112 protein-coding genes (1 of these 112 running past the window's edge) are annotated in these 113369 nt (G+C 66.3%); 50 read left to right on the forward strand and 62 right to left on the reverse strand.

The genetic code is table 11. From position 1 onward, the window contains the following. Positions 1-250 precede the first annotated feature (250 nt). The 6 genes from yidD to KIT53_RS05655 all read right to left on the reverse strand — a co-directional run bounded on the left by yidD (position 251) and on the right by KIT53_RS05655 (position 5243). Complete coding sequence (gene yidD / locus KIT53_RS05630; RefSeq protein ID WP_297748981.1) at positions 251-712, reverse strand: membrane protein insertion efficiency factor YidD; 462 nt, start codon at positions 710-712, stop codon at positions 251-253. Between the two features lie 153 nt (positions 713-865). Then, positions 866-1147: a hypothetical protein gene (locus KIT53_RS05635; protein ID WP_297748984.1), complete on the reverse strand. Its 282-nt coding sequence runs from the start codon at positions 1145-1147 to the stop codon at positions 866-868. A gap of 51 nt (positions 1148-1198) precedes the next feature. Further along, a complete protein-coding gene (locus tag KIT53_RS05640) occupies positions 1199-2332 on the reverse strand; it encodes a phage tail sheath subtilisin-like domain-containing protein (protein WP_297748987.1) in 1134 nt (377 codons plus the stop codon). A gap of 19 nt (positions 2333-2351) precedes the next feature. Further along, complete coding sequence (locus KIT53_RS05645) at positions 2352-2933, reverse strand: DUF4255 domain-containing protein (protein WP_297748989.1); 582 nt, start codon at positions 2931-2933, stop codon at positions 2352-2354. Between the two features lie 58 nt (positions 2934-2991). After that, positions 2992-4005, reverse strand: coding sequence for a tripartite tricarboxylate transporter substrate binding protein (locus KIT53_RS05650; protein ID WP_297748992.1), 1014 nt, complete (start codon positions 4003-4005; stop codon positions 2992-2994). Between the two features lie 29 nt (positions 4006-4034). Beyond that, positions 4035-5243, reverse strand: coding sequence for an FAD-dependent monooxygenase (locus tag KIT53_RS05655; protein ID WP_297748995.1), 1209 nt, complete (start codon positions 5241-5243; stop codon positions 4035-4037). 83 nt (positions 5244-5326) lie between these two features. On the opposite strand from KIT53_RS05655, the gene KIT53_RS05660 reads away from it, so the two are divergent. Next, positions 5327-6466: an MBL fold metallo-hydrolase gene (locus KIT53_RS05660; protein ID WP_297748998.1), complete on the forward strand. Its 1140-nt coding sequence runs from the start codon at positions 5327-5329 to the stop codon at positions 6464-6466. Positions 6467-6491: 25 nt separating this feature from the next. Here the strand turns inward: KIT53_RS05660 and KIT53_RS05665 are convergent, their stop codons facing one another. From KIT53_RS05665 to KIT53_RS05690, 6 genes are all read right to left on the reverse strand, one after another. Beyond that, on the reverse strand, positions 6492-7559 hold the full coding sequence (locus KIT53_RS05665) for a VWA domain-containing protein (RefSeq protein WP_297749624.1): 1068 nt from the start codon (positions 7557-7559) through the stop codon (positions 6492-6494). 7 nt (positions 7560-7566) lie between these two features. Beyond that, positions 7567-8553: a DUF58 domain-containing protein gene (locus tag KIT53_RS05670; protein ID WP_297749627.1), complete on the reverse strand. Its 987-nt coding sequence runs from the start codon at positions 8551-8553 to the stop codon at positions 7567-7569. Positions 8554-8724: 171 nt separating this feature from the next. Continuing rightward, entirely contained in the window at positions 8725-9726 is a 1002-nt protein-coding gene (locus KIT53_RS05675; RefSeq protein WP_297749001.1) for a MoxR family ATPase, read from the reverse strand. A 24-nt stretch (positions 9727-9750) separates the two neighbouring features. After that, complete coding sequence (locus KIT53_RS05680; RefSeq protein WP_297749004.1) at positions 9751-10683, reverse strand: trypsin-like peptidase domain-containing protein; 933 nt, start codon at positions 10681-10683, stop codon at positions 9751-9753. Between the two features lie 54 nt (positions 10684-10737). Beyond that, on the reverse strand, positions 10738-13635 hold the full coding sequence (locus KIT53_RS05685) for an aconitate hydratase (protein WP_297749006.1): 2898 nt from the start codon (positions 13633-13635) through the stop codon (positions 10738-10740). Positions 13636-13714: 79 nt separating this feature from the next. Beyond that, the gene (locus KIT53_RS05690; protein ID WP_297749009.1) at positions 13715-14128 is read right to left on the reverse strand and encodes a hypothetical protein; all 414 of its coding nucleotides are present in this window, start codon (positions 14126-14128) and stop codon (positions 13715-13717) included. Between the two features lie 130 nt (positions 14129-14258). On the opposite strand from KIT53_RS05690, the gene KIT53_RS05695 reads away from it, so the two are divergent. Beyond that, entirely contained in the window at positions 14259-15059 is an 801-nt protein-coding gene (locus KIT53_RS05695; protein ID WP_297749012.1) for a helix-turn-helix transcriptional regulator, read from the forward strand. Between the two features lie 17 nt (positions 15060-15076). Here KIT53_RS05695 and KIT53_RS05700 read toward each other — a convergent pair whose 3' ends face one another. Together KIT53_RS05700 and KIT53_RS05705 are read right to left on the reverse strand one after the other, a co-directional pair. Further along, on the reverse strand, positions 15077-16039 hold the full coding sequence (locus tag KIT53_RS05700) for an SMP-30/gluconolactonase/LRE family protein (RefSeq protein WP_297749015.1): 963 nt from the start codon (positions 16037-16039) through the stop codon (positions 15077-15079). After that, complete coding sequence (locus KIT53_RS05705) at positions 16036-17022, reverse strand: tripartite tricarboxylate transporter substrate binding protein (protein WP_297749018.1); 987 nt, start codon at positions 17020-17022, stop codon at positions 16036-16038. The genes KIT53_RS05700 and KIT53_RS05705 overlap by 4 nt, the downstream gene beginning before the upstream one ends. 211 nt (positions 17023-17233) lie before the next feature. On the opposite strand from KIT53_RS05705, the gene KIT53_RS05710 reads away from it, so the two are divergent. The 9 genes from KIT53_RS05710 (at position 17234) to KIT53_RS05750 (ending at position 25825) form a co-directional block, all read left to right on the forward strand. Then, positions 17234-18115: an AraC family transcriptional regulator gene (locus tag KIT53_RS05710; protein WP_297749021.1), complete on the forward strand. Its 882-nt coding sequence runs from the start codon at positions 17234-17236 to the stop codon at positions 18113-18115. A 112-nt stretch (positions 18116-18227) separates the two neighbouring features. Beyond that, positions 18228-19037: an aldolase/citrate lyase family protein gene (locus KIT53_RS05715; RefSeq protein WP_297749024.1), complete on the forward strand. Its 810-nt coding sequence runs from the start codon at positions 18228-18230 to the stop codon at positions 19035-19037. Positions 19038-19054: 17 nt separating this feature from the next. Next, positions 19055-20263 (forward strand): FAD-dependent oxidoreductase, encoded by a 1209-nt coding sequence (locus KIT53_RS05720; RefSeq protein ID WP_297749027.1) that lies wholly within the window; start codon positions 19055-19057, stop codon positions 20261-20263. Positions 20264-20310: 47 nt separating this feature from the next. Continuing rightward, on the forward strand, positions 20311-20511 hold the full coding sequence (locus tag KIT53_RS05725; RefSeq protein ID WP_297749030.1) for a ferredoxin: 201 nt from the start codon (positions 20311-20313) through the stop codon (positions 20509-20511). Then, entirely contained in the window at positions 20504-21709 is a 1206-nt protein-coding gene (locus KIT53_RS05730) for a cytochrome P450 (RefSeq protein ID WP_297749033.1), read from the forward strand. The genes KIT53_RS05725 and KIT53_RS05730 overlap by 8 nt, the downstream gene beginning before the upstream one ends. Before the next feature lie 40 nt (positions 21710-21749). Continuing rightward, positions 21750-22961, forward strand: coding sequence for an alpha-hydroxy acid oxidase (locus KIT53_RS05735; protein WP_297749036.1), 1212 nt, complete (start codon positions 21750-21752; stop codon positions 22959-22961). After that, a complete protein-coding gene (locus tag KIT53_RS05740) occupies positions 22958-23479 on the forward strand; it encodes a TRAP transporter small permease (protein WP_297749039.1) in 522 nt (173 codons plus the stop codon). The genes KIT53_RS05735 and KIT53_RS05740 overlap by 4 nt, the downstream gene beginning before the upstream one ends. Next, on the forward strand, positions 23476-24753 hold the full coding sequence (locus KIT53_RS05745; protein WP_297749042.1) for a TRAP transporter large permease subunit: 1278 nt from the start codon (positions 23476-23478) through the stop codon (positions 24751-24753). Before KIT53_RS05740 ends, KIT53_RS05745 begins: the two co-directional genes overlap by 4 nt. Positions 24754-24805: 52 nt before the next feature. After that, positions 24806-25825, forward strand: coding sequence for a DctP family TRAP transporter solute-binding subunit (locus KIT53_RS05750; protein ID WP_297749045.1), 1020 nt, complete (start codon positions 24806-24808; stop codon positions 25823-25825). Between the two features lie 13 nt (positions 25826-25838). Here KIT53_RS05750 and KIT53_RS05755 read toward each other — a convergent pair whose 3' ends face one another. The 10 genes from KIT53_RS05755 to KIT53_RS05800 form a co-directional block, all read right to left on the reverse strand. Further along, entirely contained in the window at positions 25839-27146 is a 1308-nt protein-coding gene (locus KIT53_RS05755) for a glycosyltransferase family 87 protein (RefSeq protein ID WP_297749047.1), read from the reverse strand. Continuing rightward, positions 27143-28210: a glycosyltransferase family 2 protein gene (locus KIT53_RS05760; protein ID WP_297749050.1), complete on the reverse strand. Its 1068-nt coding sequence runs from the start codon at positions 28208-28210 to the stop codon at positions 27143-27145. Before KIT53_RS05760 ends, KIT53_RS05755 begins: the two co-directional genes overlap by 4 nt. Next, positions 28207-28635, reverse strand: a complete 429-nt coding sequence (locus KIT53_RS05765; protein ID WP_297749053.1) for a GtrA family protein — start codon at positions 28633-28635, stop codon at positions 28207-28209. The genes KIT53_RS05760 and KIT53_RS05765 overlap by 4 nt, the downstream gene beginning before the upstream one ends. A 24-nt stretch (positions 28636-28659) precedes the next feature. Beyond that, a complete protein-coding gene (locus tag KIT53_RS05770) occupies positions 28660-29793 on the reverse strand; it encodes an acyltransferase (RefSeq protein WP_297749056.1) in 1134 nt (377 codons plus the stop codon). Between the two features lie 16 nt (positions 29794-29809). Continuing rightward, a complete protein-coding gene (locus tag KIT53_RS05775; protein ID WP_297749059.1) occupies positions 29810-31357 on the reverse strand; it encodes a hypothetical protein in 1548 nt (515 codons plus the stop codon). Between the two features lie 240 nt (positions 31358-31597). Continuing rightward, complete coding sequence (locus KIT53_RS05780) at positions 31598-32299, reverse strand: hypothetical protein (protein WP_297749062.1); 702 nt, start codon at positions 32297-32299, stop codon at positions 31598-31600. Positions 32300-32301: 2 nt separating this feature from the next. Further along, positions 32302-32700: a hypothetical protein gene (locus tag KIT53_RS05785; RefSeq protein ID WP_297749065.1), complete on the reverse strand. Its 399-nt coding sequence runs from the start codon at positions 32698-32700 to the stop codon at positions 32302-32304. Between the two features lie 76 nt (positions 32701-32776). Further along, positions 32777-35380 (reverse strand): bifunctional aconitate hydratase 2/2-methylisocitrate dehydratase, encoded by a 2604-nt coding sequence (acnB, locus tag KIT53_RS05790; RefSeq protein WP_297749070.1) that lies wholly within the window; start codon positions 35378-35380, stop codon positions 32777-32779. Between the two features lie 68 nt (positions 35381-35448). Next, a complete protein-coding gene (locus KIT53_RS05795; protein ID WP_366521898.1) occupies positions 35449-36447 on the reverse strand; it encodes an aldolase/citrate lyase family protein in 999 nt (332 codons plus the stop codon). Positions 36448-36465: 18 nt separating this feature from the next. Beyond that, positions 36466-37452, reverse strand: coding sequence for a malate dehydrogenase (locus KIT53_RS05800; protein ID WP_297749073.1), 987 nt, complete (start codon positions 37450-37452; stop codon positions 36466-36468). A 201-nt stretch (positions 37453-37653) separates the two neighbouring features. Between KIT53_RS05800 and KIT53_RS05805 the strand changes: the two genes are divergently transcribed. The 20 genes from KIT53_RS05805 to KIT53_RS05900 all read left to right on the forward strand — a co-directional run bounded on the left by KIT53_RS05805 (position 37654) and on the right by KIT53_RS05900 (position 57719). Next, complete coding sequence (locus KIT53_RS05805) at positions 37654-38457, forward strand: GntR family transcriptional regulator (RefSeq protein ID WP_297749076.1); 804 nt, start codon at positions 37654-37656, stop codon at positions 38455-38457. Positions 38458-38625: 168 nt separating this feature from the next. Further along, positions 38626-39057 (forward strand): succinate dehydrogenase, cytochrome b556 subunit, encoded by a 432-nt coding sequence (gene sdhC, locus KIT53_RS05810; protein ID WP_297749079.1) that lies wholly within the window; start codon positions 38626-38628, stop codon positions 39055-39057. 15 nt (positions 39058-39072) lie between these two features. Continuing rightward, on the forward strand, positions 39073-39438 hold the full coding sequence (gene sdhD, locus KIT53_RS05815) for a succinate dehydrogenase, hydrophobic membrane anchor protein (RefSeq protein WP_297749083.1): 366 nt from the start codon (positions 39073-39075) through the stop codon (positions 39436-39438). A 4-nt stretch (positions 39439-39442) separates the two neighbouring features. Beyond that, positions 39443-41242 carry a succinate dehydrogenase flavoprotein subunit gene (sdhA, locus tag KIT53_RS05820; RefSeq protein WP_297749086.1) on the forward strand — a complete coding sequence of 600 codons (1800 nt, stop codon included), beginning with the start codon at positions 39443-39445 and terminating at the stop codon, positions 41240-41242. 37 nt (positions 41243-41279) lie between these two features. After that, the gene (locus tag KIT53_RS05825) at positions 41280-41984 is read left to right on the forward strand and encodes a succinate dehydrogenase iron-sulfur subunit (RefSeq protein WP_297749091.1); all 705 of its coding nucleotides are present in this window, start codon (positions 41280-41282) and stop codon (positions 41982-41984) included. A gap of 25 nt (positions 41985-42009) precedes the next feature. After that, entirely contained in the window at positions 42010-42303 is a 294-nt protein-coding gene (locus KIT53_RS05830) for a succinate dehydrogenase assembly factor 2 (RefSeq protein ID WP_297749094.1), read from the forward strand. Positions 42304-42325: 22 nt separating this feature from the next. Further along, entirely contained in the window at positions 42326-43636 is a 1311-nt protein-coding gene (locus KIT53_RS05835; protein WP_297749097.1) for a citrate synthase, read from the forward strand. Between the two features lie 163 nt (positions 43637-43799). Further along, positions 43800-44729, forward strand: coding sequence for a LysR substrate-binding domain-containing protein (locus tag KIT53_RS05840; protein WP_297749100.1), 930 nt, complete (start codon positions 43800-43802; stop codon positions 44727-44729). A gap of 28 nt (positions 44730-44757) precedes the next feature. Beyond that, a complete protein-coding gene (gene leuC, locus KIT53_RS05845; protein WP_297749103.1) occupies positions 44758-46179 on the forward strand; it encodes a 3-isopropylmalate dehydratase large subunit in 1422 nt (473 codons plus the stop codon). 20 nt (positions 46180-46199) lie between these two features. After that, the gene (locus KIT53_RS05850) at positions 46200-46331 is read left to right on the forward strand and encodes an entericidin A/B family lipoprotein (RefSeq protein WP_297749106.1); all 132 of its coding nucleotides are present in this window, start codon (positions 46200-46202) and stop codon (positions 46329-46331) included. Then, a complete protein-coding gene (gene leuD, locus KIT53_RS05855; protein ID WP_297749109.1) occupies positions 46331-46975 on the forward strand; it encodes a 3-isopropylmalate dehydratase small subunit in 645 nt (214 codons plus the stop codon). The genes KIT53_RS05850 and leuD overlap by 1 nt, the downstream gene beginning before the upstream one ends. 34 nt (positions 46976-47009) lie before the next feature. Beyond that, positions 47010-48080 (forward strand): 3-isopropylmalate dehydrogenase, encoded by a 1071-nt coding sequence (gene leuB, locus KIT53_RS05860; RefSeq protein ID WP_297749112.1) that lies wholly within the window; start codon positions 47010-47012, stop codon positions 48078-48080. A 289-nt stretch (positions 48081-48369) separates the two neighbouring features. Next, complete coding sequence (gene asd / locus KIT53_RS05865) at positions 48370-49500, forward strand: aspartate-semialdehyde dehydrogenase (protein WP_297749116.1); 1131 nt, start codon at positions 48370-48372, stop codon at positions 49498-49500. Between the two features lie 245 nt (positions 49501-49745). Further along, on the forward strand, positions 49746-52478 hold the full coding sequence (locus KIT53_RS05870; RefSeq protein ID WP_297749119.1) for a FimV/HubP family polar landmark protein: 2733 nt from the start codon (positions 49746-49748) through the stop codon (positions 52476-52478). A gap of 8 nt (positions 52479-52486) precedes the next feature. Beyond that, positions 52487-53314: a tRNA pseudouridine(38-40) synthase TruA gene (gene truA / locus KIT53_RS05875; protein WP_297749123.1), complete on the forward strand. Its 828-nt coding sequence runs from the start codon at positions 52487-52489 to the stop codon at positions 53312-53314. Continuing rightward, complete coding sequence (locus KIT53_RS05880; RefSeq protein ID WP_297749126.1) at positions 53311-53997, forward strand: phosphoribosylanthranilate isomerase; 687 nt, start codon at positions 53311-53313, stop codon at positions 53995-53997. The genes truA and KIT53_RS05880 overlap by 4 nt, the downstream gene beginning before the upstream one ends. 54 nt (positions 53998-54051) lie before the next feature. Then, positions 54052-55320 (forward strand): tryptophan synthase subunit beta, encoded by a 1269-nt coding sequence (gene trpB, locus KIT53_RS05885; protein ID WP_297749128.1) that lies wholly within the window; start codon positions 54052-54054, stop codon positions 55318-55320. Beyond that, positions 55317-56126: a tryptophan synthase subunit alpha gene (gene trpA / locus KIT53_RS05890; RefSeq protein WP_297749131.1), complete on the forward strand. Its 810-nt coding sequence runs from the start codon at positions 55317-55319 to the stop codon at positions 56124-56126. The genes trpB and trpA overlap by 4 nt, the downstream gene beginning before the upstream one ends. Positions 56127-56166: 40 nt before the next feature. After that, a complete protein-coding gene (gene accD, locus KIT53_RS05895) occupies positions 56167-57045 on the forward strand; it encodes an acetyl-CoA carboxylase, carboxyltransferase subunit beta (RefSeq protein WP_297749134.1) in 879 nt (292 codons plus the stop codon). 11 nt (positions 57046-57056) lie between these two features. Beyond that, positions 57057-57719 (forward strand): LON peptidase substrate-binding domain-containing protein, encoded by a 663-nt coding sequence (locus KIT53_RS05900; RefSeq protein WP_297749137.1) that lies wholly within the window; start codon positions 57057-57059, stop codon positions 57717-57719. 3 nt (positions 57720-57722) lie between these two features. On the opposite strand, the gene nagZ is transcribed toward KIT53_RS05900, so the two are convergent. From nagZ to KIT53_RS06010, 22 genes are all read right to left on the reverse strand, one after another. Further along, positions 57723-58820 carry a beta-N-acetylhexosaminidase gene (nagZ, locus tag KIT53_RS05905; protein ID WP_297749140.1) on the reverse strand — a complete coding sequence of 366 codons (1098 nt, stop codon included), beginning with the start codon at positions 58818-58820 and terminating at the stop codon, positions 57723-57725. 3 nt (positions 58821-58823) lie between these two features. After that, positions 58824-59249: a holo-ACP synthase gene (acpS, locus tag KIT53_RS05910; protein WP_297749143.1), complete on the reverse strand. Its 426-nt coding sequence runs from the start codon at positions 59247-59249 to the stop codon at positions 58824-58826. Positions 59250-59261: 12 nt separating this feature from the next. Beyond that, on the reverse strand, positions 59262-60005 hold the full coding sequence (locus tag KIT53_RS05915) for a pyridoxine 5'-phosphate synthase (protein WP_297749145.1): 744 nt from the start codon (positions 60003-60005) through the stop codon (positions 59262-59264). Between the two features lie 26 nt (positions 60006-60031). Further along, entirely contained in the window at positions 60032-60838 is an 807-nt protein-coding gene (recO, locus tag KIT53_RS05920; RefSeq protein ID WP_297749149.1) for a DNA repair protein RecO, read from the reverse strand. Positions 60839-60888: 50 nt separating this feature from the next. Then, on the reverse strand, positions 60889-61902 hold the full coding sequence (gene era / locus KIT53_RS05925) for a GTPase Era (RefSeq protein ID WP_297749152.1): 1014 nt from the start codon (positions 61900-61902) through the stop codon (positions 60889-60891). 9 nt (positions 61903-61911) lie between these two features. Next, positions 61912-62628, reverse strand: a complete 717-nt coding sequence (rnc, locus tag KIT53_RS05930) for a ribonuclease III (protein ID WP_297749155.1) — start codon at positions 62626-62628, stop codon at positions 61912-61914. Positions 62629-62641: 13 nt separating this feature from the next. Continuing rightward, positions 62642-62989 carry a DUF4845 domain-containing protein gene (locus tag KIT53_RS05935; protein WP_297749157.1) on the reverse strand — a complete coding sequence of 116 codons (348 nt, stop codon included), beginning with the start codon at positions 62987-62989 and terminating at the stop codon, positions 62642-62644. Positions 62990-63016: 27 nt separating this feature from the next. Beyond that, a complete protein-coding gene (lepB, locus tag KIT53_RS05940) occupies positions 63017-63994 on the reverse strand; it encodes a signal peptidase I (RefSeq protein ID WP_297749160.1) in 978 nt (325 codons plus the stop codon). Beyond that, entirely contained in the window at positions 63994-65802 is a 1809-nt protein-coding gene (lepA, locus tag KIT53_RS05945; RefSeq protein WP_297749163.1) for a translation elongation factor 4, read from the reverse strand. Before lepA ends, lepB begins: the two co-directional genes overlap by 1 nt. A gap of 506 nt (positions 65803-66308) precedes the next feature. After that, complete coding sequence (locus KIT53_RS05950; protein WP_297749166.1) at positions 66309-67793, reverse strand: Do family serine endopeptidase; 1485 nt, start codon at positions 67791-67793, stop codon at positions 66309-66311. Between the two features lie 98 nt (positions 67794-67891). Further along, the gene (locus tag KIT53_RS05955; RefSeq protein WP_297749170.1) at positions 67892-68974 is read right to left on the reverse strand and encodes a MucB/RseB C-terminal domain-containing protein; all 1083 of its coding nucleotides are present in this window, start codon (positions 68972-68974) and stop codon (positions 67892-67894) included. 6 nt (positions 68975-68980) lie between these two features. Then, entirely contained in the window at positions 68981-69673 is a 693-nt protein-coding gene (locus tag KIT53_RS05960; RefSeq protein WP_297749173.1) for a sigma-E factor negative regulatory protein, read from the reverse strand. Between the two features lie 62 nt (positions 69674-69735). Then, positions 69736-70377, reverse strand: coding sequence for an RNA polymerase sigma factor RpoE (gene rpoE, locus KIT53_RS05965; protein ID WP_297749176.1), 642 nt, complete (start codon positions 70375-70377; stop codon positions 69736-69738). A gap of 25 nt (positions 70378-70402) precedes the next feature. Further along, positions 70403-70876: a hypothetical protein gene (locus KIT53_RS05970; protein WP_297749177.1), complete on the reverse strand. Its 474-nt coding sequence runs from the start codon at positions 70874-70876 to the stop codon at positions 70403-70405. A 15-nt stretch (positions 70877-70891) separates the two neighbouring features. Continuing rightward, entirely contained in the window at positions 70892-72136 is a 1245-nt protein-coding gene (gene fabF / locus KIT53_RS05975; RefSeq protein WP_297749181.1) for a beta-ketoacyl-ACP synthase II, read from the reverse strand. A 98-nt stretch (positions 72137-72234) separates the two neighbouring features. Beyond that, complete coding sequence (gene acpP / locus KIT53_RS05980) at positions 72235-72474, reverse strand: acyl carrier protein (RefSeq protein WP_297749184.1); 240 nt, start codon at positions 72472-72474, stop codon at positions 72235-72237. Between the two features lie 115 nt (positions 72475-72589). Beyond that, a complete protein-coding gene (fabG, locus tag KIT53_RS05985) occupies positions 72590-73351 on the reverse strand; it encodes a 3-oxoacyl-ACP reductase FabG (protein WP_297749186.1) in 762 nt (253 codons plus the stop codon). Between the two features lie 18 nt (positions 73352-73369). Then, positions 73370-74320 (reverse strand): ACP S-malonyltransferase, encoded by a 951-nt coding sequence (gene fabD / locus KIT53_RS05990; protein WP_297749189.1) that lies wholly within the window; start codon positions 74318-74320, stop codon positions 73370-73372. 59 nt (positions 74321-74379) lie between these two features. Beyond that, a complete protein-coding gene (locus tag KIT53_RS05995) occupies positions 74380-75357 on the reverse strand; it encodes a beta-ketoacyl-ACP synthase III (RefSeq protein ID WP_297749191.1) in 978 nt (325 codons plus the stop codon). Positions 75358-75376: 19 nt separating this feature from the next. Then, a complete protein-coding gene (gene plsX, locus KIT53_RS06000) occupies positions 75377-76438 on the reverse strand; it encodes a phosphate acyltransferase PlsX (protein WP_297749194.1) in 1062 nt (353 codons plus the stop codon). 117 nt (positions 76439-76555) lie between these two features. Next, positions 76556-76738, reverse strand: coding sequence for a 50S ribosomal protein L32 (gene rpmF / locus KIT53_RS06005; RefSeq protein WP_005794249.1), 183 nt, complete (start codon positions 76736-76738; stop codon positions 76556-76558). A gap of 167 nt (positions 76739-76905) precedes the next feature. Beyond that, positions 76906-77370, reverse strand: coding sequence for a DUF177 domain-containing protein (locus KIT53_RS06010; RefSeq protein ID WP_297749197.1), 465 nt, complete (start codon positions 77368-77370; stop codon positions 76906-76908). Positions 77371-77499: 129 nt separating this feature from the next. Here KIT53_RS06010 and KIT53_RS06015 point away from each other — a divergent pair, with 129 nt between their 5' ends. After that, positions 77500-78111 (forward strand): Maf family nucleotide pyrophosphatase, encoded by a 612-nt coding sequence (locus tag KIT53_RS06015; RefSeq protein WP_297749200.1) that lies wholly within the window; start codon positions 77500-77502, stop codon positions 78109-78111. Positions 78112-78170: 59 nt separating this feature from the next. Next, positions 78171-78908: an SAM-dependent methyltransferase gene (locus tag KIT53_RS06020; RefSeq protein WP_297749634.1), complete on the forward strand. Its 738-nt coding sequence runs from the start codon at positions 78171-78173 to the stop codon at positions 78906-78908. Between the two features lie 2 nt (positions 78909-78910). Here KIT53_RS06020 and galU read toward each other — a convergent pair whose 3' ends face one another. Beyond that, positions 78911-79798 (reverse strand): UTP--glucose-1-phosphate uridylyltransferase GalU, encoded by an 888-nt coding sequence (gene galU / locus KIT53_RS06025; RefSeq protein ID WP_297749203.1) that lies wholly within the window; start codon positions 79796-79798, stop codon positions 78911-78913. 166 nt (positions 79799-79964) lie between these two features. Here galU and KIT53_RS06030 point away from each other — a divergent pair, with 166 nt between their 5' ends. Continuing rightward, positions 79965-81410 carry a mannose-1-phosphate guanylyltransferase/mannose-6-phosphate isomerase gene (locus tag KIT53_RS06030; RefSeq protein ID WP_297749206.1) on the forward strand — a complete coding sequence of 482 codons (1446 nt, stop codon included), beginning with the start codon at positions 79965-79967 and terminating at the stop codon, positions 81408-81410. Then, entirely contained in the window at positions 81407-82441 is a 1035-nt protein-coding gene (gene galE / locus KIT53_RS06035) for a UDP-glucose 4-epimerase GalE (RefSeq protein ID WP_297749210.1), read from the forward strand. Before KIT53_RS06030 ends, galE begins: the two co-directional genes overlap by 4 nt. A 9-nt stretch (positions 82442-82450) precedes the next feature. Here galE and KIT53_RS06040 read toward each other — a convergent pair whose 3' ends face one another. The 7 genes from KIT53_RS06040 to KIT53_RS06070 form a co-directional block, all read right to left on the reverse strand. Then, positions 82451-83422, reverse strand: coding sequence for a S49 family peptidase (locus KIT53_RS06040; protein ID WP_297749213.1), 972 nt, complete (start codon positions 83420-83422; stop codon positions 82451-82453). A gap of 12 nt (positions 83423-83434) precedes the next feature. Then, positions 83435-83815, reverse strand: coding sequence for a Rieske 2Fe-2S domain-containing protein (locus tag KIT53_RS06045; RefSeq protein WP_297749216.1), 381 nt, complete (start codon positions 83813-83815; stop codon positions 83435-83437). Between the two features lie 15 nt (positions 83816-83830). Continuing rightward, positions 83831-84490, reverse strand: coding sequence for an HAD-IA family hydrolase (locus KIT53_RS06050; protein WP_297749219.1), 660 nt, complete (start codon positions 84488-84490; stop codon positions 83831-83833). A gap of 4 nt (positions 84491-84494) precedes the next feature. Beyond that, on the reverse strand, positions 84495-85346 hold the full coding sequence (fghA, locus tag KIT53_RS06055) for an S-formylglutathione hydrolase (protein WP_297749223.1): 852 nt from the start codon (positions 85344-85346) through the stop codon (positions 84495-84497). Then, positions 85343-86260: an alpha/beta hydrolase gene (locus tag KIT53_RS06060; RefSeq protein WP_297749227.1), complete on the reverse strand. Its 918-nt coding sequence runs from the start codon at positions 86258-86260 to the stop codon at positions 85343-85345. The genes fghA and KIT53_RS06060 overlap by 4 nt, the downstream gene beginning before the upstream one ends. A gap of 11 nt (positions 86261-86271) precedes the next feature. Further along, positions 86272-87378: an S-(hydroxymethyl)glutathione dehydrogenase/class III alcohol dehydrogenase gene (locus tag KIT53_RS06065; protein WP_297749231.1), complete on the reverse strand. Its 1107-nt coding sequence runs from the start codon at positions 87376-87378 to the stop codon at positions 86272-86274. Positions 87379-87478: 100 nt separating this feature from the next. Continuing rightward, positions 87479-87982 carry a MarR family winged helix-turn-helix transcriptional regulator gene (locus tag KIT53_RS06070; protein ID WP_297749234.1) on the reverse strand — a complete coding sequence of 168 codons (504 nt, stop codon included), beginning with the start codon at positions 87980-87982 and terminating at the stop codon, positions 87479-87481. A 76-nt stretch (positions 87983-88058) separates the two neighbouring features. Between KIT53_RS06070 and KIT53_RS06075 the strand changes: the two genes are divergently transcribed. After that, positions 88059-89708: an FAD-dependent oxidoreductase gene (locus tag KIT53_RS06075; protein ID WP_297749237.1), complete on the forward strand. Its 1650-nt coding sequence runs from the start codon at positions 88059-88061 to the stop codon at positions 89706-89708. On the opposite strand, the gene KIT53_RS06080 is transcribed toward KIT53_RS06075, so the two are convergent. Both KIT53_RS06080 and xdhC read right to left on the reverse strand, forming a co-directional pair. Further along, entirely contained in the window at positions 89701-90900 is a 1200-nt protein-coding gene (locus KIT53_RS06080; protein ID WP_297749240.1) for a urate hydroxylase PuuD, read from the reverse strand. The two genes, KIT53_RS06075 and KIT53_RS06080, sit on opposite strands and share 8 nt — an antisense overlap. A 140-nt stretch (positions 90901-91040) precedes the next feature. Continuing rightward, complete coding sequence (gene xdhC, locus KIT53_RS06085; RefSeq protein ID WP_297749243.1) at positions 91041-91883, reverse strand: xanthine dehydrogenase accessory protein XdhC; 843 nt, start codon at positions 91881-91883, stop codon at positions 91041-91043. 177 nt (positions 91884-92060) lie between these two features. Between xdhC and KIT53_RS06090 the strand changes: the two genes are divergently transcribed. Next, positions 92061-92624 carry a hypothetical protein gene (locus KIT53_RS06090; protein ID WP_297749246.1) on the forward strand — a complete coding sequence of 188 codons (564 nt, stop codon included), beginning with the start codon at positions 92061-92063 and terminating at the stop codon, positions 92622-92624. A 58-nt stretch (positions 92625-92682) separates the two neighbouring features. Here the strand turns inward: KIT53_RS06090 and uraH are convergent, their stop codons facing one another. Continuing rightward, positions 92683-93036 carry a hydroxyisourate hydrolase gene (gene uraH, locus KIT53_RS06095; protein WP_297749249.1) on the reverse strand — a complete coding sequence of 118 codons (354 nt, stop codon included), beginning with the start codon at positions 93034-93036 and terminating at the stop codon, positions 92683-92685. An 86-nt stretch (positions 93037-93122) separates the two neighbouring features. Between uraH and KIT53_RS06100 the strand changes: the two genes are divergently transcribed. The 10 genes from KIT53_RS06100 (at position 93123) to KIT53_RS06145 (ending at position 105382) form a co-directional block, all read left to right on the forward strand. Next, positions 93123-93788 (forward strand): GntR family transcriptional regulator, encoded by a 666-nt coding sequence (locus KIT53_RS06100; RefSeq protein ID WP_297749253.1) that lies wholly within the window; start codon positions 93123-93125, stop codon positions 93786-93788. Next, complete coding sequence (puuE, locus tag KIT53_RS06105; RefSeq protein WP_297749255.1) at positions 93785-94738, forward strand: allantoinase PuuE; 954 nt, start codon at positions 93785-93787, stop codon at positions 94736-94738. The genes KIT53_RS06100 and puuE overlap by 4 nt, the downstream gene beginning before the upstream one ends. A 10-nt stretch (positions 94739-94748) precedes the next feature. Continuing rightward, entirely contained in the window at positions 94749-96530 is a 1782-nt protein-coding gene (gene uraD, locus KIT53_RS06110; RefSeq protein WP_297749258.1) for a 2-oxo-4-hydroxy-4-carboxy-5-ureidoimidazoline decarboxylase, read from the forward strand. Between the two features lie 102 nt (positions 96531-96632). Continuing rightward, on the forward strand, positions 96633-97877 hold the full coding sequence (locus KIT53_RS06115) for an ArgE/DapE family deacylase (protein WP_297749261.1): 1245 nt from the start codon (positions 96633-96635) through the stop codon (positions 97875-97877). 92 nt (positions 97878-97969) lie between these two features. Beyond that, complete coding sequence (locus tag KIT53_RS06120; protein ID WP_297749264.1) at positions 97970-100264, forward strand: NADP-dependent malic enzyme; 2295 nt, start codon at positions 97970-97972, stop codon at positions 100262-100264. Between the two features lie 157 nt (positions 100265-100421). Beyond that, on the forward strand, positions 100422-101903 hold the full coding sequence (locus KIT53_RS06125) for a nucleobase:cation symporter-2 family protein (RefSeq protein ID WP_297749266.1): 1482 nt from the start codon (positions 100422-100424) through the stop codon (positions 101901-101903). Between the two features lie 290 nt (positions 101904-102193). Continuing rightward, positions 102194-103225, forward strand: coding sequence for an ABC transporter substrate-binding protein (locus KIT53_RS06130; RefSeq protein ID WP_297749268.1), 1032 nt, complete (start codon positions 102194-102196; stop codon positions 103223-103225). A gap of 81 nt (positions 103226-103306) precedes the next feature. Then, complete coding sequence (locus tag KIT53_RS06135) at positions 103307-104128, forward strand: ABC transporter ATP-binding protein (RefSeq protein WP_297749270.1); 822 nt, start codon at positions 103307-103309, stop codon at positions 104126-104128. Positions 104129-104141: 13 nt separating this feature from the next. After that, positions 104142-104909, forward strand: a complete 768-nt coding sequence (locus KIT53_RS06140; RefSeq protein WP_297749273.1) for an ABC transporter permease — start codon at positions 104142-104144, stop codon at positions 104907-104909. Beyond that, positions 104906-105382 (forward strand): nucleoside deaminase, encoded by a 477-nt coding sequence (locus KIT53_RS06145; RefSeq protein ID WP_297749276.1) that lies wholly within the window; start codon positions 104906-104908, stop codon positions 105380-105382. Before KIT53_RS06140 ends, KIT53_RS06145 begins: the two co-directional genes overlap by 4 nt. A 4-nt stretch (positions 105383-105386) precedes the next feature. Here the strand turns inward: KIT53_RS06145 and KIT53_RS06150 are convergent, their stop codons facing one another. Further along, a complete protein-coding gene (locus KIT53_RS06150; RefSeq protein ID WP_297749279.1) occupies positions 105387-106406 on the reverse strand; it encodes a Rieske 2Fe-2S domain-containing protein in 1020 nt (339 codons plus the stop codon). Positions 106407-106689: 283 nt separating this feature from the next. Here KIT53_RS06150 and KIT53_RS06155 point away from each other — a divergent pair, with 283 nt between their 5' ends. The 3 genes from KIT53_RS06155 to KIT53_RS06165 are packed head-to-tail and all read left to right on the forward strand — an operon-like array spanning position 106690 to position 109096. Further along, positions 106690-107721: an ABC transporter substrate-binding protein gene (locus KIT53_RS06155; RefSeq protein ID WP_297749282.1), complete on the forward strand. Its 1032-nt coding sequence runs from the start codon at positions 106690-106692 to the stop codon at positions 107719-107721. After that, the gene (locus tag KIT53_RS06160) at positions 107718-108242 is read left to right on the forward strand and encodes a nucleoside deaminase (protein WP_297749285.1); all 525 of its coding nucleotides are present in this window, start codon (positions 107718-107720) and stop codon (positions 108240-108242) included. Before KIT53_RS06155 ends, KIT53_RS06160 begins: the two co-directional genes overlap by 4 nt. A 17-nt stretch (positions 108243-108259) precedes the next feature. Next, a complete protein-coding gene (locus KIT53_RS06165) occupies positions 108260-109096 on the forward strand; it encodes an urease accessory protein UreD (protein WP_297749288.1) in 837 nt (278 codons plus the stop codon). Positions 109097-109126: 30 nt separating this feature from the next. Here KIT53_RS06165 and urtE read toward each other — a convergent pair whose 3' ends face one another. From urtE to urtB, 4 genes are all read right to left on the reverse strand, one after another. Continuing rightward, the gene (gene urtE, locus KIT53_RS06170) at positions 109127-109819 is read right to left on the reverse strand and encodes an urea ABC transporter ATP-binding subunit UrtE (RefSeq protein ID WP_297749637.1); all 693 of its coding nucleotides are present in this window, start codon (positions 109817-109819) and stop codon (positions 109127-109129) included. Positions 109820-110185: 366 nt separating this feature from the next. Continuing rightward, complete coding sequence (urtD, locus tag KIT53_RS06175; RefSeq protein WP_297749291.1) at positions 110186-111061, reverse strand: urea ABC transporter ATP-binding protein UrtD; 876 nt, start codon at positions 111059-111061, stop codon at positions 110186-110188. Then, positions 111058-112188: an urea ABC transporter permease subunit UrtC gene (gene urtC / locus KIT53_RS06180; RefSeq protein WP_297749294.1), complete on the reverse strand. Its 1131-nt coding sequence runs from the start codon at positions 112186-112188 to the stop codon at positions 111058-111060. Before urtC ends, urtD begins: the two co-directional genes overlap by 4 nt. Then, positions 112185-113369: the 3' portion of an urea ABC transporter permease subunit UrtB gene (urtB, locus tag KIT53_RS06185; protein ID WP_297749640.1), read on the reverse strand. Its footprint extends 363 nt past the window's final position; 1185 of the gene's 1548 nt are visible here — the last part of the coding sequence; its start codon lies off the right edge, out of view; it ends in the stop codon at positions 112185-112187. Before urtB ends, urtC begins: the two co-directional genes overlap by 4 nt.

A 113369-nucleotide genomic window follows, 5' to 3' on the forward strand; every position in this document is an offset into this window, starting at 1 on the left:
AACAGGTTGGCGTACCGAGATGTTCTGCAACAACGGCGAGACTTTCGTCTCCCCATCCGGGCCACCATAAGAGGAAGGCTCAGACGAAGAAGAAGAAGATGGCCGCATCGCTAAAGCGCTGCAGCCATCTCTTCAACACAGAACATCTTCAGGACGCCAATCCCGGTCGCACGGATGTGTACGACGGAAGGAGTATAGGCGTGGTTCAGCGGCGTCCATACGCCCCGCAGTGTTCGAGGCGGTGTGCGGTTCAGGCCGTACTGCGGTGGGGTGGAATGTGCACGCCGGCCTCGGTGTCCGCGCCGTGCGGAGGGTGTTTCTTGCGAGGCCACTCGCAAGAGCAGGCATCGCAGCCGTCAAGGACGTGGGGGCGGCAGTTGCCGTCGAACCCGTGGCAACTGTCGAGCCCAAGGGCTTGGCCGCACGCACCGTCGGTGGGGATGTCGCAGCAGTTCAGGTCGCAGTCGCCTCTTTGCGCCGCGGGTGGCCGCGGCACGCTGGGGCTGTAGCGGCGGTGCGCCACACCGCAAAGGACGAGGCGACGGCGCAGTATCCGCAGGCCTTTGAGCAGCCCGTGGCGCCGGATGCTGCGCCGGCCCAGTTCCGAGCAACTGGCGTGGCCCGTGTGCTGGCGGTAGGCGCAGCAGAAGCCTTTGTGGGGCGAGAGGTGGCGCTGGTAGAAGGCGATCAGGATCAGGGCCAGTTTCTTCATGGGCGATGTGGCACGGTCTGGGACTGGGCTCGGAAATGGCCGAGCATCGCAGTCCTCCCGCGCAGCCGCCTCAGGCTGGCATGAAAGATCGACAGGGTGGTTCGGAACGGCGGTTTTCTGGATCAGGCGCCGGCGAGGGAACCGCCTGGGTCTTCACTCGGCGTCCTGCCCTCTGGCCTCGAACTCGACGCCGCCGATGTACCGGAACATGAAGTTGTAGATGATGCAGCCGACGGAGACCATGAGGTAACAGACGACGAGGTAGAACAGCGGCATCAGCAGAAGCCCGAACGCGGGAAACTGCGGTCTCCCGGAGCCGCTCACCAACATGATGAGAAAGGCCGGGACGATGACGACCAGGGTGCCGAGGGCGGCGAGCACCGCGAAGACCTTGCCATTCTGGTGGGGAGACAGGCGGGCGATTTGTTGTTTCATGGCAGGGCGCCTCCTCGCGCCGCAGGGGGTTGGGGATTCATTCTCGCGGGTTCATGCGGTTGTCTGCACGACGCGGAAGATCACGAATTCGGCGGGCTTCAGAATCGCCACGCCGATCAGGCAGACCATGCGGCCGTTGTCGATGTCGTTCTGGGTCATGGTGCTGCGGTCGCACCGCACAAAAAAAGCCTGCGCCGGCTGGTCGCCCCGCAATGCGCCGTTGCGCCACGCGTCGTGGAGAAAGTCGCTGATGGCTTGCGTGGCACGGGCCCAGAGTGGCTCGCCGTTGGGTTCGAACGCGGCCCAGCGGGTGCCGCGTTCGATGGAGGCTTGCAGGTAGCTGGCGCAGCGCCGCGTGTTGACGTATGTCCACTCGGGGTCGCGTCCCAGGGTGCGTGCGCCCCAGACGCGCATGCCCCGGCCTTCGAGGAAGCGCAGGCAGTTGATGCCTTCGGGGTTGAGCACGCTCTGTTCCTGCTCGCGGATGTCGCGCTCGAAGCGCAGCGCGCTGCGCACCACTTCGTTGGCGGGCGCCTTGTGCACGCCGCGCTCCACGTCGGAGCGGGCGTAGATGCCGCAGACGAAGCCGGAGGGCGGCAATGTGCGCGTGGCGCTGCCCTGGCCCCCGGGGTCGGCGCTCACCACCCAGGGGTGGTACAGGGCCGCGAAGGGGGAGTCGAGCGCGCGCCGGTGTTCGCGCACCTCGTCCAGGGTGGCGGCCAGCGGGGCGTCGAGCACGGCGAAGCGCCAGAGGCCGGGGCGCGTGGCGTGGGCCATGAGGGCCCGGGCTACGGCGAGCGTGGTGTTGCCGGGCGCGGCCACGGTGGCGATGTCGGCCAGGGTCTCGGTGGCGGCCAGCGCTTCTTCGTAGCGTGCCGGGCTGTCGTCGCCGGTGGGTGTGCGGGCGATGTACAGGCGCTTGCCACCTTCGGTAAAGAAAACGCGCGCGGCGTGGGCGACGTGGTTGGTGGCGGGAGGCTGGCCGTTGCCGGGGTCGATGTCGCCGAGGCCACCGTAGTGGCGCTCGAAATGATGGAAGCTGGTGAGCAGCGGCGGGGTGTTGGTCTCCGGGCCCTGGAGCGTGGGGCCCACGAAGGCGGTGGTGGTGGTGCTCACGCCTTCGATGCGCTTGTGCCGCGGGCTCACCTCTTCCACGTAGGTACCGGGGGCGCGGTAGACGGGCATGTGGGCGGCTCCTGCGGGTTCAGCGCGGCCCCAACACCGGCACGACGACGGGCAGCGGCTCGGCCTGGGCATCGGCATGCAGGCGCACCGCGCGCGCGGTGTAGGCGGCAGAAAGGCGGTACGGCGCGCCCAGCGCGCGCCAGATGTGCAGCATGTCCTGCATGGGCAGCGTGTCGGGGGTGACCTGCACCACCTCGTCGGCGGCCCAGGCGGCTTCGGCGGTCAGGGTGGCCATGTCCAGGATGGGGTGCAGGTGCAACTGCCGCAGGGTCCAGGCCAGGGTCACCTGTTCGTCCTGCGCGCTGCGGCTGCAGGGAAACACGAGAAAGTGCAGGTTCAGCTGAAGCAGCGCACGCCGGGCGCCGCCTCCCGGCTCAAGCGTGGGAGGCAGGCGCATGGGGCCGCCTTCGACCGGGGAGGTGCGGTAGAGGTAGATGCCGATGCGGCTGGCGTCGTCCAGCGGGCCGGCAAGCTGGCTGGAGGACAGCACCTCGAAGCTGCAGGGCGGCATGGGCAGTTCGGCCACGCTGGCCGGGTAGCTGCCTTGGAGGTAGGCGGCAATGGACTGGCAGACGGAATGGATGGCGAATACGTTGGCCATGTTGCGGACTTCCTTTCCTTTTCCGGGTGGGAGGAGACTTTCCGCCTGCGCGGCCGCGTCAGCCCGGACGGATGTTGTTGCGCTGGATGACCTCGGTCATGGCGGCGGTGTCGCTCTTGATGCGGCGTGCCAGGCCTTCAGGGCCGGTGCCGGCCACCTGCCAGCCCTGGGCAAAGATTTTCTGGCGAATGTCTTCGCGGCGCACGATCTCGGTGAGCAGCGCGGCGAGCTTGTTGACGTGGGCCTTGGGCAGGCTGTTGGGCGCGGCGACGGCGTTCCAGATTTCGAGTTGGAAGTCGCGCACACCGGCTTCGGAGAGGCTGGGCACGTCGGGCACCAGGCTGCTGCGGCCCAGCGAGGTGACGCCGATGGCCTTGAGCTTGCCGCCGCGCACCTGGGCCATGGCCAGACCCGGGGGCAGCAGCGACATCTGGATCTGGCCACCGATGATGGCGGCGATCACCTGAGGGTTGCCTGGGTAGGGCACGTGCACCGGCGCGATGCCGGCGCGGCTCTTGAGCAGTTCCATACCGAGGTGGCCCACGGTGCCCACGCCGGGCGTGCCGTAGTTCCACTTGTCACCGGCGGCCTTGGCGGCGGCGATGTAGGCGGCGCCGCTCTCGGCCACGCTGGCGGGCACGCTGAGCACCAGCGGCGCCACGGCGATGAGCGAGACCGGGGTCAGGTCCTTCAACGGGTCATAAGGGGTGTCCGGGTTCAGGATCTTGGCGATGGTCATGTTGCCGTTGATCATGAGACCGATGGTGTGGTCGTCGTCGGCGCGCGCCACCTGTGCGGCGGCGATGTTGCCACCCGCGCCGGGGCGGTTCTCCACCACCACGGGCTGGCCCAGCGCCTGCGCCAGCGGCTCGGCCAGCAGGCGCGCGGTGAGGTCGGGCGAGGAACCACCGGGGAAGCCCACCACGATCTTCAGCGGCCGAGTGGGCCACGCGGCGGGTTTCTGCTGGGCTTGCGCGGTGGCACCCAGAGGCAGGACCGTGGCGGCGGTGAGCGCGGCGGCGCCGGCCAGGGCATGGCGACGGGTGATGGGGGTTCGGATGTGGTCGGTCATGGTGTTGTCGTCCTCTCGTGAAAAAATCATCATGCGGGCTCGGGCGGTCCGCCGTAGAGCCAGGGATTGTCCAGCAGGCGCTCGCGCAACAGGGTCATGGCGGTGTTGCGGCCCCAGCGCAGCGGGCCGCTGGCGTGAAAGATGGTGCCGTTGCGCTGCGAACGTGCCTGCACGCGCGCGTTGCGCTGCCAGCGGGTCTGCGCGTAGCGCGCCAGCAGGGCGGGCCAGTCCCGGCTGGCGTGCTCGTCGGTGCCTTGCAGCAGCCGGCCCAGGGTCCAGGCGTCCTCGATGGCCATGGCCGCGCCTTGGGCCAGGTAGGGGCGCATGGGGTGGGCGGCGTCGCCCAGCAGCGCCACGCGGCCGCGTGCGTGCTCGTGCGCGCCCTGCATGGGAACGCGGTCGTTGAGCGCCCAGAGCTTCCAGTCGGCCACGGCGTCCACCATGGTCAGCAGTTCGGTGCAGGCCGAAGACAGCACGCGCCGCAGGTCGCTGGCGTGGGCGTCGTGGGTCCAGGCCTGGGGGTCGTCGCCCGCTGGCAGGCTGCCCTGCACCACCGCCACCACGTTGAACCAGTCGCCCTGTTTCACCGGGTAGTGCACCACGTGCAAGCGCGGCGCGAGCCAGGCGGTGACGACGTTGGCGCGCAACGCGGGCGGCAGGTCGGCTGCGCGCACCATGCCCCGGTAGGCCAGGTGACCGGTGGCGCGCGTCGGCTGCTCGCCCAGCATCTGCGTGCGCACGCGGCTCCAGAGCCCGTCGCAGCCGATCAGCGCGTCGCCCTTCACGCTGTCACCGTCTTCCAGCCGCGCGCACACGCCGCCGCCGCTTTCTTCGTAGGCGGCCAGGCGCGACGAGAGCCGCAGTTGCACCGCGTCGGCACGGCGCTGCACGGCGTGCAGCAGCAGGGCATGCAGGTCCGCGCGGTGCAGCGTGGCGTAGAGCTGGCCGTGGCGCACCAGCGCCATGGCGCCGAGCGCCAGCCTGCCCAGCGAGGCGCCGCTGCGCGCGTCGCGCACGCGCAGCGCCTCGGGGAAGGCGGCGCAGGCCTGCAAGGCATCCATCAGGCCCCAGTCGGAGAGCACGCGCACCGCGTTGGGCCCGAGCTGCAGGCCTGCGCCCACCTCGGCAAAGGCGGGGGCCTGTTCCAGCAACACCGAGGGCATGTCCGCACGCGCCAGCGACAGTGCGCATGCCAGCCCGCCTATGCCTCCCCCGGCGATGATTGCTTGGGATGTCATCCTGGGATTATTGCGCGCCGTACGGCTCCGTACAGCGATGTACGATGCAGGCAACGCCGTCCGGCAGAGGAAACGGAACAAGAATGAAGTCTTTCGGCAAACGCGCACAAGGTCTGCGGCTCGAACGCATGCGGGCTTCGCCGCTCTGGCAGGGCGAGGGATTCCGCAACATCCACCCGGTGCTGCCGGGCCTGCGCGACCTGTCCGCGCCGCGCCCTTCCCTGAGCGACTTCCTCTGCGGCGAAGGCCGGCGCGTGCCGGCCGGCCCCCTGCCATCCGTGAACCCGCTGGACACCTGGCACCGCCCGGCCGACAGCGGCCTGCGCGCCACCTGGCTGGGCCACTCCACGGTGCTGATCGAGATCGACGGCCTGCGCGTGCTGACCGACCCGGTCTGGGGGGCGCGCGCATCGCCCTCGCAACTGGCCGGCCCGAAGCGCTTCCAGCCGGTGCCGCTGGCGCTGCGTGCGCTGCCGCCGCTGGACCTGGTGCTGATCTCGCACGACCACTACGACCACCTGGACCACCTGACGGTGCGCGAGCTGGCGCGGCACTCGGCGGCCCCGTTCGTCACCTCGCTCGGCGTGGGCGCGCACCTGGAGGCCTGGGGCGTGCCGCACGAGCGCATCGTGGAGCTGGACTGGTGGGAGTCGTACACGCTGCCCACGGCGGACCTGCGGGTGCATGCCGCGCCCTCCCAGCATTTCTCGGGCCGCGCGCTCAAGGACCGCAACGCCACGCTGTGGTCGTCGATGGTGATCGAGTCGGCACGCCACCGGGTGTTCTTCAGCGGCGACACGGGCCTGACCAACGAGTACGCGGAGATCGCCGCGCGCCTCGGACCGTTCGACCTGGTGATGCTGGAGGTGGGCGCCTTCCACCCGTCCTGGGGCGACATCCACCTGGGGCCGGAGAACGCGCTGAAGGCCCTCAAGCTGCTGGGCGGCGGCGCCTTCCTGCCGGTGCACTGGGGCACCTTCGCGCTGGCCATGCACGACTGGGACGAGCCCGCCGAGACGCTGCTGACACTGGGGCCCCTGCAAGGCGCGCAACTGCTGATGCCGCGCCTGGGGGAGCCCGTGGAGCCGGCGCACGGCACGCTGCCCACGCCCTGGTGGCGCGGCGCCGAAACGGTGCCGCCGACCCCTGACCGCGTGGGCGAGCCGGTGACGCCCGCGGACGCGCTCTCGGTGCCGAAGTCCGTGCCCTGGCCGCTGGACTGACGGGACCGCCGAGACCGGCGACCCTTCAGAGGATCCGGTTGAACCAGAGCACCGAGAGGCCGGCCGAGAGCAGCGCCAGCAACGAGGCAGCGAGCGCCAGCAGGCCGGAGACTTCGGTCTCCTTCTTCTCGACGGTGAGGCGCGAGCTCAGGGTCTCGTAGACCTTCTTGAGGTTCTCGGCGGTGCCGGCGTAGTAGTACTCGGCCTGCGTGGTGCGGGCCACGTCCTTGAGGCTTTCCTCGTCCAGGCGCACACGCATGGACCAGCCCTCGAAACCGATGATCTCGCCGTCCACCGTGCCCACGCCCACGGTGTAGACGCGCACGCCCCGGTCGGCCGCCATCTTGGCCGCCTCGGCGGTGTCCACGCCGGTGGTGCGCTGGCCGTCGGTGAGCAGGATGATGGCGGCCGAGCTGTAGGAGCCCGGCGCCACGGGCGTGAAGGGTTTCTCTTCCCCTCTGGGCTGGTCCAGCGAGCGGCCCTTGGGTGCGAAGGGGTCGGCGTTGCGGCTGTAGGTGAGGTCGGCGAGGTTGATGCGCTGGTCGGGGAACAGCTCGGAGAGCGAGACCACGATGGCGCTGCCGATGGCGGTGGCGCGCTGGAGCTGGAACTTGTCGATGGCGGCGAGCAGGTCTTCGCGGCTGAGCGTCACGGGCTGCACCACCTGGGCGGACCCGGCGAAGGCCACGATGCCGACCTTGACATGGCGCGGCAGTTCCGCGAGGAACGCCTTGGCCGCGTTCTGCGATGCCACCAGCCGGTTGGGTTTGACGTCTTCGGCGCGCATGCTGCCCGAGACGTCCATGGCCAGGATGATGGTCTGCTGGTTGGACGGCAGCACGATGGAGGCCATGGGGCGCGAGGCCGCCAGCAGCATGAGTGCAATGGCCAGCAGCAGCAGCACCGGCGGCAGATGGCGGCGCCAGCCCGGCCCCTTGCCCATGGCCTCGCGCACGATGGACAGGCTGGCGTAGCGCAGCGCCACCTGTTTGCGCCGGCGCAGCAGCCAGACGTAGAGCAGCACCAGCATCGGCAGGGCCAGCAGCAGCCAGAGCAACTGCGGCCAGAGGAAGGTGACGGGCCAGTTGTTCATCATCATCCTAGGCTCCTTGAGAGGGGGTGCGCAGGCTCTCGCGCGTGCGCGCCGGGAGCTGGGTGGGCACAGCGGCGAACTGCCCGCTGCGGCCGAAGCGCTGGCGGCGCTTGCGCAGGTCGATGAAGCGCAGCACGGCCTCGGCCAGGTCCTCGTCGGTGGCAAGCTCCAGCGTGTCCACGCCAGCGCGGCCCAGGCTCTCGCGCAACTGGGCCTCGCGCTGCGCGGCGATGCGGGCGAAGCGCTGGCGGAAGCCGGCGTCGTGCGTGTCCACCAGCACCTGCTCGCCGGTCTCGGCGTCGCGGATGGGGATCAGCCCGAGGTCGGGCAGGTCGAGTTCCAGCGGGTCGAGCAGGCGCACAGCCACCACGTCGTGCCGGCGCGCCAGCTCGCCCAGCGGTTTCTCCCAGCCGGGTTCGCTGATGAAGTCCGACACCACGAACACGGTGGAGCGCTGGCGCACGGTGTGCACCGCGGCGCGCAGCAGGTCGGCCAGTTGCGTGGCGCCGCCACCGGCCTTGTCCTTCTCTCTGGCAGCGGCCGTCGTGGGCGGCTGCAGCACCATCTGCATGAGCCGCAGCACCTGCGTGCGTCCACCGCGCGCAGGCAGCACCGCGTCCACCTCGGGCCGGCCGCGGGAACCGTAGAGCATGGCGCCCACGCGGTTGCCGTGGCGGCCGATGAGGCGCGCGAGCACGGCGGTGAAGTCCAGCAGCACCTGGCTCTTGCGCTGCTCGCCGGAGCCGAAGTCGACCGAGGGGCTGAGGTCCAGCAGGAACCAGGCCGCCATCTCGCGGTCTTCGGTGAACACGCGCACGTGCGGCTGCTGCAGACGGGCGGTGACGTTCCAGTCGATATGGCGCACGTCGTCGTGCAACTGGTATTCGCGCAGGTCGGCAAGGTCGAGCCCGGCGCCGCGCATCAGCGTGCGGTGGTCGCCCTGCAGCAAGCCATCGAGTCGGCGCAGCACGGTCCACTCCAGCCGCCGCAGCATGGACTCCGCCCGGCGCGCGACCGGCGTGGCCACGGCGACGGCCGCGGCCGCCTTGCCGTCACCTTGTCTGCCGAACAGCCGCGCCAGCATGTCACCCTCCTGAAGCGTGATGGCTCCACCCGGAGATGCCGAGGCACCGGCTCCGGAGGTGGCGCGGGCGGGTGGTGGCCATCACGCCACCTTCTTCTCGTGTTCCAGCGGACGTGCCGGTGGCGGGATGTGTTTCATGATGCGCCCGATCAGCGCCTCGCTCGTGAGCCCTTCGGACAGGCCTTCATAGGACAGCACCACACGGTGGCGCAGCACGTCGGGCACGAGGTCGCTCATGTCTTCGGGCAGCGCGTAGGTCCGGCCGCGCAGCATGGCCAGGGCGCGGGCACCCTCCACCAGGCCGATGGTGGCGCGCGGGCTGGCGCCGAACGTGATGAGGTGGGCCATGTCCTTGATGCCATGCTTCTCGGGCGTGCGCGTGGCCGAGACCAGCTTGACGGCGTACTGCACCAGGGAAGGATCGACATAGACCTCGCGGCACTGCGCCTGCAGCGCAGCGAGCTGTTCCGTGGTGGCCACGGCGTTGACCTGCACCGCCGGGCCGGTGACGCGGTCGACGATGACGTACTCCTCCTCGTCGGTCGGGTAGTCCACCATCACCTTCATCATGAAGCGGTCAACCTGGGCCTCGGGCAGCGGGTAGGTACCCTCGGTTTCGATGGGGTTCTGCGTGGCCATCACCAGGAAGGGGTTGGGCACCTTGTGTGTCTCGCCGGCGATGGTGACCTGGCGCTCCTGCATCACCTCCAGCAGCGCGCTCTGTACCTTGGCCGGGGCACGGTTGATCTCGTCGGCAAGCAGCAGGTTGGCGAACACCGGCCCCAGCGCGGTGCTGAAGTCGCCGGTCTTCTGGTTGTAGATGCGCGTGCCCACGAGGTCGGCGGGCACCAGGTCGGGCGTGAACTGGATGCGCTTGAAGCGGCCCTGCACCACGCTGGCCAGGGTCTTGACGGTGAGCGTCTTGGCCAGGCCCGGCACGCCCTCGACCAGCAGATGCCCCTGCGCCAGCATGGCCACCATGACGCGTTCCAGAAACCGGTCCTGCCCGACCACCACGCGCTTGACCTCGTAGAGGATCTGCTCCATGAGCTGGGCGGTGTCGGGGGTGTTGCTTGGGTCCATGGAGCGCTCCTGTGGATGGGAAGACTAGAACGGAGGTAGACCGGCGGCGCTCGCCGCGCTTTCGATCGGGACTGCAAAACCGATGCCAACGAAGGTGCGGTGGCTGGTGGGGTTGAGGATGCCGGTGACGATGCCCACGACCTCGCCGTCCATGGTGACGAGCGGGCCACCGGAGTTGCCGGGATTGGCGGCGGCGTCGAACTGGATCAGGTTGGAGATTTCCTGCTCGCCTTCGGGCGACTTGAAGGCGCGGCCAAAGCCGGAGATCACGCCCGCCGACACGGAAGGACCGATACCGAAGGGAAAGCCGACCGCGACCACCTGCTCGCCGGGCGCGAGGTCGTTGGTGGAGCGCATGGTGGCGGCGGAGAGGTCGTCGGGAATGGTGTGGGCCTGCAGCACGGCGAGGTCGTTTTCGGCCTGCACGCCGGTGACGCTGGCGCCGGACTCGGTGCCGTCGGCAAACACCAGCTTGATGGTCTGTGCGCCCTGCACCACGTGCAGGTTGGTGAGGATGATGCCCTTGTCGACGATCACCACGCCGGTGCCCACGCCCTGCTCCTGCTCCACGCCCTTCTTGTCCTTGGCGTAGGACATCACACGCACCACGGCGGGGCGGATCTTCTCGGCCGCGCGCGCCTGCACCGAAGGCAGGTTCTGGGTGGTCAGGGTGCGCAGCACCGCGGCGTCGATGTCTTTCTGCGTAAGCGCCTTGGGCACGCTGTGCTGCCAGACGCTGGCGCCCAGCAGCGCGGCCAGCAAGGCCATGCCGGCCCACAGCGCGCGCGGGCTGCCCGCCGCCCGCGCGGCGCCCTGGCGCCAGCGCTTCAAGCGCCCGGGTGCCGGGGCGGCGGCCTCCATGGCCTGTGTCGCCTGCGCCGCTGCCCCGCCGTCACGCGCACCGGCCTGCGGGCCCGCCGGGCGGCGCGTCGGACTGTACAAGGCAGGTTTTCGCATGGCGACTCCCGGTGACAGTGGTTCGGCACATCATGCCGCGTTGCGGCGACCCGCTCAAGCGGCCAGCAATTGCCTGAGCACGTAGGGGAGGATTCCCCCCTCGCGGTAATAGTTCACCTCCACCGGCGTGTCGATCCGCAGGATGACCGACAACTGGCGCCGCGAGCCGTCCGGCCGGGTGATGACCAGCTGCGCCTCGCTCTGCGGCACCAGTTCGGGGTGCGGCATCACGTCGACGGTTTCGTCGCCCTTGAGGCCCAGGCTTTCCCAGGAATCACCCGGTTTGAACTGCAGCGGCAGCACGCCCATGCCAACCAGGTTGGAGCGGTGGATGCGCTCGAAGCTGCGCGCCACCACCGCCTTGATGCCCAGGAGCTGCGTGCCCTTGGCCGCCCAGTCGCGGCTGGAGCCGGTGCCGTACTCCTCGCCGGCAAAGACCACCGTGGGCACGTTGGCCGCCTGGTAGCGCATGGCAGCGTCGTAGATGCTCAGGCGCGCGCCCTGGTCGGCGCCGGGCTGCTGGTAGAGCGTCCAGCCGCCCTCCTCGCGCGAACCGTCGGCACGCGGGGGCAGCATCAGGTTCTTGATGCGCACGTTGGCGAAGGTGCCGCGCATCATCACCTCGTGGTGGCCGCGGCGCGCACCGTAGCTGTTGAAGTCGGGCTTGAGCACGCCCTGGGCCAGCAGCCACTGGCCGGCCGGCGACTTCTCCGCGATGCTGCCGGCGGGCGAGATGTGGTCGGTGGTGATGGAGTCGCCGAACAGCGCCATGATGCGCGCGCCCAGCACGCCGGAAGCCGCCTTGGCCGCCGGCATGGCGAGCTCGAACTTGTCGAAGAACGGCGGTTCGGCGATGTAGGTGCTCTGCGGCCAGGTGTAGGCGTTGCCGCTCACGCCCTTGATGCGCTCCCACAGCTTGCCGGGCTCGCTGGCCACGCGCGCGTAGTTCTCGCGGTAGGCCTTGCCGTTCATGGCGTGTTTCATGAGCTGGTGGATTTCCTCGCTGCTGGGCCAGACGTCGCCCAGGTAGACCGGCTTGCCGCCCTTGCCCTTGCCCAGCGGTTCGGTCATGAGGTCCTTGAGCACCGTGCCGGCGATGGCGTAGGCCACCACGAGCGGCGGGCTGGCGAGGAAGTTGGCCTTGAGGTTGGGGTGGATGCGGGCCTCGAAGTTGCGGTTGCCCGAGAGCACGGCGGCGCAGACCAGGTCGTTCTGCGTGATCACGGCGTTGAGTTCGGGCGCCAGGTCGCCGGCATTGCCAATGCAGGTGGTGCAGCCGTAGCCCGCGAGCGCGAAGCCCAGCTTCTCCAGGTAAGGCAGCAGGCCGGTCTGCGACAGGTATTCGGTGACGATGCGCGAGCCCGGGGCCAGCGAGGTCTTGATGTGCGGCTGCACCTTGAGCCCGGCCTCCACCGCCTTCTTGGCCAGCAGGCCGGCGGCCAGCAGCACGCCGGGGTTGGAGGTGTTGGTGCAGCTCGTGATGGCGGCGATCAGCACGTCGCCATTGCCGATGGTGAGCTTCTTCTGCGCCGCTGGCGGCACCGGTTCGGGCTCGGCGTGGGCCGTGGCACGCGCGGGCTTGTTGGCCTCCATCTCGGCGACGAAGCGCGGCGCGCCCGCCGGTGTCGCTTCGGCCTTTTCCTTGGCCACGGTGTCGGCCGGCTGGCCGGCCTCGGGCTGGTGGCGGGTGTGCAGCAGCGCGGCGGGCTGGTTGAAGCCGTTCTCGGCGGCGGGCTTGCTGAACAGTTCGGTGAACTGGCGCGCCACCTGGCCCAGTTCGATGCGGTCCTGTGGGCGCTTGGGGCCGGCCAGGCTGGGGGTGACCTGGCCCAGGTCCAGGCGCACCACCTGCGAGTACTCGATCTCGCCCGCGTGCTGGGAAGCGCCGGGCGCGCCAGGCACGCCGAACAGGCCCTGGGCGCGGAAGTAGGCCTCGAAGGCTTCGATCTCGGCCTTGCTGCGGCCGGTACCGCGGAAGTAGTCCAGCGTCTTGCCGTCCACCGGGAAGAAGCCCATGGTGGCACCGTACTCGGGTGCCATGTTGGCGATGGTGGCGCGGTCGGGCAGCGAGAGCGAGGCCGTGCCTTCGCCGAAGAACTCCACGAACTTGCCCACCACCTTGTGGCGGCGCAGGATCTCGGTCACGGTGAGCACCAGGTCGGTGGCGGTCACGCCTTCGCGCAGGCGGCCGGTGAGTTCGAAGCCCACCACGTCGGGGGTGAGGAAGTACACCGGCTGGCCCAGCATGGCCGCCTCGGCCTCGATGCCACCCACGCCCCAGCCCACCACACCGATGCCGTTGATCATGGTGGTGTGGCTGTCGGTGCCCACCAGGGTGTCCGGGTAGTAGAGACCGCCCTTGAGGTGCACGCCGCGCGCCAGGTACTCCAGGTTCACCTGGTGCACGATGCCGAAGCCCGGCGGCACCACGCCGAAGGTGTCAAAGGCCTGCATGCCCCATTTCATGAATTCGTAGCGCTCGCGGTTGCGCTGGAATTCGAGCTTCATGTTCAGGTCCAACGCGCTCTTCGTGCCGTAGTAGTCGACCATGACGGAGTGGTCCACCACCAGGTCCACCGGCACCAGGGGCTCGATCTTCTTGGGGTCCTGGCCCAGACGCTGGGCCACGCTGCGCATGGCCGCCAGGTCGGCCAGCAGCGGCACGCCGGTGAAGTCCTGCAGCACCACGCGGGCTACGGTGAAAGGAATCTCGTCGGTGCGCGGCGCCTTGGGCTGCCATTGGGCGAGCTGGGCCACATGCTCGGGCGTCACGCGCTCGCCATCGCAGTGGCGCAGCACGCTCTCCAGCACGATGCGCAGCGACACCGGCAGGCGCTTGACCGAGGGGTATTGCCGGGCCAGCGCCGGCAGGGAGTAGAAACGACCGCTCTTGCCCGAGGCGGTCTTGAACGTCTTGAGGGTGGCGGCGAAAGGGTGAGAGAACGTGGGCATGTGAGGCTCCTGACGGAAACGGTCGAAACCGTTCCATTCTGTCAGGAGCGAGGTTCTCCCTGTTGCTTGTCGTGCTTTGTCAGGCCAGGGAACGGGTACCGGCCCGGCGCAGCGCCATCCACTGCAATTCGGCCAGCACCAGGACCGCCACGGCCTGCACCACGATGTAAGCCTGCCCCAACGGCGTGGGCGAGACCAGGCCGCCGAACAGCAGCGCCAGGCAGGCGGCGACCCAGGCGAAGTTGCCCAGCGCCAGCAGCACCAGCGCGGTGCGCGAGGGCGTGACCTGCAGGGCCAGGCTGCCCGCCAGGGCGACGTAGACCAGCAGCACCGCGCCGCTGGCGAGCAGAAGCCCGGCGGGCAGGCCCAGCAGGCTGGCCAGGGAACCCGCGAACAGCAGGTGCAACGCGGCCGAGCCGGTGCCGGACAGGGCATCGGCCCAGAGCACGCGGCGCAGGCCGGCGGGGGATGTGAGGTAGGCGAGAAGGGACATGGTGCACTCCTGGTGGTTGAAAGACACGGACTGGGGAAGGCCCGGCAGCCATGGTCGGTGCGGGGCCGCACGGCGTCCATGACGTGGGAGGTCATGGTCGCGCGGCCTCCGGCGTCCTACCATGCCGCCCATGACCGCTGCCCGCACCCCCGCCCCGTTCGGCGAACGCCTGCGCCACTGGCGCCAGCACCGCCGCCTGAGCCAGCTCGATCTGGCCCATGTGGCCGACGTCTCCACGCGTCACCTCAGCTATGTGGAGACCGGCCGCGCCAGCCCCAGCCGCGACATGGTGCTGCGGCTGCTTGACCGCCTGGACATTCCGCTGCGCGAGCGCAACGGCCTGCTGCAAGCCGCGGGCTATGCACCCATGTACCGCGAGCGGCCGCTGGACGCCCCGGACATGGCCCCGGCGCGCGCGGCGGTCCAGCGCATCCTGGACTGCCACGAGCCCTGGCCCGCGCTGGCCATGGACCGGCACTGGAACCTGGTGATGGCCAACCGCATGGTGGCGCCGCTGCTGGCGGGCGCCGCGCCCACGCTGCTGCAGGGGCCGATCAATGTGCTGCGCCTGAGCCTGCATCCCGACGGGCTGGCACCGCGCATCGCCAACCTGCGCCAGTGGCGCGTGCACCTCTTCGAGCGGCTGCGCCAGCAGATCCACGCCACCAGCGACGAGACGCTGACCGCGCTGCTGGCCGAGCTGCAGGGGTACCCCGACGGCTTCGGCGCGGCGCCGGTGGTGGCGCTGCCGGGCGAGCACCATGGCGTGCTGATGCCGTTCCAGTTCCAGACGCCGCACGGCACGCTGCAACTGGTCAGCACCACCACGGTGTTCGGCTCGCCGGTGGACATCACCTTGCAGGAACTGGCGCTGGAGACCTTCTTTCCGGCGGACGAGGCTTCGGCGGCGCTGCTGCGCGGGTTGGCCTGATGGCGGCCTTCACGCGGTCAGCGGCCGCCGCCGAAATGCAGGGCCAGGCCAGGCCGGGCCCAGGGCACGGCCAGCAGGCGACCGGTGCGCGACTGCGTGATGAAGGCGGTGCGCAGGTCCGGGCCGCCGAAGCAGATGTTGGTGGTGGCGCGGTCGGGCAGATAAACGTGTTCGACCAGACTTCCGTCGGGCGCGACCACCGTGATGCCCGCGCCGCCGGGCGTGGTCTGTCCGGCCACGCCGATGGTGGCGATGCAGACGTTGCCGCCAGCCTCTACCGCGAGCGAGTCGAACATGCAGTCGTGCGGCGCGGCGTAGAGCAGGCGACCGGGGTTGATGGCCGGCGGCACCTGGCGCAGCGCCAGTTCACCCGGCGCGGCAACGTCGAACGCCCACAGGCGGGCGGTGACGGTCTCCACCGCATAGAGCGTGCGGCCGTCGGGTGACAGGCCGATGCCGTTGGGCGTGAGCATGGGCTGCACCGCCACGCGCGGCGTGCCGCCGCCAGCCGGCGCGTAGCAGATGCGGCCACGCTCGATGCTGTCTTCGCCGATGTGCCCGAGGTCGGTAAACCAGCAGCCGCCGGTGTGGTCGAAAACGATGTCGTTGGGACCGGAGAGGGTGTGGGTGAGACTGCGGTCGTGCAGGCGCTCCACGCGGCCGCTGGCCAGGTCGACGCGTTCGATGCGGCCACCGGCGTAGTCGTGCGCGCGGCCGGCCGGGATCATCTGGCCCTCGCCCGCGGACTTCCACTCGAAGCCCCCGTTGTTGCAGACGTAGCAGGCGCCATCGGGGCCGAGGGCCGCGCCGTTGGGGCCGCCGCCGGTGCGCGCCACGGTCTCGACGCGGCCGTCCGCGTGCACGCGGGTGAGCTGGCCGGCACCGATCTCGACCAGCAGCACCGAGCCATCGGCCATGGCGATCGGGCCCTCGGGAAACTTCAGGCCGGTGGCCAGGGTGTCAAAAGAAGCAAGGGTCATGAGTCGATCTTCACGCGGCCGGATTTGAACAGGGACTCCAGCACCTTGCCGGCGCCGTCGACGTAGTCGTTGAAAGCATTGCCGGTAACCGCGAAAGGTTCGAAGCCCATCTCGCGGATGCGGGTGGTGATCGCAGGCGTCTGGATGATGCGGGCCATCTCGCGCGCCAGGTCATCGACGATGGCCTTGGGCGTGGCGGCCGGGGCGAACAGGCCGTGCCAGGCCGGCAGGTCGAGCTGGGACAGGCCCTGCTCGCCAAAGGTGGGAATGTTGGGCAACAGGGGCAGGCGCTTCTCGCCATTGACGCCCAGCACGCGCACGCGCCCCGAGGCCTGCTCCTCGCGCGAGAACAGGCCCACGTCGCCAAAGGCGACGCCGATCTGGCCACCGATGAGGTCCATCATGGCCGGGTTGCTGCCCTTGTAGGGGATGTGCCGCATGTCGATGCCGGCGGCGGCGTTGAGCGATTCGCCCATGAAGTGCGCGACCGAGCCCACGCCGTAGCTGCCATAGCTCACGGTCCTGGGGTTGCCCTTCACGTAGGCGATGAGCTCCTGCATGTTGCGCGCGGGCACGTTGGCGTTCACCGCCAGCCCCACGGGCGAGAGCACGGTGGAGGTGATGGGTGCGAGGTCGCGCCACTTGTAGCCCGGGTTGGGCATGGTGATGGTGTTGAGCTGCACCGCCGAGTAGGTGAGCAGCAGGGTGTGGCCGTCCGGCACGGCACCCGCCACGAAGGCGGCGGCGATGGCCGCATTGGCGCCGGGCTTGGACACCACGACGGTGGGCTGGCCATAGTGTTCGGTGAGGTGCTGGCCAAACAGGCGGGCGAAGATGTCCATGCCGCCACCGGGTGCGGTGGGGATGACGATCTGGATCGGCTTGCTGGGGAACTTGCTGCCTTGCGCGTTCAGGGGGAAGGCGCTGAGCCCGGCGGCGGCGCCGGCGGCAGCGCCCAGAAGGTGGCGGCGCGAAATGTTCATGCCTGTGTCTCCGTGGATGTTGTGGGGCGTGGCACGACCGGCGCCGCGCTGGCGGCCCCGGAAGCACGGGGCGCAATCTAGAGGCGCAGGCCACATGCGTCTTGCATGAACCTGTGCCGGGGCTTTGGAGATTTGCGGCACGCCGGCTGCAAAGACCCCACGGGCTAATACCGATTGGGGGATCTTGAATGGTTCAGCCAAAATACCAGCCATGCTCACCATCAGCCACCGCGACATGCTCCAGCACGTGCCCGGCCAGACCTGGCTGGCGCCCGCCGCACCCGCGCAGGACGGCATCTCGGTGAGCGGGTTCACCTTCTCGCCCAGCACCTCCAACGTCCACACCGGCAGCCACGTCATCATCGTCTACCGACAACACCGCTCGACCATGCGGCGATGCATCGGTGGGCAGGTGCACTGCACCGACGTGGTGGCCGGCGACATCTCGCTCAAGCACTGCAGCAGCGCGGGCGAGTGGGCCTGGACGGACGCGATCGACGTGGTGCACATCTACATCGAGCCCGCGCTGCTGGACCGCGTGGCCACCGAGCTGCACGGCCCGAGCTTCGGCAGCTTCCGCCTCAACGATTGCGTGAAGGTCCGCGACGACAGCGTGGCTGGCGTGGTGCACGCGCTGGCCGACGAAGCCGCCGCCGCACGGGCGGGTTCGCGGCTGATGGCACGCTCGCTCGGCCTGCAGCTCGCGGTGCATCTGGTGCGCCACCACGGCCAGGTGATGCCGGCATTGCGCACTGGCGGCTTCGATCCGGCGCAGTGCCTGCGCATCAGCGGCCACATCGCCGCGCACCTGGCCGATGACCTGTCGGTCGAGGTGCTGGCGGAACTGGCGGGCGTGAGCCCCGGCCACTTCAGCCGCCTGTTCCGGGCCTCTTTCGACTGCGCGCCGCACCAGTACGTGCTGCGCGCCAGGCTGGAGGCGGCCTGCGAACTGCTGCGCGACCCGGCGCGGCCAATGGCGGAGATCGCGGTGGAGACCGGCTTCTTCGACCAGAGCCACCTCAGCCGCTGGTTCAAGCAGCACTACGGGCAGTCGCCCGGGCTGTGGCGGCGCCAGAACAACGGCACCGCCTGACACCCCGGGTCCGGGCCATGCCCGGAATCTCCAAAAGCGCCGACGGTTTCATGCAAGACGCCAGCGCGCTGGCTGCCTACAGTCCCGCCTGATTTCCATCAGCGGAGACAAGATGACACCAACCACGAAGGGCCGCGAAGCCGTACCGCCCTCCCCCATCCTCGCGCTCTCGCAACGCCTGCGCAGTGGCGCGGCGGTGCTCTCGGCCTGGGTGTCCCAGGATCCCCACGCCGCCTCCACGCTGGGGCGGCTCGGCTTCGACGCGGTGTCCTTCGACCTGCAGCACAGCCGGCTGGACCTGGCCGACGCGGTGCTGGGCATCGCGCTGGCCAGCGCGGCGGGCCAACCTTCGGTGGTGCGCATCCCGGTTGGCGAGTTCCAGACCGCATCGCGCGTGCTCGACGCCGGGGCGGCTGGCGTGATCGCGCCCATGATCAACTCCGCCGACGAGGCCCGCGCCCTGGTGCGCTTCTGCAAATACCCGCCGCAGGGTGAGCGCAGCTTCGGCGCCTACGCGGCACTGGCGATGTCGGGCCTGGACCGCAAGGTCTATCTGGGCGAGGCCAACCGCTTCGTGCAGGTGTTCGCGATGATCGAGACGCGCGAGGCGTTGGCCGCGCTGGACGAGATCCTCGCGGTGGAGGGCCTCGATGGCGTGTTCGTCGGTCCCGCCGACCTGTCGATCGGCCTCTCGGATGGCCAGGCCATAGACCCCGACAGCGCAGCAGTGCAAGCCGCGCTGGCTCGCGTGGCCCACAGCGCCCAGGCCGCCGGCAAAGTGGCCGGTGCCTACGCGCTGACCGGTGAGTGGGCGGCGCGCGCAGCCCGGGCCGGCCTGCGTTTCCTGGCGGTGGGCAGCGACACCTTGTTCATGGCGGCCGGTGCCCAGCATGCCTTGGCCGCCGCCCGGGCTGGCGCCTGAGCATGGCCGGAGTCGGCATGAGGACGATCGCCGTCGTCGGGGCCTCGCTGGCCGGGCTGCACGCGGCGCGCACGCTGCGCGCCGAGGGCTTTGAAGGGCAACTGGTCATGGTGGGCGAGGAGTGCGCACGCCCCTACGACCGGCCACCGCTGTCCAAGCAGTTCCTCTCGAAGGGCTGGACCGCCGAGCAGGTGGCACTGGAGGACGCCCAGGCACCGCTGCAGGCCGAGTGGCGGCTGGGCTGCCGTGCCACCGGTCTGGACCTGGGCCGGCGCGAACTGGCGCTGGATTCGGGCGAACGCCTGGGCTTCGACGGGCTGGTGATCGCCACCGGCACGGCGGTGCGGCGCCTGCCGCTCAACGCGGTGCCGGGCACGCACGTGGTGCGCACGCTGGAGGACGCCACGGCCCTGGCCGCCGCGCTGGACGCACAGCCCGAGCGCGTGGCGGTGGTGGGTGGCGGCTTCATCGGCCTGGAAGTGGCCGCCAGTTGCCGCGAGCGTGGCCTGGCGGTCACGCTGATCGAGCCCGCCGCGGTGCCGCTGGGGCGCGTGCTGGGTGCCGCCATGGGTGGTGCGATCACGGCGCTGCACACGGCGCGCGGCGTGGACTGCCGAACCGGCGTCTCGGTGCTCGGCCATGAGGTCGATGCGCGCGGCCGCATCAGCGCCCTGCGGCTGTCCGACGGCAGCCGCGTGGCCGCCAGCGTGGTCGTGGTGGCCATTGGCGTGGTGCCGGCCACCGATTGGCTCGAAGGCTCCGGCCTGCGGCTGGACGACGGCGTGTTGTGCGACGAGACCTGCCTGGCCGCCCCCGGCGTGGTGGCTGCGGGCGACGTGGCGCGCTGGCACAACCGGCGCACCGGTGAGACGCGCCGCGTCGAGCACTGGGACAACGCGGTGCGCCAGGGCCGGCACGCGGCTCGTCGCCTGCTCGATGCCGATGGCAGCCGCACGGCGCCTTTCGAGGTCCTGCCCTGGTTCTGGTCGGATCAGTACGACCGCAAGATCCAGCTCTACGGCTCGGCGCTCGCCCACGACGAAGTTCGGGTCGTGCAAGGCAGTGCCGAAGACGGCCGCTTCATGGCGCTGTACAGGCGGGGTGACCGCCTGTGCGCGGTGCTGTGCGTGAACATGGCGCGCGCCCTGCCTCCGCTGCGTTCCCTTCTGGAGACGGGCTGCGCCTTCGACGATGCGGTGGCCAGCGCAAGAGCCGTTGCCGCCTGAACACCTTCCACCCCTCTTTTTCTTTCGAACCCTTCAGGAGTTTTCCTTTGCAAGTCAAAGTCCACACCCACAAGTGCATCGGTGCCGGAGCGTGCGTGCACGCCGCGCCCAAGGTTTTCGACCAGGACGACCAGGGCATCGTCATCGTGCTGCAGAAACAGCCAACCGCCGACCTGCACGCTTCCGTGCACGAAGCCATCGAGGCCTGCCCCGCCGCCGTGATCCAGTTCGAGGCCGGCGATGAGTGAGGCGGTGCGGCAACCCCGGCTGGACGTGGACCTGTACACGCAGGCGATCTTCCGCGACCCCTATCCCGAACTGGAACGCATCCGCGCCGCCGGCCCGGTGGTCTGGAACGGCCTGGCGCAGGGCTGGATGCTCACCAGCGACGCGCTGATCCGCAGGACGCTGACCAACTTCGACCGCTTCACCCTGAGCGGCGCACCGCCGCAACGCCTGTTCGGCGCGGAAGCTTTCATCGTCATCGACGACAAGCCTCAGCACGACCGCCTGCGCAACGTCTGGGCACCGGCCTTCCAGCGCCAGGCGGTGGCACGCCTGCAGCCGGCGATCGAGAAGATCGTCGACGACATGCTGGCCCCGGTGGAAGAACGCCTGCGCGCCGGTGAGACGGTGGACGTGTTCAAGCACTTCTGCCGCGACATCCCGGCCTATGTGATCGCCGCCATGCTGGGCCTGCCCGACAGCGCTCGGCCCGACATCGTGCGCTGGAGCGACCTGATGGGCGCCGCGGTGATCAGCCCCCCTTCGGCCGACGGCAGCATGACACCGGCCTGGATCGCCGGCGAACAGGCCAAGCAGGAACTGGGTGATTTCCTGGTCGACCAGATGAACCACCGCCGCCGCCACCGAAGCGAGGACCTGATCTCCCAGATGGTGCACTCGGAACCCGCGCAGGAGATGTCCGACGACGCCATCATGAAGAACTGCCGGCAACTTCTGTTCGCCGGCAACGAGACCACCGCCAAGTGGATGGGCCACATCGTGGCCGTGCTGCACGACCACCCGGACGCACGCCGTGCGGTGGCCGCAGACCCCGCCCTCCTGCCCGACGCCAACGAGGAAGTGATGCGCTTCGAACCCGTGGTGCACCGCAGCCACCGCCGCGTGCGCGGCGGCCCGGTGACCATCGAAGGCGTGGACATCCCCGATGGCGACCTGATCATCCTGCTGATGGGCGCGGGCAACCGGGACCCGCAGCGTTACGAGCGCCCGCAGGAGTTCGACATCCGGCGCACGCCCATGGGCAACCTGGGTTTTGGCTTTGGCATGCACAGTTGCCTGGGCATCAGCCTGGCACGGCTGGAGGCCACCATCGCCATCCGGCGCCTGCTGGCGCGTCTGCCCGACTACCGGGTAGCGGGCGAGATCGGGTACGAAGGCCTGGGCCTGCGCGGCCCCAGCCCGCTGCCGGTGGCGCTGTGATGCACCGCCCGCGGGGACAACAGGTGGGAGGGCCGCGCTGATGGCTGGCTCTTTCCAGTACCGGCTGCGCGCCGAGCGCCGGCCCATCAGTGTGGAGGGCTACCGCCAGGCCGCGCGGCGCGCCTTGCCCGGTATGGTCTGGGCCTATCTGGACGGCAGCGCCGACGACAACGTGACGGCCGGCGACAACACCGGCTCCTTCCAGCGCTGGCGGCTGCGCCAGCGCGTGCTGACCGGCCACGCGCGCGTGCAACTGGCCAGCCGCATGGCCGGTACCGGGCTGGCGATGCCGCTGGCCCTCGCGCCCACCGGACTGACCGGCCTGTCGCACTGGAGCGGGGACCCGGCCTGCGCGCGCGCGGCGGAGGCGGCGGGCACGCGCCTGGTGCTGAGCACCGCGTCTTCGTACACGCTGGAGGAGGTGGCGAGCGCCACCGAGCAGAACCATTGGTTCCAGCTCTACCCCTTTGGCGACAAGCCCTTCGTCGGCGGCCTGCTGCGGCGCGCGCGGGATTCGGGCTACACCGCCTTGTTCGTCACCGTGGATGTGCCGGTGCGCGGCAACCGTGAAGGCGAGCGCATCAGCGGCATGACCGTGCCGCCGACCCTCACGCCGGCCAGCGTGCTCGACGCCGCGCTGCACCCGCGCTGGTGGTGGAACCTGCTGCGCCACCGCCGCCTGGCGGCGGCGAACTATGTGTCCTCGGGCCTGCGGGGTGCGGCGGCGGCTGTGCAGTCGGTGCGCGCGCAGGAGCGCTTCATGCAGGCCGACCTGCACTGGGACGACCTGGCCTGGATGCGCGAGCAGTGGAAGGGGCCGATCTACGTCAAGGGACTGCTCGATCCGGACGACGCCGAGCGCGCGGTGGACCGCATCGGCGTGGACGGCATCGTGGTCTCCAACCACGGCGGCCGCCAGCTCGACAACGTGCAGGCCAGCGTCGATGCATTGCCGGCCATCGCCGCGCGCGTGGGCGACCGTTGCGAAGTGCTGCTGGACGGCGGCGTGCGCCGGGGCACCGACGTGATCAAGGCGCTGTGCCTGGGCGCGCGCGGCGTCTTCATCGGCCGTCCCTACGTGTACGGCCTGGCGGCCGACGGTGAGGCCGGCGTGCGCGACGTGCTGGCCATCCTGCGGGCAGAAATGGAACGCGCGCTGGTGCTCATGGGCTGCCCGTCGGTGGCCGAGCTGGACCGCGGCTGGCTGCTGCCCGCGCCGGGTTGCGCCGACCACACGAGGAGCGAAGCATGAAGAACGCGTTGAGCCGGGCCGTTGGCCGCTTTTTCCACACCGTCGAAAGCCTGCTGGCGCTGCTGCTGGTGGGCATGGTGGTGCTGGTGTTCGGCAATGTGGTGCTGCGCTATGGCTTTGACACCGGCATCATCATCTCGGAAGAAGTCTCGCGCTTCTTCTTCATCTGGCTGGTGTTCGTGGGCGCGGTGGTGGCCATGCGCGACAGCCAGCACCTGGGCATGGACACCCTGGTCTCGCGACTGCCACGCGGCGGCCAACTGGCCTGCGCGGTGTTCACGCAACTCATGATCCTGCTGTGCTGCGCCCTGCTGTTGCAGGGCTGCTGGCTGCAGCACGAGTTCAATGCCGACAGCGCGGCCCCCGTTACCGGCCTGCCCATGATCTGGGTCTATGGCGTGGGTTACGTCACCGGCACCGGCATCGGCCTGATCGCCCTGCACCGCATCTGGCGCATTCTCACCGGCCGCGCCTCGCGCGCCGAGCTGGGTCTCTCACCCTCCGGGGACATCACGTGACCATCGCGATCTTTCTCGTCTCCATGCTCGGCGCCATGGCGCTGGGCATTCCCATCGCCTTCGCCCTGCTGCTGTGCGGCATCGCGCTCATGCTGGCCCAGGGTGGCGTGGACACGACCATCTTCGCGCAGAAGCTGCTGGAAGGCGCGGACAGCTTTCCGCTGCTCGCCATTCCGTTCTTCATGCTGGCGGGCGAACTCATGAACGCGGGGGGTCTGTCACGGCGGATCGTGAACTTCGCGCTCGCCTGGGTGGGCCACCTGCGCGGCGGCCTGGGCTTCGTGGCCATCTTCGCCGCCGTCGTGCTGGCCGCGATCTCGGGCTCGGCCGCGGCCGACGCAGCCGCGCTGGGCACCATGCTGATCCCCATGATGCGCAAGGCCGGTTACGACGTGCCGCGCGCGGCAGGCCTGATCGCCGCCGGCAGCGTGATCGCGCCGGTGCTGCCCCCCTCTGTGGCGCTGATCGTCTTCGGCGTGGTGGCCAATGTCTCCATCGGCAAACTCTTCATGGCCGGCATCGCACCGGGCCTGATGATGGGCGCTGCGCTGCTGCTCACCTGGCTGCTGGTCTCGCGCCGCGACAACACGCAGGTGCTGCCGCGCCAGCCGATGCGCGCCCGCGTGCGCGCCGGCCTGGACGGCTTGTGGGCCCTGCTGATGCCGGCGGGCATCATTGGCGGCATGCGGTTCGGCGTGTTCACGCCGACAGAGGCCGCCGTGGCTGCCAGCGTGTACGCCTTCGTGGTGGGCATGTTCGTCTACCGCGAACTCAAGTGGGGCGACCTGCGCGAGCTGCTGGTGCGTTCGGCCAAGGGCACGGCGGTGGTGGTGTTCCTCATCGCGGCGGCCCTGGTCTCGGCCTGGATGATCACGGTCTCCAACGTGCCCGACCAAGTGGCCGGCATCCTGGGCCCCTTCATGGACAGCCCTCGCCTGCTGATGTTCGTGATCATGCTGCTGGTGATCGTGGTCGGCACGGCGCTGGATTTCGCGCCGACGGTGATGATCCTCACCCCGGTGCTCATGCCGGTGATTGCGCAGGCCGGCATCGACCCGGTGTACTTCGGCGTGCTGTTCGTGATGAACAACGCCATCGGCCTGATCACACCGCCCGTGGGCGTGGTGCTCAACGTGCTCAGCGGTTCGGCGTCCATTTCCATGGATGCGGTCACGCGCGGCGTCTTCCCGTTCCTCGTGGCCGAGATCGCGGTCCTGTTCCTGCTCGTGGCCTTTCCCCAACTGGTGATGGTGCCCCTTCGCTGGTTGACCTGAGGCCTGCTCCCGCTTTTGCTTCCCCATCCCCAGAACCTACCAAGGAGACTTCATGAAGTTCGCAAGCCGTCTTTCCCTGCGCGCCGTGGCCCTCGCGGGCGCCGTGCTGTCCCTGGCGCTGCCCGCCCACGCGGAGTTCCAGGAGCGCACCATCAAGGTGTCGACCACCGTCAACAAGGAGCACTCCATCGCGCTGGGCATGGTCAAGCTCGCGCAGTGCGCCGCCGACAAGTCCGGCGGGAAGATGAAGATCCAGCTGTACCCGGGCGCCGTTCTCGGCTCCGACCCGCAGGTGGTGCAGCAGTTGCGTACCGGTTCGCTGGACATGATGTCGGTCGCACCGTCGACGCTGGTGGCCTTCCTGCCGGCCGCCGGCGTGCTCGACCTGCCGTTCCTGATCCAGAACGAGAAGGAGGCCGATGCCTTGCTCGACGGCAAGGCGGGCACCTACTTCGGTTCGCTGTTGCCTGCGGTGGGCCTGGTGCATCTGGCCTGGACGGAGGCGGGCTTCAAGCACATCACGAGTTCGCGCAAGCCCGTCGCGCGGCACGAAGACATCCAGGGCCAGAAGCTGCGCGTGCTGCAGAACAGCATCTTTGTCGATGCCTTCGCCAACTGGGGCGCCGTGCCATCGACCATGGCCTTCAGCGAGCTCTACTCCGGCCTGGAGACCAAGACCGTGGACGGTCAGGAGAACTCGCTCAACGTGATCGACACCGGCAAGTTCTTTGAGGTGCAGAAGTACCTCTCGCTCACGCGCCACGCCTACCAGTCCACCATGACGGTCTACTCCAAACGCCTGTTCGACCGCCTCTCGCCCGAGGAGCAGGCGACGCTGCGCGACTGTTCGGTGCAGGGCCGCGACGAGCAACGCCGGCTCAACCGCGAACAGGAAGCACGCAACCTGGCGAAGTTCAAGGCCGCTGGCATGGTGGTCAACGAGATGACGCCGGCCGAAGTCGCGCGCATGCGCGAGAAGGCCCAGCCGATCTACGACAAGTACGCCAAACCCATCGGCGAGGACACACTCAAGCTCTTCAACGACGAACTCAAGCGCCTGCGGGGCGGCTGATCACAGGTGGGGTTCAGGCGGGCGGCCTGCGCTGGCAGGCCAGCCAGGCCATCCAGGCCAGCCCGCCCGCCAGCACCAGCGAGGTGCCGGTGCGGGCGTAGGCCTCGGCCAGCGCGGGCAGCTGCGGCGGCCAGCGGATGGAGATGACCGGAATCGAGGTGGCCACGAGGGCGAACCAGCCCAGCACCTGGGCCATGCGGTCCGTCCCGATGGCGGGTTCGTCGAGCCGCTGGAAGAAATGTGCGGCTGGCAGCAGGAACCAGCAGAAGTAGTGCGACCACGACAGCGGGCTGGTGACGCAGGCCAGCGCCAGCACCAGCATGAATTCGGTGTCGCTGCCCGAGGGCCGGGACGCGGGCAGCGCCGCCGCCACCGAACGGGTGCGCCAGAGCCAGAGAAAGACCCCGGCGTACAGCAGCACCACCCATGCGGCAGACAAGGGCTTGCCCCAACCGCTCAGGGGAGTGACCTCCCACAGGAAGAGCCCCTGCGCGCCCACCTGCAGGCGCAGCACGAAGGCCTGGATGGACTGCACGTTGAAGGCCGGCATCGGGTCCTGGCCGTAGGGCTTGATGCAGAGTTCGTACCAGCGAACGTGGGTCTCCCAGCCGAACACCGCCAGCGAAGCCAGTACCGCGAGCGCGCACACCACGGCCCCGCCCAGCGCCACGCGCCAGCGGCCACGCAGGAAGTAGTAGACACCGAAGAGCAGGAAGGGCAGCTTGATCACCGCCAGCGCGCCCAGCAGACAACCGGCGCGCAGGTCTTGCCCGCGCCGCAACTGCAGCATGGCGACGGCCAGCGGCCAGAGCAGGAAATGGGAGATGTTGCCTTCGCGCACGCTGTAGATCAGCGGGCCGGAGGCGGCGAAGGCCAGCAGCAACAATGCGGCTGACCGGCGTTGCAATTCCAGGCCGCGCACCAGGGTCACCCAGGCACCGAAAGCGCAGGCCAGGCCGATGAGAGAGAACAGCACCGCCGATGCCTTGAACGGCAGAAAGGCAAACGGCCAGAACAGGTAGGCAACGATGGGCAGGTTGACGAAGCCGTTGATGCCTTTTTCAAACAGCGGCGCCAGCGCTTCGCGCGACTCGCGCACCGCGATGCCCCCCTCCAGATAGGCCTCGCGGAAATCCTCGAACAGGCCTTTGGGGTCCGACATGGCGAAGACCGCCACGGCCATGAGACCCGCCATGGCGAGCGCGCCGATCGCGAAAGCCGCCGTGCCCTGCCGCTCGCGCGTACCCCAGGCGAGCAGCACGGCCAGGCCGGCGGCGAACGCAAGGAGATGAACGCTGTGGGCGAGCCATGCGCCCATCATCGGACCGGGACCCTCGCATCGGCCAGCGCCGTCGTGGCCGCCACGCCCAGCAGGTCGGCCGCCGCCCCAGGCTCCGGCTGCGCGGGCAGCAGGTCCTTGAGCAGGTACAGGGGCCGGCCCTTGGTCTCGTCGAACATGCGGGCGACGTACTCTCCCAGGATGCCGATGGTCACGAGCTGTATGCCGCCCAGCATCAGGACCACCGCCATCAGCGAGGGATAGCCTTGCACAGGATCACCGAACAGCAGGGTCTTGCCGACGATCCAGAGCAGGTAGAGGAAGGCGACGGCGGCGGTCAGGAAGCCGACGTAGGTGGCGACCTTCAGCGGCGCGGTGGAGAAGGAGGTGATGCCTTCGAGCGCGAAGTTCCAGAGCTTCCAGTAGTTGAACTTGGTCGTGCCGGCCACGCGCGCCTCGCGGTGGTAGCGCACCGCGCACTGGCGGAAGCCCACCCAGGCGAACAGGCCTTTCATGAAACGGTGCTGCTCGCGGCACAGCTTGAGGGCGTCGACGGAGCGCCGGCTCATGAGGCGGAAATCGCCCGTATCGGCCGGAATGTCGACGCGGCTGAGCTTGCGCATGGCGCGGTAGAACAGGAACGCCGTGACTTTCTTGGTGGCGCTCTCGCCGTCGCGCTCGATGCGCTGGCCGTACACCACGTCGTAGCCGGCCTGCCATTTGGTGATGAACTCTCGGATCAGCTCGGGCGGGTCCTGCAGGTCCACGTCGATGACCACCACCACCTCGCCGCGCGCATGGTCGATGCCGGCCGACAGAGCAATCTCCTTGCCGAAGTTGCGGCTGAGGCTGAGCAGCGCGATACGCGGGTCCTGCTCACGCAGGGCCTGCACGTCGCGCACCGTGCCGTCGGAACTGCCGTCGTCGACGAACACGATTTCCGCCGGGCAGCCGATGTCTTCCAGGATGCGGCTCATGCGCGCATGGAAGTGCTGGACGACGCCTTCCTCGTTGAAGACTGGCACCACCACCGACAGCAGCGTCGGCAGGCGGGCGCCCGTGGCGGCCGAGGGCGCCAGCGTTGCGGTATTGACCAGGCTGTTCATCGTTTTCTCCCAAAAGTCCATTTCGCGTTCAGGACGAACCCCAGCAACAGCACCAGCCCGGTGGCGACGACCTGTGCCAGCAGGTAGTGCAGGCCGAGCAGAGCGGTCAGCACGAACATGCTGGCGGCGTTGACGGCCAGGCCAATCGCCGCGACGGCCATGAAGCGCGGAAACGCATGGCGATGGCCATGGCTGCTGCGGAACGTCCAGTGGTAATTGATGGTGTAGTTGATGAGCGCGCCCACGAGGGATCCGCACACGGAACCCACCACGGCGGACAGGCCCAGGCCCGAGACCAGCACCACCAGCACCAGGTAGTGCGCCGCCGTGCCCACTGCGCCGGCGCTGGCGAAGCGCAGGAACAGCGCCCACAGGCGCAGGCCCTCTCGCTGGAGAGGGCTCGCCGCGCCGGACGCCCTAGACATCCGGCCTCCCTGGGGAGTGGGGTTTCATTGGAAGCGGCCCTTGAGCTTGAGAAACTGGCTCTCCATGAGGTGCCAGCTCGCCATGACGAAGACGAACAGGACGACCACCGCGACGGCGATGGAACCGATCATCTCACCCGTGCCGTCGCCGCCGCGCACGCTTCGCGCGAGTTCGGAATGAAAGATGATCATCCAAAGAATGGGATGCCAGACGTACAGGCCATAGCTGTACTTGCCGAACCAGCGCAGCACGCCGTTCTCGAAGACCTGCCGCAGGCGGGTGGTCATCGACAGCACGATGGTGCACACGCCAACCACGGCGACCAGGGAAAAGCCATAGGTCTCCATCGGCAGGGTGTGGGGGGAGACGTTGCGCGTGGCAGCGACGGTGAGCAGCAGGCCCAGGGCGGCCGCGCCACCCGCCCACATCGCCGGGCGGCGCAGTTTCTGCGGGGCGATGCCCTGCGCGCCGCCGCGGATGGCCAAGGCCAGCAAGGCGCCCATGGCGAGGGAGTCCATGCGGAAAGGGCTGAGCACGTAGAGCGCGGCAGGATTGTCTTGCGTGACGGCGAACGCCGTGCGCATGAGCGGCGCGGCCATGCACATGGCCAACGCCATGGCCATGGCGCCCCGGCGGTTGAGCGCGAACACCACAAAGGGCCAGAGCATGTAGAACTGTTCCTCGATCGCCAGCGACCAGAAGTGGTCCATGAGTCCGAAGGAGCCGTAGTCCTTCACGGCGATGACGAAGTTGGTGAGGTAGAGCCAGAGCCAGATGTCGCTCTGGTGGCCGTAGAGACCGAGGTTGGGCCAGGCCGCGCGCAACAGCAGCAGGAACAGCAGAGCGCAGAAGTAGAGCGGAAAGATGCGCAACGCTCGGCGCATGTAGAAGTTCTTGAAGAAGTGCGCGTGGTTCTTGCTGTCGTACAGGATGCCGGTGATCAGAAACCCCGAGAGCACGAAAAACAGGTCCACGCCCACCCAACCGAAGCTGGCCACGAGGTGGAAACGGTTGACGAAGTCGAACTCGACCGCCAGGCTGCGGGCCAGGTGGTAGCACAGCACCAGCAGAATGGCCACGCCACGGATGCCATCGAGCGCGAGCACGTGAGAGTGCGGTGCGCTCGCGGGCTGCGCCACGGCCGTGGCCTGGGGCATCGCGCCCTGGTGGTGACTACCTGCCTGCGCCATACGGAACTTTGTAGAGCGCGCCATTGGCGGAAACATAGGCCGTGGCAGTGCGAGGGTCGACCACGATGCTGCGCAGCCAGGGGCCGAGGTAGATGCGGCTCAGCACCTTGCCCGTGGCCAGTTCCTGAATCTCGATCTGGCCTGTGGCCAGACTGCCGCTGACCAGCCAGTCACGCTGGGTGTCGATGGCCATCACACGCACGCCGAACACACTCTTGATCTCGCCCAGCAAGGCCAGGCTGCGGGCATCGAAGCGCAGCACGCTGGAACGCAACGGCGAGGCGAGCAGCAGTTCACCGCGTGCCTCATCGAACGCCATGCGGTCCACACGGGCATCGGTGCGCACCTCACCGGAGAACTCGCGACGTTCCAGGTCATAGACCATGAGGCTGCTGGAATTGCGGAAGAAGCTGAGGTAGAGCAGCGAACCCTGCGGATGCAGCAGCAGGTTGCCTGCGTCCACGTCTCGCTTGTCGAGAGAGCGGCCGCTCTGGCGATCCACGACGATGAACGGGCTGCCCACACGCTCATCGGCCTCAGAGGCGACCACCAGTGTGTTGGTACGGCCGTCGGCGGCGATCCAGGGATCTCCGGGGGAAATATCGGGCAGGGGCACTTCGCGTCGCAGCGCCAGGGTGGTGGCGTCGAAGTACTGCAGCATGCGGGTCTGCAGGTTGAGGGTGTACACCTCGCCAGCGCGTGGATCGTAGGCAAATCCCTGGGCTCCGCCGGTCGATACCTCGGAACTGATCATGGCGTGGTGTGGATCCTGGGTGTCGATGCGCTGCAGATTGCGCACACCGTGGCCCGTCACATACAGGTAGCGGCCGCCGGGGTCGAGGGCGAGGCCATTGATGTTGCGCTCCTGTAGGATTTCAACACCCGCGGGCATGCGCAGCGCGCGTTCTGCCTCGACGAGCCGGGGCCCGCCAACGAGGCCACCCACTGCAGCGGCGGTGATGAGCCACCCGGGCAGGTAGGCCAGACTGGAGCGCGTGGGCACGACGGGGGCAGGCTCCGCTGGGTGGCGGCGGAACCGCATCCAGGCCCAGTACAACCGGAAAAAGAACAGCTCGGCCACGCCCACGCCCCAGGCCATGAGCCGGGACCACATGGGGTGCGCACCGGTGACGGGCAACTGGTTGAGCACCAGGCAGAGCATGGGCGGGAAGGCCCGCCATGGGCTGGTGCCGGTACCGAGGAACAAGGCCAGGATCAGGCCGCAACCGATCAGCACGGTCGCGGCGTAGGCGCCCCAGGCTGACAGCGCCGCGCTGGCGCGGCGGTACAGCAACCACAGCACCGCCACCGTCAGCGCGAACAGACCGATGCGGGTGAATGGCGTGCTCAGCACGGTGATGCTGAATTCGGTCACGCGCTCGATACCGAAATAGCGTTCGGTCAGGTCGAGCAGAGGCCGCCGCAGAAGCACCAGCAGCACCAGCAGCAGCGGGATGCGCAGCAGCGCCCACACCCACGTGGCGTAACCACCGGAGCCGGCCAAGCCGGCGCCCGGAATCGGTGGTTGCAAACTAGCCGGCATGAGCCACCATGGGTGTTGAGAGGGACTGTCTCATCGCGAAAAGCGTGAGCCTGGACAAGGGAAACGTAGGAACTAAGGCCTAACCGCCCGGAGTATATAGACGGGTCTTGAATCCCCAAGGCCCGCAAAAGCAGGCTTCTTGGGCGATGTCGACAAATGCACACTTCGCGTCGGCGAATCGGGAAAATTCCAACGTTTCGCCGCGATCCGCGCGGATGGCCTGGTGGCTCAGGGCGATCGCGGAAGGTCGGTGTAGTCCAGTTGCACCAACGAGGCGGGGTCGCAATTCGCGCCCTGCGGCGGACTGGACAGCACCTCGAGATAGGCGTTGGGAGGCGTTCGCTGGCGCCACGCCAGCAGGGGCCGGGCGAACGCGGCGTCCCTCAGGTCGTCTCCGTGCAGCCCCGTCGACACCACGGCCTCGGCCACGTCATACGGGAAATCCCGTCCGGCCGCAAAGCCGCTGGCATCGCTGACGACCACGCCTCCCAGATAGCGTTCTCGGTGGGCTGGCCCCCCTTGCTCGGCGCGTTCGAGCCAGAGCCACTGTTTGGCGCCCTGCGACCACAACCAGGGCCGCCAGGCTGTTGTCAACGCGGGGTAGGCGTCGTGCGCGGGCGCGCCGGGCACCAGGCCATTCCAGCGCAGCGCCGCCCTGGGCCGGCCTCGGGCCGGCGCAGCGAGCTGGAAAATGCCCGCCGCCAGCAGTTGCTCGTCCGTGCCAAAGACCAGTTTGAGCCAGAGGGATCGGTCGCGGCGCATCTCCAGCCGGTACCCTGAACACATGGGCAGCGACCACGCCCGCAGCGGATCGCCCAGGCGAGCCATCACTTGCGACGAAGGCGCCCCCAGGTCCACGGCGGCGGGTGCCCCCGCGAGGGACGCGGTGGACAGCATGGCAACGGCCGTCGACAGGAGCCAGCCCGGCACGTTCACAGCAGCCGCTCCACGCGCCAGGCCGCCGCGACAAGGCCCTCATCGATGTCCAGGCGGATCTGGCTTCGGTAGATTCCCATATAGGCGTCGTACAGTTCATCTGGCGGCGCACCCAGGCCGATGCGCAGTTCCCCGCTCACCCACTCCGCCCGCACGGGCTGCCCATGCTTGAGGCGAAACCGGCCGTGCACCGACACCAGCCAGAGTTCGCGTTCGCGCACGGCCCAGTGCGCGGTGTAGCCGCGCTGCAGCGCGGTGGACCCCTCCCACAGCAGGGGAACACGGTCGACCCGCCGGTCCTCCTCGACCCATTGCGTATCGAAACCCAGGGGCGTGAGCAAGACGCCCGAGGTCTTTTCATCGAATGCGATGGTGTCCAGGATCTGCACGGTCATGGCCCAAGCCTAATGGCTGCGGCCGCAAAAGAAAACGGCCCAGAGGGCCGTTTTCCTGAAAGCGCGGGGAACCTGATCAGGCCGTCACGCCCTTGGCGGTTTCCGCGTATTCCTCGATCTGGTCGAAGTTCATGTAGCGGTACACGCTGGCCTTGTCGGCGTCGATCACACCCATTTCCTTGAGGTACTCTGCCTTGCTGGGCAGGTAGCCCAGGCGCGAGGCGATGGCGGAGAGCTCGGCCGAGCCCAGGAACACGTTGGTGTTCTTGCCCAGGCGGTTGGGGAAGTTGCGCGTGGACGTGGAAATCACCGTCGCGCCCTCGCGCACCTGCGCCTGGTTGCCCATGCACAGCGAGCAGCCGGGCATTTCGGTGCGGGCGCCAGCGGTACCGAAAGCGGCGTAGTGGCCTTCCTTGATCAGTTCGTTCTGGTCCATCTTGGTCGGCGGTGCAACCCACAGCTTGACCGGAATGTCGCGCTGGCCGCCCAGCAGCTTGGCCGCGGCGCGGAAGTGGCCGATGTTGGTCATGCACGAGCCGATGAAGGCTTCGTCGATCTTGGTGCCGGCGACGTCGGACAGGAACTTGGCGTCGTCCGGATCGTTGGGGCAGCAGACGATGGGTTCGGTGATGTCGGCCAGATCGATCTCGATCACGGCGGCGTACTCGGCGTCCTTGTCGGCCTCCAGCAACTGCGGGTTGGCCAGCCAGGCCTGCACTTTCTGGATGCGGCGCTCCAGCGTGCGCTTGTCCTCGTAGCCATCGGCGATCATGTTCTTCATCAGCACGATGTTGCTGTTGAGGTACTCGATGACGGGTTCCTTGTTCAGCTTGATCGTGCAGCCAGCGGCCGAGCGTTCTGCCGAGGCGTCGGACAGTTCGAAGGCCTGTTCCACCTTGAGGTCCGGCAGGCCCTCTATTTCCAGGATGCGGCCGGAGAAGATGTTCTTCTTGCCGGCCTTGGCCACGGTCAGCAGGCCCGCCTTGATGGCGTACAGCGGGATCGCGTGCACCAGGTCGCGCAGCGTCACGCCGGGCTGCAGCTCGCCCTTGAAGCGCACCAGCACGGATTCGGGCATGTCCAGCGGCATCACGCCCGTGGCGGCACCGAAAGCTACCAGCCCGGAGCCGGCCGGGAAGGAGATGCCGATCGGGAAGCGGGTGTGCGAGTCACCACCGGTGCCCACGGTGTCGGGCAGCAGCAGGCGGTTGAGCCAGGAGTGGATCACGCCGTCGCCCGGACGCAGGGCCACGCCACCGCGGTTGCTGATGAAGGCCGGCAGTTCGCGGTGGGTCTTCACATCCACCGGCTTCGGGTAGGCCGCCGTATGGCAGAAGGACTGCATCACCATGTCGGCGCTGAAGCCCAGGCAGGCCAGGTCCTTGAGCTCGTCGCGCGTCATGGGGCCGGTGGTGTCCTGGCTGCCCACGGTGGTCATGCGCGGTTCGCAGTAGGTGCCCGGGCGCACGCCCTGGCCTTCGGGCAGGCCGACCGCGCGGCCGACCATCTTCTGCGCCAGGGTGAACCCGGCCTTGGACACCGCAGGCGCCTGCGGCAGGCGGAACAGCGTGGAGGCTGGCAGCCCCAGGAATTCGCGCGCCTTGGCGGTGAGCGAGCGGCCGATGATCAGGTTGATGCGGCCACCGGCGCGCACTTCGTCGAACAGCACGTCGCTCTTGAGCTTGAACTCGGCCACGGTGGCGCCGTTCTTCACGATCTTGCCGTCGTAGGGCAGCACGTCGACCACGTCGCCCATCTCCAGCTTGGAGACGTCGACCTCGATCGGCAGCGAGCCGGAGTCTTCCTGGGTGTTGAAGAAGATGGGCGCGATCTTGCCGCCCAGCGTGACGCCGCCAAAGCGCTTGTTGGGCACGAAGGGAATGTCCTGGCCGGTGGCCCAGATCACGGAGTTGGTCGCGCTCTTGCGGCTGGAGCCGGTGCCGACCACGTCGCCCACGTAGGCCACCAGATGGCCCTTCTTCTTCAGATCTTCGATGAACTGCATCGGGCCGCGCTTGCCATCCTCTTCCGGCTTGAAGGCCGCGTCGGGGCGGGTGTTCTTGAGCATGGCCAGGTAGTGCAGCGGGATGTCCGGCCGGCTCCAGGCGTCGGGCGCGGGCGACAGGTCGTCGGTGTTGGTCTCGCCGGGCACCTTGAACACCGTCACGGTGATCTTCTTCTCGACTTCGGGGCGGCTGGTGAACCACTCGGCATCGGCCCAGCTCTGCATCACTTCCTGCGCCTTGGCGTTGCCCGCCTTGGCCTTGACGGCGACGTCGTTGAAGTAATCGAACATCAGCAGCGTCTTCTTCAGGCCTTCGGCCGCCACGCCCGCCACCTCGGCGTCATCGAGCAGCTCGATCAGCGGGTGCACGTTGTAGCCGCCCACCATGGTGCCCAGCAGTTCGGTGGCCTTGGCTTTGGACACCAGACCAACCTGGATGTCTCCGTGGGCCACGGCGGCCAGGAAGCTGGCCTTGACCTTGGCCGCATCGTCCACGCCCGGAGGCACGCGGTGCGTGAGCAGGTCCAGCAGGAAGGCATCCTCGCCAGCCGGCGGCGACTTGATCAGCTCGATCAGCGCGGCCACCTGCTTCGCGTCGAGCGGCAGCGGCGGGATGCCCAGCGCGGCGCGTTCGGCGGCGTGGGCACGGTAGTCGGCGAGGAAGGTCGTGGACATGGCGTTCTCCAGAAGAAGGGATGGCGTGGGGTTCTTGTGAGGTTCGGTTGGGGCCGGTGCAAGCAAGCTCAATGCCGCGTGGATGCCGGCTCCGTCAGGTAAGGCTGCACCGTTTCGGGCAGGGGCAGGCCGGTCTGGTGCGCGCGCTCCAGCACCTGCCAGAAATAGCGGTAGCTGGCGCGGTCGTGCAGCCGGCCATCAAACTGCACCGGCGCCCATTCGGCGGCCAGGGCGCGCTCGATGATGGCGGCAGCGGCCTCCACCTCGCGCTCGGCTGGTGCGAAGGCCGCCAGGATGGGACGGATCTGGTCCGGGTGGATGCTCCACATGCGGGTGTAGCCGAGTTCACGGGCGGCCTTGCGGGCCGCGGCCTGCAGGGCGTCCAGATCCTTGAATTCGGTGACCACGCAGTGCGCGGGCACCTTGCCATGGGCATGGCAGGCCGAGGCCATGTCCAGCTTGGCGCGCAGCACCAGCGGATGCGAGAACTGGCCGGCGACGCTCATGGCCTCGGCGGGAATGGCGCCACCGTGCGCAGAGACGAAGTCCATCAGGCCAAAGCTCAGGCTCTGCACACGGGGGTGCGCGGCGATGTCGAAGGCGCGGTGCACGGCGGCGGGCGACTCGATCAGCACATGCAGCGGCAGCCCGTGCGCGCCTGCGGCATCCAGCGCGTCCGAGGCCCGTTGCACGTCGGCCACCGACTCCACCTTGGGCACCATCAGGTGGCACAGGCGATGGCCGGCACGGCCGGCAATGGTGGCAACGTCGGCGTCGAAGCAGGAATGGTCGACCGGATGCACCCGCGCGGCCACGCGGGCCGAGGGGCCCGCGGCCAGGGCCAGTTCCGTCACCAGCCGTGCGTGCTCGGCCTCGCCACCCACAGGCGCACCATCCTCGCAGTCCAGCGTCACGTCGAACACGCAGGTGCCGAATTCCTGCGCCAGCTCGGCCTGCAGCGCCAGGCTCTTTCGCATGCGCGCCTCCACACCGCTGTAGTGGTCACAGACCGGCAGCGCGAACGCGCCGGCCTGGGCACCGAGCAGGATGGAGCGAGGGTGGGTCACCGCGCGGTTACCAAGCAGTTACAGGAGGTGCTTCACACCGTCCTGCTCGCCTTGCAGTTCGGCCAGGGTCTTGTTGATGCACTCCTGGGAGAAGGCATCGATCTCCAGGCCCTCGACAATCTTGTACTTGCCGTTTTCGGTGGTGACCGGGAAACCGAAGATCACATCCTTGGGAATGCCGTACTCACCGTTGGAGGGCACGCCCATGGTGACCCACTTGCCTTGCGAGCCCAGCGCCCAGTCGCGCATATGGTCGATGGCCGCATTGGCCGCCGACGCAGCAGAAGACAGGCCGCGCGCCTCGATGATGGCCGCGCCACGCTTGCCCACGGTGGGCAGGAACACGTCCTTGTTCCAGACCTGGTCGTTGATCAGGTCCTTGACGCTCTTGCCGCCGATGGAAGCGAAACGGTAGTCGGCGTACATGGTGGGCGAGTGGTTGCCCCAGACGGTGAGCTTCTCGATCTCGCCGACCTTGCCACCGGTCTTGGCGGCGATCTGGCTAGCGGCACGGTTGTGGTCCAGGCGCAGCATGGCGGTGAAGTTCTCGCGCGGCAGGCTGGGCGCGCTCTTCATGGCGATGTAGGCATTGGTGTTGGCCGGGTTGCCGACCACCAGCACCTTGACGTTGCGGCTGGCGACCTTGTCCAGCGCCTTGCCCTGGGCGGTGAAGATCTGTGCATTGGCGGCCAGCAGGTCGGCGCGCTCCATGCCGGGGCCGCGCGGGCGGGCGCCGACCAGCAGAGCGTAGTCGGTGTCCTTGAATGCGGTCATGGGGTCGCTGTGCGCTTCCATGCCGGCCAGCAGCGGGAAGGCGCAATCGTCGAGCTCCATCATCACGCCCTTGAGCGCCTTCTGGGCTTTCTCGTCGGGAATTTCCAGCAGTTGCAGGATCACCGGCTGGTCCTTGCCCAGCATCTCGCCCGAGGCGATGCGAAACAGCAGGGCGTAACCGATCTGGCCAGCGGCGCCGGTAACGGCCACGCGAACAGGCTTCTTGCTCATGATGAAAACTCCGGAAAAGGGCGTTGGAAGGTAAGCGGGAGGGAAGAGCGCGTCGCCCGCCGGGGGCGTCATGGAGGCCGGGAAAAACCGTGGTCCCTGATTCGAACTCAGCCGGCGAGTGTACTCTCGCAAACCCTGAGGCGTCAATTTGTCTTATGTCTTATATAAGATATGATTGCACCGCCTTTTCCACCTCATTCCATGGCCCCTCCTTCCCACACCCCTGCCACCGACGCCGTACCTGGCGATGCCGGCGTGTCGGTTGGTGCCGAGGGTGCAGCACCCGCCTTCAGCCCGCTGTACCAGCAGATCAAGAACCTGATCCTGCGCAGCCTGCAGGCCGGCGAATGGAAGCCCGGGGACATGATCCCCAGCGAGTTCGACCTGGCCGCGCGCTTTCGCGTCAGCCAGGGCACGGTGCGCAAGGCGATCGACGAACTGGCCACCGACAACCTGCTGGTGCGCCGCCAGGGCAAGGGCACCTTCGTGGCCACGCACGCCGAGCAGCACACGCAGTACCGCTTCCTGCGCCTGCTGCCCGACGTGGGCACCCTGCAGGAACAGGGCCAGGCCGAGCGGCGCATCATCGAATGCCGGCGCCTGCGCGCACCTGCGGAAGTGGCGCGGCAGTTGGCGCTTCGCACCGGTGACGCGGTGCTGCAGGTCCGGCGCGTGCTGGCCTTCGACGGGGTCGCGGCGATCCTGGAAGAAATCTGGCTGCCGGGAGGCCCGTTCAAGGGCCTGACGGTGGAGATGCTCTCTGGCGACAAGGGGCCGATGTACGCCCTGTTCGAGGCGCAGTTCGGCGTGCGCATGGTGCGCGCGACGGAGAAAATCAAGGCCGTGAGCGCCGATGGGGATGCCGCCCCCCTGCTGGGCGTGCCCCCGGGCAGCCCGCTGTTGAGCGTGGAGCGCCTGGCCTTTACCTACAACGACGAACCCATGGAACTCCGGCGAGGCCTCTACAGAACCGAAACCCGGCACTACCGCAACGAACTGAGCTAGAAGCTCCACCAACACCGAGCAAAGCGCTCTGGAACGGCAGGGTGTCAGCCAACGGCATGGTGCGTTGCAATAGAATTTGCAAGCTCTTGGTATAACCGTTGGAAAAAGTTACCAACGCGTTACAGCGGAGCGACACCGCTTTTCCCTTCCCTGCAAGAAAGCCCCACCATGACCGAGTTGACCCGAAAGCGGCCCGAGTACCGCAACATCAACGCCTTCAAGGACCTCACCACCTACCGGCTGCCCGCCGCAGGCTGGGTGTCGATCCTGCACCGCGCCAGCGGCGCCCTGATGTTCCTGCTGCTGCCGCTGATCGTCTGGCTGTTCGACACCTCCGTGTCGTCAGAGATTTCCTTCGAGCAGTTCAGCGCCGCCTTCTCTGTCGGCCTGGGGTTCGTGCCCGGCTGGCTGTTCAAGCTGGTGGTGCTGGCCTTGATCTGGGCCTACCTGCACCACCTCATTGCCGGTCTGCGCCACCTCTACATGGACGCGTTCCATGCGGTCAGCAAGGGCTTCGGCAAATCCTCCGCCATCGCCACCCTGGCGATCAGCATCGCGCTCACCCTGTTGCTGGGCGCCAAGCTGTTCGGCGCGTACTGAGCTCAAGGAATCCCCATGTCTGTCAACTACGGATCCAAGCGCGTCGTCACCGGCGCCCACTACGGCCTGCGCGACTGGCTGGCCCAGCGCATCACCGCCGCCCTGATGGCGCTGTTCACACTGATCGTGCTGCTGCGCGTGCTGTTCACCAGCGGCCCCATCGGCTACGAGAGCTGGGCCGCGATTTTCTCGGCCCAATGGATGAAGGCGCTGACCTTCGCAGTCTTCGTGGCCCTGGCCTACCACGTGTGGGTCGGCATGCGCGACATCTGGATGGACTACGTCAAGCCCGCCGGCATCCGCCTCGTCCTGCACGTCTTCACCATCGTCTGGCTCCTGTCTTGCCTGGGCTGGGCTGTTCAAGTTCTCTGGAGGCTCTGAAGCCATGTCCGCATCTCTTCCCAAGCGTCAGTTCGACGTGGTCATCGTCGGCGCCGGTGGCTCCGGCATGCGCGCCTCGCTGCAGCTCGCCCGCGCCGGCCTGAAGGTGGCCGTGCTCTCCAAAGTCTTCCCCACCCGCTCGCACACCGTGGCCGCGCAGGGCGGCATTGGTGCCTCGCTGGGCAACATGAACGAGGACAACTGGCACTACCACTTCTACGACACCATCAAGGGTTCCGATTGGCTGGGTGACCAGGACGCCATCGAGTTCATGTGCCGTGAAGCCCCGAAGGTGGTGTACGAACTCGAGCACTTCGGCATGCCGTTCGACCGCAACCCCGACGGCACCATCTACCAGCGTCCCTTTGGCGGACATACCGCCAACTACGGCGAGAAGCCTGTGCAGCGCGCGTGCGCCGCGGCCGACCGCACCGGCCACGCCATGCTGCACACCCTCTACCAGCAGAACGTAGCGGCCCGCACGACCTTCTTCGTCGAGTGGATGGCGCTGGACCTGATCCGTGACGCCAGCGGCGACGTGGTCGGCGTGACCGCGCTGGAAATGGAAACCGGCGAAACCTACATCCTGGAAGCCAAGACCACGCTGCTGGCCACCGGCGGTGCCGGCCGCATCTTCGCGGCCTCCACCAACGCCTTCATCAACACCGGTGACGGCCTGGGCATGGCCGCGCGTGCCGGCATTCCGCTGCAGGACATGGAGTTCTGGCAGTTCCACCCGACCGGCGTGGCCGGCGCGGGCGTGCTGCTCACCGAAGGCTGCCGCGGCGAGGGTGCCATCCTGCGCAACAGCGAAGGCGAGCGCTTCATGGAGCGGTATGCCCCGACCCTGAAAGACCTGGCACCGCGCGACTTCGTGTCGCGCTGCATGGACCAGGAGATCAAGGAAGGACGCGGCTGTGGTCCCAACAAGGACTACATCCATCTGGACATGACCCACATCGGCGTGGCCGACATCATGAAGCGCCTGCCCTCGGTCTACGAGATCGGGCACAACTTCGCCAATGTCGACATCACGAAGGACCCAATTCCCGTGGTGCCGACCATCCACTACCAGATGGGCGGCATTCCGACCAACATCCATGGTCAGGTGGTCACGCCCGACGGGCAAGGCAACCAGAAGGTGGTCAATGGCCTGTATGCGGTGGGCGAATGCTCCTGCGTGAGCGTGCACGGCGCCAACCGGCTGGGCACCAACTCGCTGCTCGATCTGCTGGTGTTCGGACGCGCCGCGGGCAATCACATCGTCCAGTACAACGACAAGAACAAGACCCACAAGCCGATGCCCGCCGATGCCGCCGATGCCACGCTGGCCCGGCTGGCCCGGCTGGACGCATCGACCAGCGGCGAGTACGCGCAGGACGTGGCCAACGACATGCGCACCGCGATGCAGCAGCACGCAGGCGTGTTCCGCACGCAGGCCAGCATGGACGAAGGCGTGGTCAAGATCAACGCCATGCGTGACCGTGTCGCCAACATCACGCTCAAGGACAAGTCCAAGGTGTTCAACACGGCGCGGATCGAGGCGCTTGAAGTGGAAAACCTGATCGAATGCGCCCAGGCCACCATGACCTCGGCGGCAGCGCGCCGCGAATGCCGCGGTGCCCATACGGTCAACGACTACGAGCGGCCGGCCGACGATGCCCAGTTCCCGCTGGGCCGCAACGACGCGGAATGGATGAAGCACACGCTGTGGCACAGCGCGGACAACAGCCTGACTTACAAACCCGTCAATCTCAAGCCCCTGACCGTGGAGTCGGTGCCGCCCAAGGTGCGCACCTTCTGACACCACCGTTCCCACGACGCTCGGAGAAAAAAACACCATGGCCAAACGCACATTCAAGATCTACCGCTACGACCCCGAAAAGGACGCCAAGCCCTACATGCAGACCATCGAGGTGGAACTCGATGGCCACGAGCGCATGCTGCTGGACGCGCTGATGAAACTCAAGGCGGTCGATCCCAGCATCTCTTTCCGCCGCTCGTGCCGCGAAGGGGTGTGCGGCTCGGACGCGATGAACATCAACGGCAAGAACGGCCTGGCCTGCCTGACCAACATGAACACGCTGCCTGGCGTGATCACCTTGAAGCCCTTGCCCGGCCTGCCCGTGGTGCGTGACCTCATCGTGGACATGACGCTGTTCTTCAAGCAGTACCACAGCATCAAGCCCTACCTGATCAACGAGACCATCGCCCCGGAAAAGGAACGCCTGCAGAGCCCCGAGGAGCGCGAGGAGCTCAACGGCCTGTACGAGTGCATCCTGTGCGCGAGCTGCTCCACGAGCTGCCCGAGCTTCTGGTGGAACCCGGACAAGTTCGTGGGGCCGGCAGGCCTGCTGCAGGCCTACCGCTTCATTGCGGACAGCCGAGACCAGGCCACCAGCGAGCGTCTGGACAACCTGGAAGACCCCTACCGGCTGTTCCGCTGCCACACCATCATGAACTGCGTGGACGTCTGCCCCAAGAGCCTGAACCCGACCAAGGCCATCGGCAAGATCAAGGAAATGATGGTGATGCGCGCGGTCTGAGCCCGCTGCCTCGCCCAGGAAACCCATGGAAGCTACCCTCCCGCCCGACACCCTGCTCGACGAACGCCGTCTGAGCAAGCTGCGCTGGAGGTGCCGCCGCGGGTTGCTCGAGAACGATCTGTTCATCGAGCGTTTTTTTGCCAGGCACGAATCTGGCTTGACCCTAGGTCAGGCCGGTGCCCTGGAGGCGCTCATGGATCTGTCCGACAACGATCTGCTCGATCTGTTGCTGGGCCGCAAGCCTCTCCAGGGTGACCTGGTCCGTGACGACGTCACGCAAGTGCTGGGCCTGCTGCGTGCGGCCCGGCAACCCGTTTAAGTCAGCCTTAAAAGGAAACCGCATGAAACTCGTAGACAACAAAGCCACCCTGTCGTTCTCCAACGGCAGCCCCAGCGTGGACCTGCCGGTGTACGCCGGCAGCATCGGCCCGGACGTGATCGACATCCGCAAGCTCTACGCGCAAACCGGCATGTTCACCTACGACCCCGGTTTCCTCTCCACCGCATCGTGCCAGTCCGCCATCACCTACATCGATGGCGACAAGGGTGAGCTGCTGTACCGTGGCTACCCCATCGAGCAACTCGCCACCCAATGCGACTACCTCGACACCTGCTACCTGCTGCTCAACGGCGAGCTGCCCAACGAGTCGCAGCGCACCGATTTCCACAAGCTCGTGACCAACCACACCATGGTCAACGAACAGATGCAGTTCTTCCTGCGTGGCTTCCGCCGTGACGCGCACCCGATGGCCGTGCTCACGGGCTTGGTGGGCGGGCTGTCGGCCTTCTACCACGACAGCACGGACATCAACAACCCGAAGCACCGTGAGATCGCGGCCATCCGCCTGATCGCCAAGATGCCCACGCTGGTGGCCATGGCCTACAAGTACGGCATCGGCCAGCCTTACATGTACCCGAAGAACGACCTGAGCTACTCGGGCAACTTCCTGCGCATGATGTTTGGCACGCCCTGCGAGGAGTACGTGGTGAACCCGGTGCTCGAGCGCGCACTCGACCGCATCTTCATCCTGCACGCCGACCACGAGCAGAACGCCTCCACCTCCACCGTGCGCCTGTGCGGCTCTTCCGGCACCAACCCGTTCGCCGCCGTCGCGGCCGGTGTCGCCTGCCTCTGGGGTCCGGCCCACGGCGGCGCCAACGAGGCCTGCCTGAACATGCTGGAGGACATCCAGCGCAACGGCGGCATCTCCAAGGTGGGCGAGTTCATGGAGAAGGTCAAGGACAAGAACTCCGGCGTCAAGCTGATGGGCTTTGGCCACCGCGTGTACAAGAACTACGACCCGCGCGCCAAGCTGATGCAGGAAACCTGCAACGAGGTGCTGCAGGAGCTGGGCCTGGAGAAGGATCCGCTGTTCGCCCTGGCCAAGCAGCTCGAGAAGATCGCTCTGGAAGACGACTACTTCGTGCAGCGCAAGCTCTACCCGAACGTGGACTTCTACTCCGGCATCGTGCAACGCGCCATCGGCATCCCGGTGAACCTGTTCACCGGGATCTTCGCCCTGGCCCGCACTGTGGGTTGGATCGCCCAACTCAACGAGATGATCGGCGACCCCGAGTACAAGATTGGCCGTCCGCGCCAGCTCTTCACCGGTTCGCCGCGCCGTGACGTCAAGCCCATGGCCCAGCGCTGAGCCGGCCTTGCGCCTGCAGCAAGCAAGCCCGCCTCCGGCGGGCTTTTTTGCGGCCACAGCCTGCGCACAGAGGCACACCAGCCATCTCATTACGAGATGGCTGGAATAGGCCTTGTGCAGCAAAATAGCCCTTCTTGTTCGCCGATTGAGAAGCCTCCAGGCCATGTTGTCCGAACGCAATTTCGCCCGCCAGATCGATCTCACCTCGCTGCAGCTCTTCGTGGCCGTGTGCGAGCTGGGCAGCATCGGCCGCGCGGCGCAGCGGGAGTTCATTGCGGCATCGGCCATCAGCAAACGGCTGTCCGACCTCGAAACCGCCCTGGGCACACCGCTGTTGCATCGCCATGCGCGCGGCGTGCGCCTCACCCCTGCCGGCGAGGGCCTGCTGCACCATGCGCGAGCCGTGCTGTTCGGCCTGGAAAAGATGCAGACCGAGCTGGCCGAGTACGCCGATGGCGTGCGTGGCCATGTGCGTGTGCACGCCAGCATCTCCGCCATCGTGCAATTCCTGCCAGAGGACCTGGGGTCTTTCGCGCGGCGCCATCCCCAGATCAAGATCGACTTGGAAGAACACCTCAGCCCTGAGGTGCTGCGCGCGGTCCAGGAGGGGGCAGCGGATCTGGGCCTGTGCAACGGCGCGGTGGGGGCCGGCGGCCTGCAGTCCCTGCCTTACCGAAACGACCAGTTGGTGCTGGTGGTGCCCCGAGGCCATGCACTGGCCGGAGCCGGCGAGGCGGTGGCCTTCGAAGCCACCCTACCGTACGACCACGTGGGCCTGCACGCCAACAGCTCCATTCACTTGGCCACCCACCAGGCCGCCGCGCGCTCGGGCACCACGGTGCGCGTGCGCATCCGCGTCACCGGACTTGACGCCATGTGCCGCATGATCGCCAATGGCCTGGGCGTTGGCGTCATGCCAGAACGCGCCTTCGCACTGCTGCATACCGGCGATGCGCTGCAAGCCGTGCCGCTCACCGATCCCTGGGCCCGGCGCCAACTGGTGCTGGTGGCCCGCGACTTCTCCAGCCTGCCCAGCACGGCACGCCTGCTGGTCGACCACCTGCGCAGCGAACCGCTTCAACAGGCCGCATAGAATCTTCCAACCACCACGAGTTTCCCCCATGGCACGCACGCTCTACGACAAGATCTGGGACGAACACGTCGTCCACACCGAGGAAGACGGCACCTCCGTCCTGTACATCGATCGCCATCTGGTCCATGAAGTGACCAGTCCCCAGGCCTTTGAAGGCCTGCGCCAGTCCGGCCGCAAGGTCTGGCGTGTGAGTTCCGTCGTGGCCACGGCGGATCACAACACCCCAACCACGGGCTGGGAACTGGGCTACGACGGCATCACGGACCCGATCAGCAAGGAACAGATCACGACGCTGGACGCCAACATCGCCGAGTTCGGGGCCGCCGCCTTCTTTCCCTTCATGTCCCAGCGCCAGGGCATCGTGCACGTCATAGGACCGGAGAACGGCGCCACGCTGCCTGGCATGACGGTGGTCTGCGGCGACAGCCACACGTCCACCCACGGTGCCTTCGGAGCGTTGGCCCATGGCATCGGCACCAGCGAGGTCGAGCATGTGCTGGCCACGCAGACCCTGCTGGCCAAGAAGGCCAGGAACATGCTGGTGCGTGTGGACGGTCAGCTCGCCCGCGGCTGCACAGCCAAGGACATCGTGCTCGCCATCATCGGCAAGATCGGCACCGCTGGCGGTACCGGCTACACGATCGAGTTCGGCGGCGCGGCCATCCGCGCCCTCAGCATGGAAGGCCGCATGACGGTCTGCAACATGGCCATCGAAGCGGGTGCGCGCGCCGGTCTGGTGGCGGTGGACGAGAAGACCATCGAATACGTCAAGGGCCGCCCGCTGGCGCCCACCGGCGTCGAATGGGAGCAGGCCGTGGCGTACTGGAAGACGCTGCAATCCGATCCAGATGCGAAGTTCGACGCCGTGGTCGAACTCGACGCGGCGCGCATCGTGCCGCAGGTCACCTGGGGCACCTCGCCCGAAATGGTACTTGGCATCGACGGCGCGGTGCCGGACCCCGACCGCGAGAAGGACCCGAGCAAGCGCGGTGCCATCGAGCGTGCCCTGACCTACATGAACCTGCAGCCAGGCAAACCTCTCAACGACATCTTCGTCGACAAGGTGTTCATCGGCTCCTGCACAAACAGCCGCATCGAGGACATGCGCGAGGCCGCGGCGGTGGTGAAGAAGCTCGGCCAGCGCGTCGCTCGAAACGTCAAGCTGGCGATGGTGGTGCCTGGCTCCGGGCTGGTGAAAGCCCAGGCCGAACGCGAAGGCCTGCACGAGATCTTCAAGGCGGCCGGCTTTGAATGGCGCGAGCCTGGCTGCTCGATGTGCCTGGCCATGAACGCCGACCGCCTCGAACCTGGCGAGCGCTGCGCGTCCACCAGCAACCGCAACTTCGAAGGCCGCCAGGGTGCCGGCGGCCGGACCCATCTCGTTTCCCCCGCCATGGCGGCCGCTGCGGCCGTGCATGGTCATTTCGTCGATGTCCGTCAATTTGCCTGAACCGAAGAAAGGAACTCACCATGAAAACGCTCGCTTCCCTTCTGATCGCCTCTTTCGTGCTGGCTCTGGCTGGCTGCAACACCGTCCAGGGCGTGGGCCAGGACATCCAGCGGGGCGGCCAGGTTCTTGAAGACGCGGCCAAGAAGAAGTGATGAACAAGTTCAACGTGCACAAGGGCCTCGTGGCCCCGATGGACCGCGAGAACGTCGACACCGACGCCATCATTCCCAAGCAGTTTCTCAAGTCGATCCGCAAGACCGGCTTCGGCCCGAACCTGTTCGACGAGTGGCGTTACCTCGACAAGGGCGAGCCGGGCCAGGACCCGGCAAACCGCAAGCCCAACCCGGACTTCGTGCTCAACCAGCCGCGTTACTCCGGGGCGTCGGTGCTGCTGGCCCGCAAGAACTTCGGCTGCGGCTCGTCGCGCGAACACGCGCCGTGGGCGATCGAGCAGTACGGCTTTCGGGCACTGATCGCGCCCAGCTATGCAGACATCTTCTTCAACAACTGCTTCAAGAACGGTCTGCTGCCCATCCAACTGTCCGAGGCCCAGGTCTCGCAGTTGTTCGATGAGGTGGCCGCCTTTCCCGGCTACGAGCTGACCGTTGACCTGGAGCGCCAGGTCATCGTGAAACCTCAGGGCGAGGAGATTCCGTTCGACGTCCAACCGTTCCGCCGCTATTGCCTGCTCAATGGCCTGGACGACATTGGCCTGACGCTGCGCTACAAGGACAAGATCGCCGCCTTCGAGGCGGAGCGCCTGGCCACCAAACCCTGGCTCGCGCACACCCTGTAAGCCTGCGCCAGAACCAACGTTCAACTACGTACCCATGAAAATTGCAGTTCTCCCCGGTGACGGCATCGGCACCGAAATCGTCGCCGAGGCCATCAGGGTCCTCAACGCGCTGGCCTTGCCCTTCGAGATGGAAACCGCCCTGGTGGGCGGCGCCGCCTACGAAGCCCATGGCCACCCACTGCCGGAATCCACGCTCAAGCTCGCCAAGGAAGCGGACGCCGTGCTGTTCGGCGCGGTGGGTGACTGGAAGTACGACAAGCTCGATCGGCCTCTGCGTCCCGAACAGGCCATCCTGGGGCTGCGCAAGAACCTCGGCCTGTTCGCCAACTTCCGGCCCGCCATCTGCTACCCCGAACTGGTCGGCGCCTCCAGCCTCAAGCCCGAGGTCATCGCCGGGCTCGACATCCTCATCATCCGTGAGCTCACGGGCGACATCTACTTCGGCCAGCCGCGGGGGCGGCGCACCGCCACCGACGGTCATTTCCCCGGTGCCGAGGAGGCCTTCGACACCATGCGCTACAGCAAGCCGGAGATCGAGCGCATCGCCCACGTGGCCTTCCAGGCAGCCCGTAAACGCAACCGCAAGGTGACGAGTGTGGACAAGGCCAACGTGCTGGAAACCTTCCAGTTCTGGAAGGATGTGGTCACGGAGGTGCACCAGCAGTACCCGGACGTGGAGCTCGAGCACATGTATGTGGACAACGCGGCCATGCAACTCGTGCGTGCACCCAAGAAATTCGACGTGGTCGTCACGGGCAATATGTTTGGCGACATCCTCTCCGACGAGGCCTCCATGCTCACCGGCTCCATCGGCATGCTGCCGTCGGCATCGCTGAACACGAAGAACCAGGGCCTGTACGAGCCCAGCCATGGCAGCGCCCCTGACATCGCGGGCAAAGGCATAGCCAACCCGCTGGCCACGATTCTCTCGGCAGCCATGATGCTGCGTTTCAGCCTGAACCAGGAAGCCGCCGCCCAGCGTATCGAGGCAGCCGTGCAGAAGGTGCTGGCACAAGGCCTGCGTACCGCCGACATCCACAGCGAAGGCACGACCAAGGTCGGCACGGCGGAAATGGGTGACGCCGTGCTGCGTGCGCTGGACTGACGGCACGCCGCCACACCATGCTCCCAAAGGCCATCCGCGGATGGCCTTTTCTCTTGGTTTCAAGCCGCTTCCGCTACAATCCATACCCATGTTTGCCGCCAGCACGTTCGCCCTGAACACCGCACCCGCCGCCATGGCTGGTGTTGCCGCGCGCGCAATCTCCACCAAAACCACGACCATTAAGGGCTGACCCAGTCCCGGTACCGTCGTGCGCCCTCCCCGGCCAGACGAGCCGGGCAAGTCGGTCCGGTCGGGACCTGTTTTCTGTAACTTGAAAGGGCGTTTTCAAATGAGCAAGTTGGTTGGTCTGGTCGGCTGGCGCGGCATGGTCGGCTCCGTGTTGATGGATCGCATGGTCGAGGAAAAAGACTTCGACCTGATCGAGCCCCTGTTTTTCTCCACCTCCAACGCCGGCGGCAAAGCACCGGCCATGGCGAAAAACGAAACCCGCCTGCAGGATGCCCATGACATCGCAGCCCTTCAGCGCTGCGACATCGTCATCACCGCGCAGGGCGGCGACTACACCAACGAGGTCTACCCCAAATTGCGTGCGGCTGGCTGGAACGGCCACTGGATCGATGCAGCCTCGGCGCTGCGCATGGACAAGAATGCCGTGATCGTCCTGGACCCGGTGAACATGCCGGTCATCAAGAACGCCCTCGCCAAGGGCGGCAAGGACTGGATCGGCGGCAACTGCACGGTGAGCTGCATGCTCATGGGCGTGGGGGCGCTGTACAAGGCCGGCCTCGTCGAATGGATGAGCACGCAAACCTACCAGGCGGCATCGGGCGGCGGCGCGCAACACATGCGTGAGCTGCTCACGCAATACGGCACGCTCAACGCCGAAGTCAGAGACCTGCTGGACGACCCCAAGAGCGCCATTCTGGAAATCGACCGCAAGGTCATCGCACGCCAGCGCGCGCTCAGCGGCGCGGAAACGGCCAATTTCGGCGTTCCCCTGGGTGGCTCGCTGATTCCCTGGATCGACAAGGACCTGGGCAACGGCGTGTCCAAGGAAGAATGGAAGGGCATGGCCGAGACCAACAAGATCCTCGGTATGGGCGAGGACTTCGGCTCTGCGGCCATTCCGGTCGACGGCTTCTGCGTGCGCGTTGGCGCCATGCGCTGCCACAGCCAGGCCCTGACCTTCAAGCTGAAGAAAGATGTGCCGCTGGCCGACGTCGAAGCCATGATCGCCGCCGACAACGCATGGGTGAAGGTCGTGCCCAACACACGCGAAGCCACCGTGCGCGACCTGACACCTGTGGCGGTGACCGGCACGATGACCATCCCCGTGGGACGCATCCGCAAGCTGGCCATGGGGCCTGAGTACCTGGGTGCCTTCACCATCGGTGACCAATTGCTCTGGGGCGCGGCGGAACCGCTGCGCCGCATGCTGCGCATCCTGCTCGACGCCTGATGCCCCTGATGGGCAGGTAACAACGTGATTCGGCTGATGCCGAATCACGTTGCGCCTCTGCAACGCGAAAACCGGCTGTATCCCGACAGACGACCGGCTGAGAAACTCAAGCGGATTCTCAGCTTGTCACCGTAATCTGTTGATGTTAAGGTCAATTCTCGGTTTTTTACGTCGAGGTCCAAGTGCCATCCACCCCCCGTCACACCCCATCCCCGAAGACGCATCGCGTGCAACAAAGCGTTGGCATGCGAGGTCTGGTCCGGTTGCATGCGGTCGCTGCGGCGGCGATGCTGTGCGCGGGCTTCCTGCAGCCGACCGATGCCCAGGCCCTGGCCCTGGGTCGCGTGGTCGTCCAATCGGCGCTGGGCGAACCCCTTCGGGCCGAAATTGACGTTCCCGACATCAACAACGAAGAGGCATCCAGCCTGCGTGTGAATCTCGCACCCGCCGAGGCCTTCCGTGCGGCCGGCATCGATCTCAACGCCGCACTGAGCACCCTGCAAATCAGCCTGCAACGCCGCGCGGATGGCCGCGCCTACCTGCGGCTGACCAGCGCACGCCCGATCACCGAGCCTTTCGTGGACCTGATCGTGGAAGCCAACTGGGCCTCCGGCCGCATCGTGCGCGACTACACCTTGCTCTTCGACCCGCCCAACCTGCGCGCCGCGCAGCAGCCCGCGCCGCTGGCACCGGGTGTGAGCAGCACGCCACCCGCCACCACGGCGCAGGCACCTCGCCCCATTCCTCCGGTCGCGCAGGCGCCGACACCACCGGCCACCGCGCCCGCCCCGGCACCGGTTGCCCGCACAGCTCCCGCCCCCGCGCCCACACCTGCTGCGCGCACCCCTGCGCCTGCACCTGCTCCTTCTGCCGGTAGCGGCAACCAGCAGGTTCGCGTGCGAGCGGGGGACACCGCTGGCGCCATCGCCGCAGCCAATCGCCCAGCCCAGGTGTCGTTGGACCAGATGCTCGTGGCCATGCTGCGGGCCAACCCGAACGCCTTCATCGACGGCAACGTCAACCGCATCAAGGCTGGCACGGTGCTGGACATGCCGGCGGCCCAGGAAGCGGCGGCGGTCAGCCCTGGTGAAGCACGCCAGACCATCGCGGCCCAGAGCCGCGATTTCAACGAATTCCGCCGCCGTCTGGCGGGCAGCGCGCCAGCCGCGGGCGTAGCCGCTGCGGACCGGCAAGCCGCAGGCCGCGTGCAGACGGAGGTACAGGAAGCCAAACCTGCCGCGCCCTCACCGGACAAGCTCACGCTGTCCAAGGAAGCCACCGTCACCGGACAGGGCAGCCGCGAGGACCAGATCGCCAAGGAGCGTCAGGCGCAGGATCTGTCGAACCGCAGGGCTGAGTTGTCACGCAACATCGAAGAGCTCTCCAAGCTGGGTGCTGGCACGCCGCCAGCCGCAGCGCCAGCGCCTGCCGCCCCGGCAGCTGCAGCGCCAGCCACTCCAGCGGCGGTAGCGCCAGCGCCCGCCGCACCGGCACCCGCGGCCGATGCAGGCACCAGCGTGGCGCCAGCGGTGACCATACCGACCACACCTCCGCCCGAAGCCAGTGCGTCGGCGCCAGTCGAGGCGGTCGCCCCCGCGGCACCGGCCGCCGAAACCGCCGCTTCTGCGCCATCGACCACACCCTCTGTGGCCACAGCGCCGCGCCCGGTACCCGTGCCGTTGCCCGACGAGCCAACCTTCCTCGAACAACTGCGCGACAACCCTCTGGTGCTGCCGCTGGCCGGCGGTTTGGCCGTGCTGCTGGCCGCACTCGGCTTCTACCGCATGCGCCAGCGCAAGCACGGCGCCAACGTGGACAGCTCATTCCTGGAAAGCCGGCTGCAGCCGGACTCCTTCTTCGGCTCCAGCGGCGGCCAGCGCATCGACACCGCCGAATCGGTCGCCTCGGGATCGTCCATGGTGTACTCACCCAGTCAGCTCGACGCGGCTGGCGACGTGGACCCTGTGGCCGAGGCAGACGTTTACCTGGCCTATGGCCGTGACCTGCAGGCCGAGGAAATCCTCAAGGAAGCCATGCGCAGCACGCCTACGCGGGTGGCCATTCACAACAAGCTGCTGGAAATTTATGCCAAACGGCGCGATGCACGCGCCTTCGAGGTCGTGGCCACCGAAGCGTACGGCCTCACGCAAGGCCAGGGCCCCGAGTGGGAGCACGCCTGCGAAATGGGCCGCGAACTGGACCCCTCCAACCCGCTGTACCAGCCTGGAGGAGCGCCTGCGGTGAAGGCCGCCGCCGCAGCCGGCGTGATCGGTGCTGGCGCCAACACCATGCCCTTCGGCAGCAGCACGCTGGCCGAGGCCACGGGCGCAGCCACTCCATCGGGCATGGGCAGCCTGGACCTGGACCTGGACTTCTCTCTGGATGAGCCTTCCGCTCCCGCGCCGCTGGACAACAAGGCCGCTGGCGGCCCCGCCCTGGAAGACCCCGTGTTTTCGGGCATGGACGACCTGCAGATCACCGAAGACCTGACGCGCCAACCACCCGTCCAGGACGATGCCCCTTCCTCGATGTCGATGGACTTCGATCTGGACTTTCCCTCTGGCCCGGCGCCGCTGAGCCCCTCGACGGACGCCGCGGCCGCCAGCGAGACCACGGCCACATCCGTGCGCGGATCCCTCGGGCAGGAGGTGCCTCCGCTGTCCATGGACCTCGACGCGCCGGTCTCGGCCGCTGCCGAGCCGTTCAGCCAGCCTGCGGTACCGGAATTGATGTCTTTCAACCTGAACGACATCAACCTGGAATTGGACAACCCTGCGGCGCAGCCTGCCGCGGACGACGTCACCCGTTCGGGACGCCTGACGGAAGAGAATCCACTGGAAACCAAGCTCTCGCTGGCGGAGGAGTTCCGCGCCATTGGTGATTTCGAAGGCGCCCGCTCGCTGGCGGAAGAGGTGCTTGCCGAGGCCTCCGGCACCCTCAAGACCAAGGCCGGCACTTTCCTGGCTGATCTGGCCTGAACGACGCCTTGCCCCCTGCCCAGTCAGCGGACGTCCCCGGACATCCGCTCCAGCGCGTTGCGCTGGGTGTGAGCTACAACGGACGCCACTACGACGGCTGGCAAAGCCAGCCGGGTGGCCGCACCGTACAAGACCATCTGGAACGCGCGCTCACCCAGTTCACGGCCGACGAGCCGGTGCGCACCCTGTGCGCAGGGCGGACAGACGCCGGCGTACACGGTCTCATGCAAGTGGTGCACTTCGATACCGCCCTGTCCCGCTCGGACTACGCCTGGATGCGGGGAACCAATCGCTTCCTGCCAGCCGACATCGCCGTGCAATGGGCCCGCCATGTTCCGGCCAGCTTCCATGCCAGGGCCAGCGCGCTCGCCCGCCGCTACGCCTACGTGCTGCTGGAATCGCCGGTACGTCCCAGCGTGGATGAAGGTCAGGTCGGCTGGGTGTTCCGGCCACTGTCCATGGCACCCATGCAGGAAGCCGCGCAGATGCTGATCGGCCTGCACGACTTCACCTCTTTTCGTGCTGCGCAGTGCCAGGCCCACTCGCCAGTGAAGGAGATGCTGCGGGTGGACATCGCGCGGCGTGGCGCCTACTGGCGCTTCGAGTTCGAGGCCACGGCCTTCCTGCACCACATGATCCGCAACATCATGGGCTGCCTGATGGCCATTGGCACCGGCAACCGCCCGGCAACTTGGATGGGTGAGGTGCTGAAAGCCCGCAGCCGCGACGCGGCGGCCCCCACCTTTTCCCCGGACGGCCTGTACTTTCTTGGCCCGGTATACGATCCCGCGCTGAATCTGCCGGACCGTACGCCCGCTTTCGACTGGCTGCCATGAACAACCCAGCTCACCGCACCCGCATCAAGATCTGCGGCCTGACACGCGAAGGCGACGTGCAGACGGCCGTGCGCGCGGGCGCAGATGCCGTGGGTTTCGTGCTGTACGAGAAGAGTCCACGCCATGTGACGCCGCAGCGCGCGGGCGAACTGGCCCGGCATGTGCCCGCCTTCGTCACCCCGGTGCTGCTTTTCGTGAACGCCAGTCCGGAGTACATCGAGCAAGCCTGCCGCGCCGTACCCCAGGCGCTGCTGCAGTTCCATGGGGACGAATCCCCCGCCGAATGTGCCGCAGCGACCCGCCCCTTCCTGCGTGCCGCCCGCATTCCCACAGGGACCGCTGGCCAGACCTTCGATCTCCTAAAATACGCGTCTGACTTCTCGGCCGCCCAGGCCATCCTGCTCGACGCACTGGTGGATGGTTATGGCGGCGGTGGTCAATCCTTCGACTGGACAGCCTTCCCTTGGTCACATCCACTTCTAAACGCCAGCTCTCGCCTCGTTTTGTCTGGTGGACTCACGCCTGCAAACGTGACCGATGGCATCCTGCGCGTACGGCCCTGGGCCGTTGACGTGAGCTCGGGCGTCGAAATGTCCAAAGGCATCAAGGACGCCGACAAGATGCTCGCCTTCGTGGCCGCCGTGCGAGCGGCCGATGCGCAGATATCCCGCCAGCCTGGCTAGCGCGCCCTTTATTCGGGGCCCCGGGCGGCGACCGAACCGGAAAGACACCCCTTCATGGCCACCTACCAGCAACCCGACGCCAGAGGCCACTTCGGCATCTACGGCGGCAGTTTCGTGAGCGAAACGCTCACCCATGCCATCAGCGAACTTCGAGAGGCCTACGCGAAGTACCAGCACGACCCCGACTTTCTGGCCGAGTTCAGGTACGAGCTGGCGCACTTCGTCGGCAGGCCCAGCCCGGTCTACCATGCCGCACGCACCAGCCGCGAGACCGGCGGCGCGCAGATCTTTCTGAAGCGCGAGGACCTCAACCACACCGGCGCGCACAAGGTCAACAACACCATCGGCCAGGCCATGTTGGCGCGGCGCATGGGCAAGCCCCGCGTCATCGCGGAAACCGGTGCCGGCCAGCACGGGGTGGCCACCGCCACCATCTGTGCGCGCTATGGCCTGGAGTGCGTGGTCTACATGGGCAGCGAGGACGTCAAGCGCCAGAGCCCCAATGTCTACCGAATGAAACTGCTGGGCGCCACCGTGGTGCCGGTGGAGTCGGGCAGCAAGACCCTGAAAGATGCCCTCAACGAGGCCATGCGCGATTGGGTGGCCAACGTGGACAACACGTTCTACATCATCGGTACCGTGGCAGGCCCGCACCCCTACCCAATGATGGTGCGCGACTTCCAGAGCGTGATCGGGGAGGAATGCCTTGTGCAAATGCCCGAGATGCTGGCCGCGGCCGGCTGCAAGACATCGCAGCCCGACGCCGTGGTGGCCTGTGTCGGCGGGGGCAGCAACGCCATGGGCATCTTCTATCCCTACATCCCCCATGAGAACACCCGGCTCATCGGAGTGGAAGCCGCAGGCGAAGGTCTGGACAGCGGCAAGCACTCCGCCTCACTGCAGCGAGGCAGCCCCGGCGTGCTGCACGGCAACCGCACCTATGTACTGCAGGACGACAACGGCCAGGTCACCGAGACACACAGCATCAGCGCCGGGCTGGACTATCCCGGTGTCGGCCCTGAGCATGCCCACCTGCTGGACATCGGCCGTGCCGAGTACGTCGGCATCACCGATACCGAAGCGCTTGAGGCCTTCCACTACCTCTGCCGCACCGAGGGCATCATTCCCGCTCTCGAATCCAGCCATGCGGTGGCCTACGGCATGAAGCTGGCGAAAACCATGCGCCCCGACCAGTCCGTGCTGATCAACCTGTCCGGCCGCGGCGACAAGGACATCGGCACCGTCGCCGATCTCTCAGGCGTGGACTTCTACGACCGCCCTTCCATGCGCGGCCACACCGTCAAGGGAGGCCTGTCCCAATGAACCGCATCGATGCCACTTTGAACGCGCTGAAGGCCCAGAACCGCAAGGCGCTCATCCCCTTCGTCACGGCAGGCTTTCCGTTTGCCGACATCACGCCGGACCTGATGCATGGCATGGCCGAGGCCGGCGCAGACATCATCGAACTGGGTGTGCCGTTTTCGGACCCCTCCGCCGATGGCCCCGTGATCCAGAAGGCCGGCGACCGAGCGCTGGCACTGGGCATTGGCCTGACCCAGGTGCTCGCCATGGTGCGCGGCTTCCGCGAGCGCAACAGCACGACGCCGGTGGTGCTCATGGGTTACGCCAACCCGATCGAACGCTACGACCAGAAGCACGGGGCCGGCGCCTTCGTGCGCGATGCCAGCGCAGCCGGGGTCGATGGCGTGCTGGTGGTGGACTACCCACCCGAAGAGTGCGAAGCTTTCGCCGAGGCGTTGCGCGCCCATGGCATGGACCTGATCTTTCTGCTTGCGCCCACCTCCACCGACGAACGCATGGCCCAGGTGGCGCGCATAGCCAGCGGTTATGTGTACTACGTGTCTCTCAAAGGTGTCACCGGTGCCGGCACCCTGGACGTTGCTCAGGTCGAGGCCATGCTGCCGCGAATCCGGCAGCACGTGCACATTCCGGTGGGCGTGGGCTTCGGCATCCGCGATGCCGAAACCGCCCGCGCAATTGGCCGAGCGGCCGACGCGGTGGTGATCGGGAGCCGGATCATCCAGCTCATCGAGAACGAGCCGCACGAAAAAGTGGTTGCCGTGGCGGCCCAATTCCTTCGCACCATCCGAAAAGCGCTGGACGCATAATCCGCCCACTGTGCCCCCTGGGCATCCGAAAGGAGTACACATGTCCTGGCTCGAAAAGCTGCTCCCCCCCAAGATCACCCCCACCGACCCCACGGAACGCCGCAGCGTGCCCGAAGGCCTGTGGATCAAGTGCCCAAGCTGCGAGGCGGTGCTCTACAAGAACGACCTGGAAAAGAACCAGAACGTCTGCCCGCACTGCAGCCACCACCACCGCATGGGTGCGCGGGCCCGGCTCAATGCGTTCCTGGATGCGGAAGGCCGCTACGAGATCGGCCAGGAAGTGCTGCCGGTCGATGCCCTGAAGTTCAAGGACAGCCGCAAGTACCCAGAACGCCTGAAGGACGCGCTGGAAACCACCGGCGAGACCGACGCCCTGATCGTCATGGGCGGTTCGGTGCTGGGCATCAGTGTGGTGGTCTCGTGCTTCGAGTTCGATTTCATGGGCGGCTCCATGGGTTCGGTCGTTGGCGAACGTTTCGTCCGGGGCGTCGAGGAAGCCATTGCGCAGAAGGTGCCGTTCATTTGTTTCACCGCCACCGGTGGTGCCCGCATGCAGGAGGGCCTGCTGTCGCTGATGCAGATGGCCAAGACCAACGCCGCACTGACGCGCCTGGCCAAGAAGGGCCTGCCTTACGTCAGTGTGCTCACTGACCCCACCATGGGCGGCGTGAGCGCTGGCTTCGCGTTCATGGGCGACGTGGTGATCGCCGAACCCAAGGCGCTGATTGGATTCGCCGGCCCACGCGTGATCGAGAACACGGTGCGTGTAAAGCTGCCTGAGGGCTTTCAGCGTGCCGAGTTCCTTCAGACCAAGGGCGCGGTGGATTTCATCTGCGACCGGCGTGAGCTGCGCGGCCGCGTGGCCAACCTGCTGGCCATGATGCAGCGCCAGAGTGCCGACGCGGTGGTCGACGATTGAATGCCACGCCCGTGCACGGGCCTCTGACGCTTTCGCAGCTTCCGCTGTTCCCGCTGCAAACCGTTCTTTTCCCAGACGGCTGGCTGCCTCTGCGCATCTTCGAGGTGCGCTACCTCGACATGATTGGGCGCTGCCACAAGGAAGGTGCCCCGTTTGGCGTGGTCTGCCTGACCGAAGGCAGCGAGGTTCGACGCATGGACCCATCGGCCAGCCAGGGGAGCGGCTTTGCGAAGGAAGCGTTTCATGCGGTAGGCACGCTCGCCCGCATCGTGTCCCTGGAGCGCCCGCAGCCCGGATTGATGATGATCCAGTGCCAGGGTACGCAGCGTTTTCAGGTCGTGCAACGCAGCCAGTTGCCGCATGGACTGTGGATGGCCGACGTGCAACTGGACGATGCGGACAAGGCCGTGCCCGTGCCCGAGCATCTCGCAGGCTGCCGTGAAGCCCTGCAGCGCCTGCTGCAGAACCTGCCCTCACAACATCCCGATCAGCTCTCGCAATTGCCCCTACAACCACCCTACCGATGGGACGACAGCGGATGGCTGGCCAACCGCTGGGCCGAGCTTTTGCCTGCGCCCATGGCGCTCAAGCAGCGTTTGATGGCACTGGACAACCCGCTGCTGCGCCTGGAACTGGTGGCCGACCTGCTGGATCGCCTCGGGCTGGAGCACTGAGATTCAGTCCGAGTCAGGCAGCAAAGACAAGGCCTGCATATAGCGTGCGCTGACCATCAGCGCATCCCAATCCAGCGGGGCACCGGCTGGCAACAGGGCGAGCCGGCGCTCCTCGCTGGCCGGTTCGGGCTGCCATATCCCCTCCAGCGCGGCACGGGAGAGGCTGTCGATGGCATCGTCGATGGGTGAGCCCTCATCCACCACCGACTGGTTGCATAGGAGCACCATATCGCAGCCCGCGTGCAGCGCGGCCAGAGCGGCCGTGGTGAAACTCACCGCCCGACCGTCAATCTGGCGCGCCGCCGCCATGCTGAGATCGTCGCTGAAGATGGCGCCGGTGAAACCAAGGCGCAACCGCAGCACGTCCTGCAGCCAGCGGCGCGAGAAACCCGCAGGGCGCGCGTCCACCCTGGAATAGATGACGTGCGCGGGCATCACCGCGCGCAAGCTGGCGGACAGCCAGCCGTAGGGCGCGGCATCCTCCGACAGGATGGCTGAAAGGCTGCGGGTGTCCACCGGGACAGCCAGATGGGAATCTGCCTGCACGAAGCCATGACCGGGAAAATGCTTGCCGCAATGGGCCATGCCGCTTTGAAGCATCCCCTGCATCAGGCTTTGCGCCAACAGCGTGACCACACGCGGGTCACGTCCGAAGGCACGGTCACCGATCACCGAACTCTCGCCGTAGTCCAGATCCAGCACCGGCGCGAAACTCAGATCCACGCCACAAGCCCTCAGCTCCGCGCCCAACACGTAGCCGGCGGCGGTGGCCGCATTCATGGCCTGCAATGCTGCCTCTCCTTCTCGCGCAGCGGAGGCGGCACGCATCCAGCGCGCGCCGAACGCGGCCATCGGCGGCAGATGGGTAAAGCCGCCGGTGCGAAACCGCTGCACACGGCCACCCTCGTGGTCCACGGCGATCAGCAGGTCGGCACGAACCGCCTTGATCTGCCGGCAAAGCGCCGTCAGTTGGGCCCGGTCCTTCCAGTTGCGGCCGAACAGGATGACACCGCCCACCAGGGGATGCGCCAGGCGTTGGCGGTCCACAGGAGACAGCCGATGGCCTGCGACGTCGATGATCAGCGGAGCGTGGAACTGCATGGGTCAGATGGCGGTGGTTGCGTTAGGTGTCGCTGGCATAGGCCGTTCGACCACCACGAAGCTGGCGGCATAGTCGGTCTCATCGGTCACAGTCACGTGTGCGCGCAAGCCCTGGGCCTCGAACCAATCCTTGAGATCTCCATGCAGCACGATGACCGGCTGACCTGAAGGCAGGTTCGCGATTTCGCAGCGCCGCCAGGCCATGGGCATGCGCATACCCAGGCCGATGGCCTTGGAAAAAGCCTCTTTGGCGGAAAAGCGGGTGGCGAGGTAGCGCAGGCCGCGTTGCGGGTTGCGCGCGGTGCGCCTGCGCCAGACGGCGAGTTCGGCCGGGCACAGGACCTTCTCCACGAAGCGTTCTCCCTGGCGTTCGAATGTCGCCTGGATGCGGCGGATGTCGCAGATGTCGGTTCCGATGCCGTGAATCATGCCGCGCGCGGTTCAAGCAAAGGCATCGGCGATGCAGCGGTTGTAATCGACGATGGTCGCTGCATAACCCAGTTCCAGCGCATCGCTGATCAGCGCATGGCCGATCGATACCTCACGCACACCCGGCACGGTCCGCAGGAACTCGGTCAGGTTGTCGCGGTTGAGGTCGTGCCCCGCATTGACCTCCAGCCCGGCATCCAGCGCGGCTTGCGCCGCAGCGCGGAAGCGTTCGAGCTGCTGGCCACGTTGCTCGGGCATAGGCCATGCGGCCGCATAGGGTTCGGTATACAGCTCCACCCGGTCAGCCCCCACTGCCTTGGCGCCAGCCATCTGGTCGGGATCGGCGTCCATGAAGAGGCTCACGCGTACACCCAGGGACTTGGCCTCGGCAACCCATGGACGAAGGCGTTCTGCGTCGGCGGGAAAGCGCCAGCCATGGTCGCTGGTGAACTGGCCCTCGCTATCGGGTACGAACGTCACCTGATGGGGCCGGACCGTGCGCACGAAGTCCATCAGGTTGTGGAAGGGATTGCCCTCTATGTTGTATTCCCGCTCGGGCCAGTCCTTGAGCAATTCGGCCAGATCGTGCACATCGTGCGCGCGGATATGCCGCTGGTCTGGGCGAGGGTGCACCGTGATGCCCTTGGCCCCCGCCTGCAGACACAGTGTCGCAGCACGCGTGACCGATGGAATGCCAAGATGGCGCGTATTGCGCACCAGAGCAACCTTGTTGAGGTTCACAGAAAGCACCGTCATGGGTCGTGAGTGAGCGAGGGCCACGGTCATGGGGAGGTTGCGGATGGAAGGGACGCGTCCGTGCCGGATCGAGAACGCCGCCGCGTCATGGCTTGCACATCGAGCATCAACTGGCGGGTCTTGAACACACGCACGCCGCAATGGTAGTGCAGCAGGTTGCGCAAAGGCAGGCGCATGGCCTGAAGGCCATCGGCACAGGCACGCAGGGTCGGCAGAAATGGCGCCGGCTCATCCAGCGCGTCTTGCAGCGCCAGCCAGTGTGCGCCGGCCAGGGCATGGGCTTCGCCAGGCTCCCTTGCCTGATGCAGGCCACTTTCGGGCAACAGCACGTAGTGCAAGGCGGGGTCCAGGCGGGCAAGTGAACTGCCCTCGCGCGACAGGTCCGGCAACAGACCCACACTGCGAAGCAACAGCCATTCGAATGCCCGCAGCGCCAGTTGCTGCGCATCGCTCTTCTCAGCGAGCAACTCGACCGTCGCCGCAAAATGGTCAAAAAGGCTCTCGTGTGGATCGTCACGCGCCAGCAAGCGCATAAGCAGTTCGTTCAGGTAGCCGCCCGAGACCAAGGCCTCACCGGTCGGCATGACATGCCCACCCTGCCACTGGGCGGCCTTGAGGGTGCGCACCTCCGCATCACCTGTCCAGGACACCAGCAGCGGCTGCAGCGGCAGCAGCACCGGACGGAACTGGGAACTCGGGCGCTTCACGCCCTTCGCAACCATGGCGATGCGGCCATGATGCCGGGTAAAAACCTCAAGCACGAGACTCGATTCGCTCCAGTCGTACCGATGCAGCACGAAAGCGGGCTCGTCGGTGATGCGTTTCAGGGCCACGGCGTCGGGCCTCGTCTTGAGGGAGTATCCAAAGAGGCCGGCAAGGCAGGCTACTCGTATCCGAACGAGCGCACGCGTGCATCGTCATCAGCCCAACCCGAGCGCACCTTCACCCAGAGCTCCAGAAACACCTTGCAGTCCCAGAGCTTCTCCAGCTCCTGGCGGGCCTCGGTACCGATGCGCTTGAGCTTCTCCCCCTTCTCCCCGATCACCATGCCTTTGTGACCTTCGCGCTCGACCACGATGGTGGCCGCGATGCGGCGCAACTGGCCCTCCTCCTCAAACTTGTCGATCACCACCGTGGATGTGTACGGCAGTTCGTCGCCCGTGAGACGAAACAGCTTCTCGCGCACCATTTCGCTGGCCATGAAACGTTCGCTGCGGTCGGTCAGGTCCTCCGGATCGTGAATCCAGGCCTGCTGCGGCAGGTATTTCTCGCAGATACCGAACAGGCGCTGGATGTCCTTGGGTGCCTTGGCCGACATGGGCACGAATTCCGCGAACGCGTGGCGTTCCTGCATGGACCGCAGCCAGGGAGCCAGGTCGGCGCGTCGATGAACCTGGTCGAACTTGTTGGCCAGCAGGATCACGGGAACCTGGGCCGGCAGCAGAGACAAGGCCTTGGCATCCGCCAGGTTGAACCGGCCGGCCTCCACCACAAAAAGAATCAGGTCCACATCGCTCACCGCACCGATGACCGTCTTGTTCAGCGCCCGGTTGAGCGCGTTGCCATGCCGGGTCTGGAAACCCGGGGTGTCCACGAACACGAACTGACTGGACCCCAGGGTGCGGATACCTGTGATGCGGTGGCGCGTGGTCTGCGCCTTGCGGGAAGTGATGCTCACCTTCTGCCCGACCAGCGCATTCAACAGCGTGGATTTGCCCACGTTGGGCTTGCCCACGATGGCCACGTAGCCGCAGCGCTGCTCGCGCTCATCCACGGGCTCGCGCACCTCGGGCACCTCGGTATCGGTGGCCAAAGCCGCCTCCTTGCCGAGCGCTCGCGCCAGCATGGCATCGAGATCGGTATTGATGGCAGGGGATGGAGCAGGTGCAGTGGACATGGCGGTCGATCAGGCCGTAAGGGAAGCTCGCAGATGTTGCAGCATGGCGGCGGCCGCGGCCTGCTCCGCAGCGCGCCGGGAGGCCCCGATGCCACGCTCGCAGTGACCCGTTTCAGTCACGGTGCACTCCACGTCGAAAGTTTGCTGGTGCGCCTCACCCAAGGTGGCGACCACCCGGTAGGCAGGCAGTTTCATTTTGCGCCCCTGCAGCCACTCCTGCAATTCCGTCTTGGCGTCCTTGCTCATCGCACTCATCTGGGCATTGAGCTCGACACCGCTGTAGAGGCGTCGGACCACCGCCGCAGCCACCTCGAAGCCGGCATCCAGATAGACCGCACCAATCACGGCCTCCAGCGCATCGGCCAGGATGGATGGCCGCTTGTGCCCACCTGAACGCTTCTCGCCGTCACCGAGGCGCAGGCCCGAAGACAGCCCCAGACCCGTGGCGATCTGCACCAGGGTCTCCTGCTTGACCAGATTGGCCCGAACCCGGGAAAGATCTCCCTCGGGCAGGTGGCTCAGCTTCTCGAACAGCAGCCCGGAGACGGCCAGACTGAGCACCGAGTCGCCCAGAAACTCCAGGCGTTCGTTGTGGTCGGCGGTAAAGCTGCGGTGGGTCAGCGCGCGCTCCAGCAGGCGCGGGTTGGCGAATTCGTGCTGCAGGCGCTTCTGCAGCACGGTCAGTTCCGGACTCAAGCAGCGCAGCGCCCGCCCGGGCGTGTCCATCCGACGATCGGGCTCATTTGGAGCGGCCCTCGTACTTCATCACAAGGTGGGCAGGACCGAACAGGGGAATTTCGCGTTGATAGGCATAGGACACGACCACCCGATCGCCTTCCTTCCCGACAGTGAGATCCTTGCCGGAGATGGTGCGGATGTCGTCGATCTGCGCCGCCTTGTCGAAGATGGTCCGCACTTCCGACACCGTGGTGCCCGCAGCGGCCTTGTCCACCGCCTTCTGCACGGCCAGGTACTCGATATAGGTCGGCACGACCTGGGCCAGGATGACGCCGGAATAGGCCAGCAGGATGCCCACGATGAGCAGACCGATGAAAGTCAGTCCTTTTTGTCGACGCTTCAATGCCATGACTTCATTCTCCTGAGACAAGCGTTGTCACTCGAACGACCCGATTCGGCCGAGATCACCGAAGTTCATCCACACGAAAAATGCCTTGCCGACAATATTGGCATCCGGGACAAAGCCCCAGTACCGGGAATCGAGGGAATTGTCCCGATTGTCGCCCATCATGAAATAGTGCCCCTCTGGCACTTTGCAGGTCACCCCTTCGACCGAATAGCGGCATTGATCCAGGAAGGGAAAGTCGGTCGATCGGTTGATGAACGCGGCGCGGTCGTCGTCGTTGAGCGTGTTGTAGCTCCGCCCGTCCATGGTCTCGCGGAACTGGCGCGAGTAACGCATGGAGTCGTTGTCGAAGAAGTCAGGCTGCGCCACACGTGGCACGGGTTTGCCATTGACCGTGAGCTGCTTGTTGATGTAGGCCACCTCGTCACCGGGAACACCGACCACCCGCTTGATGTAGTCCAGGCTGGGCTGCGGCGGGAAACGGAAGACGATCACATCCCCTCGCTGCGGCTTGTGGTTCTCCAGCAGCACATTGTTGAACACCGGCATGCGGACGCCGTAGTGAAATTTGTTCACCAGGATGAGGTCACCGACCCGCAGGGTCGGAATCATGGAGCCAGAGGGGATCTTGAACGGCTCGAACAAAAAAGAGCGCAGGACAAAGACAGCGAGGATCACCGGGAACAGGCCAGCGGTCCAGTCCAGCCACCAGGGCTGGCGCAGCACCTTCTGGCGGGCGTTGTCCACGTCGCCCTCGATCTGGCTGAAACCCTGTTTGAGCAGCGCCTCCTTGCGCGCGGTGTACTCGTCTTGCAACTGCTGGGCCGCACGCCGACGTTGCGGCAGGAACACCAGGCGTTCAGCCACCCAGTACACGCCCGTGACCACGGTCGCCAGCATCAGAAGCACCGCGAAATTGCCTTCGACCGCACCGGTATACCAGGCCACGGCATACGCGCCGAAAGCCGCGAGGATCACCGCGGTGATCGATCCCATGAGCGCCTGCATCAGTCCTGCACCTGCAAAATCGCGAGGAAGGCCTCCTGGGGCACCTCGACCGAGCCGATCTGTTTCATGCGCTTCTTGCCTGCTTTCTGTTTTTCGAGAAGTTTGCGTTTCCGCGTGATGTCACCGCCGTAGCATTTTGCCAGCACGTTCTTGCGCAGCGCCTTGATGGTCTCCCGTGCGATCACATTACCGCCGATGGCCGCCTGGATGGCGACGTCAAACATCTGGCGGCTGATGATCTCACGCATCTTGGCAGCCACCGCGCGCCCCCGGAACTGCGCCTGCGTGCGGTGCACGATGATGGACAAGGCATCCACTTTCTCGCCGTTGAGCAGGATGTCGACCTTGACGACGTCGGAAGGCCGGTACTCCTTGAACTCATAGTCCATGGAGGCATAGCCCCGGCTGACCGACTTGAGCTTGTCAAAGAAGTCCAACACGATCTCGCCCAGAGGCATGTCGTAGGTCAGCATGACTTGCTTGCCGTGGTAAGCCATGTTCAGTTGAACCCCGCGCTTCTGGTTGGCCAGGGTCATGACAGCCCCCACATATTCCTGTGGCATGTACAGGTGGACCGTCACGATGGGCTCGCGGATCTCCTCGATGCGGCCCTGGTCCGGCATCTTGGAGGGGTTTTCCACCATGATGACCTCACCGTCGCCTTTGACGACCTGGTAGACCACGCTGGGTGCCGTGGTGATGAGGTCCTGGTCGAATTCACGCTCCAGGCGTTCCTGCACGATCTCCATGTGCAGCAGACCGAGAAACCCACAGCGAAAACCAAACCCCAGTGCCTGAGACACCTCGGGCTCATAGTGCAGCGACGCATCGTTGAGCTTGAGCTTCTCCAAAGCGTCGCGAAGCGCGTCGTACTGGTTGGCTTCGGTGGGGTACAGACCGGCGAACACCTGCGGCTGCACCTCCTTGAAACCGGGAAGAGGCTCCTCAGCCGGGCCGGCATTGTTGGGCAGCTTCTTCTCCAGGGTGATGGTGTCTCCCACCTTGGCAGCCTGGAGCTCCTTGATGCCAGCGATGATGTAGCCCACCTCGCCCGCGTGAAGCGCCTCGCGCGCCTCATTGGCAGGCGTGAACACGCCAAGGCTGTCGGCGTTGTAGACCGTATTGGTGGCCATCATCTTGATGCGCTCGCCCTTGAGCAGGTGGCCGTCCACCACCCGGACCAGCATCACCACGCCCACGTAGGCGTCGTACCAGCTGTCGATGATCATGGCCCGCAGCGGCGCGTCCTGGCGACCGCGCGGTGGCGGGATGCGAGCCACCACCGCCTCCAGAATGTCCTCCACGCCCATGCCGGTCTTGGCCGAGCAGGGAATCGCATCGCTGGCATCGATGCCGATCACATCCTCGATCTCACGCTTGGCGTTCTCTGGATCGGCATTGGGCAGATCCATCTTGTTGAGCACCGGGAGCACCTCCACGCCCAAATCGAGCGCGGTGTAGCAGTTGGCGACGGTCTGCGCCTCCACCCCCTGACTGGCATCCACCACCAACAGCGCGCCTTCGCAGGCAGACAGCGAGCGCGAGACCTCGTAGGAAAAGTCCACGTGTCCGGGCGTATCGATCAGGTTGAGGTTGTAGACCTGCCCATCGCGGGCCTGGTAGCGGAGCGCAGCGGTCTGCGCCTTGATGGTGATACCCCGCTCCTTCTCGATGTCCATGGAGTCGAGCACCTGCTCGCTCATCTCGCGCTCGGAAAGTCCGCCGCAGCGGGAGATGATGCGATCCGCGAGTGTCGACTTGCCATGGTCGATGTGCGCGATGATCGAAAAATTGCGGATGTGGTTCATCGGGAAAACGGCTCGGACACCCCTAAAACCGCGGGTTCCAGCGGGATCGGGCGGACATAAAAAAGGGCGCGTCAGCTGCTGACGCGCCCGTAACCAACAATCAATGGCAACTGCGATAGTTGGGGTTTCATTGTAGGCAAAAAGCCTGGAAAGCAAACCACCGAACCCACGAGAAAACCTTGTTGCAGCGCAGCAACGATCGAATTATCCACAGAAAATTCACAACCTTGAGAGCGCACCTGTTGACGCGGCTGTGGATGACCTGGGGGCTTCCTGTGAAGCTCCCACATCGTGGACCGATGGGGGGCAGGGACACAGGAATCCGATCAGAACGGCGCTCATTTTAGCGAAATTGGTCAAGAGCCATCGCGTGTTTGTTAGCGATTACAAACATCCGCTGCCTCCCGAAAGCCAGATGGCTCAGGAAAACCCGGTGTGGCGAAACGACCAACGCCCGGAAAAACCCAAATGCCTTCGAGGGTTATTGGCCAAGGCGGATGCCGCCGTCAGCGAGACGGCCGGATCACCGCGTATTGGGCCCATTCACCACGGCGGAAGAGCACGTTGATGGGCTTGGTCTTGTCGGCCTTGCCCAGCGCCGCTTCAAGGTCCTTGACGGTCGCGGTTTCGGTATTGGCAATGGCCACGATCACGTCGCCTTCGCGCAGGCCTGCACGCGCCGCTGCGCCCTCGGCCGTGACCACACGCACGCCGCCCTTGACGTTGAGCTCCTTCTTCTCGGCCGCCGAGAGATCGGCCAGACTGAGTCCGATGGCCTGCAAGGCATTGCTGGACTGCGGCTTGTTCGGCTCAGGGGTGGCCGCGCGGGCTTCCTGGCGATCGGGTTCGAGCTCCCCCACGGTGATGGACAAGTCGCGCTGGCTGCCCCTGCGGAACACCGTCATGGTGCTGCGGTTGCCGGGCTTGGTATTGGCCACCAGCCGCGGGAGATCGACAGACTTTTCGACGTCCTTGCCGTCGAACTTCAGAATGATGTCACCAGGCTCCACGCCAGCCTTGGCCGCGGGCGAGTTCGGCTCCACCCCCCGCACGAGCGCGCCTTTGGGCTGACCAAGGCCTATCGATTCGGCCACGTCCTTGCTCACTTGGTCGATCTGCACCCCGATGCGGCCCCGCGTGACGCGGCCGGTCGCACGGAGCTGGTCGGACACCCGCACGGCTTCGTCGATCGGGATGGCAAACGATATCCCCTGAAAGCCGCCAGAGCGCGAATAGATCTGGCTGTTGATGCCGATCACTTCACCCCGCATATTGATCAAGGGCCCGCCCGAATTGCCTGGGTTGATGGCAACGTCGGTCTGGATGAAAGGCAGGAAGTCTCCCGTGTCGCGCTGTTTGGCGCTCACGATACCGGCGGTCACCGTGTTTTCCAGACCAAAAGGTGAGCCAATGGCCATCACCCACTCGCCCACCCGCAGACGGTTCACATCCCCGATCCGCACCGCACTCAGACCCGAGGCCTCGATCTTCACGATGGCCACGTCGGTGCGTTTGTCGGCGCCCACGATCTTGGCCTTGAACTCGCGCTTGTCCGGCAGCGTGACGATCAGTTCGTCTGCCCCGTCGACCACGTGCGCATTGGTCATGATCAGGCCATCGGCACTGAGAATGAACCCCGAACCCACCCCCCGTGGCTGAGCTTCGTCGGGCGTCCCGCCGCGGTCACCACGGGGATTGCGTGGCGTCATGCCAGGCGGGATGGGAATGCCAAACCGGCGGAAGAACTCGAGCATCTGCTCGTCAGCCCCGCTGCCTCCAGCGTTGTTGCTGCTGGCCCGCTCAAGGGTGCGGATATTGACGACCGAAGGCCCTACCTGGTCCACCAGGTCGGTGAAATCCGGCAGCCCGCGCACGCTCGCCGCCGCAGGAGCCGTCGCCTGAGCAGCAGCAGGCAGTTGGGCGCCGCCCACCAGCAACACGGCCGTGGCCAGCAGGGAGGTCACCGAGGGACGAAAGGCAGAGCGCATCATGGGACTCCTTTGCGGTTCAAATGCAGATCAGAAAGCGGGTTGCCAGGACATGCGAAGCCATATGGAGGCGCAACGCCCGCCTGCAAGGGCACATGCGCTCAGCGTGCCCGCTCCAGCGCGGACGCAAACCTGCGCAGCGTCTGGGCAGGCACCTCACCCAGAGCAGTGACCCAGTAGTCGCCAACCCGGCGGCTTACCGAATGGGTGGCGCCGACCACGGCGACCGATTCCTGCGCGTGGCGTTGCGGATCGAACGGCTCGACAAACAGGGACACCGAGGCCAGTCCGTCGGAGAACACCCATTGCATGGGGGCTGTCCCCGGCGGCTGCGGACTCCCCGCGTCGCGGGTATGGCAACTCATGGGTGAGAAGCCCGGCACGGACTCCTTCAGGCGCCAGCCCTCGGCTTCGGGGGTGGTTTTCTTCAATGCAGGCCTGAGCACCTCATAGCCTCGGGTGTCCTTCATGAGCTTCTTGAGCTTGTCCATGCTCACCGGCGCGTCGAGCTGCAACTCGGAGAAGGCCACCTGTTCCAGCACACTGCCCTGCTCGCCAAGCGTCTGCAGCTTGACCACCAGTCCGGTCTGCTGCTCTGACCAGATGCGGTAGCCAAAGCGCAGGTCGTCGCGCGGCAGGATCTCGACCATGTCGGCCAGATGGCCCGCCACGCGCTGCACGCCCACCTCGCGCGATTCGTAGTACTGCGGAATCAGGTTGGTCGATGCCCGCAGGAAGTCTGGAAACACGCCCAGCGAGTCCCGCTTCTCCACCAATGCCGTCCGGGTTTCCGGTACGAAGGTGATGACTTCGCTGTTGCGCCGGATGGTGGTGCGTGCGGCTCCCGTCAGCGTATCGATGCGCTCCATCTGCTGAGAGCCATCGCAGACATGCCAGATCTTGGAGGCCGACATGGACGAGCCGGCCGACACCACCAGCGTCCCGATGTAGGCTCTTTGCCGGGAGGCCTCATGCATGCGCGTCAGCCATTCGTTGACGGTCCGGGAAGCCGGCTGCACGGCTGGAGATGTCTGCGCCTGCACGGGCACCCAGAATCCGGAGGTCAGGGCCAGCAGGGTCACCGCCCCCCATCGGCGCAGGCCGGGCCAGGTGGCATGGATGGTGCCACCACGCGGAGAGAATCGTCGGACGCGGAACAAGGACGGAGACAGGGCCGGCGTCATGGTCATTCAGCGTGCAGACGTGTCATAGGTGGCGCCCCGGATGAACCCTGTGGGCATCTGCAGGGCAGACATGCCGCCGTGCTGCCGATGCTCGGCCAGCAGCTCCTCGAGCCGTGCATCCCGGATCAGCGGTCCTTGACCCGTGTTCACCACCACCTCGGTGGGACGAGACGGGGACATGACCGCAGCCACCGCCTGAGGCTGAGCAGGTGCCGCTGTCACAGGCGCCGCGGGCGTCGAGCTGGCCAGTTGCGGCCCTGGAGTTGCAACACCGCCGGGCAAGGAGCCGCCCATCAGGTTCCAGCTCACGGCCACGACGGCGGCCAACGAAGCGAAGCCCGCCGCCATCTTCCAGCGAAAAACCGCGTCGTTGGCAGCCTGTTCCGAAACCGACTCCTCCAAGGGCGCCAGCACCCGGCCTTGTGGTGCCGGCGAAGGTCGGCGCCCGTCCTCCGCCTGCAAGCGCTCACGAACCCCAGCCAGGAAATCCGCAGGCCGCTGCGCGCACACCACGCCGGTCGAGCCGCGCAACACATCGCCGATCACCTGGTATGCGTGCCAGTCGCCCAGTGCCTGTGGTTCGGCGTGCACGGAGGTCAACAGCTTGGCCAGCCCGGCAGCCTCAAGTTCCCCATCGACGAGCGCGGACAGGGCCTCCTGCGCATTCGACGGGTTCGGATTCATATGTGCGGCGTTCATGATGGACTTCCCAATTTCAAGAGACGACAGCGGCTGCGCAGGACAGCCCGTCCGTAGCTTCTCTACCAGCGTTTACCTGTCTGTCGCTCCAGCATCGGCTTGATACGGCCCGAAATCGCCTCCCGGGCCCGGAATATCCGGGAACGCACGGTGCCGATGGGACAATCCAGCGCCACGGCGATCTCTTCATAGCTCATGCCCTCGATCTCGCGCAAAGTGATGGCCATGCGCAGCTCTTCGGGCAGCGCTTCCATGGCGGCGTTCACCGCCTCGGCAATCTCCTTGCTGGCCAGCACCGCCTCGGGCGTCTCGGTGTCGGCCACTGCTGAATTTAGTTCGCGTTCCGGGGCGGAAGTTTCATCGTCATCCCCCGATTTCATCTGGGATTGGAAGACCAGCGGGTCGCGCTTGAGTTCCATGAGTTGCTTCTTGGCCGTATTGACCGCGATGCGGTAGAGCCACGTGTAGAACTGGGCATCGCCGCGGAACTGCGCCAGCGCCCGGTAAGCCCGGATGAACGTCTCCTGGGCAATGTCCTGGACCAGATCGGTATCGCGCACCATGCGCCCGATCAGGCGCTCCACCCGCCGCTGGTATTTCACCACCAGCATTTCGAAGGCTTTCTGCTCGCCCGCCAGTGTGCGCTGCACCAGCATGACGTCACTGTCCGGCGGCGGAGGAGCGGTATGGTCTTCGAAGGTCATGCGCGCGAAAATATAACCCATGCACTCAGGAATGCCGGCTCAATGCGCGGCGCAACGGCACCCAAAGGCTGGGCGCCTGTCGGCACTCCACCCAGATCCACGCAACTCCAGCAGGTCCACCGTTCAACCTGAGCAAGGCGGTGGACTGCAGGTCGAGCATCACGTCCACGCGCTGCAACTCCCGCACCGGAAACGCTTGTGCGGCACTTCGCCATAGCCACAGACCTGCAGGGCCTTCGTTCCATGCCGCGCGGGCCTGCGCGTCCCAGCACAGCAGACCGCGAGGTGCGCGCCACCAGACGCGCACTGCTGCAGCCGCCCAGCACAGCCAGAGCAAGGCGCCCCAGCCCGCCAGCCACCCGTGCATATCGCCCAGCCCGGACGGAAGCAGCCACCATGCCGAGAGCCCACTCAAGCCGCCCAGCCCCAGCAAGAACACCAACTGGGCGTGTACACGGGAGCGCCCCACCGGGAAGCTCACCGATGGGGCGTTGTGCATCGATGGGAGAAGCGGTCAGACGCGCTGGAAGACCAACGTTCCGTTGGTACCGCCAAAACCGAAATTGTTTTTCACGGCCACTTCAATCTTCATATCCCGCGCCGTATTGGCGCAGTAATCCAGATCGCACTCGGGATCCTGATTGAAGATGTTGATGGTTGGCGGGCTCTTCTGGTGGTGCACCGCCAGCACGGTGAACACGCTCTCGATGCCCCCCGCACCGCCCAGCAGATGCCCCGTCATGGACTTGGTGGAGTTCACCACGACCTTGCGGGCATGATCGCCCAGCGCCGCCTTGATGGCATTGCTTTCGTTGACGTCACCCAGCGGCGTCGATGTCCCGTGGGCGTTGAGGTAGTGAACCTGATCGGCGTTGAGTCCCGCGTTGCGCAACGCATTGACCATGGCGCGGCGCGGACCATCCATGTTGGGTGCGGTCATATGGCCGGCGTCGGCACTCATGCCATACCCGCTCACTTCCGCGTAGATACGCGCGCCGCGCGCGCGCGCATGCTCGTATTCTTCCAGCACCATGACACCCGCCCCCTCGCCCAGCACGAAGCCATCACGGTCACGGTCCCAGGGCCGCGACGCTGTCGCGGGATCGTCATTGCGGGTCGAGAGTGCGCGCATGGCGGCAAACCCACCAATGCCCAGCGGAGAGACGGTTGCCTCAGAGCCGCCGGCGACCATCACGTCCGCATCGCCGTATTCGATCTTGCGTGCCGCCTCACCGATGCAATGCAGTCCTGTCGTGCAGGCCGTGACCACCGCCAGATTGGGGCCCTTGAAACCGAAGCGGATCGACACATGGCCGGAGATCATGTTGATGATCGAAGCGGGCACGAAGAACGGCGAGATGCGGCGCGGCCCGCGGTTCATCAGCTCGGTGTGCGTCTCCTCGATCTGGGGCAACCCACCGATGCCCGAGCCGATCAGGCAGCCAATGCGTTGCGAGAGCTCTTCTTCAAGCGCGTCGCCCACCGGAAGGCCCGAATCAACCACCGCCTGGTGAGCTGCGGCAATGCCGTAGTGAATGAAGCTGTCCATCGTGCGCGCTTCCTTGGCACCGATGTACGCATTCAAATCAAAGCCCTTGACCTCACCGGCAAAGCGGCAGGCGAAGTTGCTGGCATCGAACTTGGTGATGAGGTCGATACCCGACTTGCCCGCCAACAGACTGTTCCAGGATTCCTCCACGGTGTTGCCGACGGGACTGATGCATCCCAGACCGGTCACGACCACGCGACGACGACTCATTCTTGATCCTCAGGGCTGAGCGTTGAATCTTCAACGCGGCGACCCCGGAGCGCCTGGATACTCTCCGTCTAGGCTGCCCGGTGGTCGAGCGTTCGCAATCAGGCTTTCTGGTGAGCCAGTGCGTAGTCGATGGCGTTCTGGACGGTGGTGATCTTTTCCGCGTCCTCGTCGGGAATCTCGATACCGAATTCGTCTTCCAGCGCCATCACGAGTTCAACCGTATCCAGCGAGTCGGCGCCCAGGTCGGCCACGAAAGCCTTCTCATTGGTCACTTGGCCTTCTTCCACGCCAAGTTGCTCGGCAATGATTTTCTTCACACGTGCTTCGATATCGCTCATAGGTCCCTCTAAGGGTGGTTGTAGATACAGACCGCCATTTTAGCCACCCCGGGGGGATACCCCCAGATGGCCCGCCGGGCGGCTCACGCGGCGTACGAAGATGAGAAGGGTGGGTTCAGGCCATGAACATGCCACCATTGACATGCAGTTCCTGACCCGTCACATACGCGGCCTGCGGACTCGCCAGATAGGCCACGGCGTGTGCGATGTCGGCGGGCTTGCCCAGATGCCCCAGCGGAATCTGCCCCAGCAGAGCTTTCTGTTGCTCCTCGGGCAACGCAGCTGTCATGTCGGTCTCGATGAACCCCGGAGCGACACAATTGACGGTGATATTGCGGCTACCCAGCTCGCGCGCCAGCGCACGCGTCATGCCGGCCACGCCGGCCTTGGCCGCTGCGTAGTTGGCTTGCCCGGGGTTGCCAGACGCCCCCACCACACTGGTGATGCTGATGATGCGGCCATAACGCTGCTTCATCATCGGCCGGATCACGGCTCGGCTCATGCGAAACACGGCTTTGAGATTGGTGTCCAGCACAGCGTCCCAATCCTCGTCCTTCAGGCGCATGGCCAGCATGTCGCGCGTGATGCCCGCGTTGTTCACCAGAATGTGCAGGCCGCCGTGCGTCTTCACGATGTCATCGATCACGGCCTCGGCGGCCGTTGCGTTGTTCACATCGAGCACCGCGCCGCGGCAACCGGACGCGGCGCCGTGTACGGCGGCCAACGTGGTGCCAATGCGCCGGGCACCCTCTTCGCTGGTTGCGGTGCCGATCACGGTCAGGCCACGCGCGGCGAGTTCCTGCGCAATGGCCGCACCGATGCCACGAGAAGCGCCAGTGACCAGGGCCACCTGGCCCGCGAACTTGGTTTCGGACATGTGTGATTCTCCTGGGGTTCAGGCCAGCAGGGCCTTGACTTCGGCCAGCGTCGGAGGGTCAAAGAGTGCCGCCCCGGCCAGGGCGGGATCGATGCGTTTGATGGTGGCTGCCAGCACCTTGCGTGGCCCACATTCCACGATGGTATCCACCCCCTGCGCCTGAATCGCCTTGACGCACTCCACCCAACGCACCGGGCCGAATGCCTGGCGGTACAGGGCATCCCGGATGCGGTCGGGATCGGACTCTGCAGCGACGTCGATGTTGTTGATGACGGCGATGCGCGGTGGCGCAAACGCGGTCACAGCCAGTTGCTCGCGCAGCTTCTCCGCCGCCGGCTTCATGAGGCTGGAGTGGAAAGGCGCCGACACCGGCAGCGGCAGGGTTCGCTTGGCCCCCAGCGACTTCAGCACCTCACAAGCCTTCTCGACGCCGGCCTTGCTGCCAGCGATCACGGTCTGCGCGGGGTCATTGAAGTTCACCGCTTCCACCACTTCCGGGCTGCCCGCCCCAAATCCGGCCTGCGCCTGCGCGCAGCCAGCGATGACCCCCGCCGCATCCAGCCCGAGCACGGCCGCCATGGCCCCCGTTCCTACCGGCACGGCGTCCTGCATCGCCTGCGCACGAAAACGCACCAGGGGTGCCGCCTGCGCCAGCGTCAACACACCCGCCGCCACCAGCGCCGAGTACTCGCCCAGCGAGTGGCCGGCCAGCACATGGGGCGTGGCACCACCCTCAGCCTGCCATACGCGCCAGGCGGCAATGCCCGCCACCAGCATCACGGGTTGGGTGTTGGTGGTCAAGGCCAGCACATCTGCCGGGCCCTGGTGAATCAGTTGCGCCACATCTTCGCCCAACGCGTCGGAGGCTTCGGCCAGGGTTTCACGCACGGCCGGGTGATCACCCCAGTCGTCGAGCATGCCCACCGATTGAGAGCCCTGACCAGGAAAAACGAATGCAAATTTCTTCATGTGTGATGTCCGCAGACAAACAGGAAACAGGAGAAGCGACGCTGCACGCAGCTCCGGCGTCAGAAGTCCAGCAGCGCAGAACCCCAGGTAAAGCCGCCGCCCACACCTTCGAGCAACAAGGTGTCACCACGGCGAATCTGGCCCTGTCGCACGCCATGGTCCAGCGCCAATGGGATCGATGCCGCCGAGGTGTTGCCGTGCTGGTCCACGGTGACAACCACCTTGTCCATGCCAAGTTTCAACTTGCGCGCGGTGCCTTGCATGATGCGGATATTGGCCTGATGGGGAATCAGCCAGTCGATGTCTTCCGTGGTGCGGCCCGCCTTCTGCAGCACGGCGCGCGCCGTGTCCTCCAGCACGCCGACAGCCAGCTTGAAAACCGCCTGGCCGTCCATCTTGAGCAACGGGTCGCCCAGGACCTGCCCCCCTGAAACATGGCCAGGCACGCACAGGATGCCGGTGTGCTTGCCATCTGCATGGATATCGGTTGCCAGAATGCCAGGCGTGTCGGATGCCCGCAGAACCACGGCACCAGCCCCGTCGCCAAACAGCACGCAGGTGGTGCGGTCGTTGAAATCCAGCAAGCGGCTGAATATCTCTGCCCCGACGACCAACGCGTTGCTGGCGCTGCCCGCCCTGATCATGGCGTCGGCCACGGTCAAGGCATAGATGAAGCCGCTGCAGACCGCCTGCACATCGAACGCGGGACAGCCGGCGATACCCAGCTTGTGCTGCAGTATGGTGGCGGTGGAGGGAAACACCATGTCTGGCGTGGACGTCGCGACGATGATGAGATCGATGTCAGAGGCGGGCAGGCCCGCCGCGTCCAGGGCCTGGCGGCTGGCTTGCAACGCGAGATCACTGGCAAAAACGCCGTCGGCGACAAAATGGCGGGCACGGATCCCTGTGCGCTCCACAATCCAGTCGTCGCTGGTTTCCACCCCTCGCTGAGCCAGCAGAGACACCATGTCGGCATTGGTCAGGCGCCGGGGAGGCAGGCAACTGCCGGTGCCGGTGATACGGGCGTAGCGTGTCATGCGGGAAGAATGGAGAGGGTCAGAGGGTCGGGATGCTCTTGAGTTCGCTCGGAAGCGATTCCGGCGAAATCAGCGGCTTGGCGTGCGCGATGCGATCCCGGACGTTGTCCAGCAGTTTGTTTTGGGCCGCATCATAAGCCCGACCCAAGGCCTGCTCGAACGCAAAGGCGTCAGCCGAACCATGGCTTTTGAACACCAGGCCTTGGAGGCCCAGCAGGGCGGCGCCGTTGTAGCGACGATGATCCAAACGGTGCTTGAACGCAGATAGCACCGGATAGGCAAAGATAGCACCAATTTTTCGAAAAATATTGCGAGAAAACTCTTCTCGCATCACACCAACGACCATCGAAGCCAGCCCCTCGCTGGCCTTGAGCGCCACATTACCGACAAAGCCGTCACAGACCACGATGTCGGTGGTGCCCTTGAAGATGTCGTCACCCTCGATGTTTCCAAAGAAGTTGAGATCACCGGTGTTGGCCGCATTTCGAAGCAAAATCCCTGCTTTTTTGATGACTTCGCTGCCTTTGATGACTTCTTCACCCACATTCAGCAGGCCGACCGTGGGTTCCTGGCGGCCACTGGCGGCAGCCACCAGTGCTGAGCCCATGACCGCGAACTGCAGCAGGTGCTCCGCAGAGCAGTCCACATTGGCCCCGAGGTCCAGCACGGTGGTAGCTCCCCCGCGTGCGTTGGGCATCTGGGTAGCGATCGCGGGGCGGTCAATGCCCTCCAGCGTCTTGAGCACATAGCGCGCGATGGCCATGAGGGCACCGGTGTTGCCGGCAGATACCGCCGCCTGAGCCTCACCAGCCTTCACCTGCTGGATCGCCACCCGCATGGAGGAATCCTTCTTGCGACGCAGCGCGACCTCCACCGGATCGTCCATGCCCACCACCTCGGTGGCCGGCACCACTCGGCAGCGCACATTGTTCAGAACCTGCGGCCAAGCCCGAAACACCTCCGGCTTACCCACCAACAGCAACTGGGCCTGAGGGTGACTGGCCAGGAATGCGGCGCACGCAGGCAGCGTTACCGCCGGGCCGACGTCGCCACCCATGCAATCGACAGCTATCGTGATCATGTCGACATCATCCCAGAAGAGCGAAAAAAAGCCCGCAGCGGATGCGGGCTTCTGCCTCGATCACCACCCGCCTCCCCCGATCGCGATGACGCGGCGAGGCCGGTGGCAGCCCTTCATTCAGGCTTCGGACTTGTTCTTCAGAACCTGGCGGCCACGGTAGAACCCGTTGGGGCTGATGTGGTGGCGCAGGTGGGTTTCACCGGTGGTCGGCTCCACAGCGATGCCCGGAACATTGAGGGCATTGTGCGAACGGTGCATGCCTCGCTTGGAGGGCGACTTCTTGTTTTGCTGGACGGCCATGTTGGGCTCCTGGAATCGATAAGGTCAGAACAGGTGCGCCTCAACCGCACACCCCTCGTGCCGGACTTGTTCCGGACAGCCGCTTCTGCAGCGACGGGTAGGGGCCTATGGATGCCAGCGCAAAGCCAAGCATTATAGCCCGAAGCGGCCCGCCCGCCATCAAAAGCCTATTTCTTGAGCTTTTGCAAGACCGCAAAGGGATTGGGGCGCCCTGAGCCCTCCTCGTCAGGCACCGCCGGGTCCCTGGCCTGCATCGGCCATTGAACGGGGCAGATGCCGTGCACCGGAACCAAGGGAAGTGCCATCAGAAGCTCGTCCTCAAGAACTTCGTACAGGTTGGGGCGCGGCTCCAGCGCCAGCAGGTCTTCCTCACAATCGTCGTCCTGGGCCTCTGCGGCGGCCTCGTCCGCAACGAAGCGGAACCAGCGATCCACCTCGAGATCGGTCTCGACGGGTCCCAGACAGCGCTGGCAGGTCAGCGGCAGCTTGGTGCCCGCGCGCATGTGCATCCACGGCTCTGGGGAAGCGCCTGCAGGTCCCGGGCGCATTTCGCCCAGGATCTCCCACTGAACGGGCCCTGGGGATGGCGCTTCGCCAGCGGCTTCGCTCAACAGGCGCGGCAGCAGGGCCATCGGTGTTTCCAGGGTCAGACGAGCACCAGCTTGCGCAAAACCTCGGGCGTCCAGCCGTTCCGGGCTCCAGGCGAATGTCGGGGCGGATTTCATCCCGGCAGTGTAAAAGAATGCGGGGAAAATACCGGGATGTCGACGACCAAGAACCTCATCCGCACCGGCACGCGCCGCCTCATCCTGGGCTCTACGTCCCGCTACCGGCGCGAGTTGCTCTCGCGGCTTCAGGTGCCGTTCGAGGCCGTTGCACCCGATGTGGACGAAACCCCGGCACCCGGCGAGGCTCCGGCCACCCTGGCCACAAGGCTCGCGCAAGCCAAGGCACGCGAGGTGGCTCGCCGGCATCCCGACGCGGTGGTGATCGGCAGCGACCAGGTCGCCGATCTGCGCGGCCTGCCGCTGGGCAAGCCTGGTGACCATGCGCGCGCGGTGGCGCAGTTGCGCAGCATGAGCGGCCAGACCGTGGTGTTCCAGACGGCGCTGACCGTGGTTTGCCTGGAAACCGGCTTTGAGCAGAGCGACCTGGCCTCGGTGCGGGTGGTGTTTCGCGACCTGGACGATGAGGAAATCGAACGCTATCTGCGCGCTGAGCAGCCCTACGACTGTGCTGGCAGCGCCAAGAGTGAAGGTCTGGGCATCGCCCTGCTGGAGCGCATTGACAACGACGACCCCACGGCGCTGGTGGGCCTGCCTTTGATTCGCACCTGCCGCATGATCCGCGCAGCCGGCCTCCTACTGCCGTGAGCACCCACTCCCAGAACCCGGGCACCCTTTTCCTGGTGCCCACGCCGCTGGACTTCGGCATGGACGCAGCGCCCGCGACGCCGCTCGATCAATGGCTCCCCGGCGAAACCCTGGCAACGGCCCGCCGCCTGACCTACTGGATCTCGGAGAATGCCAAGAGCACCCGCGCCTTTCTCAAACGGGTCGAAAGCGTGGGAAATCTCGCGGCGCCGTTGCAGGCACAACACATCGCCGCCTTGCCAAGAGCCGCCCACAAGCGGGGTGATCACACACCAGAGGCCGAACTCGAAGCGCAGGCACGCGCGCTGCTGATACCGGCCCTACAAGGCCACGATATCGGGCTGGTCAGCGAAGCAGGGATGCCTGCGATCGCCGACCCTGGAAGCTCCATCGTGCGCGCGGCACATGCCCTGGGTATGCGGGTCGTCCCTTTGACGGGGCCGATCTCGTTGATGCTCGCGCTCGCTGCGAGCGGCCTGAACGGGCAGAGCTTCGCGTTCGTCGGGTACGTGCCGCAGGAGGCGTCCGAACGCGCGAGGCGCCTGCGCGAACTGGAAGCACTCGCGCTGAAATCCGGTCAGACGCAAATCCTCATTGAAACGCCGTACCGAAACAGCGCTCTGCTGCAGTCCTTGTTTCAAACACTGCAGCCCGGCACCCGTCTGGCGGTGAGTGCGGCGCTCTCGCTCACGCAGCAGGTCAGCCGCAGCGCCCTGATCAGCGAATGGCGGCGCCACCGTGCGCTGCCGGACAGTCTTCCGCTGCAGGCCCCCTGCGTGTTCCTGCTGGGGCGCTGACCTCAGGCGACGGAAAGGCGCTGCAGGTGCGCGCGCACCGAGCCACTGAGGTCGGGATTGGCCAGCGCGAGATCGATCGTGGCCTCCAGGAAACCTTCCTTGCTGCCGCAGTCGTAGCGCTTGCCTTCGTAGCGAAAGGCCTGCACCTTTTCCTGACCGATCAAGGCTGCGATGCCATCGGTCAGTTGGATTTCGCCGCCCGCACCGCGCGGCTGGCGCCGGATGCTTTCGAACACCGCTGGGGTGAGCACGTAGCGACCAGCCACCGCCAACGTGGAGGGCGCGACGTCCGGCGCAGGCTTCTCCACCATGGCAAACACCTCGGCGAGTTGCTGGTTGACGCCGTGCACGTCCACCACCCCGTAGCGCCGGGTCTCGGCGCGCGGCACATCCTGCACAGCCAACACCGTACCCGGACTGGCCGAGTAGGCCTGCACCATCTGCTGCAGCACGGTCGTGCCTCCAGCCAACTGGTCCTTCCCCATCATCAGGTCGTCGGCCAGCAAGACGGCGAAAGGCTCATCCCCCACCAGACGTTCGGCACACAGCACCGCGTGTCCCAGCCCCAGCGCGCGCGGCTGCCGCACGTAGACGCAGTCCATGTCGTCGGGCTTGATCGAATGCACGAGTTGGAGCAATGCCCCCTTGCCCGCCGATTCCAGTTCCATCTCGAGTTCGTACGCGGTATCGAAATGGTCTTCAATTGCGCGCTTGTGCCGACCGGTCACGAAGATCATTTCCCTGATGCCGGCCGCGTAGGCCTCTTCCACCGCGTACTGGATCAGGGGCTTGTCCACCACCGGCAACATCTCCTTGGGGATCGCCTTGGTGGCGGGAAGAAATCGGGTACCAAGGCCACCCACGGGGAATACGGCTTTGCGGATCGTCATGTCGATGTGTTCTTTCGCAGGTTCGTGAAGAAAGACGCACCATGTTAACTGCGTGTGCGCCAGCGTCGCCTCAAACGATACACTGCATTACGTCATTGATCGAGTGTCTTGAAGGCCAGTCCTGACGCGGGTTCCAGGCCGACATCGCACCCCCTATCTACTGCTCATGAGCATCACTCCCGTCATCCTTTGCGGAGGCTCGGGCACACGTCTGTGGCCCCTGAGCCGGCAAGGCTTCCCCAAACAGTTCGTGCCGCTCGTGGGTGACAAGAGCCTGCTGCGCCTCACCCTGGAACGTCTGTCCTGGACAGCCCAGCCCCCCATCTGCGTGGCCAGTGAGGACCATCGATTCCTGGTGGCCGACTCGCTGGAAGCCGAGCGCATGGCAGGCACCGTGCTGCTTGAGCCCGCGGCGCGCAATACCGCAGCCGCGATGGCACTGGCCGCGCTGCATGCCCGCAGCCAGGGCGACCCTTTGCTGTTGTTCTGCCCCTCGGACCATCACATTCCCGACACACAGGCCTTTGCGCGCACCATCCAACTGGGAGTGGCCGCGGCCGAAAGTGGCGCCATCGTGACATTTGGCGTGGTGCCCAGTTTCCCAAGCAGTGCCTATGGCTACATCCAGCAAGGCGATGCGCGAACCGATGGCAGCCGCAGCGTGGCACGCTTCATTGAGAAGCCCGCACCCGCGGCCGCGCAAGCCCTGCTGCTGCAGGGGCATGTGCTTTGGAACGCCGGTATCTTCCTCGTGCGCGCCAGCGTCATGCTGGCCGCACTCACCCGCCATGCGGCCGACATCCTCCAGGCCTGCGAAGGGGCCATGGCCCAGCCCCGTACGGAGAGTGTGGGTGAGGTGGTTTTCGTGCGTCCGGAGAAGGAAGTCTTCCTCGCCTGCCGGTCGCAGAGCATCGACTATGCCGTGATGGAACGCCATGACAACGTGGCCGTGGTGCCCTTTCAAGGCCAATGGAGCGACGTCGGCAGCTGGAACGCGGTTGCCGAACTCAGCGACGCCGACGACGACGGCAACCGCATCACCGGCCAGGGACATGCGCTGCAGTCGCGCAACACCTTCATCCACGCACCGGGCCGCACGGTGGTGGCGCTGGGCACCCAGGACTTGCTCATCATCGATACGCCCGACGCGCTGCTGGTGGCCCAGCGGGACCATGCCGAGCAGGTCAAGGACGTGGTCTCGCACCTGAGCCAGCGCAAGATTCCACAAGCCGCCGAACACCGGCGCGTGGCCCGCCCCTGGGGTTGGTACGACAGCGTCGACATGGGCGAGCGCTTCCAGGTCAAACGCATAGGCGTGAAGCCCGGCGCCTCGCTGAGCCTGCAGAAGCACCATCACCGCGCGGAGCACTGGATCGTCGTCAAGGGTACGGCGGAAGTCACGCGCGGGCAGGAGGTCTACCTGCTGGCAGAGAACCAGTCGACCTACATCCCGATCGGCGAAGTGCACCGGCTGCACAACCCCGGCAAGATGGTGCTCGAAATGATCGAGGTGCAGTCCGGCAGCTACCTGGGCGAAGACGACATCGTTCGGCTGGAGGATCTGTATGGCCGCCAGCCGGCCACCACACCGGACGGCCGCAAGACCTCATGAAGACCATTCTGCTCACCGGCGGCGCCGGCTACATCGGCAGCCACACCGCACTGGCGCTCATCGCCGCCGGCTTCGAGCCAGTGGTGCTCGACAACTTCGCCAACAGCCACCCGGTGGTGCTGGACCGCCTGGCCCGCATTGCCGGACGCCCTCTGGTGCTGGAGCAGGGCGACGTGCTCGACACCGACTGGCTTCAGGACGTGCTGCGCCGGCACCGGCCGGCTGGCGTGGTTCACTTTGCGGGGGACAAGGCCGTGGGGGAAAGCGTGGCCCAACCGCTGAAGTATTTCCACAACAACATCAGCGGCGCCGTCAGCCTGCTGCGAGCGATGGAGGCGGCGCACGCCGAAGACCCGACGACAGCGCCCACGCTGGTCTTCTCCAGCAGCGCCACCGTCTACGGCGATCCGGCCAGCGTGCCCATCACGGAAGATTTCCCGCGCAGCCACACCAATCCGTACGGCCACACGAAGCTGGTGATCGAGGACATGCTGTACGCGCTCAATGCCGCCCGCCCGGCATGGCGCATGGGTGTGCTGCGCTATTTCAACCCGGTTGGCGCCCATCCCAGCGGCCTGATCGGTGAGGACCCCGCAGGCATTCCCAACAACCTCATGCCTTTCGTCGCGCAAGTGGCGGTTGGCCAACGCGAACACCTCAACGTCTTCGGCGACGACTACCCCACGCCAGACGGCACCGGCGTGCGCGACTACATCCATGTACAGGATCTGGCCGCGGGCCACGTCGCCGCCATCCGGGCCCTTCTTGACCGGGGTGAGAGCTTCACCGTCAACCTGGGCACCGGGCGTGGGCACAGTGTGCTGGAAGTGGTGCGCGCCTTCGAGAAGGCCAGCGGCCGCCCCGTTCCCTACCGCATTGCGCCCCGCCGCCCCGGAGATGTGGCTCAGTGCTGGGCCGATCCGGGACTGGCCCAGCGCCTGCTGGGTTGGCAAGCGAAGCACACGCTGGAGGAGATGTGCACCGACGCGTGGCGCTGGCAGAGCGGGAACCCTGCCGGCTACCGCAGCTGAGGCACGCGATCAGCGCAGTTGTACGCCCGCCGCACGGGCCGCAAAGAAGACTCCCTCGCCCACACTGGCGCCGAAGCGTTTGGCCAGCCGCAGGCCAACGTTCTCGCGCTGCGTGTAGTCCACGATGTCCTCTGCCTTGACGATCTCGCGCGCCACGTAGTCCAAGCTGCCCAGGCCATCGGCCAGCCCCAGGCTCACCGCCTGCTGCCCATTCCACACCAGGCCGCTGAACGTGTCGGTGGTCTCCTTGAGGCGCTCGCCTCGACCCTTCTTGACCACGGCAATGAACTGGGCGTGGATCTGGCCCAGCATGCTCTGGATATAGGCCTTCTGCGCCTCGTCCTGAGGACTGAAAGGGTCCATCATGGCCTTGTTCGCACCGGCGGTCATGAGCCGGCGTTCAATGCCCAGCTTGTCCATCAGACCGGTGAAACCAAAGCCGTCCATGAGCACGCCGATGCTGCCGACCAGACTGGCCTTGTCGACGTAGATGTCATCGGCCGCCGCCGCAATGTAGTAGGCGGCCGAGGCGCAGGTTTCCTCCACCACCGCATACACCTTCTTCTGGTGCAGGCCCTTGAGGCGGGTGAGCTCATCGTTGATGATGCCTGCCTGCACCGGGCTGCCGCCCGGAGAGTTGATGAGCACCACCACCGCCTGCGCTCCAGCGTCCTCGAATGCCGAGCGCAGGGCGGGAATCACATACTCGGCGCTGGCCTCGGCGCCCGAGGCGATTTCGCCCTTGATTTCCACCACCGCGGTATGCGGTTTGCTGACCGACGTGGTCGCCATGTTGGCGCTGTACACCATCCAGGCGATCGCACCCAGCAGCACCAGCCACAACAGGCGGAAAAAGATCTTCCATCGGCGCGCGGATTGCTGCTCGCGAATGGTGGCGAACACCAGCTTTTCGATCGTCTCGCGTTCCCACACACCTTTGGCGGCGCGCGGGGCATCGGGGATCAGGGGATCGTCGTTCATGGTCACGGGCTCTCAGAATTCAACAGGTTTGAGGTGGTATTGTGACCGCCAGTGGACCACGCCATCGCGCTCCACCAGTTCGATCTTGAACAGGCCTCCACGGCATGGGCCGCCCCGGCAGGCGCCCGTATCGGGCTCGTAGACAGCGCCGTGCGTGGCACACAGCAACCAGCGCCCCGAGTCATCGAAGAAGCGGTCGGGCTGCCAGTCCATTTCCATGGCCACATGGGCGCAGCGGTTGAGGTAGGCGTGCACCTGCCCATGGAAGCGGATGGCAAAGGCGCGGCAGGTCTGGCCAGCGTAGTTGACGTCGAAGGACACGGCACGCCCACCGTCAACGAGGTCACGGCTGTTGCACAAGGCATGGATGGGATCTTCGCCAAGACGGTCCATGGTGACTCCTGTTGCTCAGGCATTGGCATCCAGCCAGTCGTGCAGTTCCTGCACAGAGTGGGCCACGTGCAAGGGCCCCAGCGCCCCGAAGGACGCGGGCTCATGCGCGCCGTAGCTCACGCCCAGGCTGGCGCAGCCTGCGTTTCGCGCCATCTGCAGGTCGTGCGTGGTGTCACCGATCATGAGCGTGCGCTGCGGTGACACGCCGAATTCGCGCATGAGTTCGTGCAGCATGCGCGGGTCCGGCTTGCCGGCTGTCTCGTCCGCCGTGCGCGAACTGTCGAACACCCCTTGCAACGCTTGGGTTCGCAGGACTTCATCGAGACCGGCGCGGTTTTTCCCGGTAGCCACCGCCAGCCAGTGCTGACGTTCCCGGAGGGTGGCCAGCAGCGGGAGCACGCCATCGAACAGACTGAGGTCGTTCTGGTGCGCCGTGTAGTGGAAGCGGAAGCGCTCACCCAGCAGCGGGTAGCGTTCGCTGGGCACGTCCGGCGCCGCATGTGCCAGGGCCTGCATCAATCCCATGCCAATCACGTAGCTGGCGGCCTCGCGGCTGGGCGGCGTGCCGCCCACGTCCGCCACCGACAGCTGGATGCAGTGCGCTATCACGGCCGTGGAATCGAACAGGGTGCCGTCCCAGTCGAAGGCGATGAGGTCAAAACGGCGTGTTCGCATGGTGTCAGGCGGCTGCGAGTGCGCGCGCATGGTGGCGCAGATGGTCTTCGACGAAGCTGGCGATGAAGTAGTACCCGTGGTCGTAGCCTTCATGGCGGCGCAGGGTGAGCGGCTGGCCAGCGGCAGCACAGGCGGCCTCGAACAGATGCGGGTGCAGTTGGCTGACCAGGAACTGATCCGCCATACCCTGGTCGATCAGCAGCGGTGGCGCGCGGTGCCCTGCTTTCACCAGCTCGGTGGCGTCGTGTGCCGCCCAGGTCTTCCTGTCGTTTCCGAGGTAACCCGAGAAGGCTTTTTCTCCCCAGGCGCATTGCATGGGCGCAGCGATCGGCGCAAAGGCCGAGACGCTCTGGAACAGACCAGGATGGCGCAACGCCAGCGTCAGCGCGCCGTGGCCTCCCATGGAATGGCCGAACACGCCGACGCGGTCGGCGCGGGCCGGGAAATGCGCCAGCACCAGCGTACGCAACTCCTGCGTGACCCAACTCTCCATGCGGAAATGCCGCGACCACGGCGCCATGGTGGCGTCCAAATAAAAGCCCGCGCCATGGCCAAAGTCCCAGGCGGCATTCGCTTCCTCTATACCGGTTTCACGCGGACTGGTGTCGGGCGTAACCAGCATGAGCCCGAGCTCGGCAGCCACGCGCTGAGCCCCGGCCTTGATGGCGAAGGTCTCCTCGGTACAGGTCAGGCCTGCGAGGTAGAAGAGCACTGGAACCGGCCCTTGCGCGGCCTGTGGCGGCACGAACACGCCGAACTTCATGGGCAGGCCGATCTCGGAGGCGTCGTGCCGGTAGAAGCCTTGTATGCCCCCGAAGCAGCGGTGAGATGACAGGGTGGTGAGGCTTCGGCTCATGGGTTCGGCTCTGCAGAAAGGACTAGTTCTTTGACCGCGTCGGCAAAGGCGCCAGGCGCTTCCTGCGGCATGTTGTGCCCCACCCCTGGCACCAGACGGTGCGAGCGCGGGCCGGAGAACCGGTCGGCGTGCACGCTGGCATCCGCCGGTGGGCGTACGCCGTCGTCCATGCCATCGAACGTGATGGAAGGCACCGTGATCACGGGCTGAGCGGCCAGGCGCCGCTCCATCTGCGCATAGGCGGGGTCACCCGCTACCAGACCGAAACGATGGCGGTAGGAGTGGATCACCACGTCCACGAAGTCCGGGTTGTCGAAGGCTCGCGCGCTGCGCTCGAAGGTGGCGTCGTCGAAATGCCAGGTGGGCGACCACTGCCGCCACAGCAGGCCGCACACATCCCGCCGGTCCGCGGTGAGCGCCGCCCGCCCACGCTCGCTGTGAAAGAAGTACTGGTACCAGAGCTTGTGCTCGCGCACGGCGCGCTCAGGCGCCATGGCGCGTGCAATGTTCTGGATGTTGTAGCTGTTGAAGGACACCAGCCCCGCGCAGCGCTCGGGCCACAGCGCCGCCACCACACAGGCGGCGCGGCCGCCCCAGTCGTATCCAGCCAGCACCGCGCGGGCTATGCCCAGCGCATCCATCAAGGCCAGCAGGTCTGCCCCCAGCGCGGCCTGCTCGCCGGAGCGCGGCGTGGCTTCGCTGATGAAGCGTGTCGGCCCGTAGCCACGCAGATACGGCACCACCACACGGCAACCCGCCGCAGCCAGCCGTGGTGCGACTTCGGCATAAGCGTGGATGTCGTAGGGGAAGCCGTGCATCAGCAGCACCGCGGGCCCGTCGACCGGCCCGGCCTCCACGTAGCCGATGTCCAGAACGCCGGCACGCACGTGCCGCACAGGGCCCATGGATGGCATGCCCATCGCGGTCAATAGACCACCACACCGCGGATCGATTCGCCGCGCTTCATGAGGTCGAAGCCCTTGTTGATGTCGGCCAGGGGCATGGTGTGGGTGATCAGGTCGTCGATGTTGATCTTGCCTTCCATGTACCAGTCGACGATCCTGGGTACGTCGGTGCGTCCACGCGCGCCGCCGAAGGCCGAACCCTCCCACTTGCGGCCGGTCACCAGTTGGAATGGCCGCGTGCTGATCTCGGCACCGGCTTCGGCCACGCCGATGATGATGCTGCGGCCCCAGCCCTTGTGCGTGCACTCCAGCGCCTGGCGCATCACTTGCGTGTTGCCAATGCATTCGAAGCTGTAGTCGGCGCCGCCATCGGTGAGCTGCACGATGGCATCGACGACGTTGTCGACCTCCTTCGGGTTGATGAAGTGCGTCATCCCGAACTTGCGTGCCATGGCCTGACGGGCCGGGTTGATGTCCACGCCGATGATCTTGTCCGCGCCCACCATCTTCGCGCCCTGGATCACATTCAGGCCGATGCCGCCCAGGCCGAACACCACCACGTTGGCGCCCGCTTCCACCTTGGCGGTAAAGATCACCGCGCCGATACCGGTGGTCACGCCACAGCCGATGTAGCAGACCTTGTCGAACGGCGCATCCTCCCGGATCTTGGCCAGCGCAATCTCGGGTGCCACGGTGTAATTGCTGAAGGTGCTGGTGCCCATGTAGTGAAAGATGGGTTTGCCATCGAAGCTGAAGCGGCTCGTCGCATCGGGCATCAGGCCCTTGCCCTGCGTGCCACGGATGAGCTGGCAGAGGTTGGTCTTGCGGCTCAGGCAGAACTTGCACTGGCGGCATTCGGGCGTATAGAGCGGAATCACATGGTCGCCCTTCTTGAGCGAAGTCACGCCAGGCCCTACGTCCACCACCACGCCGGCACCTTCGTGGCCCAGGATCGCGGGGAAAATGCCCTCGGGGTCCGCGCCAGAGAGCGTGTAGTAGTCGGTGTGGCAGATACCGGTGGCCTTGATCTCCACCAGCACCTCACCCAGCCTGGGACCCTGCAGGTCCACGGTTTCGATGGTGAGTGGCTGGCCCGCTTTCCAGGCAACGGCGGCTTGTGTCTTCATGGGTTCTCGGTGTGGAAGGTGGCGGCGGTTCCGCGTTCGCAAACCGCCAGACACGCAATCTGGACAAGGCGGTTTTCACAACCGCCAGCGAACCCTGAGTCTACCCCGCAGCGTCCCCTGCGCCGATGGAATCCACACCGTTGCCATAGAGCGCCAGCGCCTCAAACAGCACACGGGACGCCGGCTCTCCCACCTGTTCGCGAAGTTCCCTCTCCGCCTTGCGCAACGCGCGGCCAAACGCCGCCAGCCACAGACGGCCAGCCGGCGTGAAATGCACGATGCGGGCGCGGCGGTCGGCCGGGTCGGCCTCGCGCACCACCAAACCCAGCACTTCGCACTGGTCGATGAGCTCGGTCATGGCCGCATTGGTCATGGCGGCGCGTCGTGCCAGCACGGTGATGCGCGTGCCGCCCAGGTCGAGATGGCGCGTGAGGTGGATGTGCGGCAGGCGTGTCTGCGCGTGCCCGGACTGCACCATCAGCGCCAGCACGCGCGACTCGAACTGCGCCAGGGCATTGCCCAGGATACGGCCGGCGTTGTGCCTGCGCCAGGCATCTGCGGTGCGCTGCGGACTGGACTTGCGGGGGGTTTTCGATACACTCAAGATACTTTGGTTACCTAAGCAATTCCCAATGAATGCCTCATTATCCGCTCGCTCCGGCCTCGAAGACAGTACGCCCATGACCACCGACGTTCTGATTGTCGGTGGCGGCCCCTGCGGCTTGATGCTGGCCAACGAACTCGGTCGGCGCGGCGTGCACAACCTGCTGGTGGAAAGCAAACCCGGCACGGCCTTCAACCCCCAGGCCAATGCGACCCAGGCACGGACCATGGAGCACTTCCGCCGCCACGGTTTCTCCGAGGAAATCCGGGCCCAGGGATTGCCACCGGACCATCCGACGGACATCGCCTACTTCACCCGCTTCAGTCAGCATGAACTGGCCCGTTTGCGACTGCCCACCGCCAGCGAGGCCGCACAGGCCATCCGCGCGCTGGGCGGTTCCTGGAGTGCGGCGGAGCTGCCACACCGGGTCTCGCAGAAGTTCGTCGAGGCCACGCTGCTGCGCCATGCCAGGCGCTGGCCGGCCAACCACCTGCTGCATGGTTGGCGGTTGACCGACTTCACCGACACCGGTGCCGGCATCGAAGCCAGCATCCAATCCGTGGACGGGGCATCGACGGCCCATGTGCGTGCACGCTACCTGGTGGGCGTGGACGGCGCACGCAGCCTGGTGCGGCAGCGGCTGGGGATCGGCTACGGCGGGGCCACCGGCTTCAAGCGGGACTTCATGGGCGGCAAGATGCTCGCCATCTACTGCCGCGCGCCCACATTCCATGAGCACTTCCCGCACGACCGGGCCTGGATGTACGTCACCGTCAACCCGCAGCGCCGAGCTTTCATGGCTTCGGTGGACGGCCAGAGCGAATTCGCCTTCCACGCGGCCATCCACGAAGGGGAAGATGCCGAGGCCTGGACCGAGGAAGACGCACAGCGCATCTTTTCGCAAGCGATGGGCTGCGAACTGCCGATCGAAGTGCTGTCCATGCTGACCTGGACCGCAGGCCATGCGTTGGTGGCAGACACCTTCCAGAAAGGCCGCGTCTTTCTGGGCGGCGACGCCGCGCACCTTTTCACACCCACGGGCGGCCTGGGCTACAACACCGCAGTGGAAGACGCGGTCAATCTGGGCTGGAAGCTGGCCCACGTGGTTCAGGGCGTCGCGCCTGCATCGCTGCTGGACTCCTACGAACTCGAACGCAAGCCTCTGGCCGAACGCAACACCGCCTATGCCCGGCACTTCGCGGATTCGGTGGGCCTGTTCCAGGCCACGTCCACGCTGGAAGCGCATTCACCCGCCGGGGAGCAGGCCCGCCGTGCCGCGTCCGATCACCTCAATGCCCACGTGCGCCTGGAGTTCAACATCCCGGGCGTGACGTTCGGTGGTCGCTACGACGCGTCGCCCATCATCGTTCGCGACGGCACCCAACCCCCAGAGGACAGCCCCGGCCGTTACCAGCCCACGGCGTGCCCAGGCGGCAGGCCGCCGCACGCATGGCTGGAAGACGGCCGCTCGCTGTTCGACACATTTCATTTCGAGTGGACGCTGCTGGCCCTGGGGCCGCAGGCGCCGGTCACCAGCGCCTTCGAAGCCGCGGCCGGCGCAGCGGGCCTGGACCTGCGGGTGGTGCGGCACGCCTCGCCAGAAATACGGGCACTCTACGAGGCCCCGCTGGTGCTGATCCGGCCGGACCACATGGTGGCCTGGCGTGGAGCGGACGATGCCGTGGCCGGCGAGGTGCTGCGCACCTGCACGGGCGTGTTCAGTTGAGCTTGGCCCCGCTCTTGAACCACTGACCGATCAAGGCCCGTTCTTCTTCGGTGATGCCGGTGGCGTTGTTCATGGGCATCAGGCGCTGCACCACCACCTGCTGATACACCGTTTGCGCGTGCTGCGCAACGGCCTCGGGCGAGTCCAGGCGCACGTTCTTGGACTGCAGCGCGGCACCGTGGCACATCACGCAGCGTTGCTCCAGCACGGGCTTGAGCTCGGCATAGCCCACGCTCTGCGGTGCGGCAGCCACTGGTGCACTGGGCGCGGGCCTGAGCCAGGCGATGAGGGCCAGCAGCACCACCACCCCCACGGCCGCATAGGGCCAGGGATGCGCATTGCGGCCGAGCTTGTGGCCATGGCGCATGACAAAGAACTGCCGGATGGCCGCACCTGCAAACATCATGCCGATGAGGATCGCCCAGTTGTACGGATGGGCATAGGTGAAGCTGTAGTGGTTGCTGAGCATCGCAAACAGAACCGGCAGCGTGAAGTAGGTGTTGTGCACGCTGCGCTGCTTGCCGCGCTGGCCATGGATCGGGTCCACCGGTCGCCCGGCCTTGAGGTCGGCCACCACCGTGCGCTGCCCCGGAATGATCCAGAAGAACACATTGGCACTCATGGCGGTGGCGATCATCGCGCCCATCAGCAGGAAGGCGGCCCGGCCCGCAAACAACTGGGTAGCCAGCCAGGCCGCCACGCACACCAGCAGCAGCACCAGTGCACCGACCTTCGCGTCTCCATTCTTCGTCTGGCCCAGCGTGCGGCAGATGGCGTCGTACAGCAGCCAGAACACCACCAGGAAGGCCAGGGCCGCCGAGATCGCAGCGGCCGGGCTCCAGTCCATCACCTTGGGATCGATGAGGTAGACGCTGGGGCTCCAGAGATAAGACACCAGGAACAGCGCGAAACCGGACAACCAGGTGGAGTAGCTCTCCCAATAGAACCAATGCAGGTGATCCGGCAGCTTGGGTGGAGAGACGGCGAACTTCACCGGATGGTAGAAGCCGCCGCCGTGCACGGCCCAGAGCTCACCCGTCACGCCATCCTTCTTCAAGGACTCGTCCTGCGGCGGCGTGAGGCTGCTGTCCAGGAAGACAAAGTAGAAAGAAGAACCGATCCAGGCGATGGCCACGATCACATGCAGCCAGCGCAACAGCAGATTCGCCCAATCCAGCAGATAAGTTTCCATGGCACCTCAAGGCAAGGTCAGAACTTGCGACTCACCACCGCGGGCGCTCTGAGTCGTGTGAGGGCCGCGTATGAGTGCTGCTGGCAACACCCGCTCCGCTGCGACCGATTCCAGAAAGTGTATACACTTTTTGAGAACATTCAAGACCCGATAACCCTGGGCAAACCCGCCCCGCTTTCAAGCAACAACTGCGCCACGACCGACGCCGCGATAACGGCGGGCTCCTTGCCCGTGATGCCTGGCAGCCCGATGGGACAGGTGACGCGCTGAAGGGCCTCTTCGCTGAAACCGCGCTGCCGCAGCCGGCTGCGGAAGGTGGCCCATTTGGTGCGGCTGCCGATGAGGCCGATGAAACCCAGGTCCTCCTGCTCATGCACTCGCCGCAGGCAGGTTGCGACGATGTCCAGATCCTCCGCATGGGAGAAGCTCATGATGAGCACGGCACTGCCTGAGGCCAACTCACGCACCGCGGACTGCACCGGGTCGGAGTGCTCGGTCCGGACGTGCGCGGGCAGATCCGATGGAAACACTTCGTCGCGGCTGTCGATCCAGGTCACATCGAAAGGCAGGGGTGCCAGCGCCCGCACGATGGCGCAGCCCACATGACCACCACCAAACAGCGCCAGAGGCCGATGACGTGCACGCAGGCGCTGGCGCAAAGCATCGGCCTGCGATGCATCGACACGCTCGAACGACAGCACCAAGGCGCCGCCGCAGCATTGCCCCAGGCTAGGGCCAAGGACGACCTCCTGCCGCCATGCCGACGGCGCGGCGCCCGCCAGCGCCTCGCGGGCCTGCCGCATGGCCTCCCACTCCAGATGTCCGCCGCCTATCGTGCCGACCACGCCGCCCGTCGATGCCGCGAAAACCGCCATCCAGGCCCCCGGTTCGCGCGGCACAGACCCTCGCGCCTCAGCCACCACCACCAGCACCGCCGGCGCCGATTGCAGACGCAGTAAAAAGGATTCAAGCTCTGCGGACATCTGTGGCGCGCACGTCAAAAAATGTGTATGGATACGTAATGGGCATCAAGGCCGAACAGTATCGGCCGTACTGTACGCATGCCCTGTTCAAAAGACCCATACACTTCATCCGCTTCGCCATATGGTCCGACCGAAGTCCTGAGCGACGCAACCGATCTGATACAGAGGCTTCCCAACATGAGAGACATCGAACCCGCACCGCGTCCGGCACAGGGCGCCGGCACCTGCCCGCCGCCCCGCAGTCCGTGGGCCTGGCTGGGCGTATGCACCGCTGCGCTGCTGGCCGCATGCGCAGCCCCCCTGCCCCCGCCTCCGCCGCCGCCCCCACCACCGCCACCGGCACCGGTCCCCGCGCCACCACCACCCGTCAGTGCACGCCCCGCGCCCAAACTCGTTTCCCAGGCCAGCACGCCACTGGACTACCGCAAGGACGGCGCGCGCCATATCTACGAGCACAACAGCGAGCGCATCTACAAAGGCCAGCTCCCGCCGCTGATGCACGCCGTGGGCGTGCTTCAGGTCGAAGTGGACGATCTGGGACATGTCCGCAACATGAGCTGGATGCGCGCACCCAGCCACGTCCCGGACGTGATGCGCGAGATCGAACGCACGGTGCGCGCCGCTTCGCCCTTCCCTGCGCCGGTGCGCATGGGACGGGTGGTCTACACCGACGTCTGGCTCTGGGACAAGAGCGGTCGCTTCCAGCTCGACACGCTGACCGAAGGACAGCGGTCCAAATAGACCGGACTCCATGCAGGAAAAGGCCCGCCACCGGCGGGCCTCTTTTTTTTGCAGCCGGTCAACTCCCGCGGTACGTGGCATAGCTCCACGGGCTCACCAGCAGCGGCACGTGGTAGTGCTGGTCGGTGTGCGCCACACCGAAATCGAGCGCCACGCGGTTGAGGAAATTCGGCTCGGGCAAGGCCACGCCCCTGGCCGCGAAATAGCCCTTCACATCGAACACCAGCCGGTAGGTCCCCACGCGCAGGCTGGCGTTGTCGTACAGCGGGCCATCCGGATTGCGGCCATCCTGGTTGAGGTTGAAGCGCTTGACCAGCGTGGCTTGCTCACCCTGCGTGGTGTACAGCTCCACCTGCATGCCTGCGGCGGGGCAGCCATGCATGGTGTCCAGAACGTGCGTGCTCAAGCCCATGGTGCGTCCTTTGAATGAGATGACATGAGGGAATACGGTCTACCGAAAGTGTATACACTTTTTGTTTTTCTGGATATGATGACCGCATGGAAACATCCAGCACCCACCACATCGTCGAGTCGCTGACTCGGGCCATCGTGGAGCACCGGCTGCACCCGGGCACCAAGCTGGCGGAGCAGAAACTGGCGGACCATTTCGGGGTCTCGCGCACGCTGGTGCGGCAGGCCCTGTTCCAGTTGTCCCAGAACCGGTTGATCCGGCTCGAACCGGCGCGCGGCGCCTTCGTGGCCACACCCTCGGTGGAGGAAGCGCAACAGGTGTTCGCCGTGCGGCGGATGCTGGAGGTGGAGATGACACGCAGCTTTGCGCGCACCGTGACCAACGCCAAGATCAAGGCTCTGCGCGAGCACGTGGCACAGGAAAAGCAGGCCGTCAGCAGCGACGACGTGACGGGCCGCACCGAACTGCTCGGTGACTTCCACGTGCGCATGGCCGAACTCATGGGCAACCAGGTGCTGGCCGAGTTGTTGCGTGATCTCATCTCGCGCTGCGCATTGATCACGCTGATGTATCAGAGCAACCAGGCCGCCGAACACTCCAGCGATGAGCATGCCGACATCGTGAAGGCGCTGGCTGCGCGCGATGAGGAGCTGGCCGTTCGCCTGATGAACGAGCACCTGCTGCACGTGGAGGAAAACCTCACCTTTGACCGCAAGGTGCCGACCAACGACATCTCCATGGCACTGTCATGACGCTCTACGACTCGACCCTGCCCTATCCCCGTGACCTGGCCGGCTACGGTCGCAATGTTCCCCATGCACGCTGGCCTGGTGGCGCACGCATCGCCGTCCAATTCGTGCTGAACTACGAAGAAGGTGGCGAGAACTGCGTACTGCACGGGGACGAAGCTTCTGAACAGTTTCTCTCCGAGATGTTCAACCCGGCGGCCTTCCCCACGCGCCACATCAGCATGGAAGGCATCTACGAGTACGGCTCGCGTGCTGGCGTATGGCGCATCCTGCGCGAGTTCGAGCGGCGCGGCCTGCCGCTCACGGTCTTTGGCGTGGCCACCGCATTGCAGCGCAGCCCGGACGTCACCGCGGCTTTCCTCGAACTCGGGCACGACATCGCCTGCCACGGCTGGAAGTGGATTCACTACCAGAACGTCGACGAGGCCACCGAGCGGGCCCATATGGCGATGGCGATGAAGACCATCCAGGAACTCACCGGCAGCCGGCCGCTGGGCTGGTACACCGGACGCGACAGTCCGCACACCCGCCGGCTGGTCGCCGACTTCGGCGGCTTCGAGTACGACAGCGACTACTACGGCGACGATCTGCCCTTCTGGATGAAGGTGCGCAAGACCGATGGCGGCGACGCGCACCAGCTCATCGTGCCCTATACGCTGGACTGCAACGACATGCGCTTTGCCCTGCCCCAGGGCTATTCACACGCCGACCCCTTCTTCCAGTACATGCGCGACACTTTCGACGCCCTGTACGCGGAGGGCGATCCCGCAGGCCTGGACCGCCCCAAGATGATGAGCATTGGCATGCACTGCCGCCTGCTCGGCCGTCCTGGCCGCATCACCGCCCTGCAGCGTTTCCTCGACCACATCCAGAGCCACGACAAGGTCTGGGTGGCGCGCCGGCTGGACATCGCTCGCCACTGGAAACAGACGCACCCACTCAACGCCGCCTGAAGGCACCGCCATGCCCATCACACTGGAACAACTCAACCACGCTTCGCTGGCGGATGCCGCGCAGATGCTGGACGGCCTGTACGAACACTCCCCCTGGATCGCCGAGCAGGCCCTGGCCCAGCGGCCATTTGTCTCGCTGGCGGCACTCAAGCACGCCATGGTCGTGGTGCTGGAGAAGGCCGGCCTGCAGGCGCAGCTCGCCCTCATTCGAGCCCACCCGGAACTCGCGGGCAAGGCCATGGTGAGCCAGACGCTCACCGCGGAGTCCACCCACGAACAAACCAAGGCTGGCCTGACGAACTGCACCCCCGAGGAGTTCGCTCACATCCAGTCGCTCAATGCGCGCTACAACGACAAGTTCGGCTTCCCCTTCATCCTGGCCGTGCGCGGCCCGCGGGGCACGGGGCTGACCAAGCGCGAGATCATCGCCACCTTTGAACGGCGGCTGAACCATCCCGTCGATTTCGAGCGCGCGGAATGCCTGCGCAACATCCATCGCATCGCGGAAATCCGCCTCAACGACAAGTTCGGCTTCGAGCCCGTGCTGGGCCAGCAGGTCTGGGACTGGCACGAGCAGTTGGCCCGCCACAGCGACCCCGGCTTCGCCGAGCAGGGTCAGCTCACCGTCACCTACCTGACCGATGCGCACCGTGCGTGCGCAGCCGAGATAGCGGCCCGCATGCGCGCCAGTGGCTTCGACGAAGTGAGCATCGATGCGGTCGGCAACGTCGTGGGCCGCTACCACGGCAGCGCACCGGGCGCGCCGGCCTTGCTCACCGGAAGCCACTACGACACGGTCCGCAATGGTGGCAAGTACGACGGCCGGCTGGGCATCTTCGTGCCCATTGCCTGCGTGCAACAGCTGCATGCCGCCGGCCGCCGCCTGCCCTTCGCTTTCGAGGTGGTCGGCTTCGCCGAGGAAGAAGGTCAACGCTACAAGGCCACTTTCCTGGGGTCCGGCGCGCTCACTGGCCACTTCAACCCGGTCTGGCTGGACCAGCAGGATGCCGACGGCGTCACCATGCGCACGGCCATGCAGAACGCCGGCCTGCCCGCCACACTGGCGGCCATCGCAGCGCTGCGCCGGGATCCGGCGAAGTACCTGGGTTTCGTGGAGGTGCACATCGAGCAGGGCCCGGTGCTCAACGAGATGGACCTGCCGCTGGGCGTGGTCACCTCGATCAACGCCAGCGTGCGCTACGTCTGCGAAGCCATTGGCATGGCCAGCCATGCCGGCACCACGCCCATGAACCGGCGCCGCGACGCGGCGGCCGCGGTGGCCGAACTCGCCCTCTACGCGGAACAGCGTGCCGGCATGGACGGCGACTCCGTCGCCACGATCGGCATGCTGCAGGTGCCAGGCGGTTCGATCAACGTGGTGCCTGGCCGATGCAGTTTCTCGCTCGACCTGCGCGCGCCCAGCGATGCGCAACGCGATGCGCTGGAGCGCGACATCCTGGCGCGCCTGCGCGCCATTGGCGAACGCCGCGGCATCGGGTTCACCTCCGAAGAAACCATGCGCGCCGCCGCTGCACCCAGTGCCGCGGACTGGCAAACCCGCTGGGAACGTGCGGTGGCCGCGCTGGGTGTTCCCTTGCACCGCATGCCCAGCGGCGCAGGGCACGACGCGATGAAACTGCATGAGGTCATGCCACAGGCCATGTTGTTCGTGCGCGGCCAGAACAGCGGCATCAGCCACAACCCCCTGGAATCCACCACCTGCGACGACATGGACCTGTGCGTGCGCGCGTTCTCGCACCTGCTCGAACAACTCGCAGCGCAAGGCGCCTGAAACATCCACCGTTAGGCCGGCTCTCCAACGGACTCCGGGCGAACGCTCTCTTCTCCACCCACCCCACCGTTTGGGCTGAGCCCGCCGAAGCCCTCGCCAACCATGACTTCTCTGACCCAACTGGATGCCTGGATCGACGCCCACTTCGACGAGGAGGTGCGCTTCCTGCAGGAACTGGTGCGCGTGCCCACCGACACGCCGCCAGGCAACAACGCGCCGCACGCCGAACGCACCGCCGAACTGCTGGCGGCCATGGGCATCGAGGCGGAGCGGCACGCTGTGCCCGCGGCCGAAGTGCAGGCCGCCGGCCTGCAGAGCATCACCAACCTGATCGCGCGACGACGCTACGGCCCCGGCCGCACCATCGCCCTGAACGCCCACGGGGACGTGGTGCCTCCGGGTGAGGGCTGGACGCACGATCCGTATGGGGGCGAGATCGCCGATGGCCGCATCTACGGCCGCGCCACAGCCGTCAGCAAGAGCGACATCGCCAGCTTCACTTTTGCCATTCGCGCGCTGGAATCGCTGGGCGAACGATTGGCCGGCAGTGTGGAGCTGCATGTGACCTATGACGAGGAGTACGGCGGCGAAGTGGGGCCGGACTGGCTGCTGCGCCACGGCCTGACCCAGCCCGACCTGATGATCGCCGCGGGTTTCAGCTACCAAGTGGTGGTGGCACACAACGGCTGCCTGCAACTGGAGGTGACGGTGCACGGCGACATGGCGCATGCAGCCATACCCGACAGTGGAACCGACGCCTTGCAGGGCGCCACCCACATCCTCAACGCGCTCTATGCCCTGAATGCCGAGTACCTGAAAGTCTCCTCCCAGGTCGAAGGGATCACCCACCCCTACCTCAACGTGGGCCTCATCCAGGGAGGCACCAACACCAATGTCATTCCCGGCAAGGTGGTGCTCAAGATCGACCGCCGCATGATCCCCGAGGAAGACCCGGCCGAGGTAGAGGCGGCTCTGCGCCGCACCATCGAGCAGGCCGCCGCCAGCTTCCAGCCTCCGCGTGGCGGCAGGCAGCTCACGGTGGACGTGCGCCGCATCCTGCTGGCGCGCGCCATGAAACCACTGCCCGGCAACCAGCCCCTGGTTCAGGCCATCCAGAAACATGGCGAAGCCGTGTTCGGCGAAAAAATTCCCGCCGTGGGAACCCCCCTCTACACCGACGTGCGTCTGTACGTCGAGCGCGGCATCCCTGGTGTGATCTACGGAGCCGGACCGCGTACCGTGCGCGAGTCGAACGCCAAACGCGCCGACGAGCACCTGGAGCTCGAAGACCTGCGACGCGCTACCAAGGTCATCGCACGCACGCTGCACGACCTCCTGCAGCCCTGAGAAACCGTGGCGCGCACCTTGCGCGACAATGCCAGCCCTGCGCGATGCCGTGACACAATGGTCCGGCATCCTGGCCCCTTGGAGACACCACAATGACACCCGCTGAACAAGCCCTGCGCGACGCCGCGTTCGACTACCACCGCACGCCGCACCGCGGCAAGATCGCCGTCACGCCCACCAAGCCCCTGTCCAACCAGCGCGACCTCTCGCTGGCCTATTCGCCCGGCGTGGCCTACCCCTGCCTGGCCATCGAAGCCGATCCCGCGATGGCGGCCGAGTACACCTCGCGTGGCAATCTGGTGGGCGTGGTCACCAACGGCACGGCCGTCCTGGGGCTGGGGGACATCGGCCCCATGGCCGCCAAACCGGTGATGGAGGGCAAGGGCTGCCTGTTCAAGAAATTTGCCGGCATCGACGTGTTCGACATCGAACTGGCTGAAAAGGACCCGGACCGGCTGGTGGAGATCATCGCCGCGCTCGAACCCACGCTGGGCGGCATCAACCTCGAAGACATCAAGGCGCCCGAGTGCTTCTACATCGAAAAGAAGCTGCGCGAGCGCATGGGCATTCCGGTGTTCCACGACGACCAGCACGGCACCGCCATCATCTCGGCGGCCGCGCTGCTCAACGGCCTGGAACTCGTGGGCAAGGCCATAGGTGATGTCAAGCTGGCCGTCAGTGGCGCGGGAGCAGCCGCCATCGCCTGCCTGGACGTCATGGTGGGCCTGGGCGTGAACCGCGACAACATCTTCGTGGTGGACTCCAAGGGCGTCATCTACGAAGGCCGCCCCGGTGGCTACGACGAGTCCAAGGCGCGCTATGCGCAGAAGACCGACAAGCGCACCCTGGCCGATGCGGTGAACGGCGCCGATGTGTTCCTGGGCTGTTCGGCTCCCGGCGTGCTCACGGCCGAGATGATGAAGACCATGGGCCCCAAGCCCATCGTGCTCGCGCTGGCCAACCCCGAGCCTGAAATCCGGCCCGAGCTGGCCAAGGCCATCCGGCCGGACTGCATCATCGCCACCGGGCGCAGCGACTACCCGAACCAGGTCAACAACGTCCTGTGCTTCCCCTACATCTTCCGCGGCGCACTGGACTGCGGCGCCACCCGCATCACGGAAGAGATGAAGCTCGCCTGCGTGCGGCAGATCGCCGATCTGGTCAAGAGCGAGACCAGCGAGGAAGTGGCCAGCGCCTATGCAGGCCAGGACCTGAGTTTCGGTCCGGACTACCTGATCCCCAAACCCTTCGACTCGCGACTGATCCTGCGCATCGCACCCGCCGTGGCCCAGGCCGCCGCCGATTCCGGCGTGGCCACCCGCCCCATCGCGGACATGGATGCCTACCGCCAGCAACTGGGCCGCTTTGTCTACCAGACCGGCATCCTGATGCAGCCGGTGTTCAATGCCGCCAAGGCCTTGCCGCAGAAGAAGCGCGTGGCCTATGCGGACGGCGAGGACGAGCGTGCGCTGCGCGCCGCGCAGATGGCCATCGACGACCAGATCGCCGTGCCCATCCTGATCGGCCGCCCGGCGGTGATCGAGGCCCGCATCGCCAAGGCCGGACTGCGCATGAAACTGGGCCGCGACGTGCAGAACGTCAACCCTGAAGACGACCCACGCTTCCGGCAGTACTGGGAGCACTACCACAAGCTCATGGGCCGCCAGGGCGCCACGCCCGAAGTCGCCAAGGCCGCCGTGCGGCGCTCCAACACCATCATCGGCTCGCTCATGCTCTCGCTGGGCGACGCGGACGCGCTCATCTGCGGCCTGGTCGGCAGCTACATGACGCACCTGGAGCGCATCGACCACATCTTGGGTCGCCGCGCCGACGCCAGCCTCTATGCCGCCGTCAACGCCCTGATGACCGATCGCGGCCCGGTGTTCATCGCCGACACCTATGTCAACGAAGACCCCAGCGCCGAAGAGCTGGCCGAGATCGCCTGGATGGCGGCGCAGGAAGTGCAGCGCTTCGGCCTGCCGGCCAAGGTGGCGTTCCTGTCCCATTCGAGCTATGGATCGAGCAAGCGGGCCTCGGCGCGCAAGATGGCGCACGCGCGGGATCTTTTCGTGGCCGCTCACCCCGGCATCGAGTGCGACGGCGAGCTGCATGGCGACGCCGCGCTGCAGCCCGAGATCCGCAGCGCCTACCTCGCCGACACCACGCTGTCGGGATCGGCCAACCTGCTGATCTGCCCGAACCTGGATGCGGCCAACATCCTCTACAACGTCATGAAAACCACCACCAGCGGTGGCGTGACAGTGGGGCCCGTGCTGATGGGCGCGGCCGGCACAGTGCACATCCTCACGCCCGCGGCCACGGTGCGCCGCGTGCTCAACATGACCGCGCTGGCCGTGGCCAGCAGCGCGCAGCAGGCACGCGTCTGAAGCGGTTCAACCGCAGGGTCGTGGAGGGCGCTTCGGCGCCCTCTTGCATTTCCGGACGAACGGTGTCCTGTGCGAGGGTTTTCCCCATGATTTGCAGACATTCGTGTTCACATAATGTGTATACAGTTTTGCATACGTAGTGCACCAGGAGCGCCTCATGTCCTCATCCGTCCACCCCGTCGACGAAGTCCTGCCCACCGGAAAACTCACCGCGCTGGGCCTGCAGCATGTGCTGGTGATGTACGCCGGCGCAGTCGCCGTGCCGCTGATCGTGGGCCGTGCGCTCAAGCTCAGCCCCGAACAAGTGGCCATGCTGATCTCGGCAGACCTGTTCTGCTGCGGCCTGGTCACGCTGATCCAGTCGCTGGGGGCCACGCAGTGGTTCGGCATCAAGCTGCCGGTGATGATGGGCGTGACCTTTGCCTCCGTCGCGCCCATGGTGGCCATGGCCAACAGCAACCCGGGCGTGCAGGGCGCAGGGCTGATCTTCGGCTCCATCATGGGTGCGGGCGTGGTCTCCATCCTCATGGCCCCCATCGTCAGCCGCATGCTGCGCTTCTTCCCGCCGGTGGTCACCGGCACCATCATCGCGGTGATCGGCATCAGCCTGATGCGCATCGGCATCAACTGGATTTTCGGCAATCCTTTCGGGCCCACCGCGCCCAGCATTCCCAGCCCGGAACACCTGCAGTGGCTCGACACCGTCAAGCAGGCGGCCGCCAGCGGCGCGGTGCCCGAGGTGCCCAAGGGCCTGGCCGTCGTGGGCAGCGTGCCCAACCCGGCGTATGCGCAAACCTCGCACATCGTCATTGCTGCCATCGTGCTGGCCGCAATCCTGCTGATCGCCAAGTACGCACGCGGTTTCATCGCCAACATCTCGGTCCTGCTAGGCATCGTCATCGGCGGCGTGATCGCCACCGCGGCGGGGCTGATGAGCTTCGAGAAAGTCGGCAAGGCCCACTGGTTCGACTTCGTGCTGCCCTTCGAGATCGCCACACCCATCTTCGACCCCATCCTGATTCTCACCATGAGCCTGGTGATGATCGTGGTGATGATCGAGTCCACCGGCATGTTCCTCGCCCTGGGCGAGATGACGGACCGCAAGGTGGACCAGAAGGCGCTGACCGCCGGCCTGCGCACCGATGGCCTGGGCACCCTCATCGGCGGCATCTTCAACACCTTCCCCTACACCAGCTTCTCCCAGAACGTGGGGCTCGTGGGCGTCACCGGCGTGAAGAGCCGTTTCGTCTGCGTGGCCGGTGGAGTGATCCTCATCGTGCTGGGCCTGCTGCCCAAGATGGCGGCCCTGGTCGAGTCCCTGCCCACTTTCGTGCTCGGCGGCGCGGGCCTGGTGATGTTCGGCATGGTCGCCGCCACCGGCATCCGCATCCTGGCCGGCGTGGACTACAAGGGCAACCGCAACAACCTCTTCATCGTGGCGATTTCCATCGGCATCGGCATGATCCCGCTGGTCGCCCCGAACTTCAAGCAATGGATGCCGCACACCATTCACCCGCTGATCGAGTCCGGCATCCTGCTGGCCTCGCTGAGTGCCGTGCTGCTCAACCTCTATTTCAACGGTGGCCGGGGCGACACAGCGGCCGCCGTGGATGCCGCGCGCCAGGCCGAAGCGCACTGACCTGTCATCCCCTCAACCAGCCAGGCCCTTCGGGGCCTTCGGCGTTTTTGGGGCATCATCCCCATGCCGGTGCAGGCACCGGCATGGTGCGCACCATTCAGGGTTGGCCCGGATGACGGGCCGTCGCTGGGGCACAAGAATCTGTATACACATTCTGTGCTCAAACGGGCCTGATGCGGCCGCCGGCCCGTCGTGCGGCCTTGCTGGCACCTTTATTGCTGACACCTGGCCGGCATGTCCGGGTGACAGCAGCGCCTCTCACCACAACCCAGACCCACCTTGGAGAAACCATGAACAAACGCGCCTTCATCAAGACCACCGCCGCTCTGGCCCTGGCCGCCGCCTTCGGTGGCGCCCATGCCCAGACGCCCATCAAGTTCCAGCTCGACTGGCGCTTTGAAGGCCCGGCGGCGCTCTTCCTGCAGCCCGCGGCCAAGGGCCACTTCAAAGCCGCTGGCCTGGACGTGACGATCGACTCCGGCAACGGTTCGGGCGGCACGGTCACGCGCGTGGCCTCCGGCACCTACGACATGGGCTTCGCCGACATGGCCGCCCTGATGGAGTTCCATGCCAACAACCCGGACGCACCGAACAAGCCGGTGGCCGTGATGATGGTCTACAACAACACGCCGGCCGCCGTGCTCACCCTCAAGAAGAACGGCATCACCAAGCCAGCGGACCTCAATGGCAAGAAGCTGGGCGCACCGGTGTTCGACGCCGGCCGCAAGGCCTTCCCCATCTTCCAGAAGGCCAACAGCGTGACCAACGTGGCCTGGACGTCGATGGATCCGCCGCTGCGCGAGACCATGCTGGTGCGCGGCGACATCGACGCCATCACCGGCTTCTCCTTCACCTCGCTGCTCAACCTGGAGGCGCGCGGCGTCAAGGCCGAGGACGTGGTCATCATGCCCTACGCCGACTATGGCGTGAAGCTGTATGGCAACGTCATCATTGCCTCGCCCAAGATGATCAAGGACAACCCGGCCGCGGTGAAGGCGTTCCTGACCGCATTCGCCAAGGGCGCCAAGGAAGTCATGGCCAATCCGGCCGCGAGCATCGACACCGTGAAGGCGCGCGACGGCATCATCAACGTGCCGCTGGAAACACGCCGCCTGCAACTCGCCATCGATTCGGTGGTGGCCAGCCCCGACGCGCGCAGGGAAGGCTTCGGCCAGATCAACCCCGGCCGCATGGCGCTGATGGCCTCGCAGGTGTCCGATGCCTATGGCACCAAGACGCGCATCGACCCGGCCGCGGTCTGGAACGGCAGCATGCTGCCCAGCGCCGCCGAGCTCAATGTGCTGCCGCCCGCCAAGAAGTAAAACAAGCACCCACCCGCCGAGCCTGCCCGGCACAGGCCAGCCTCCGCAAGGCGGCTGGCCTTTTTTCAGGAAGAACATCCCATGGAAGCAAGCACCAGCGACAAGCCCTTCGTGGACTTCGACCAGGTCTGGCTGGCCTACAACGACGACCTGCTGGCCAAGAACGTGTTCGCGGTAGAGGACATCAACCTCAAGGTGCCCAAGGGCGCGTTCATCGCCATCGTGGGCCCTTCGGGTTGCGGCAAGTCCACCTTCATGAAGCTCACCACCGGGCTGCGCATGCCCAGCATGGGCAAGATCCTCATCGACGGCCAGGCCGTCACGGGCCCGCTCAAGATCTCAGGCATGGCGTTCCAGGCGCCGTCGTTGCTGCCATGGCGCACCACGCTGGACAACGTGCTGCTGCCCCTGGAGATCGTGGAGCCCTACCGCAGCCAGTTCAAGGACCGGCGCAAGGAATACGAGGAGCGCGCGAAGAAGCTGCTGGCCAGCGTGGGCCTGGGTGGCATGGAGAAGAAGTTTCCCTGGGAACTCTCGGGCGGCATGCAGCAGCGCGCCAGCATCTGCCGCGCGCTGATCCACGAGCCCAAGATGCTGCTGCTCGACGAACCCTTTGGCGCACTGGACGCCTTCACGCGCGAAGAACTCTGGTGCACCCTGCGTGACCTCTGGGAGGCGCAGCGCTTCAACGTCATCCTGGTCACGCACGACCTGCGGGAGTCGGTCTTCCTGGCCGACACGGTGTACTGCATGAGCAAGAGCCCCGGCCGCTTCGTGGTGCAGCGCGACATCCCCATCCCGCGCACGCGCGACCTTGAGGTGACCTACACCAAGGAATTCTCCGACATCGTCCTGGAGCTGCGCGGCCACATCGGCGCCATGCGCACGCCCGTCAACCAGTAAACGGAGCCTTTCCATGAGCAAGAAACACATGGAGCGCTGGTCCCCGCTGCTCCTGCTGCTGGCGATCATCATCATCTGGGAAGTCATCACCAGCGGCTTCGGCGTCTCCGAGTTCATCTTCCCCAGCCCTTCTCGCATCTGGGAACAGACGCTGGAGCACAAGACGACCATCCTGGGTCATGCCTGGCGCACCTTCTGGGTGACCATGGCCGGCTTCGGCATCGCCATCGTGGTCGGCGTCCTGCTGGGTTTCCTGATCGGCAGTTCCCGCCTGGCCTACGCCGCCATCTACCCGCTGATGACCGCCTTCAACGCGTTGCCCAAGGCCGCCTTCGTGCCCATCCTGGTGGTCTGGTTCGGCATCGGCATCGGGCCGGCCATTCTCACCGCCTTCCTGATCTCCTTCTTTCCCATCATGGTCAACATCGCCACCGGGCTGGCCACGCTGGAACCCGAGCTGGAGGATGTGCTGAGGGTGCTGGGTGCCAAACGCTGGGACGTGCTGATCAAGGTGGGCCTGCCGCGCTCTCTGCCCTACTTCTACGGATCGCTGAAAGTGGCGATCACCCTGGCCTTCGTCGGTACCACGGTGTCTGAAATGACCGCCTCGAACGAGGGCATCGGTTACCTGCTGATCTCGGCCGGTTCCTCCATGCAGATGGGCCTGGCCTTCAGCGGCCTGCTGGTGGTGGGCATCATGGCCATGGTGATGTACGAGCTGTTCAGCTTCGTCGAGAAGCACACCACGGCCTGGGCCCACAGGGGCTCGCAGAATACGTGAACGCGGAACAGATCGCGCGGCATCTGCGGCATGCGAATGCCGTGGCGCAGCGCGCCGCCGGCATGGGCCGCCACCCCTTTGGCGCCCTGCTGGTTGCACCCGACGGCGAGACGGTACTCGCCGAGCAGGGCAACCTCGACACGGTGAACCACGCCGAGTCCACGCTGGCGCGCATGGCGGCCGGCAACTGGCCTGGCGAATACCTCGTGCGCTGCACCCTGGTGACCACCTTCGAGCCGTGCGCCATGTGCACCGGCACACTCTATTGGGCCAACATCGGGCGGGTGGTCTACGGCGCGAGCGAGGAGACGCTGCTCGCGCTCACCGGCAACCACAGCGAGAACCCCACCCTGTCCCTGCCCTGCCGCGAGGTACTGGCACGCGGGCAAAAATCCATCGAAGTGATCGGTCCGGTGCCCGAGCTGGAGGCCGAAATGCTCGAACCCCACCGGGGGTTCTGGGCTTCGCGCTGAACCCTCAGCGGTGCACCTCGGCCTCGCCCGCGGCGGACAGCAAGGCCATCAGCTTGCGGCGAATGAGGATGCCAGGCCGGTCCGAGTCCATGGAGTACTCCACGCCGCGCCGCCGCAGGTCCACCACCGCGTCCGGGTCGGTGGACTCCAGGATGTCCTTGTCCTCGCGGGTGATCTCATCGTCGAAATCGATCAGCATCTGCGCCGGGCAATCCGCTTCCGTGTCGTTGCGGAACAGCCATTGGCACAACTGCATGCGCCCATCGTCGATCGGAGTGAACGCGTTGATGATGACGTGCCGGATGCCGCTGGGGTACTCGATGTCGAGCCGGCGGGAAAACGGCAGGAAGTAGGCGTTGCGCATATGGCGCTGCGTGACCGGGTCCTTGACACCGCTGATGCGCCGGAAGCGCTCGGGATTCGCAGCGTCGATCACCGTTTCCGCGGTGAAACCTGTCGGGTTCTCGGTCAGTTCGTACTTGCTCGGCGTGGGCGCATCGGCCACGCCGAAGGTGGCGCGGTGCACGAAGCTGAAATGAGAGTTGTCGAAAGAGTTCTCCAGCGCGCGCACGGGGCTGGTGTTCCAGGTCTCGTAGAACTGGAAGATCGTGCGCCAGCCCGGTGCACCGAACTCGGGCATGTCCGGTATCTCGGCCACCGGGTCTTCCAGCGCCACCCACGCGTAGCCATGGCGCGCCACGCAATGGTAGGCCGTGGTGCCGTAGTCCTTGGGGATCTCGCGTTCCGTCGGGTACTGCGGTATTTCGATCACGCGCCCGCTGCGGTTGTACACCCAGCCGTGGTAGCCGCACTGGATATGGCCGTTCTTGCACCAGCCCTTGCTCAGGCGCGCGGTGCGGTGGCAGCAGCGGTCCTTCAGGGCCGCCGGCTCACCGTGTTCGTCGAGAAAGAGGACCAGTTGTTCACCCAGCAAGGTGAAGGGCCGGGGGCCTTGGGCCAGCTCCGTCAACGGCATGACGGCGTGCCAATAGCGGCGGAATACGGGCTGTTGAGTAACCAGCATGGAAGCGCTCCTGAAGAAATGACTCTGGGTCCAAGAGCAATTTCCGGCCTCGCAGGACGCGAGGTTGAACGCTTCTACTCCGTGGCCTGCATGCTAGCAAATCGCAGGCCATGGCGGTGCACGGCTTCGGTGCGCGCAGGCTGGCATGGCTTGTGCAAGGCAAGACGCGCAGAGTAGAAGCGTTCAGCGGCGCCATGGCACCGCCCGGAAATTGCTCTTGTACGTCCTCGCGGGCCGACCTCGGCATCCGCCAGGTTTGAACAAGTTCCACCGGAGCCTTGCCATGCAACGCCGCAGCTTCCTCGCCTCCTCCGTCGCCGCCGCCTCTTCCCTCGCCGCCCCCGCCTTGTGGGCACAGCCGGGCGGCAAACCCATCCCCATCAAGTTCACGCTGGACTTCCGCATCACCGGCCAGACCTCGCCCTTCTTTCTTGCACAGAGCAAGGGCTACTACCGGGACGAGGGGCTGGACGTCAGCATCGACGTGGGCTCGGGCTCCGTGGCGTCGATCACCCGCATCGCCAGCGGCGTCTACCAGATGGGACTGGGCGACATCAGTTCCCTCATCGAATTCCAGGCCGCCCAGGCCGGAACCCCGCTGGTGCAGGCCGTCTACCAGTACTACAACCGCGCGCCCTTTGCCATCATCGGCCGCAAGGACCGTGGCATCACCACCGACTTTCGCAGCCTGCAAGGCAAGAAGATCGCCGCGGCGGCCGTCGAGTCCACTCGACGCGCCTGGCCCATGGTGGCGCGCAGGCTGCGCATCAAGGACGATCTCTTCCAGTGGTCCACCACCGATTTCGCCTCGCGTGACAACGTGGTGGTGCGCGGCGATGTGGACGGTGCGACCTACTTCCACGATTCCGCGGTATCGCTGTTTGCTCGCATGAAGCTCGACGACCTCGTGGTGCTGCAGTACACGCAGGCAGGCGTGAACCTTTACGGCAACGCCATCCTCGCCAGCAACGCCATGGTCACGCAGCAACCCGCCGCCGTGGCGGCCTTCCTGCGCGCCACCAACCGCGCCATCCTGGAGAGCATGGCAGACCCCGCCGCAGCCATCGCGGCCACCCGGCAGCGTGAGCCCATCCTGAATGAAGCCGTAGAGCTTGAGCGCTGGCGCATCACCCGCCAGTACATCGCCGCGCCCGACACGCGCAGCCATGGCCTGGGCGACGTGCTCAAGCGCACACTGGAGCAACAGGTGGACGAGGTTGTCGACGTGTTCGGCCTGAAGACCCGCCCCGGCGTGGAGGGCCTGTTCAACCGCGCCATGCTGCCCGCCGCCAGCGAACGCACCGTCATCGCATGATCGCACCCGCACAACCCCGCCGCCCGGCACCTCCCGAGGCGGTACTGGACGAACGCGATGGCGCCTACCTTCGACAGGCCATCGCCTGGTCGCAGGTGGCCCGCGAGCGGGGCAACCGGCCCTTTGGCGCCATCGTGGTGGCTGCCGATGGCCGGGTGCTGGCCGAGGCCTGGTGCAACACCGCAGAGACCGGCGACTGCACCGGGCATGCGGAAACCAATGCGGTGCGGCAGCTCGGTTCGGCGGTGGACCGCAAGACGCTTGCAAGCGCCACGTTGTACTCGTCGGCCGAACCTTGCGTCATGTGCGCAGGCGCCATCTTCTGGAGCAACATCGGCCGCGTCGTCTTCGGCATCGACGCGGTGAGCTTGCGCGTGTTCCGCGGTGAACGGCCCGAACAACGCGACGCGGAACTGTCCTGCCGTGACGTGTTCGACGCCTCGCCACACCCCATCGAGTGTGTGGGGCCCGCGCTCATCGACGAAGCCCGCCTTGCGCACCAGGGCTTCTGGAAAAGCTGAGCGCGTAAACTCCCCGCATGCCCTGGCACGCCCAACTCGACCTCCGCTACCAGAGCACCGGCCACGGACGCACCACGCTGCACCACACCCACACGGGTCCGCTGCGCATCCTCAAGAGTCTCTACCCGGAAGGCGACACGATCTGCCACAACGTGATCGTGCATCCCCCTGGCGGCCTGGTGGGCGGCGACACGCTGGACTTGCGGGTAAGAGCCGAAGGCGGTGCGCATGGCTTGCTGTCCACGCCTGGGGCCACGCGTTTCTACCGCTCCGACGGCCCGGCCGCCTCGCAACAGGTCACGCTCGATCTGGCCGCTGGTGCCCGCTTGGAATGGCTGCCCCTGGAGACCATCGTCTATCCCGGTTGCCTGGCGCGCAACACCCTTTGCGCCACACTGGCCGAGGGCGCGGAATGGCTGGGCTGGGACGTCTGCGCCCTGGGCCTGCCTGCGGCCGGCCAGGCCTTTGACCGCGGCGTGCTGGAGCAGCGCCTGGAGATCCCGGGCCTGTGGCTGGAGCAGGCGCGCATCGACGCTGCGGACACGCGGCTCCTCGACTCCCCCCTGGGTCTGGGGGGGCAGCGCTGCATGGGCACCCTGTGGCTGGCCACCGGCACGCCACTGGAGCGCCAGCGGCGCGAGGACCTGCTGGCCTGCGTGCGCTCGGTCCTGGACCAGGACTGCCCCGCGCAGGTGCAGGCCGGCATCACCAGCCCGAACGGCCAGATGCTGGTGTTGCGCGCGCTCGCCCCGCTGGTGGAGCCGCTGATGACCTTGTTCCAGCGCACCTGGGCCGAACTGCGCCGGCAAGCCTGGGGCCTCCCGTCCGTGCCACCGCGCATCTGGCGCGTGTGAGGCGCGCGGCCGCCTCGCCCGCGCCGGTCCTCAGATCGCCACCAGTTGGCGCACGCCCTTCTGGGCCATCTCGCTGCCAGGCCCCGAGGCAATCACCTCGCCGCGCTCCATGACCACATAGCGATCGGCCAGCGCCTCGGCAAAATCGTAGTACTGCTCGACCAGCACGATGGCCATGTTGCCGCGATCGGCCAGCATGCGGATCACCCGGCCGATGTCCTTGATGATGTTGGGCTGTATGCCTTCGGTGGGCTCGTCCAGGATCAACAGCTTCGGCCCCGCCGCCAGCGCCCGCGCAATGGCCAGTTGCTGCTGCTGGCCGCCCGAAAGATCGCCTCCACGCCGTCCCAGCATCTGCTTCAGCACCGGGAACAGCTCGAACAACTCCGCCGGTATCGGCGTGCCACCCTTCTTGGTCGCCAGCCCCATGAGCAGGTTCTCCTGCACCGTGAGGCGGGCAAAAATCTCACGTCCTTGCGGCACGAAGCCCACGCCCATGCGCGCACGCTCATAGGGCGTCGCCCCGGCAATGGAGACACCGTCCAGCGCGATGCTCCCACTCTTGATGGGCACCAGCCCCATGAGCGACTTCAGCAGCGTGGTCTTGCCCACGCCATTGCGGCCCAGCACCACGGTGACCTGGCCCAACTCGGCCGTGAGGCTGACGTTGCGCAGGATGTGGCTGCCGCCGTAGTACTGGTTGATGTCTTTGACTTCGAGCAGGCTCATGGGCGCTGTCCTCCAGTGGGATTCCTATCGTGGCAAGCCTGGTCTCGGCCGGGCGACCGGCTGACTTTCTTTTGCTTCGCCAAAAGAAGGAAAGCAAAGAGAGATCGAGCCGAAGTCCGGGGCCCTTCTGGCGGTGCCGAGGAGCACAGCGGCGGGCGGATCAGGGCTGCGCATGTTTGAGCGAAGCGAGTTTGCGCAGACCCCGCCCGACGCGCGCACCGCAGGTTGCCCGGAGCGCAGCGGAGGGACACAGCCAGCAGGGTCGCCTTTCTTTTGGCTACTTTTCTTTGGCGAAGCAAAGAAAAGTGGCTCGGCCGCCGGGCCGAGACCCGGCCAAACCCAGCCGCCCGAAGGGAAAATTCAACGGCCAAGGTAGACCTCGATCACACGCTCGTCGGCCTGCACCTGGTCCAGCGTGCCCTCCGCCAGAACCGCACCGTCGCACAGCACCGTGACCTTCTCGGAAATCGTGCGGATGAAGCTCATGTCGTGCTCCACCACCATCAGCGAATGCCGGCCTTTGAGCGAGAGGAAGAGCTGCGCGGTGCGTTCGGTCTCTTCATCGGTCATGCCGGCCACGGGCTCGTCGAGCAGCAGCAGCTTGGGGTCCTGCATCAGCAGCATGCCAATCTCCAGCCATTGCTTCTGGCCGTGGCTGAGGTTGCCGGCCAGGCGCGCAGCGCTGTCGGCCAGGTGGATGGTCTGCAGCACCTCGCCCAGGCGGTCCTTTTCTTCCCCGTTGAGCCGGAAGACCATGGAGCGGCGCACACGCTTGTCGGTCGCCAGCGCCAGTTCCAGGTTTTCGAACACGCTCAGGTGCTCGAAAACCGTGGGTTTCTGGAACTTGCGGCCTATGCCCATGGCGGCGATCTCGGCCTCCCGGTAGCGCAGCAGGTCGATGGTGCTGCCGAAGAACACCTGGCCCGAGTCAGGCCGTGTCTTGCCGGTGATGATGTCCATCATCGTGGTTTTTCCCGCGCCATTGGGGCCGATGATGCAACGCAGTTCACCCGGCGCGATGTCCAACGACAGGTGGTTGATGGCCTTGAAGCCGTCGAAGCTCACGTTCACATCCTCCAGGTAGAGAATGCGGCCGTGCGCGGTGTCCACCTCGCCCGGCGTGACCAGGCGCGAGAAGCCCGCGGCACGGCCACCGGACTCGGTGTTCCCGCCCGGCGCCGGACCCCGGTGTTTCTCCAGGCGCCGAGCGCCCTCTTCCATCAGGTCCGGTGTCATGCGCGTTCTCCCTTCACCCCACGGAGCTTCTTCGCCAGCCCCACCACCCCCTGTGGCATGAACAGGGTCACGACGATGAACAGGGCACCGAGAAAGTACAGCCAGTACTCGGGAAAACTCACCGTGAGCCAGCTCTTGGCGCCGTTGACGATGAAAGCGCCGAGGATCGGGCCCACCAGCGTGGCGCGCCCGCCCACGGCCGCCCAGATGGCAATCTCGATGCTGTTGGCCGTGCTCATTTCACCCGGGTTGATGATGCCCACCTGCGGCACGTACAAGGCCCCGGCCACGCCACACATGACAGCGGAGAGGGTCCAGATGGTGAGCTTGTAGGGCAAGGGGTTGTAGCCGCAGAACATGACGCGGCTCTCGGCGTCGCGCACCGCCTGCAGCACGCGCCCGAACTTGCTGCCGACCAGCCAGCGCGCGAAGAGGAAGAAGCCCAGCAGCGTCAGGCCCGTCAGCACGAAGAGCGTCATGCGCATGCCCTGCGTGGCGATGGGCAGGCCGAGGATGCGCTTGAAGTCCGTGAAACCGTTGTTGCCGCCGAAGCCGGTCTCGTTGCGAAAGAACAGCAGCAGCGCGGCAAAGGTGAGGGCCTGCGTGATGATGGAGAAGTACACGCCCTTGATACGCGAACGGAAGGCGAAGTAGCCGAACACGAAGGCCACCAGCCCTGGCACCAGCACCACCAGCAGCAGCGTGGCGACGAAGCTGTCGGACAGCGCCCAGTGCCACGGCAGCTCCTTCCAGTCCAGGAACACCATGAAGTCCGGCAGCTCGCTCTTGTAGTTGCCGTCGGTACCGATCTGGCGCATGAGGTACATGCCCATCACGTAGCCGCCCAGCGCAAAGAACAGGCCATGCCCCAGGCTGAGGATGCCGGTGTAGCCCCAGATGAGGTCCATGGCCAGCGCGCAGATGGCGTAGCACATGATCTTGCCCAGCAGGGCCACCATGTAGTCGCTGAGATGGAAGGCGCTGCTCTCGGGCACGAACAGGTTGAGTAGCGGCGCCACGGCACACACCACCAGCAGGGCGACGATGAAGGCGCTCCAGCCGCCCCGTGTGAGCAGGGGGCCAGGGCTGGGCAGGGTCACGGCGGTGGAGGCGGACGGGGCGCTCATGCCTCTCTTCCTTTCATGGCGAAGATGCCCTGGGGACGTTTCTGGATGAAGACGATGATGAACACCAGCACCGCGATCTTGGCAAGAACGGCACCGGCCCAGCCTTCGATGAACTTGTTTAGAACCCCCAGGCCGAGCGCGGCGTACACCGTGCCGGCGAGCTGGCCCACGCCGCCGAGCACCACCACCATGAAGGAGTCGACGATGTAGTTCTGGCCGAGGTCGGGTCCGACGTTGCCGATCTGGCTCAACGCGCAGCCGGCCAGGCCGGCAATGCCCGATCCCAGCGCGAAGGCATAGGTGTCGATGCGCGCCGTGTTCACGCCCATGCAGGAGGCAATGGGCCGGTTCTGCGTGACCCCGCGCACGAACAGGCCCAGGCGCGTCTTGCCGATCAGCAGCGCCACGCCCAGCAGTACCGCGAGCGCGAAGCCGATGATGATGATGCGGTTCCAGGGCAGGTTGAGATTGCCCAGCAGGGTGACGCCCCCGCTCATCCAGGACGGGTTTTCAACCCCCACGTTCTGCGCGCCAAACAGGCTGCGCACGGCCTGCATCAGCACCAGGCTGATGCCCCAGGTGGCCAGCAGGGTTTCCAGCGGACGGCCGTAGAGGAACCGGATCACCGAGCGCTCCATGGCAGCCCCGACCAGGCCCGAGGCGATGAAAGCCACCGGCATGGCCACCAGCAGGTACCAGTCAAAGTACGCCGGCAGCGACTGGCGGAAGAAGGTCTGCACCAGCCAGGTCGCGTAGGCGCCGATCATGATCAGCTCGCCGTGCGCCATGTTGATCACGCCCATGAGGCCGTAGGTGATGGCCAGGCCCAGCGCGGCCAGCAGCAGGATGCTGCCCAGGCTCACGCCGGTGAACACCTGCGCCAGCGCATTGCCCAGGGCCAGCGTGCGGTTGATGCGCTCCAGCGAATCGGCCAGCGCCGCCTTGACCTTGGCGTCGCTCTCTTTCTCGATCTGCTGCTGCAGCAAGGGCCGCACGATGGGCTGGCGCGCCTCACCCAGTTTCTGCGCGGCAGACAGGCGCTCTGCCGCATCCTCGCTGGCCAGCAGCACGGCGGCCTGCGCCAGTTCCAGGCTTTGGCGCGCGCGCTCATCCAGTTGCCCTGCCAGGGCTTTCGCGATCAGCGGCAACTGGCTTGAATCCGGTTCCTCGAACGCCGTGCG

Source organism: Hydrogenophaga sp., assembly GCF_026125785.1.
Lineage (GTDB): Bacteria > Pseudomonadota > Gammaproteobacteria > Burkholderiales > Burkholderiaceae_C > Hydrogenophaga.

Coding starts and splice junctions, on each gene's coding strand:
- KIT53_RS05765 (WP_297749053.1), bottom strand. CDS start 28,635: ATGTCTAGGGCGTCCGGCGCGGCGAGCCCTCTCCAGCGAGAGGGCCTG.
- acpS (WP_297749143.1), bottom strand. CDS start 59,249: ATGATTCACGGCATCGGAACCGACATCTGCGACATCCGCCGCATCCAG.
- KIT53_RS05680 (WP_297749004.1), bottom strand. CDS start 10,683: ATGCGAAAACCTGCCTTGTACAGTCCGACGCGCCGCCCGGCGGGCCCG.
- KIT53_RS05700 (WP_297749015.1), bottom strand. CDS start 16,039: ATGACCCTTGCTTCTTTTGACACCCTGGCCACCGGCCTGAAGTTTCCC.
- KIT53_RS06160 (WP_297749285.1), top strand. CDS start 107,718: ATGATCGCACCCGCACAACCCCGCCGCCCGGCACCTCCCGAGGCGGTA.
- KIT53_RS05690 (WP_297749009.1), bottom strand. CDS start 14,128: ATGTCCCTTCTCGCCTACCTCACATCCCCCGCCGGCCTGCGCCGCGTG.
- puuE (WP_297749255.1), top strand. CDS start 93,785: ATGACGCTCTACGACTCGACCCTGCCCTATCCCCGTGACCTGGCCGGC.
- KIT53_RS05840 (WP_297749100.1), top strand. CDS start 43,800: ATGTTGTCCGAACGCAATTTCGCCCGCCAGATCGATCTCACCTCGCTG.
- KIT53_RS05955 (WP_297749170.1), bottom strand. CDS start 68,974: ATGACGCCGGCCCTGTCTCCGTCCTTGTTCCGCGTCCGACGATTCTCT.
- KIT53_RS05960 (WP_297749173.1), bottom strand. CDS start 69,673: ATGAACGCCGCACATATGAATCCGAACCCGTCGAATGCGCAGGAGGCC.
- trpA (WP_297749131.1), top strand. CDS start 55,317: ATGAACCGCATCGATGCCACTTTGAACGCGCTGAAGGCCCAGAACCGC.
- KIT53_RS05915 (WP_297749145.1), bottom strand. CDS start 60,005: ATGACGGTGCTTTCTGTGAACCTCAACAAGGTTGCTCTGGTGCGCAAT.
- KIT53_RS05805 (WP_297749076.1), top strand. CDS start 37,654: ATGGCCCCTCCTTCCCACACCCCTGCCACCGACGCCGTACCTGGCGAT.
- KIT53_RS06030 (WP_297749206.1), top strand. CDS start 79,965: ATGAGCATCACTCCCGTCATCCTTTGCGGAGGCTCGGGCACACGTCTG.
- KIT53_RS05660 (WP_297748998.1), top strand. CDS start 5,327: ATGAAGTCTTTCGGCAAACGCGCACAAGGTCTGCGGCTCGAACGCATG.
- leuB (WP_297749112.1), top strand. CDS start 47,010: ATGAAAATTGCAGTTCTCCCCGGTGACGGCATCGGCACCGAAATCGTC.
- galE (WP_297749210.1), top strand. CDS start 81,407: ATGAAGACCATTCTGCTCACCGGCGGCGCCGGCTACATCGGCAGCCAC.
- KIT53_RS06045 (WP_297749216.1), bottom strand. CDS start 83,815: ATGGACCGTCTTGGCGAAGATCCCATCCATGCCTTGTGCAACAGCCGT.
- plsX (WP_297749194.1), bottom strand. CDS start 76,438: ATGATCACGATAGCTGTCGATTGCATGGGTGGCGACGTCGGCCCGGCG.
- KIT53_RS05785 (WP_297749065.1), bottom strand. CDS start 32,700: ATGACCGTGCAGATCCTGGACACCATCGCATTCGATGAAAAGACCTCG.
- nagZ (WP_297749140.1), bottom strand. CDS start 58,820: ATGCAGTTCCACGCTCCGCTGATCATCGACGTCGCAGGCCATCGGCTG.
- KIT53_RS06125 (WP_297749266.1), top strand. CDS start 100,422: ATGTCCTCATCCGTCCACCCCGTCGACGAAGTCCTGCCCACCGGAAAA.
- sdhC (WP_297749079.1), top strand. CDS start 38,626: ATGACCGAGTTGACCCGAAAGCGGCCCGAGTACCGCAACATCAACGCC.
- KIT53_RS05665 (WP_297749624.1), bottom strand. CDS start 7,559: ATGAACAACTGGCCCGTCACCTTCCTCTGGCCGCAGTTGCTCTGGCTG.
- KIT53_RS06020 (WP_297749634.1), top strand. CDS start 78,171: ATGGACGCAGCGCCCGCGACGCCGCTCGATCAATGGCTCCCCGGCGAA.
- KIT53_RS06015 (WP_297749200.1), top strand. CDS start 77,500: ATGTCGACGACCAAGAACCTCATCCGCACCGGCACGCGCCGCCTCATC.
- KIT53_RS06010 (WP_297749197.1), bottom strand. CDS start 77,370: ATGGCCCTGCTGCCGCGCCTGTTGAGCGAAGCCGCTGGCGAAGCGCCA.
- KIT53_RS06090 (WP_297749246.1), top strand. CDS start 92,061: ATGAGAGACATCGAACCCGCACCGCGTCCGGCACAGGGCGCCGGCACC.
- KIT53_RS05675 (WP_297749001.1), bottom strand. CDS start 9,726: ATGGACCCAAGCAACACCCCCGACACCGCCCAGCTCATGGAGCAGATC.
- KIT53_RS05880 (WP_297749126.1), top strand. CDS start 53,311: ATGAACAACCCAGCTCACCGCACCCGCATCAAGATCTGCGGCCTGACA.
- KIT53_RS05720 (WP_297749027.1), top strand. CDS start 19,055: ATGAGGACGATCGCCGTCGTCGGGGCCTCGCTGGCCGGGCTGCACGCG.
- KIT53_RS06130 (WP_297749268.1), top strand. CDS start 102,194: ATGAACAAACGCGCCTTCATCAAGACCACCGCCGCTCTGGCCCTGGCC.
- KIT53_RS06165 (WP_297749288.1), top strand. CDS start 108,260: ATGCCCTGGCACGCCCAACTCGACCTCCGCTACCAGAGCACCGGCCAC.
- KIT53_RS05760 (WP_297749050.1), bottom strand. CDS start 28,210: ATGAACAGCCTGGTCAATACCGCAACGCTGGCGCCCTCGGCCGCCACG.
- KIT53_RS06140 (WP_297749273.1), top strand. CDS start 104,142: ATGAGCAAGAAACACATGGAGCGCTGGTCCCCGCTGCTCCTGCTGCTG.
- KIT53_RS05695 (WP_297749012.1), top strand. CDS start 14,259: ATGACCGCTGCCCGCACCCCCGCCCCGTTCGGCGAACGCCTGCGCCAC.
- KIT53_RS05710 (WP_297749021.1), top strand. CDS start 17,234: ATGCTCACCATCAGCCACCGCGACATGCTCCAGCACGTGCCCGGCCAG.
- asd (WP_297749116.1), top strand. CDS start 48,370: ATGAGCAAGTTGGTTGGTCTGGTCGGCTGGCGCGGCATGGTCGGCTCC.
- accD (WP_297749134.1), top strand. CDS start 56,167: ATGTCCTGGCTCGAAAAGCTGCTCCCCCCCAAGATCACCCCCACCGAC.
- KIT53_RS06135 (WP_297749270.1), top strand. CDS start 103,307: ATGGAAGCAAGCACCAGCGACAAGCCCTTCGTGGACTTCGACCAGGTC.
- KIT53_RS05645 (WP_297748989.1), bottom strand. CDS start 2,933: ATGGCCAACGTATTCGCCATCCATTCCGTCTGCCAGTCCATTGCCGCC.
- leuD (WP_297749109.1), top strand. CDS start 46,331: ATGAACAAGTTCAACGTGCACAAGGGCCTCGTGGCCCCGATGGACCGC.
- leuC (WP_297749103.1), top strand. CDS start 44,758: ATGGCACGCACGCTCTACGACAAGATCTGGGACGAACACGTCGTCCAC.
- rnc (WP_297749155.1), bottom strand. CDS start 62,628: ATGGACACGCCCGGGCGGGCGCTGCGCTGCTTGAGTCCGGAACTGACC.
- trpB (WP_297749128.1), top strand. CDS start 54,052: ATGGCCACCTACCAGCAACCCGACGCCAGAGGCCACTTCGGCATCTAC.
- yidD (WP_297748981.1), bottom strand. CDS start 712: ATGAAGAAACTGGCCCTGATCCTGATCGCCTTCTACCAGCGCCACCTC.
- fabF (WP_297749181.1), bottom strand. CDS start 72,136: ATGAGTCGTCGTCGCGTGGTCGTGACCGGTCTGGGATGCATCAGTCCC.
- KIT53_RS05950 (WP_297749166.1), bottom strand. CDS start 67,793: ATGATGCGCTCTGCCTTTCGTCCCTCGGTGACCTCCCTGCTGGCCACG.
- urtD (WP_297749291.1), bottom strand. CDS start 111,061: ATGACACCGGACCTGATGGAAGAGGGCGCTCGGCGCCTGGAGAAACAC.
- KIT53_RS05995 (WP_297749191.1), bottom strand. CDS start 75,357: ATGACACGCTACGCCCGTATCACCGGCACCGGCAGTTGCCTGCCTCCC.
- KIT53_RS05825 (WP_297749091.1), top strand. CDS start 41,280: ATGGCCAAACGCACATTCAAGATCTACCGCTACGACCCCGAAAAGGAC.
- KIT53_RS05650 (WP_297748992.1), bottom strand. CDS start 4,005: ATGACCGACCACATCCGAACCCCCATCACCCGTCGCCATGCCCTGGCC.
- uraD (WP_297749258.1), top strand. CDS start 94,749: ATGCCCATCACACTGGAACAACTCAACCACGCTTCGCTGGCGGATGCC.
- sdhA (WP_297749086.1), top strand. CDS start 39,443: ATGTCCGCATCTCTTCCCAAGCGTCAGTTCGACGTGGTCATCGTCGGC.
- KIT53_RS06065 (WP_297749231.1), bottom strand. CDS start 87,378: ATGAAGACACAAGCCGCCGTTGCCTGGAAAGCGGGCCAGCCACTCACC.
- KIT53_RS05730 (WP_297749033.1), top strand. CDS start 20,504: ATGAGTGAGGCGGTGCGGCAACCCCGGCTGGACGTGGACCTGTACACG.
- KIT53_RS05715 (WP_297749024.1), top strand. CDS start 18,228: ATGACACCAACCACGAAGGGCCGCGAAGCCGTACCGCCCTCCCCCATC.
- lepB (WP_297749160.1), bottom strand. CDS start 63,994: ATGCAGGCGCTCATGGGATCGATCACCGCGGTGATCCTCGCGGCTTTC.
- KIT53_RS06050 (WP_297749219.1), bottom strand. CDS start 84,490: ATGCGAACACGCCGTTTTGACCTCATCGCCTTCGACTGGGACGGCACC.
- KIT53_RS06075 (WP_297749237.1), top strand. CDS start 88,059: ATGACCACCGACGTTCTGATTGTCGGTGGCGGCCCCTGCGGCTTGATG.
- KIT53_RS05850 (WP_297749106.1), top strand. CDS start 46,200: ATGAAAACGCTCGCTTCCCTTCTGATCGCCTCTTTCGTGCTGGCTCTG.
- KIT53_RS05750 (WP_297749045.1), top strand. CDS start 24,806: ATGAAGTTCGCAAGCCGTCTTTCCCTGCGCGCCGTGGCCCTCGCGGGC.
- urtC (WP_297749294.1), bottom strand. CDS start 112,188: ATGAGCGCCCCGTCCGCCTCCACCGCCGTGACCCTGCCCAGCCCTGGC.
- KIT53_RS05755 (WP_297749047.1), bottom strand. CDS start 27,146: ATGATGGGCGCATGGCTCGCCCACAGCGTTCATCTCCTTGCGTTCGCC.
- KIT53_RS06155 (WP_297749282.1), top strand. CDS start 106,690: ATGCAACGCCGCAGCTTCCTCGCCTCCTCCGTCGCCGCCGCCTCTTCC.
- KIT53_RS06080 (WP_297749240.1), bottom strand. CDS start 90,900: ATGGAAACTTATCTGCTGGATTGGGCGAATCTGCTGTTGCGCTGGCTG.
- KIT53_RS05635 (WP_297748984.1), bottom strand. CDS start 1,147: ATGAAACAACAAATCGCCCGCCTGTCTCCCCACCAGAATGGCAAGGTC.
- KIT53_RS06040 (WP_297749213.1), bottom strand. CDS start 83,422: ATGAACGACGATCCCCTGATCCCCGATGCCCCGCGCGCCGCCAAAGGT.
- acpP (WP_297749184.1), bottom strand. CDS start 72,474: ATGAGCGATATCGAAGCACGTGTGAAGAAAATCATTGCCGAGCAACTT.
- KIT53_RS05770 (WP_297749056.1), bottom strand. CDS start 29,793: ATGCCCCAGGCCACGGCCGTGGCGCAGCCCGCGAGCGCACCGCACTCT.
- KIT53_RS05705 (WP_297749018.1), bottom strand. CDS start 17,022: ATGAACATTTCGCGCCGCCACCTTCTGGGCGCTGCCGCCGGCGCCGCC.
- KIT53_RS05640 (WP_297748987.1), bottom strand. CDS start 2,332: ATGCCCGTCTACCGCGCCCCCGGTACCTACGTGGAAGAGGTGAGCCCG.
- KIT53_RS05870 (WP_297749119.1), top strand. CDS start 49,746: ATGCGAGGTCTGGTCCGGTTGCATGCGGTCGCTGCGGCGGCGATGCTG.
- KIT53_RS05935 (WP_297749157.1), bottom strand. CDS start 62,989: ATGGCATTGAAGCGTCGACAAAAAGGACTGACTTTCATCGGTCTGCTC.
- galU (WP_297749203.1), bottom strand. CDS start 79,798: ATGACGATCCGCAAAGCCGTATTCCCCGTGGGTGGCCTTGGTACCCGA.
- acnB (WP_297749070.1), bottom strand. CDS start 35,380: ATGTCCACGACCTTCCTCGCCGACTACCGTGCCCACGCCGCCGAACGC.
- uraH (WP_297749249.1), bottom strand. CDS start 93,036: ATGGGCTTGAGCACGCACGTTCTGGACACCATGCATGGCTGCCCCGCC.
- KIT53_RS06120 (WP_297749264.1), top strand. CDS start 97,970: ATGACACCCGCTGAACAAGCCCTGCGCGACGCCGCGTTCGACTACCAC.
- KIT53_RS05830 (WP_297749094.1), top strand. CDS start 42,010: ATGGAAGCTACCCTCCCGCCCGACACCCTGCTCGACGAACGCCGTCTG.
- rpoE (WP_297749176.1), bottom strand. CDS start 70,377: ATGACCTTCGAAGACCATACCGCTCCTCCGCCGCCGGACAGTGACGTC.
- rpmF (WP_005794249.1), bottom strand. CDS start 76,738: ATGGCCGTCCAGCAAAACAAGAAGTCGCCCTCCAAGCGAGGCATGCAC.
- xdhC (WP_297749243.1), bottom strand. CDS start 91,883: ATGTCCGCAGAGCTTGAATCCTTTTTACTGCGTCTGCAATCGGCGCCG.
- KIT53_RS05800 (WP_297749073.1), bottom strand. CDS start 37,452: ATGAGCAAGAAGCCTGTTCGCGTGGCCGTTACCGGCGCCGCTGGCCAG.
- fghA (WP_297749223.1), bottom strand. CDS start 85,346: ATGAGCCGAAGCCTCACCACCCTGTCATCTCACCGCTGCTTCGGGGGC.
- KIT53_RS06100 (WP_297749253.1), top strand. CDS start 93,123: ATGGAAACATCCAGCACCCACCACATCGTCGAGTCGCTGACTCGGGCC.
- KIT53_RS06150 (WP_297749279.1), bottom strand. CDS start 106,406: ATGCTGGTTACTCAACAGCCCGTATTCCGCCGCTATTGGCACGCCGTC.
- KIT53_RS05835 (WP_297749097.1), top strand. CDS start 42,326: ATGAAACTCGTAGACAACAAAGCCACCCTGTCGTTCTCCAACGGCAGC.
- KIT53_RS05655 (WP_297748995.1), bottom strand. CDS start 5,243: ATGACATCCCAAGCAATCATCGCCGGGGGAGGCATAGGCGGGCTGGCA.
- KIT53_RS05685 (WP_297749006.1), bottom strand. CDS start 13,635: ATGCCCACGTTCTCTCACCCTTTCGCCGCCACCCTCAAGACGTTCAAG.
- KIT53_RS06115 (WP_297749261.1), top strand. CDS start 96,633: ATGACTTCTCTGACCCAACTGGATGCCTGGATCGACGCCCACTTCGAC.
- KIT53_RS05740 (WP_297749039.1), top strand. CDS start 22,958: ATGAAGAACGCGTTGAGCCGGGCCGTTGGCCGCTTTTTCCACACCGTC.
- KIT53_RS05735 (WP_297749036.1), top strand. CDS start 21,750: ATGGCTGGCTCTTTCCAGTACCGGCTGCGCGCCGAGCGCCGGCCCATC.
- KIT53_RS05970 (WP_297749177.1), bottom strand. CDS start 70,876: ATGCACAACGCCCCATCGGTGAGCTTCCCGGTGGGGCGCTCCCGTGTA.
- KIT53_RS05670 (WP_297749627.1), bottom strand. CDS start 8,553: ATGCTGCGGCGGCTGGAGTGGACCGTGCTGCGCCGACTCGATGGCTTG.
- KIT53_RS06060 (WP_297749227.1), bottom strand. CDS start 86,260: ATGCCATCCATGGGCCCTGTGCGGCACGTGCGTGCCGGCGTTCTGGAC.
- lepA (WP_297749163.1), bottom strand. CDS start 65,802: ATGAACCACATCCGCAATTTTTCGATCATCGCGCACATCGACCATGGC.
- sdhD (WP_297749083.1), top strand. CDS start 39,073: ATGTCTGTCAACTACGGATCCAAGCGCGTCGTCACCGGCGCCCACTAC.
- fabG (WP_297749186.1), bottom strand. CDS start 73,351: ATGTCCGAAACCAAGTTCGCGGGCCAGGTGGCCCTGGTCACTGGCGCT.
- fabD (WP_297749189.1), bottom strand. CDS start 74,320: ATGAAGAAATTTGCATTCGTTTTTCCTGGTCAGGGCTCTCAATCGGTG.
- era (WP_297749152.1), bottom strand. CDS start 61,902: ATGTCCACTGCACCTGCTCCATCCCCTGCCATCAATACCGATCTCGAT.